Annotated in this window: 110 protein-coding genes (1 of these 110 running past the window's edge); 29 read left to right on the forward strand and 81 right to left on the reverse strand. The window is 73.9% G+C overall.

Features of this window, described 5'->3' with window-relative positions:
* From AC1DT4_RS06160 to AC1DT4_RS06225, 14 genes are all read right to left on the reverse strand, one after another.
* The coding region (locus tag AC1DT4_RS06160) for an NADH-quinone oxidoreductase subunit G (RefSeq protein ID WP_477088894.1) at positions 1–1,783 on the reverse strand (1,783 nt) is incomplete at its 3' end.
* On the reverse strand, positions 1,780–3,111 hold the full coding sequence (gene nuoF, locus AC1DT4_RS06165; RefSeq protein ID WP_477088895.1) for an NADH-quinone oxidoreductase subunit NuoF: 1,332 nt from the start codon (positions 3,109–3,111) through the stop codon (positions 1,780–1,782). The genes nuoF and AC1DT4_RS06160, both read right to left, overlap by 4 nt.
* Positions 3,111–3,950 carry an NADH-quinone oxidoreductase subunit NuoE gene (nuoE, locus tag AC1DT4_RS06170; RefSeq protein WP_477088896.1) on the reverse strand — a complete coding sequence of 280 codons (840 nt, stop codon included), beginning with the start codon at positions 3,948–3,950 and terminating at the stop codon, positions 3,111–3,113. Before nuoE ends, nuoF begins: the two co-directional genes overlap by 1 nt.
* Entirely contained in the window at positions 3,950–5,299 is a 1,350-nt protein-coding gene (locus AC1DT4_RS06175; protein WP_477088897.1) for an NADH-quinone oxidoreductase subunit D, read from the reverse strand. Before AC1DT4_RS06175 ends, nuoE begins: the two co-directional genes overlap by 1 nt.
* Complete coding sequence (locus AC1DT4_RS06180; protein WP_477088898.1) at positions 5,296–6,081, reverse strand: NADH-quinone oxidoreductase subunit C; 786 nt, start codon at positions 6,079–6,081, stop codon at positions 5,296–5,298. Before AC1DT4_RS06180 ends, AC1DT4_RS06175 begins: the two co-directional genes overlap by 4 nt.
* Positions 6,078–6,629 (reverse strand): NuoB/complex I 20 kDa subunit family protein, encoded by a 552-nt coding sequence (locus AC1DT4_RS06185; RefSeq protein WP_421743496.1) that lies wholly within the window; start codon positions 6,627–6,629, stop codon positions 6,078–6,080. Before AC1DT4_RS06185 ends, AC1DT4_RS06180 begins: the two co-directional genes overlap by 4 nt.
* Before the next feature lie 36 nt (positions 6,630–6,665).
* Positions 6,666–7,028, reverse strand: coding sequence for an NADH-quinone oxidoreductase subunit A (locus tag AC1DT4_RS06190; protein ID WP_370503697.1), 363 nt, complete (start codon positions 7,026–7,028; stop codon positions 6,666–6,668).
* A 34-nt stretch (positions 7,029–7,062) separates the two neighbouring features.
* Positions 7,063–8,328 (reverse strand): geranylgeranyl reductase family protein, encoded by a 1,266-nt coding sequence (locus AC1DT4_RS06195; protein WP_477088899.1) that lies wholly within the window; start codon positions 8,326–8,328, stop codon positions 7,063–7,065.
* Positions 8,329–8,568: 240 nt separating this feature from the next.
* Positions 8,569–9,258 carry a hypothetical protein gene (locus tag AC1DT4_RS06200; RefSeq protein ID WP_477088900.1) on the reverse strand — a complete coding sequence of 230 codons (690 nt, stop codon included), beginning with the start codon at positions 9,256–9,258 and terminating at the stop codon, positions 8,569–8,571.
* The gene (locus tag AC1DT4_RS06205) at positions 9,255–10,091 is read right to left on the reverse strand and encodes a signal peptidase I (protein WP_477088901.1); all 837 of its coding nucleotides are present in this window, start codon (positions 10,089–10,091) and stop codon (positions 9,255–9,257) included. The genes AC1DT4_RS06200 and AC1DT4_RS06205 overlap by 4 nt, the downstream gene beginning before the upstream one ends.
* The gene (locus AC1DT4_RS06210; RefSeq protein WP_477088902.1) at positions 10,088–10,603 is read right to left on the reverse strand and encodes a hypothetical protein; all 516 of its coding nucleotides are present in this window, start codon (positions 10,601–10,603) and stop codon (positions 10,088–10,090) included. Before AC1DT4_RS06210 ends, AC1DT4_RS06205 begins: the two co-directional genes overlap by 4 nt.
* Positions 10,604–10,643: 40 nt before the next feature.
* Positions 10,644–11,072 (reverse strand): hypothetical protein, encoded by a 429-nt coding sequence (locus AC1DT4_RS06215; RefSeq protein WP_477088903.1) that lies wholly within the window; start codon positions 11,070–11,072, stop codon positions 10,644–10,646.
* A 43-nt stretch (positions 11,073–11,115) separates the two neighbouring features.
* Positions 11,116–11,706 (reverse strand): alternate-type signal peptide domain-containing protein, encoded by a 591-nt coding sequence (locus AC1DT4_RS06220; protein ID WP_477088904.1) that lies wholly within the window; start codon positions 11,704–11,706, stop codon positions 11,116–11,118.
* Positions 11,707–11,931: 225 nt separating this feature from the next.
* Positions 11,932–12,630, reverse strand: a complete 699-nt coding sequence (locus AC1DT4_RS06225) for a demethylmenaquinone methyltransferase (protein WP_477088905.1) — start codon at positions 12,628–12,630, stop codon at positions 11,932–11,934.
* 72 nt (positions 12,631–12,702) lie between these two features.
* Here AC1DT4_RS06225 and AC1DT4_RS06230 point away from each other — a divergent pair, with 72 nt between their 5' ends.
* On the forward strand, positions 12,703–14,064 hold the full coding sequence (locus tag AC1DT4_RS06230; protein ID WP_477088906.1) for an isochorismate synthase: 1,362 nt from the start codon (positions 12,703–12,705) through the stop codon (positions 14,062–14,064).
* 174 nt (positions 14,065–14,238) lie between these two features.
* Here the strand turns inward: AC1DT4_RS06230 and AC1DT4_RS06235 are convergent, their stop codons facing one another.
* From AC1DT4_RS06235 to AC1DT4_RS06255, 5 genes are all read right to left on the reverse strand, one after another.
* Positions 14,239–15,930, reverse strand: coding sequence for a trypsin-like peptidase domain-containing protein (locus tag AC1DT4_RS06235; RefSeq protein WP_477088907.1), 1,692 nt, complete (start codon positions 15,928–15,930; stop codon positions 14,239–14,241).
* Between the two features lie 110 nt (positions 15,931–16,040).
* Positions 16,041–17,864 (reverse strand): 2-succinyl-5-enolpyruvyl-6-hydroxy-3-cyclohexene-1-carboxylic-acid synthase, encoded by a 1,824-nt coding sequence (menD, locus tag AC1DT4_RS06240; RefSeq protein WP_477089019.1) that lies wholly within the window; start codon positions 17,862–17,864, stop codon positions 16,041–16,043.
* A complete protein-coding gene (locus AC1DT4_RS06245; RefSeq protein ID WP_477088908.1) occupies positions 17,864–18,823 on the reverse strand; it encodes an o-succinylbenzoate synthase in 960 nt (319 codons plus the stop codon). The genes menD and AC1DT4_RS06245 overlap by 1 nt, the downstream gene beginning before the upstream one ends.
* A 9-nt stretch (positions 18,824–18,832) precedes the next feature.
* Positions 18,833–19,414, reverse strand: coding sequence for a TetR/AcrR family transcriptional regulator (locus AC1DT4_RS06250; protein WP_477088909.1), 582 nt, complete (start codon positions 19,412–19,414; stop codon positions 18,833–18,835).
* Entirely contained in the window at positions 19,411–19,737 is a 327-nt protein-coding gene (locus AC1DT4_RS06255) for a DMT family transporter (protein WP_477088910.1), read from the reverse strand. The genes AC1DT4_RS06250 and AC1DT4_RS06255 overlap by 4 nt, the downstream gene beginning before the upstream one ends.
* A 123-nt stretch (positions 19,738–19,860) precedes the next feature.
* Between AC1DT4_RS06255 and AC1DT4_RS06260 the strand changes: the two genes are divergently transcribed.
* Entirely contained in the window at positions 19,861–20,829 is a 969-nt protein-coding gene (locus AC1DT4_RS06260) for a 1,4-dihydroxy-2-naphthoyl-CoA synthase (protein ID WP_477088911.1), read from the forward strand.
* Positions 20,830–20,834: 5 nt separating this feature from the next.
* Here AC1DT4_RS06260 and AC1DT4_RS06265 read toward each other — a convergent pair whose 3' ends face one another.
* The 3 genes from AC1DT4_RS06265 to AC1DT4_RS06275 form a co-directional block, all read right to left on the reverse strand.
* The gene (locus tag AC1DT4_RS06265; RefSeq protein WP_477088912.1) at positions 20,835–21,005 is read right to left on the reverse strand and encodes a hypothetical protein; all 171 of its coding nucleotides are present in this window, start codon (positions 21,003–21,005) and stop codon (positions 20,835–20,837) included.
* A gap of 113 nt (positions 21,006–21,118) precedes the next feature.
* Entirely contained in the window at positions 21,119–22,201 is a 1,083-nt protein-coding gene (locus AC1DT4_RS06270) for a DUF3048 domain-containing protein (protein WP_477088913.1), read from the reverse strand.
* A 77-nt stretch (positions 22,202–22,278) separates the two neighbouring features.
* Positions 22,279–23,376 carry a DUF3048 domain-containing protein gene (locus AC1DT4_RS06275; RefSeq protein ID WP_477088914.1) on the reverse strand — a complete coding sequence of 366 codons (1,098 nt, stop codon included), beginning with the start codon at positions 23,374–23,376 and terminating at the stop codon, positions 22,279–22,281.
* 114 nt (positions 23,377–23,490) lie between these two features.
* On the opposite strand from AC1DT4_RS06275, the gene menE reads away from it, so the two are divergent.
* Positions 23,491–24,657, forward strand: coding sequence for an o-succinylbenzoate--CoA ligase (gene menE / locus AC1DT4_RS06280; RefSeq protein ID WP_477088915.1), 1,167 nt, complete (start codon positions 23,491–23,493; stop codon positions 24,655–24,657).
* A complete protein-coding gene (locus AC1DT4_RS06285; RefSeq protein ID WP_477088916.1) occupies positions 24,654–25,526 on the forward strand; it encodes a 1,4-dihydroxy-2-naphthoate polyprenyltransferase in 873 nt (290 codons plus the stop codon). The genes menE and AC1DT4_RS06285 overlap by 4 nt, the downstream gene beginning before the upstream one ends.
* On the opposite strand, the gene AC1DT4_RS06290 is transcribed toward AC1DT4_RS06285, so the two are convergent.
* Positions 25,523–25,816 (reverse strand): DUF4229 domain-containing protein, encoded by a 294-nt coding sequence (locus AC1DT4_RS06290; protein WP_477088917.1) that lies wholly within the window; start codon positions 25,814–25,816, stop codon positions 25,523–25,525. The genes AC1DT4_RS06285 and AC1DT4_RS06290 overlap by 4 nt on opposite strands.
* Before the next feature lie 48 nt (positions 25,817–25,864).
* Between AC1DT4_RS06290 and AC1DT4_RS06295 the strand changes: the two genes are divergently transcribed.
* A complete protein-coding gene (locus tag AC1DT4_RS06295) occupies positions 25,865–26,185 on the forward strand; it encodes a PLD nuclease N-terminal domain-containing protein (protein WP_477088918.1) in 321 nt (106 codons plus the stop codon).
* A gap of 18 nt (positions 26,186–26,203) precedes the next feature.
* On the opposite strand, the gene ccsB is transcribed toward AC1DT4_RS06295, so the two are convergent.
* The 6 genes from ccsB to AC1DT4_RS06325 are packed head-to-tail and all read right to left on the reverse strand — an operon-like array spanning position 26,204 to position 31,519.
* Entirely contained in the window at positions 26,204–27,241 is a 1,038-nt protein-coding gene (gene ccsB / locus AC1DT4_RS06300) for a c-type cytochrome biogenesis protein CcsB (RefSeq protein ID WP_477088919.1), read from the reverse strand.
* On the reverse strand, positions 27,238–28,890 hold the full coding sequence (gene resB, locus AC1DT4_RS06305) for a cytochrome c biogenesis protein ResB (RefSeq protein ID WP_477089020.1): 1,653 nt from the start codon (positions 28,888–28,890) through the stop codon (positions 27,238–27,240). Before resB ends, ccsB begins: the two co-directional genes overlap by 4 nt.
* Positions 28,891–28,930: 40 nt before the next feature.
* Positions 28,931–29,740, reverse strand: a complete 810-nt coding sequence (locus AC1DT4_RS06310) for a cytochrome c biogenesis CcdA family protein (RefSeq protein WP_477088920.1) — start codon at positions 29,738–29,740, stop codon at positions 28,931–28,933.
* Entirely contained in the window at positions 29,737–30,324 is a 588-nt protein-coding gene (locus AC1DT4_RS06315; protein ID WP_477088921.1) for a TlpA family protein disulfide reductase, read from the reverse strand. Before AC1DT4_RS06315 ends, AC1DT4_RS06310 begins: the two co-directional genes overlap by 4 nt.
* Before the next feature lies 1 nt (position 30,325).
* Positions 30,326–30,982, reverse strand: coding sequence for a histidine phosphatase family protein (locus AC1DT4_RS06320; protein WP_477088922.1), 657 nt, complete (start codon positions 30,980–30,982; stop codon positions 30,326–30,328).
* 30 nt (positions 30,983–31,012) lie between these two features.
* Entirely contained in the window at positions 31,013–31,519 is a 507-nt protein-coding gene (locus AC1DT4_RS06325; protein ID WP_477088923.1) for a MarR family winged helix-turn-helix transcriptional regulator, read from the reverse strand.
* Between the two features lie 106 nt (positions 31,520–31,625).
* Between AC1DT4_RS06325 and AC1DT4_RS06330 the strand changes: the two genes are divergently transcribed.
* Positions 31,626–32,183: a YceI family protein gene (locus AC1DT4_RS06330; RefSeq protein WP_477088924.1), complete on the forward strand. Its 558-nt coding sequence runs from the start codon at positions 31,626–31,628 to the stop codon at positions 32,181–32,183.
* 56 nt (positions 32,184–32,239) lie between these two features.
* On the opposite strand, the gene AC1DT4_RS06335 is transcribed toward AC1DT4_RS06330, so the two are convergent.
* Both AC1DT4_RS06335 and AC1DT4_RS06340 read right to left on the reverse strand, forming a co-directional pair.
* Positions 32,240–32,947, reverse strand: coding sequence for a redox-sensing transcriptional repressor Rex (locus AC1DT4_RS06335; protein WP_477088925.1), 708 nt, complete (start codon positions 32,945–32,947; stop codon positions 32,240–32,242).
* Positions 32,948–32,996: 49 nt separating this feature from the next.
* On the reverse strand, positions 32,997–33,275 hold the full coding sequence (locus tag AC1DT4_RS06340) for a glutaredoxin family protein (RefSeq protein ID WP_477088926.1): 279 nt from the start codon (positions 33,273–33,275) through the stop codon (positions 32,997–32,999).
* An 84-nt stretch (positions 33,276–33,359) separates the two neighbouring features.
* On the opposite strand from AC1DT4_RS06340, the gene AC1DT4_RS06345 reads away from it, so the two are divergent.
* Together AC1DT4_RS06345 and AC1DT4_RS06350 are read left to right on the forward strand one after the other, a co-directional pair.
* A complete protein-coding gene (locus AC1DT4_RS06345) occupies positions 33,360–34,223 on the forward strand; it encodes an HAD family hydrolase (RefSeq protein ID WP_477088927.1) in 864 nt (287 codons plus the stop codon).
* An 11-nt stretch (positions 34,224–34,234) separates the two neighbouring features.
* Positions 34,235–34,756, forward strand: coding sequence for an N-acetyltransferase family protein (locus AC1DT4_RS06350; RefSeq protein ID WP_477089021.1), 522 nt, complete (start codon positions 34,235–34,237; stop codon positions 34,754–34,756).
* Between the two features lie 66 nt (positions 34,757–34,822).
* Here AC1DT4_RS06350 and AC1DT4_RS06355 read toward each other — a convergent pair whose 3' ends face one another.
* The 3 genes from AC1DT4_RS06355 to AC1DT4_RS06365 form a co-directional block, all read right to left on the reverse strand.
* Positions 34,823–34,921, reverse strand: a complete 99-nt coding sequence (locus AC1DT4_RS06355; protein WP_003792170.1) for a 30S ribosomal protein bS22 — start codon at positions 34,919–34,921, stop codon at positions 34,823–34,825.
* 161 nt (positions 34,922–35,082) lie between these two features.
* Entirely contained in the window at positions 35,083–35,310 is a 228-nt protein-coding gene (locus tag AC1DT4_RS06360; protein WP_477088928.1) for a helix-turn-helix domain-containing protein, read from the reverse strand.
* A 130-nt stretch (positions 35,311–35,440) separates the two neighbouring features.
* The gene (locus AC1DT4_RS06365) at positions 35,441–36,628 is read right to left on the reverse strand and encodes an acetoin utilization protein AcuC (protein WP_477088929.1); all 1,188 of its coding nucleotides are present in this window, start codon (positions 36,626–36,628) and stop codon (positions 35,441–35,443) included.
* Between the two features lie 139 nt (positions 36,629–36,767).
* On the opposite strand from AC1DT4_RS06365, the gene AC1DT4_RS06370 reads away from it, so the two are divergent.
* Both AC1DT4_RS06370 and AC1DT4_RS06375 read left to right on the forward strand, forming a co-directional pair.
* The gene (locus AC1DT4_RS06370; protein WP_477088930.1) at positions 36,768–38,144 is read left to right on the forward strand and encodes a TrkH family potassium uptake protein; all 1,377 of its coding nucleotides are present in this window, start codon (positions 36,768–36,770) and stop codon (positions 38,142–38,144) included.
* Positions 38,137–38,844, forward strand: coding sequence for a potassium channel family protein (locus AC1DT4_RS06375; RefSeq protein WP_477088931.1), 708 nt, complete (start codon positions 38,137–38,139; stop codon positions 38,842–38,844). Before AC1DT4_RS06370 ends, AC1DT4_RS06375 begins: the two co-directional genes overlap by 8 nt.
* 90 nt (positions 38,845–38,934) lie before the next feature.
* On the opposite strand, the gene yjfF is transcribed toward AC1DT4_RS06375, so the two are convergent.
* The 7 genes from yjfF to AC1DT4_RS06410 all read right to left on the reverse strand — a co-directional run bounded on the left by yjfF (position 38,935) and on the right by AC1DT4_RS06410 (position 46,764).
* On the reverse strand, positions 38,935–39,963 hold the full coding sequence (yjfF, locus tag AC1DT4_RS06380) for a galactofuranose ABC transporter, permease protein YjfF (RefSeq protein ID WP_477088932.1): 1,029 nt from the start codon (positions 39,961–39,963) through the stop codon (positions 38,935–38,937).
* The gene (locus AC1DT4_RS06385; RefSeq protein WP_477089022.1) at positions 39,963–40,991 is read right to left on the reverse strand and encodes an ABC transporter permease; all 1,029 of its coding nucleotides are present in this window, start codon (positions 40,989–40,991) and stop codon (positions 39,963–39,965) included. The genes yjfF and AC1DT4_RS06385 overlap by 1 nt, the downstream gene beginning before the upstream one ends.
* Before the next feature lie 5 nt (positions 40,992–40,996).
* The gene (locus tag AC1DT4_RS06390) at positions 40,997–42,544 is read right to left on the reverse strand and encodes a sugar ABC transporter ATP-binding protein (protein ID WP_477088933.1); all 1,548 of its coding nucleotides are present in this window, start codon (positions 42,542–42,544) and stop codon (positions 40,997–40,999) included.
* Positions 42,545–42,640: 96 nt separating this feature from the next.
* A complete protein-coding gene (locus AC1DT4_RS06395) occupies positions 42,641–43,651 on the reverse strand; it encodes an ABC transporter substrate-binding protein (protein WP_477089023.1) in 1,011 nt (336 codons plus the stop codon).
* A 651-nt stretch (positions 43,652–44,302) separates the two neighbouring features.
* Positions 44,303–45,034, reverse strand: coding sequence for an ABC transporter permease (locus AC1DT4_RS06400; RefSeq protein WP_477089024.1), 732 nt, complete (start codon positions 45,032–45,034; stop codon positions 44,303–44,305).
* 110 nt (positions 45,035–45,144) lie between these two features.
* Positions 45,145–45,894, reverse strand: coding sequence for an ABC transporter ATP-binding protein (locus AC1DT4_RS06405; protein WP_477088934.1), 750 nt, complete (start codon positions 45,892–45,894; stop codon positions 45,145–45,147).
* Positions 45,895–45,945: 51 nt separating this feature from the next.
* Positions 45,946–46,764 carry a maleylpyruvate isomerase family mycothiol-dependent enzyme gene (locus tag AC1DT4_RS06410; RefSeq protein WP_477088935.1) on the reverse strand — a complete coding sequence of 273 codons (819 nt, stop codon included), beginning with the start codon at positions 46,762–46,764 and terminating at the stop codon, positions 45,946–45,948.
* 83 nt (positions 46,765–46,847) lie between these two features.
* Here AC1DT4_RS06410 and AC1DT4_RS06415 point away from each other — a divergent pair, with 83 nt between their 5' ends.
* A complete protein-coding gene (locus AC1DT4_RS06415; RefSeq protein ID WP_477088936.1) occupies positions 46,848–47,237 on the forward strand; it encodes a DoxX family protein in 390 nt (129 codons plus the stop codon).
* Here AC1DT4_RS06415 and AC1DT4_RS06420 read toward each other — a convergent pair.
* The 17 genes from AC1DT4_RS06420 to AC1DT4_RS06500 all read right to left on the reverse strand — a co-directional run bounded on the left by AC1DT4_RS06420 (position 47,230) and on the right by AC1DT4_RS06500 (position 66,755).
* Positions 47,230–47,862: a TetR/AcrR family transcriptional regulator gene (locus AC1DT4_RS06420; RefSeq protein ID WP_477088937.1), complete on the reverse strand. Its 633-nt coding sequence runs from the start codon at positions 47,860–47,862 to the stop codon at positions 47,230–47,232. The genes AC1DT4_RS06415 and AC1DT4_RS06420 overlap by 8 nt on opposite strands.
* A 21-nt stretch (positions 47,863–47,883) precedes the next feature.
* Positions 47,884–48,105 carry a hypothetical protein gene (locus AC1DT4_RS06425; protein WP_477088938.1) on the reverse strand — a complete coding sequence of 74 codons (222 nt, stop codon included), beginning with the start codon at positions 48,103–48,105 and terminating at the stop codon, positions 47,884–47,886.
* A gap of 62 nt (positions 48,106–48,167) precedes the next feature.
* Complete coding sequence (locus AC1DT4_RS06430) at positions 48,168–49,145, reverse strand: hypothetical protein (protein WP_477088939.1); 978 nt, start codon at positions 49,143–49,145, stop codon at positions 48,168–48,170.
* 95 nt (positions 49,146–49,240) lie between these two features.
* Positions 49,241–50,743: an L-arabinose isomerase gene (gene araA, locus AC1DT4_RS06435; protein WP_477088940.1), complete on the reverse strand. Its 1,503-nt coding sequence runs from the start codon at positions 50,741–50,743 to the stop codon at positions 49,241–49,243.
* Positions 50,740–51,459, reverse strand: coding sequence for an L-ribulose-5-phosphate 4-epimerase (locus tag AC1DT4_RS06440; RefSeq protein WP_477088941.1), 720 nt, complete (start codon positions 51,457–51,459; stop codon positions 50,740–50,742). Before AC1DT4_RS06440 ends, araA begins: the two co-directional genes overlap by 4 nt.
* On the reverse strand, positions 51,456–53,021 hold the full coding sequence (locus AC1DT4_RS06445; RefSeq protein ID WP_477088942.1) for a xylulokinase: 1,566 nt from the start codon (positions 53,019–53,021) through the stop codon (positions 51,456–51,458). Before AC1DT4_RS06445 ends, AC1DT4_RS06440 begins: the two co-directional genes overlap by 4 nt.
* 93 nt (positions 53,022–53,114) lie before the next feature.
* Positions 53,115–54,119: a LacI family DNA-binding transcriptional regulator gene (locus tag AC1DT4_RS06450; protein WP_477088943.1), complete on the reverse strand. Its 1,005-nt coding sequence runs from the start codon at positions 54,117–54,119 to the stop codon at positions 53,115–53,117.
* Positions 54,119–54,949: a pyrroline-5-carboxylate reductase gene (proC, locus tag AC1DT4_RS06455; RefSeq protein WP_477088944.1), complete on the reverse strand. Its 831-nt coding sequence runs from the start codon at positions 54,947–54,949 to the stop codon at positions 54,119–54,121. Before proC ends, AC1DT4_RS06450 begins: the two co-directional genes overlap by 1 nt.
* 179 nt (positions 54,950–55,128) lie before the next feature.
* Complete coding sequence (locus AC1DT4_RS06460) at positions 55,129–57,078, reverse strand: efflux RND transporter periplasmic adaptor subunit (RefSeq protein ID WP_477088945.1); 1,950 nt, start codon at positions 57,076–57,078, stop codon at positions 55,129–55,131.
* Positions 57,071–57,967 carry a DUF5666 domain-containing protein gene (locus AC1DT4_RS06465; protein ID WP_477088946.1) on the reverse strand — a complete coding sequence of 299 codons (897 nt, stop codon included), beginning with the start codon at positions 57,965–57,967 and terminating at the stop codon, positions 57,071–57,073. The genes AC1DT4_RS06460 and AC1DT4_RS06465 overlap by 8 nt, the downstream gene beginning before the upstream one ends.
* A 26-nt stretch (positions 57,968–57,993) precedes the next feature.
* The gene (locus AC1DT4_RS06470; protein ID WP_477088947.1) at positions 57,994–59,226 is read right to left on the reverse strand and encodes an ABC transporter permease; all 1,233 of its coding nucleotides are present in this window, start codon (positions 59,224–59,226) and stop codon (positions 57,994–57,996) included.
* Positions 59,223–59,951, reverse strand: coding sequence for an ABC transporter ATP-binding protein (locus AC1DT4_RS06475; RefSeq protein WP_477088948.1), 729 nt, complete (start codon positions 59,949–59,951; stop codon positions 59,223–59,225). The genes AC1DT4_RS06470 and AC1DT4_RS06475 overlap by 4 nt, the downstream gene beginning before the upstream one ends.
* Entirely contained in the window at positions 59,944–61,053 is a 1,110-nt protein-coding gene (locus tag AC1DT4_RS06480) for an efflux RND transporter periplasmic adaptor subunit (RefSeq protein ID WP_477088949.1), read from the reverse strand. The genes AC1DT4_RS06475 and AC1DT4_RS06480 overlap by 8 nt, the downstream gene beginning before the upstream one ends.
* Positions 61,054–61,265: 212 nt before the next feature.
* Positions 61,266–62,810: a DUF7059 domain-containing protein gene (locus AC1DT4_RS06485; protein WP_477088950.1), complete on the reverse strand. Its 1,545-nt coding sequence runs from the start codon at positions 62,808–62,810 to the stop codon at positions 61,266–61,268.
* Between the two features lie 102 nt (positions 62,811–62,912).
* Entirely contained in the window at positions 62,913–63,554 is a 642-nt protein-coding gene (locus AC1DT4_RS06490) for an endonuclease/exonuclease/phosphatase family protein (RefSeq protein ID WP_477088951.1), read from the reverse strand.
* A gap of 38 nt (positions 63,555–63,592) precedes the next feature.
* Positions 63,593–64,261 (reverse strand): ThuA domain-containing protein, encoded by a 669-nt coding sequence (locus AC1DT4_RS06495; RefSeq protein WP_477088952.1) that lies wholly within the window; start codon positions 64,259–64,261, stop codon positions 63,593–63,595.
* 199 nt (positions 64,262–64,460) lie between these two features.
* Complete coding sequence (locus tag AC1DT4_RS06500; RefSeq protein WP_477088953.1) at positions 64,461–66,755, reverse strand: sodium-translocating pyrophosphatase; 2,295 nt, start codon at positions 66,753–66,755, stop codon at positions 64,461–64,463.
* A 390-nt stretch (positions 66,756–67,145) separates the two neighbouring features.
* Here AC1DT4_RS06500 and AC1DT4_RS06505 point away from each other — a divergent pair, with 390 nt between their 5' ends.
* On the forward strand, positions 67,146–68,378 hold the full coding sequence (locus tag AC1DT4_RS06505; protein ID WP_477088954.1) for a hypothetical protein: 1,233 nt from the start codon (positions 67,146–67,148) through the stop codon (positions 68,376–68,378).
* Here the strand turns inward: AC1DT4_RS06505 and AC1DT4_RS06510 are convergent.
* From AC1DT4_RS06510 to AC1DT4_RS06535, 6 genes are all read right to left on the reverse strand, one after another.
* On the reverse strand, positions 68,368–68,703 hold the full coding sequence (locus AC1DT4_RS06510) for an STAS domain-containing protein (protein WP_477088955.1): 336 nt from the start codon (positions 68,701–68,703) through the stop codon (positions 68,368–68,370). The two genes, AC1DT4_RS06505 and AC1DT4_RS06510, sit on opposite strands and share 11 nt — an antisense overlap.
* 58 nt (positions 68,704–68,761) lie before the next feature.
* Positions 68,762–69,415, reverse strand: coding sequence for an anaerobic ribonucleoside-triphosphate reductase activating protein (locus tag AC1DT4_RS06515; RefSeq protein WP_477088956.1), 654 nt, complete (start codon positions 69,413–69,415; stop codon positions 68,762–68,764).
* Positions 69,412–71,226: a ribonucleoside triphosphate reductase gene (locus tag AC1DT4_RS06520; RefSeq protein WP_477088957.1), complete on the reverse strand. Its 1,815-nt coding sequence runs from the start codon at positions 71,224–71,226 to the stop codon at positions 69,412–69,414. The genes AC1DT4_RS06515 and AC1DT4_RS06520 overlap by 4 nt, the downstream gene beginning before the upstream one ends.
* A 209-nt stretch (positions 71,227–71,435) precedes the next feature.
* On the reverse strand, positions 71,436–72,302 hold the full coding sequence (locus tag AC1DT4_RS06525; protein WP_477088958.1) for a 5-oxoprolinase subunit C family protein: 867 nt from the start codon (positions 72,300–72,302) through the stop codon (positions 71,436–71,438).
* A 13-nt stretch (positions 72,303–72,315) separates the two neighbouring features.
* Positions 72,316–72,954, reverse strand: a complete 639-nt coding sequence (locus tag AC1DT4_RS06530; RefSeq protein WP_477088959.1) for a 5-oxoprolinase subunit B family protein — start codon at positions 72,952–72,954, stop codon at positions 72,316–72,318.
* A gap of 86 nt (positions 72,955–73,040) precedes the next feature.
* A complete protein-coding gene (locus AC1DT4_RS06535; protein WP_477088960.1) occupies positions 73,041–73,820 on the reverse strand; it encodes a LamB/YcsF family protein in 780 nt (259 codons plus the stop codon).
* A gap of 114 nt (positions 73,821–73,934) precedes the next feature.
* Here AC1DT4_RS06535 and AC1DT4_RS06540 point away from each other — a divergent pair, with 114 nt between their 5' ends.
* Positions 73,935–76,553 carry a DEAD/DEAH box helicase gene (locus AC1DT4_RS06540; protein WP_477088961.1) on the forward strand — a complete coding sequence of 873 codons (2,619 nt, stop codon included), beginning with the start codon at positions 73,935–73,937 and terminating at the stop codon, positions 76,551–76,553.
* A 99-nt stretch (positions 76,554–76,652) separates the two neighbouring features.
* On the opposite strand, the gene AC1DT4_RS06545 is transcribed toward AC1DT4_RS06540, so the two are convergent.
* From AC1DT4_RS06545 to ssd, 7 genes are all read right to left on the reverse strand, one after another.
* On the reverse strand, positions 76,653–77,030 hold the full coding sequence (locus AC1DT4_RS06545) for an Rv3654c family TadE-like protein (protein WP_477088962.1): 378 nt from the start codon (positions 77,028–77,030) through the stop codon (positions 76,653–76,655).
* Positions 77,027–77,371 carry a TadE family type IV pilus minor pilin gene (locus AC1DT4_RS06550; protein ID WP_477088963.1) on the reverse strand — a complete coding sequence of 115 codons (345 nt, stop codon included), beginning with the start codon at positions 77,369–77,371 and terminating at the stop codon, positions 77,027–77,029. Before AC1DT4_RS06550 ends, AC1DT4_RS06545 begins: the two co-directional genes overlap by 4 nt.
* Complete coding sequence (locus tag AC1DT4_RS06555; RefSeq protein ID WP_477088964.1) at positions 77,368–77,730, reverse strand: DUF4244 domain-containing protein; 363 nt, start codon at positions 77,728–77,730, stop codon at positions 77,368–77,370. Before AC1DT4_RS06555 ends, AC1DT4_RS06550 begins: the two co-directional genes overlap by 4 nt.
* A gap of 161 nt (positions 77,731–77,891) precedes the next feature.
* Entirely contained in the window at positions 77,892–78,455 is a 564-nt protein-coding gene (locus tag AC1DT4_RS06560; RefSeq protein ID WP_477088965.1) for a type II secretion system F family protein, read from the reverse strand.
* Entirely contained in the window at positions 78,452–78,769 is a 318-nt protein-coding gene (locus AC1DT4_RS06565; RefSeq protein ID WP_477088966.1) for a type II secretion system F family protein, read from the reverse strand. Before AC1DT4_RS06565 ends, AC1DT4_RS06560 begins: the two co-directional genes overlap by 4 nt.
* Positions 78,770–79,134: 365 nt before the next feature.
* Positions 79,135–80,313, reverse strand: a complete 1,179-nt coding sequence (locus AC1DT4_RS06570) for a TadA family conjugal transfer-associated ATPase (protein ID WP_477088967.1) — start codon at positions 80,311–80,313, stop codon at positions 79,135–79,137.
* Positions 80,310–81,071, reverse strand: coding sequence for a septum site-determining protein Ssd (ssd, locus tag AC1DT4_RS06575; protein ID WP_477088968.1), 762 nt, complete (start codon positions 81,069–81,071; stop codon positions 80,310–80,312). The genes AC1DT4_RS06570 and ssd overlap by 4 nt, the downstream gene beginning before the upstream one ends.
* A 226-nt stretch (positions 81,072–81,297) precedes the next feature.
* Between ssd and AC1DT4_RS06580 the strand changes: the two genes are divergently transcribed.
* Positions 81,298–82,116, forward strand: a complete 819-nt coding sequence (locus AC1DT4_RS06580; protein WP_477088969.1) for an HAD family hydrolase — start codon at positions 81,298–81,300, stop codon at positions 82,114–82,116.
* A gap of 269 nt (positions 82,117–82,385) precedes the next feature.
* On the opposite strand, the gene AC1DT4_RS06585 is transcribed toward AC1DT4_RS06580, so the two are convergent.
* A complete protein-coding gene (locus tag AC1DT4_RS06585) occupies positions 82,386–83,207 on the reverse strand; it encodes a Fic family protein (protein ID WP_477088970.1) in 822 nt (273 codons plus the stop codon).
* A gap of 34 nt (positions 83,208–83,241) precedes the next feature.
* Between AC1DT4_RS06585 and AC1DT4_RS06590 the strand changes: the two genes are divergently transcribed.
* Positions 83,242–84,636 carry an NAD-dependent malic enzyme gene (locus AC1DT4_RS06590; RefSeq protein ID WP_477088971.1) on the forward strand — a complete coding sequence of 465 codons (1,395 nt, stop codon included), beginning with the start codon at positions 83,242–83,244 and terminating at the stop codon, positions 84,634–84,636.
* On the opposite strand, the gene AC1DT4_RS06595 is transcribed toward AC1DT4_RS06590, so the two are convergent.
* Entirely contained in the window at positions 84,633–85,367 is a 735-nt protein-coding gene (locus AC1DT4_RS06595; RefSeq protein WP_477088972.1) for an IclR family transcriptional regulator, read from the reverse strand. The genes AC1DT4_RS06590 and AC1DT4_RS06595 overlap by 4 nt on opposite strands.
* A gap of 85 nt (positions 85,368–85,452) precedes the next feature.
* Here AC1DT4_RS06595 and hutH point away from each other — a divergent pair, with 85 nt between their 5' ends.
* The 5 genes from hutH to hutI are packed head-to-tail and all read left to right on the forward strand — an operon-like array spanning position 85,453 to position 92,276.
* A complete protein-coding gene (gene hutH, locus AC1DT4_RS06600; protein ID WP_477088973.1) occupies positions 85,453–87,003 on the forward strand; it encodes a histidine ammonia-lyase in 1,551 nt (516 codons plus the stop codon).
* Positions 87,000–88,664 (forward strand): urocanate hydratase, encoded by a 1,665-nt coding sequence (gene hutU, locus AC1DT4_RS06605; RefSeq protein ID WP_477088974.1) that lies wholly within the window; start codon positions 87,000–87,002, stop codon positions 88,662–88,664. The genes hutH and hutU overlap by 4 nt, the downstream gene beginning before the upstream one ends.
* A complete protein-coding gene (locus AC1DT4_RS06610; RefSeq protein ID WP_477088975.1) occupies positions 88,661–89,824 on the forward strand; it encodes an allantoate amidohydrolase in 1,164 nt (387 codons plus the stop codon). The genes hutU and AC1DT4_RS06610 overlap by 4 nt, the downstream gene beginning before the upstream one ends.
* Positions 89,821–91,137, forward strand: coding sequence for a formimidoylglutamate deiminase (locus AC1DT4_RS06615; RefSeq protein WP_477088976.1), 1,317 nt, complete (start codon positions 89,821–89,823; stop codon positions 91,135–91,137). Before AC1DT4_RS06610 ends, AC1DT4_RS06615 begins: the two co-directional genes overlap by 4 nt.
* Positions 91,134–92,276, forward strand: coding sequence for an imidazolonepropionase (gene hutI / locus AC1DT4_RS06620; protein WP_477088977.1), 1,143 nt, complete (start codon positions 91,134–91,136; stop codon positions 92,274–92,276). Before AC1DT4_RS06615 ends, hutI begins: the two co-directional genes overlap by 4 nt.
* Here hutI and AC1DT4_RS06625 read toward each other — a convergent pair.
* Together AC1DT4_RS06625 and AC1DT4_RS06630 are read right to left on the reverse strand one after the other, a co-directional pair.
* Complete coding sequence (locus tag AC1DT4_RS06625) at positions 92,273–92,872, reverse strand: class I SAM-dependent methyltransferase (RefSeq protein ID WP_477088978.1); 600 nt, start codon at positions 92,870–92,872, stop codon at positions 92,273–92,275. The two genes, hutI and AC1DT4_RS06625, sit on opposite strands and share 4 nt — an antisense overlap.
* 4 nt (positions 92,873–92,876) lie before the next feature.
* Positions 92,877–93,947, reverse strand: coding sequence for an NADH:flavin oxidoreductase/NADH oxidase (locus AC1DT4_RS06630; protein WP_477088979.1), 1,071 nt, complete (start codon positions 93,945–93,947; stop codon positions 92,877–92,879).
* 87 nt (positions 93,948–94,034) lie between these two features.
* On the opposite strand from AC1DT4_RS06630, the gene AC1DT4_RS06635 reads away from it, so the two are divergent.
* The 3 genes from AC1DT4_RS06635 to acs all read left to right on the forward strand — a co-directional run bounded on the left by AC1DT4_RS06635 (position 94,035) and on the right by acs (position 98,131).
* Positions 94,035–94,880 (forward strand): formate/nitrite transporter family protein, encoded by an 846-nt coding sequence (locus tag AC1DT4_RS06635; protein ID WP_477088980.1) that lies wholly within the window; start codon positions 94,035–94,037, stop codon positions 94,878–94,880.
* 55 nt (positions 94,881–94,935) lie between these two features.
* The gene (locus AC1DT4_RS06640) at positions 94,936–96,024 is read left to right on the forward strand and encodes a hypothetical protein (protein WP_477088981.1); all 1,089 of its coding nucleotides are present in this window, start codon (positions 94,936–94,938) and stop codon (positions 96,022–96,024) included.
* A 94-nt stretch (positions 96,025–96,118) separates the two neighbouring features.
* Entirely contained in the window at positions 96,119–98,131 is a 2,013-nt protein-coding gene (gene acs, locus AC1DT4_RS06645) for an acetate--CoA ligase (protein WP_477088982.1), read from the forward strand.
* Between the two features lie 72 nt (positions 98,132–98,203).
* Here acs and AC1DT4_RS06650 read toward each other — a convergent pair whose 3' ends face one another.
* Both AC1DT4_RS06650 and AC1DT4_RS06655 read right to left on the reverse strand, forming a co-directional pair.
* On the reverse strand, positions 98,204–99,037 hold the full coding sequence (locus tag AC1DT4_RS06650) for a hypothetical protein (RefSeq protein ID WP_477088983.1): 834 nt from the start codon (positions 99,035–99,037) through the stop codon (positions 98,204–98,206).
* Positions 99,034–100,722, reverse strand: coding sequence for a bifunctional lysylphosphatidylglycerol flippase/synthetase MprF (locus AC1DT4_RS06655; RefSeq protein ID WP_477088984.1), 1,689 nt, complete (start codon positions 100,720–100,722; stop codon positions 99,034–99,036). Before AC1DT4_RS06655 ends, AC1DT4_RS06650 begins: the two co-directional genes overlap by 4 nt.
* Positions 100,723–100,807: 85 nt before the next feature.
* Here AC1DT4_RS06655 and AC1DT4_RS06660 point away from each other — a divergent pair, with 85 nt between their 5' ends.
* Both AC1DT4_RS06660 and AC1DT4_RS06665 read left to right on the forward strand, forming a co-directional pair.
* Complete coding sequence (locus AC1DT4_RS06660) at positions 100,808–101,959, forward strand: alpha/beta hydrolase (protein WP_477088985.1); 1,152 nt, start codon at positions 100,808–100,810, stop codon at positions 101,957–101,959.
* Positions 101,960–102,129: 170 nt separating this feature from the next.
* Complete coding sequence (locus tag AC1DT4_RS06665) at positions 102,130–103,539, forward strand: cellulase family glycosylhydrolase (RefSeq protein WP_477088986.1); 1,410 nt, start codon at positions 102,130–102,132, stop codon at positions 103,537–103,539.
* A 45-nt stretch (positions 103,540–103,584) separates the two neighbouring features.
* Here AC1DT4_RS06665 and AC1DT4_RS06670 read toward each other — a convergent pair whose 3' ends face one another.
* A complete protein-coding gene (locus AC1DT4_RS06670) occupies positions 103,585–104,709 on the reverse strand; it encodes an NAD(P)-binding domain-containing protein (protein WP_477088987.1) in 1,125 nt (374 codons plus the stop codon).
* 188 nt (positions 104,710–104,897) lie between these two features.
* Here AC1DT4_RS06670 and mshD point away from each other — a divergent pair, with 188 nt between their 5' ends.
* Genes mshD through AC1DT4_RS06685 form a run of 3 tightly spaced genes read left to right on the forward strand, consistent with a single transcriptional unit; the run spans position 104,898 to position 109,086 of the window.
* Positions 104,898–105,869, forward strand: a complete 972-nt coding sequence (gene mshD, locus AC1DT4_RS06675; protein ID WP_477088988.1) for a mycothiol synthase — start codon at positions 104,898–104,900, stop codon at positions 105,867–105,869.
* Positions 105,866–108,112, forward strand: coding sequence for an RNA degradosome polyphosphate kinase (locus AC1DT4_RS06680; protein WP_477088989.1), 2,247 nt, complete (start codon positions 105,866–105,868; stop codon positions 108,110–108,112). The genes mshD and AC1DT4_RS06680 overlap by 4 nt, the downstream gene beginning before the upstream one ends.
* Positions 108,109–109,086: an NUDIX hydrolase gene (locus AC1DT4_RS06685; protein ID WP_477088990.1), complete on the forward strand. Its 978-nt coding sequence runs from the start codon at positions 108,109–108,111 to the stop codon at positions 109,084–109,086. Before AC1DT4_RS06680 ends, AC1DT4_RS06685 begins: the two co-directional genes overlap by 4 nt.
* Positions 109,087–109,100: 14 nt before the next feature.
* On the opposite strand, the gene AC1DT4_RS06690 is transcribed toward AC1DT4_RS06685, so the two are convergent.
* From AC1DT4_RS06690 to AC1DT4_RS06700, 3 genes are all read right to left on the reverse strand, one after another.
* Positions 109,101–110,102, reverse strand: a complete 1,002-nt coding sequence (locus AC1DT4_RS06690) for an inorganic phosphate transporter (protein WP_477088991.1) — start codon at positions 110,100–110,102, stop codon at positions 109,101–109,103.
* Between the two features lie 5 nt (positions 110,103–110,107).
* Positions 110,108–110,728 (reverse strand): DUF47 domain-containing protein, encoded by a 621-nt coding sequence (locus tag AC1DT4_RS06695; protein ID WP_477088992.1) that lies wholly within the window; start codon positions 110,726–110,728, stop codon positions 110,108–110,110.
* Positions 110,729–111,100: 372 nt separating this feature from the next.
* Positions 111,101–111,700, reverse strand: coding sequence for a hypothetical protein (locus AC1DT4_RS06700; protein WP_477089025.1), 600 nt, complete (start codon positions 111,698–111,700; stop codon positions 111,101–111,103).
* Between the two features lie 190 nt (positions 111,701–111,890).
* On the opposite strand from AC1DT4_RS06700, the gene AC1DT4_RS06705 reads away from it, so the two are divergent.
* Positions 111,891–113,003 carry the 5' portion of a sugar porter family MFS transporter gene (locus tag AC1DT4_RS06705; RefSeq protein WP_477088993.1) on the forward strand. The gene runs 423 nt beyond the window's last position, so the window shows 1,113 of its 1,536 coding nt (coding positions 1–1,113); it begins with the start codon at positions 111,891–111,893; its stop codon lies off the right edge, out of view.

The raw sequence follows: 113,003 nt of genomic DNA on the forward strand, positions 1-113,003 counted from the left end.
GCTCGACGCCCCAGGCCGCGGCGAGGTCGACGCGCGCGGCGGAGTCGGCGACCGGGCGACCGCCGGGCAGCAGCGACGGCAGGAGGCCGGCCTCGACGGCGGAGCGCTCCCCGACGCGGCGCGGGACCCAGGCCAGCCGGGCTCCGGTCCGCTGCGCGAGCCGCACGGCCGCGGAGAACCCGCCGGGCACACCGGCCAGGCGCTCGCCGACGAGCACGAGGGCGCCCTCGGTGCCGAGCAGCTCGGCAGCGGTCGCGAGCGCGAGATCGGTGCCGATGCCGTCGAGCACCTCGGCCTCGGTCCCCGGCGCCGCGGGCAGCAGGGTGCCCGACAGGCGCTGGAGCCCGCGGCTCTCGAGCGCGGCGATCGACAGGACCTTGGTCTTGCGGCTGACGACCGCGTTGCGCAGGCGCAGGAACGCGATGCCTGCCTCCTCCTCGACCTCGAGGCCGACGAGCAGTACGGCGGGGGCCCGGTCCAGGTCGGCGAACGTCACCTCGAGGGTGCGGCCCGCGACGTGGTGACCGAGGAAGGTCTCCTCCTCCGCCGAGTGGGGGCGGGCGCGGCCGTCGACGTCGTTGGTGCCGAGCGCGACACGGGCGAACTTGCCGTACGCGTAGGCGTCCTCGAGCGTCAGGCGCCCGCCGGGCAGCACGGCGACACCGACCGCGGTGTCCCGCGGGTCGTCGGGCTGCTGCGCGGCGCGCAGGCCCGCGGCGGCGACGTCGAGCGCCTCGATCCAGCTGGCCGGCTCGAGCTCCCCGTCGGCGTTGCGCACGAGCGGCGTGGTGATGCGGTCGGGCGCGGACTGCCAGGTGAACGCGAAGCGGTCCTTGTCGGTGATCCACTCCTGGTTGACCACCGGGTCCTCGCCGGCCAGCCGCCGCAGCACGACGCCGCGGCGGTGGTCGATGCGGATGGCCGACCCCTGCGCGTCGTGCTCGCCGATCCCGGGCGTGGAGACCAGGTCGAACGGGCGCGACCGGAACCGGTACGCCGCGCTGGTCAGCGCGCCGACCGGGCAGATCTGCACGGTGTTGCCGGAGAAGTACGAGGCGAACGGGCGGCCCGAGGTGTCCTCGGCGGCCGCGCCCAGGGGTGCCTCGCCGGCGAACCCGAGCACGGTGGTGTCGAACGTACCGATCTGCTGGTTGGCGCCGCGCTTCTGCAGGTCGATGAACACGTCGCCGGCGATCTCCTCGGAGAACCGGGTGCAGCGCTGGCACAGGATGCAGCGCTCCCGGTCGAGCAGGATCTGCGTCGAGATCGCGATCGGCTTGGGGAACGTGCGCTTGACGTCGACGAACCGGGTGCTGGCGCGGCCGTTGCTCATCGCCTGGTTCTGCAACGGGCACTCGCCGCCCTTGTCGCAGACCGGGCAGTCGAGCGGGTGGTTGACCAGCAGCAGCTCCATGACGCCGTGCTGGGCCTTGTCGGCCTCGGGCGACGTGTGCTGCGTCTTGACCTGCATGCCCGGCGTGGCCTCGAGGGTGCAGCTGGCCTGGGGCTTCGGCATCTTGGCCAGGTTGCCGTCGCGGCCGGGGGCCCACACCTCGACGAGGCACTGGCGGCACGCGCCGGCGGGGGCCAGCAGCGGGTGGTCGCAGAACCGCGGGATCTGGATGCCCAGCTGCTCGGCGGCGCGGATGACGAGGGTGCCCTTGGGCACCGCCGCCTCTATGCCGTCGACCGTGAACGTGACGAGCTCGCCGGTCGGCTCGGCCGCCTCGACCGGGGCCGCGGGGACCAGGGACGTCGTCGGCCCGGAGGACAGGATCGTCATGCGTGGACCCCCGCGAGGACGTGCTTGGGCGTGTAGGCGAACAGGCTGCTCGCCTCGGGCGGGAACAGGACGTCGGCCGGCGTGTGCGTGCCCGCCTCGAACTCCTCGCGGAAGTACTGCACCGCCGACGTGATCGGGCTGGTCGCCCCGTCGCCCAGGGCGCAGAACGCCTTGCCGAGGATGTTGTCGCACAGGTCGAGCAGCAGGTCGACGTCGGCGTGCGTGCCCTGCCCGGCCTCGATGCGCTGCAGCACCTGTGTGAGCCAGTACGTGCCCTCGCGGCACGGAGTGCACTTGCCGCAGGACTCGTGCTTGTAGAACTCGGTCCAGCGCGTGACGGCCCGGACCACGGACGTGGTCTCGTCGAAGATCTGCAGCGCGCGCGTGCCGAGCATGGAGCCCGCGGCGCCCACCGACTCGTAGTCGAGGGGGACGTCGAGGTGCTCGGCCGTGAAGATCGGCGTCGACGAGCCGCCGGGGGTCCAGAACTTCAGCTCGTGGCCCTCGCGGATGCCGCCGGCCATCTCGAGCAGCTCGCGCAGCGTGATGCCCAGGGGTGCCTCGTACTGCCCGGGCCGCGTGACGTGGCCGGACAGCGAGAACAGCCCGTGCCCGGTCGACCGCTCGGTGCCCATCGACTTGAACCAGTCCGCGCCGCCGACGACGATGCCCGGCACCGACGCGATCGACTCGACGTTGTTCACCACGGTCGGCCGCGCGTACAGGCCGGCGACGGCGGGGAACGGGGGCTTGAGCCGCGGCTGGCCGCGCAGGCCCTCGAGGGAGTCCAGCAGCGCAGTCTCCTCGCCGCAGATGTAGGCGCCGGCGCCGGCGTGCAGCGTGATCTCCAGCTCGTACCCGGAGCCCAGGACGTTCGGGCCGAGGTAGCCGGCCGCGCGGGCCTCCTCGATCGCCAGCAGCAGGCGGCGGTACACGTGCAGCACCTCGCCGCGCACATAGAGGAACGCGTGGTGGCAGCCGATCGCGTAGCTGGTGATGATCATGCCCTCGATGAGGTGCTGCGGGCTGGCCATCATGAGCGGGATGTCCTTGCAGGTCCCCGGCTCGGACTCGTCGGCGTTGACCACGAGGTAGCGCGGCCCGCCGTCGGGCGCCGGCAGGAAGCCCCACTTCATGCCCGTCGGGAAGCCCGCTCCCCCGCGCCCGCGCAGGCCCGAGTCCTTGACCATGGTGACGACGTCGGCCGGCTGCATGCCGAGCGCGCGGCGCAGGCCGCGGTACCCGCCGGCGTCCTCGTACGACGCGAGCGACCACGAGCGGTCGGCGTCCCACGTGTCCGTGAGCACCGGGGTGAGGGTCGTCGCCATCACGACTCCTTCGCGTCGTCGGTGGACTGCTTCTTCTGCTCCGCTGCCGGTGAGACGTCGGCGGGCGTGGTGGCCGGACGCTCGGCGCTCGACTGCTCGGCGCCCACCTTCGGCGCGTGCGAGCCGCCGGGAGCGGCGGTCCCGCTCCCGTCCGGGAAGTCCGGCGCCGTCCAGCCCTCGGCCCGCGCGAGCTCGAGGCCGCGCAGCGTGGGCACACCCGCGCCGACGCCCTCGTCGGCCCGCCCGTCGCCGAACCCGGCGAGCACGCGGGACATCTCCTTGAACGAGCACACGCTCGATGCGCCCCGCGTGGGGACGACCGGCTTGCCCGCGGTGAGGTCGTCGGCGAGCTGCCGGGCGCTGTCGGGCGTCTGGTTGTCGAAGAACTCCCAGTTGACCATCACGACGGGCGCGTAGTCGCAGGCCGCGTTGCACTCGACGCGCTCGAGCGTGATCACGCCGTCGTCCGTCGTCTCGTCGTGCCCGATGCCCAGGTGGTCCGAGAGGTCCTCCCAGATGGCGTCGCCGCCCATGATCGCGCAGAGCGTGTTCGTGCAGACGCCCACCGTGTAGGTGCCGTTCGGGTGCCGCTTGTACTGCGTGTAGAACGTGGCGACCGCGGACACCTCGGCCGTGCTCAGGCCCAGGTGCTGCGCGCAGAACGCGATCCCGCGGGGGCTGACGTAGCCGTCCTCGGCCTGCACCAGGTGCAGCATCGGCAGCAGCGCCGAGCGCGCCTGCGGGTAGCGCGCCACGATGACGTCCGAGTCGGCCGTGAGGCGCGCGTGGGTCTCCGCGTCGTACGCCGTCCTGTGGGTCCTGCTGGTCTCGATCGACATCAGCGGTCCACCCCTCCCAGCACCGGGTCGAGCGACGCGACGGCGACCACGACGTCGGCCACCTGCCCGCCCTCGCACATGATCGACGTGGCCTGCAGGTTGTTGAACGACGGGTCCCGGAAGTGCGCGCGGTACGGGCGCGTCCCGCCGTCGGACACCAGGTGCACGCCGAGCTCGCCGCGCGGGTGCTCGACCGTCTGGAACACCTGCCCGGCCGGCACGCGGAAGCCCTCGGTGACCAGCTTGAAGTGGTGGATCAGGGCCTCCATCGACGTGCCCATGATCTCCCGGATGTGGTCGAGCGAGTTGCCCATGCCGTCCGAGCCGATGGCCATCTGCGCAGGCCAGGCCACCTTCTTGTCCGCGACCATGACCGGTCCGGGCCCGATCTTCTGCAGGCGGTCGAGCGTCTGCTCGACGATCCGCATGGACTGGTAGCACTCCTCGAGCCGCAGCACGAGCCGCCCCCACGAGTCCGCGGACTGCGCGACCGGGACCTCGAAGTCGTACGTCTCGTAGCCGCAGTAGGGGTTGTGCTTGCGCACGTCGTACGGCAGGCCCGCGGACCGCAGCACCGGACCCGTGATGCCGAGCGCCATGCAGCCGGACAGGCCGAGGTAGCCGACGTCCTTGAGCCGCAGGTGCAGGATCGGGTTGGCCATCATGAGGTCTTCGAGCTGCTTGAAGTAGCCGCGCACCACGACGAGCGCCTCGCGGATCGTGTCGATCGCGCCGGGCGGGATGTCCTGCGCGACGCCGCCGGGGCGGATGTACGCGTGGTTCATGCGCAGGCCGGAGATCAGCTCGAAGACCTTGAGGATCTCCTCGCGGGCCGTGAACCCGACCGTCATGATCGTCGTCGCGCCCAGCTCGTTGCCGCCCGTGGCCAGGCAGACCAGGTGGGACGTGATCCGGTTGAGCTCCATCATCAGCACGCGGATGACCGTGGCCCGCTCGGGCACGTCGTCCGTGATGCCCAGCAGCTTCTCGACCGCGAGGCAGTAGGCGGCCTCCTGGAAGAGCGGCGCCACGTAGTCCATGCGCGTGCAGAAGGTCACGCCCTGGGTCCAGGTGCGGAACTCCATGTTCTTCTCGATGCCGGTGTGCAGGTAGCCGATGCCCGCGCGGGCCTCGGTCACCGTCTCGCCGTCGATCTCGAGCATGAGCCGGAGCACGCCGTGGGTCGACGGGTGCTGCGGGCCCATGTTGACGACGATCCGCTCCTCGCCGAGGCGGGCGGCCTCCTCGGCGATCTCGGACCAGTCGCCGCCGGACGCCTCGAAGGACGGGACGCCCTCGGTGTCGGCGTCGACCACATGAGGGGTCGCGTGGGGTGTCTGGGTGGTCATCGGTACGACCTCCGCTGGTCCGGGGGCGGCACGGTGGCGCCCTTGTACTCGACCGGGATGCCCCCGAGGGGGTAGTCCTTGCGCTGCGGGTGGCCCGGCCAGTCGTCGGGCATCTCGATGCGGGCCAGACCCGGGTGACCGTCGAAGATCAGCCCGAAGAAGTCGAACGTCTCGCGCTCGTGCCAGTCGTTGGCGGGGTACACCGGGACGGTCGACGGCAGGTGCGGGTCGGAATCGGGGACCGCGACCTCGAGCCGCAGCCGGCGCGAGTGGGTCACCGAGACCAGGTGGTAGACGGCGTGCAGCTCGCGGCCGGCGTCGTGCGGGTAGTGCACGCCCGAGACGCCGAGGCTCAGCTCGAACCGCAGGTCCTGGTCGTCCCGGAGCACCTGCGCGACCTCGACGATGTGCTCGCGCGCGACGTGCAGCGTGAGCTCCTCGCGGTCGACGACGACGGACTCGACCGCCGCCGCGTACGTGGTGCCGGACTCGTCGAGCACCTCGACGAGGATGTCGACGACCTCGTCGAACCAGCCGCCGTACGGCCGCTCGCTCGGGCCCGGCAGCGCGATCGCGGTGACCAGCCCGCCGTAGCCCGAGGTGTCGCCCGAGCCCGTCGCGCCGAACATGCCGCGCCGGACGTCGACCACCTCGATCTGGTGCCGCCCCTCGGCGGGGATGTTCTGCGAGCCGGCCTCGAGCGCGGCCTCGGTGGTGGGCTGCGCGGCAGTCGTCGAGTCGCCCGGCTTGGCGGCGTCGGCGGCGTCGGTCTTCTCGGTCACTTGAGCAGCCCCGTCATCTGCGACGTCGGCGTCGCGGCCAGCGCGGCGGCCTCGGCCGCGGCGGCCGCCGCCTTGCGGTTGCCGCCGAGCGGCTCGTTCTCGATCTGCTCGTGCAGCGCGAGGATCGCGTTGATGAGCATCTCGGGCCGCGGCGGGCAGCCGGGCAGGTAGATGTCGACCGGGATGATGTGGTCGACGCCCTGCACGATCGCGTAGTTGTTGAACATGCCGCCGGAGCTGGCGCAGACGCCCATCGAGAGGACCCACTTGGGCTCGCTCATCTGGTCGTAGACCTGGCGGACGACCGGCGCCATCTTCTGGCTGACGCGGCCGGCCACGATCATGAGGTCCGCCTGGCGCGGCGACGCGCGGAAGACCTCCATGCCGAATCGCGAGATGTCGAACCGGCTGGCGCCGGCGGCCATCATCTCGATCGCGCAGCAGGCGAGGCCGAACGTGACCGGCCACAGCGACGCCTTGCGGAAGTACCCGACCAGGTCCTCGACCGTGGTGAGCAGGAACCCGGACGGTGCCTCTTCGATGCCCATCTCAACACTCCTTCGGGGAACGCGGGCTGCAGGCGGTCAGTCCCACTCGAACCCGCCGCGCTTCCACTCGTAGACGAACGGCACCGTGATGATCACCAGGAAGCCGATCATCGCGACCAGGCCGAACAGGGCCAGGTCCGCGAAGCTCACGGCCCACGGGTAGAGGAAGACCACCTCGATGTCGAAGATGATGAAGGTCATCGCGACCAGGTAGTACTTGATCGGGAAGCGGCCGCCGCCGATCGCGTGCGGGGTGGGCTCGATGCCGCACTCGTACGCCTCGAGCTTGGCGCGGTTGTAGCGCTTGGGGCCGAGGATCACGCTCGAGCCGACGCCGCCGAGGGCGAGCACGGCGGCGATGCCCATGAGGAAGAGCAGCGGGACGTACGGGTTGCTCATCGAACGTCACTCCACTTCGTTGTGGTCGGGGGGATCAGGCGGCGGGGGCGATGCGGGCGAGCCCGGCGATGACCCTGTCCACCAGGTCACCGCCCTTGGGCTCGTAGCAGTCGGACAGGAGCTTGAGCACGAACTTCATGACCAGCGGTCGCGGCAGCCCGTACCGGGTGCACACCCGCATGACCTCGGGGTGCTCGATCAGCCGGACGAACACCCGGCCCAGCGTGTAGTAGCCGCCGAGATCGTCCTTCATGCGGCCCTGGTAGGTGGCGAAGGCGCGCTCGCGGCCGGCGGCGGTGCCGCGCGCGAGGCCCTGCGCGATGGCGTCGGCCGCGACCCGGCCGGCCTGCAGCCCGTACGCGATGCCCTCACCGTTGAACGGGCTGATCATCCCGGCCGAGTCGCCCGCGAGCATGAGGCCGTTGCTGTACAGCGGCCCGCGGTTGAAGCCCATCGGCAGGGCGGCGCCCTTGACCGGACCGATCTGGTTGTCCGGCGTGAACTCCCACTCGGCGGGCGCGTGGCGCATCCACGTCGCGAAGAGCTTCTTGTAGTCGACCTTCGTCGCCGCAGCCGTCGACGCGACCGACCCGAGCCCCACGTTCGCCGTGCCGTCGCCGAGCGAGAAGATCCAGCCGTAGCCCGGCATCAGGAAGCCATCGTCGTCCCGCAGCTCGAGGTGGCTCTCCATCCACGGGTCGTCGTGCCGCGGCGTCCGGAAGTACGTCCGCACCGCGACGCCCATGGGGCGGTCCATGCGCTTCTCGAGGCCCATCCCTGTGGCCAGCCGTGCGGACACCCCGTCGGCGGCGATGACGACGGGGGCGCGGTACGTGAGCGTCTCGCCGTCGACCTTCGCGTGCACGCCGACGACCCGGCCCGACCGCTCGTCGCGCACCGGTCCCGTGACGGTGGTGCGCTCCTGCAGCTTGGCGCCCGCGGCGCGCGCGTGGTCGGCCAGCGTGTGGTCCAGCGACATCCGCGACTTGGCCAGGCCGTACGAGGGGTAGCTCGACAGCTCGGGCCACGCCAGCTCGAGCCGGTGACCGCCCCCGAGCACCCGCAGACCCACGTTGCGGATCCAGCCGTCCTGCTCCCGGATGGGCAGCCCAATCCGCACCAGCTCGGCCACCGCGCGGGGGGTCAGGCCGTCGCCGCAGACCTTGTCGCGGGGGAACTCGGCCTTCTCGAGGAGCAGCACGTCCAGGCCCGCGGAGGCACAGTGGAACGCGGCTGCGGACCCCGCTGGGCCCGCGCCCACGACGATGACATCCGCGTCATCGTTCGTTGCATCCACCACCAGTGACTCCACTTGTGACGTTGTTCACGTACTACCTCGGCGAGTGTAACCAGCGCCCCAGGGGCTGTCTGCGAAGGCACTCCTTACCTCGCGGGAGCGGGTGAAGAACACGGTGTGATCTGCCGGTTGACCGCGCGATGAAACCGGGGCGGGGGACGCGGTTCGTGGCCCGGCGAAGCCCATTGTTCACCCAAGCGGGCGCATCGGGTCGGTTGTCCGGAAGCCCGCCTCAGCGGGCGCTCAGTCCTCGGCGCGGCGGGAACGGCGGCGGGCAGCCAGGAGCAGGAGCCCGACGAGGATCGCGCCGAACGACACGCCCGCCGCCCGCAGGACGTCCGCGCCCGTGTGGGCCAGCCCGCCGGACCCGGACGCGGGCGCGTGAGTGGCCGCCCCGGAGCCTGCCGGCGTGGTCGGTGTGCTCGTCGGCGGGGTGGTCGGCGGGGTCACCTCGGGCCCGACGCCGGTCTGTACGAGCGTCACCGCGTCGAGCACCGCGGCCACGCTGACACGGCTTCCCAGGTCCGCCGACGCCGCGAAGGTCACGACGAGCGGGATCCGCGCGCTGGCGCCGGGCGCCAGGTCAGGGCCGTGCCAGGTGGTGCCGCCCGGCGCCGGGGTCCCGTCGATCGTCAGGGAGAGGTCGCCCGCGAACGTCCCCGGTGTCACACCGAGGTCGTCAGCGACCTCCAGGTCCACGCGGGCGGGGTCGCTCGACGCGTTGCGCACCCACAACGCGGACGTGATCACGTCGCCCGGGACGATCGCGCGGGGAGAGGCGAACAGCGCGCCCGGCAGCGTCGCAGACCACGAGGTCCCGTCGAGGGAGAGCTGGAGCGGGTCGGCCGCCTGCGCGGCTCCGGCCGGCAGCACGCTGAGGGCGCCGGCCAGCAGTGCGGCACCGAGCAGCCTCGCAGCGCGTCTGCGCGTCATCGCGACCGCCGGCCCGCGACGGCCAGTCCGATCGCGAGCCCGGCGAGCACGACGACCACGACCACGGCGCCGGGGGCGGTCGCCCGTCGGCCGGCGCGGGGCCCGGTCGTCGAGAGCGGCGTTGCGACCCGTGCGCTCGGCGACGAGGGTGCGCGCTCGGCGACGGCCGCGCGCGGGGTCGGGTCGGGGACCCGGTCGGCGACGACGGCCGGCGCGGCGTCGGCAGGCCCCTCGGTCGCGGTCGCGGTCCGGTCGCTGCGCTTGCGCCGCAACCGGTCCCGTGCGCCGGCACCGACGAGCACGAGCCCGTAGAGGATGAGCGCGCCGGCAACGGCCTTGAGCAGCCACCCGGGCCGGTTGATGCCGACCCAGGTGTTCACGTAGCCGAGGTAGGGCACGTGGTAGGCGACGACGCCACGGACCTGGACCGCGCGGACGGGGTCGTCGTCGACGTTGTTCGCGTCGCCGCGCGTGACGAAGAGCCGCTCGCCCTCGCCCGTGAACCCGACGCCGACGACCCGGTGCGTCACCACCTCGGGCTGGTTGGAGTGGAGCTGGTACGTGACGACGTCGCCGATGTCGATGACGTCGGCCGGGACGGTGCGCGTCACGACGAGCGTCCCAGGGGGCATGGTCGGGCGCATGCTGCCCGTGAGGACGGTGAACGGCGTTGCATTGATGGCGAGCGGCACCACGATCATGACCAGCGCGACCATCACGATCGCGACGAGCGCGAACGACGACAGCCCCGCTGTGACGTGGTCGACGAGGCGCAGCGGGCGGCCCGGCGCCGGCGCGGGTCCGGTCTCGGTCTCGGTCTCGGTCCCCGTCATGAGCAGTGCAGGTCGACGTAGGTGAAGATCGCCTCGCCGTGCACCTGGACCGCTGCCGTGGCGGCGGCGGACTCCAGCTTGCCGGCGGGGTAGATCGCGATCGCCCGCACGGAGACCGTCTGCACACGCTGCCGGTCGGCCGTCGTCGTCCCGAGCTGCGTGGAGTTGACGCTGAGCGACGTCCCGGTCGTCTCGGTCGTCGATGACGGGAAGAAGAACTGCGCCCCGGCGTCGTTGGTGAACAGCACCCGGTAGCGCACGGCGCTGGCACCCGTCGGGACGGGCACGGTGTTCCAGGTGACAGTCGCCGGGTCGTTCTGGAGGTTGATCTGCGGGTTGCAGGTGACGGCGACGCCGCCGGGCGCCGCGAGCGTCGGGCCCGCCGCCGACGCGGTCGCGGAGGTCGACGCCATCCACGCCGCCCAGGCCGAGGCCGACCCCGCGAGCAGGAGGGCGACGGTGGCCGCGACGACGACGAGGACGCGCGAGCGCGCGACGCGACGGCCGGTCATCCGACCACTCCTTTCTCGTCGTCCCGCGAAGGGACCGTGCTCAGTTGGTCGGGCGGCTCTCCGCCGTCACCGGGACGGTGGCGTTGTAGACCAGCCCGGCCTGGAGCGGGTTGTTCGCCGTGAACTCCACGCAGTGCTGCGGCGTCGCCGTGCCCGCCTGGACCGTCGTCTGCGTCCAGGGCAGCGTCAGCGGCGTGCCGGTGCACGCCGACGTCGGGAAGACCCGGACGACGCCTCCGACGGTCGTCGGGCTGCCGATCGTGTAGATCCAGCGCCCGTTGCCTGTCCGGGCGACGGTCAGGACGCCCGTGCGCGCGACGCCCGGGTACAGCGCGGTGAGGTTCAGGGCCGTCGACCAGGTGGCCGTGACGCCGAACGTGCCGGACTGCACCGCGGTACCGGCACCGACCGGCGCCCCGCGCCGCCACGACGCGTAGGCCGTGGCGCTCCCCGACAGGAGGAGCGCCACGACCACGATCGCAACGAGACGGAGGCGCATGGTGTGGGACTGATCAGGGGATCTGGGTCAGGTTCAGGTTCGCCCCGGCCAGGCTGATGCTCTTGCCCATCGTGTTGGCCGCGTCCGAGCCCGCCGTACCGAGCGCCCAGGCGACCGTCGAGGTCACGGTGACGTCGAAGGTCACGTCGGCCGAGCCGGCGCCGGGGGTGACGGTGATCGTGTTGGTGCCCGAGCCAGTGATGGTCGCGGGGCTGGCGACGGTTGCGGTCAGCGTGGTCGCGGAGGTGACCGCGGCCGCGAGGTTGGTGTCGCCCGACAGCACCGGGGCGATGTCGAGCGCGCCCGTGAACTTGAGGTGGTCGCCGCGGGCGGTGACCGTGAAGACCTGGGTGCGCGTGACCGAGTCGCCGGGCACGATGCGCGAGTTGGTCGCGTCGTATGCGGGGGTCGCGCCGTTGGACCACGCCCAGACCGGCGAGCCGGTCGCGCCGGTCTTGGCCGCGATGGCGAGGGTGCCCGAGCTGACGCTCGTCCCTGCGCCGACCGGCGTGCCGACCTTCCACGCCGCCAAGGTCCCCGCGCCGCCCAGCAGCAGCGCCACACCGGCGCCAACAGCGATGGCGCCCTTCGTCGTCTTGCGCATGATCCATGCCTCCCGTAGCCGTAGCCGGCTACACCACCGGCTCAGAGGCTCTCGGCAGGTCACGGCGGGACTTGAACAACTGTCCGAGGTCTTCGCCCCACGCACTGGAGTCACGTGGGGGTTACCACCTCCGCACTTCGGAGTCCCGGAGGCGAACGAGTGCAATCCGGGCGGGCTTCTCTCACGAGACGCCCTGTCGCGCCGCTGAGCCGGACGGGTGACGTCCTAGGCGGCGGGCTTGGACCCCCGGTGCAGGGCGACGATGCCGCCCGAGAGGTTCCGGTACGCCACGTGCGCCCAGCCGGAGTGCTTGATGAGCAGGCCGAGCTCGCGCTGGTCGGGCCACTCGCGGATGGACTCGGCGAGGTAGACGTAGGCGTCCGGCTCCTTGGAGACGGCCCTCGCGACGGGCGGCAGCGCCCGCATCAGGTAGTTCTGGTACACCGCCCGGAACGGCTTGAACGTGGGCCGCGAGAACTCGCACACGACCAGCCGCCCGCCGGGCTTGGTGACGCGGAGCAGCTCGGCGAGGGCGGCGGGCACGTCGTTCACGTTGCGCAGGCCGAACGACATGGTGACCGCGTCGAACGACTCGTCGGCGAACGGCAGGTGGAGCGCGTCGCCCGCGACGAACGCGAGGTCCGGCCGGCGTCGCTTGCCCACGTCGAGCATCCCGACCGAGAGGTCGCACGCGACCACCCGGACGCCGGCGTCCGCCATGGGCTCCGACGACGTGCCCGTGCCGGCGGCGAGGTCGAGCACGGTCTCCCCGGGCTGGGCGTCGACCGCCTTGAGGGTCGCCTTGCGCCACGCACGGTCCTGACCGAGCGAGATGACGTCGTTGGTCCGGTCGTAGCGGTGGGCCACGGCGTCGAACATGGCGGCGACGTCCTGGGGGTCCTTGTCGAGGGAGGCACGGGACATGTGTCCATCGTCGCAGGTCCGCAGGGCCCGTACGACAGGGCGGACCGGTGCTCCAGGCATACGCTGGCACCGATGAGCACGCAGACCTCCGCCCCCGCGGACGCGGTCCCGCAGCCTCTCGTGGTCCGCACGGTCGCGCTGGACGCGCTCGGCGGGACGACGGATGCGTCGACCGCGGACCTCGCGAACCCTCTGGACCTGCTCGGGCTCCTGCCGTCGCAGGCCCCCCTCGCGTGGGTGCGCCGCGGTGACGGGCTCGTCGCGTGGGGCGAGACGCTCCGGATCAAGGTCGGCGGCGCCGACCGGTTCGCCGACGCCGAGCGGGCCTGGCACGACGTGCTCTCCCGGGCGATCGTCCGCGACGAGGTGCAGGCGCCCGGGACCGGTCCGGTGGCCTTCGGCTCCTTCGCTTTCGACGACACCTCCCCCGCCGGCGGCGTCGTCGTCGTGCCCCGCGTCGTGGTCGGGCGCCGCGGCGGCCGCACCTGGCTCACCACGATCACCACGGGCGCCCGGTTGCGGGCCGTACCCCAGCTCGCCGACGTCGTCGGCCCCCGTGTGCCGCCCCTCGACCCCGGCGAGGTGACCTACACCGACGGCGCCGTGAGCGCGGACGGGTGGCGCGACGTCGTCGCGAGCGGCATCGCCGCGATCAAGGCCGGCGACGTCGAGAAGGTCGTGCTCGCGCGCGACGTGCACGCTCAGTCCGAGCACCCGCTCGACGTCCGGTGGGCGCTCGAGCGGCTGGCGACGCAGTACCCGTCCTGCTGGACGTTCAGCGTCGACGGCCTGGTGGGCGCGACGCCCGAGCTGCTGGTCCGCTCCGAGAAGGGGCTGGTCACCTCGCGCGTGCTGGCGGGAACCATCCGCCGCACCGGTGACGACGCGGCCGACATGGCGCGCGCGGCCATCCTGGCCCACTCCTCCAAGGACCTCGAGGAGCACGAGTACGCGGTGAGCTCCGTGGCGCGCGCGCTCGAGCCGTTCTGCTCGTCGACCAACGTGCCCGACGTGCCGTTCGTCCTGCACCTGCCCAACGTGCTGCACCTGGCGTCGGACGTCACCGGCGTGCTGACCGCCCCGAGCGGCGACGCGGCGCACCCGTCCTCGCTGGCCCTCGCGGCGGCCCTGCACCCGACGGCCGCGGTGTGCGGTACCCCGACGGTCGCGGCGCGCGAGCTCATCCGCCGGATCGAGGGCATGGACCGCGGCCGCTATGCCGGACCCGTCGGCTGGTTCGGTGCCGACGGCGACGGCGAGTGGGGCATCGCGCTGCGCTCGGCGCAGATCGACGCGGACGACCAGCGTCGGGTGCGGCTGTTCGCCGGCTGCGGCGTCGTCGCCGCGTCCGACCCGCCGGCCGAGCTGGCGGAGTCCGAGGCCAAGCTCATCCCCATGCGGTACGCGCTCGGCCGGGACGCCAGCGGCAGCTGACGTCCCGGCCGAGGGGCCGTGCCCGGGACCGCAGGGGAGGCGGTCCGGACGGCGTGCGGTCCTGGGTGGGGACCGCGGGATGCGGCTGGTGTACGCCGCTGGTGCGAGGCCGGCGGCCGGGTTCCTCGCCGGGGGACGAGGAACCGGCGGCCGCCGGCGATCAGAGGGGCTGGATCAGCCCTGGCCGCCCTGCTGCTGCTGGAACCACTGCCACAGCTGGTCGGGGCTGAGCCCGTCGGGGATGCCCGAGGAGCCCGAGTCGCCCTGGCCCTGGTCGGAGCCGTCACCCTGCTGCGGAGCCGGCGCCTGCTGCTGGTCGGACGAGCCGTCGGAGGACGCCGTCTCCTTGCGGACCGCGAGCGTGACGTCGACGTCCGAGGCCTTGCCGTCGCGGACGACCGTGAGCGTCACCTTGGTGTCGGACGGGAGGGCCCGCACGTAGGCGGTGAGCGACTCGGCGCCGCCGACGGCCTTGCCGTCGATCGCGACGATCGTGTCCTTCTCCTGCAGCTTGGCGGCAGCGGCCGGCGAGCCGTCGCTGACCGACTGCACGACCGCGCCGCGGCGCGTGACGCCGTCGGCGGTGGCGGTCCCGTCGGACAGGGAGACACCCAGGAAGGCGTGCTCGGCCGTGCCGTCGTCGACGAGCTGCGCGGCGATGTTCTTCACCAGGTCGACCGGGATGGCGAAGCCCAGACCGATGGAGCCGGACTCGCTCGACAGCGTGGCGATCGACGAGTTGATGCCGATGACCTTGCCCTGCGCGTCGAACAGCGGGCCGCCCGAGTTGCCGGGGTTCACCGCGGCGTCGATCTGGATCGCGTTGGTGACGGTCGCCTCGCTGCTGTTCTCGCCCGAGGTGGAGACGGGGCGGTCGATGGCGGAGACGATGCCGGTGGTGACCGTGCTGGCCAGGCCGAGCGGGTTGCCGACGGCCATGACGGGCTGGCCGACGATGACCTTCGACGAGTCGCCGAACGCGGCCGGCTTGAGGTCGTCCGGCGCGTCCGTCAGCTTGATCACGGCGAGGTCGGTGGTGGCGTCGGTGCCGACGATCGTGGCCTTGAAGATGCGGCCGTCGGTCAGCGTGACCTGCACGCTGTCCGGGTCCGCGCCGGCGACGACGTGGTTGTTGGTGACGATGTGGCCGGAGTCGTCGACGATCACGCCGGAGCCCTCGGCGCCGCCACCGTTGCCGGTGCTCACCTGGATGGCGACGACCGACTGCTGGACCGCCTTGGCGACGGCCTCCCAGTTCGGGTCGTCGTTGGACGAGCCCGAGACCGGCACGGTGTCGTTGGTCGACTGGCCGATGGTGGCCAGCGAGGCCGGGTGGCTGCCCGACGCGCTGTCGTCGGACAGCGCGTGCGTCAGGCCGGCCGTGGCGACGGCGGCGAGGATCGCCGCGGCGGCGGCCGCCGACGTCACCGGGAGCCAGAGGTTCCGCTTGCGCTGGGCCGGGACGGTGCCGTGCGGCGCCGCCGGAGCCGGGGCGGCAGCGGCGTACGCGGCGGCGGGCTGGTAGGCGTTCGCCGGGTCCTGGGCGGCGGCGCGCTGGGCGGCCTCCCACTGCGCGCGGCGGACGGCCTCGTACTGCTCCTGCTGCTGCGCGTGCTGCTGGGCGGCCTGCGCCGCGGCGGCGCGCTGAGCGGCCTCGTACGCAGCACGCTGCTCCGCCGGGGCGGCGGGGTGCGGCGGCGTGAACGGGTTGGTGGGGTGCGCCGGTGCGGCGGGCAGCGGCTGGGTGTGCTGGACCGGCAGCGGCTGGGTCGGCTGGACCGGCAGCGGCTGGGTCGTGTGCGTCTGGGGGTGCTGGTCGGCAGCGGGCGGCTGGTTGCCCGCGCCGTTCTCAGGTGTGGTGGTCATCTTGTGGTGCCCTCCTTGGTCGTGGACCATCACACCGGTCCGCGCTGGAGGGAGCCTTCGCAGAACCTGGGAATTGGCTGCGAGTTTCGGATGGACTTCGCGTGCCCTGGTCAGCCGGGCAGCACCGCGGCGACGGCGGCGGCCACCTCGTCGGCGATCCGCTCGCCGAGCGCGCGCCGGCCGGCCCGGTCGACCCGGACCTCCACGACGCTCAGGCCCGGTCCCGGCGCGGCCAGCGCGGGCAGCAGCCCGTCGACGTCGCTGACGCGCGTGTGCCGGACGCCGTAGCCGGCGCACAGCGCGGCGAGATCGGCGCCGTGGGGCGTGCCGAAGACCCGCTCGAAGACGTCGGAGCGCGCGGGCTCCCCCGGTTCGAGCGTCGCGAAGATGGAGCCGCCGTCGTCGTTCGCCACGACCAGCTGGAGGTGCGCGACCGCTTCCAGCGGGCCGCGGAGCAGGCCGCCGACGTCGTGCAGGAACGTGAGGTCGCCCAGCAGCGCGCGCACCCGGCGGTCCGGGAGGCCGAGCGCGGCACCGACCGCGGTGGAGACCAGGCCGTCGATCCCCGCGAGGCCCCGGTTGGCCAGCACCAGCGGCGGGGCGTCCCACCGGGCCACCAGGTCGAGGTCGCGGACGGGGTTCGAGGAGCCGACGACGAGCGCGTCGGCGGCGGTGCTGACCTGCGCGACGGCCCGGGCGAGCGCCGGACCGGTCACGCGGGTGCCGCTGCGCGACCGGCGACCGCGGTCGAGCCCGTCGAGGACCGCGTCGATCGCCGCGCCGGCCGCCTTGTCGGCGGTCCGCCACGTGTCGAGCCAGCCGGCGGGCGCGGGCATCCGGCCCTGCCGCATCCGCGCGGGCACCTCGAGCAGCACGTCGTCGGCGTTGCGGGCGGCGTCGGGCCAGTCGGCGCCGCGCGGGGCCACCACGACGACCTCGACGTCGTCGCGCGCCAGGAGTCGCTGCACCGGACGGGACAGGGTCGGGCGGCCGAGCACGACGACCCGACGGACGGCGCCGCCGAGCAGCGGGTGCGCGAGCAGCAGGCGGTAGGCAGCGATCGCGTGGGAGCCGCCGCGCGCACCGGAGGAGGGCTCGGCCAGCAGGGGCCACCCGTTCGCCTCGGCGAGGCGCCGCGCGCCCGGCCCGGCGCCGTCCCCGGCGACGAGCACGGTGGGGACCCCTCCGCGGCGGGTGACGGGCGCGGCCTCGACGACGGCGGGGATCGCGCCCGTGACGGGCCGGGACTGCACGTGCGTGAGCCCGGCGGTCGACGGCTCGGGCCACGGCGCGGCGCCCGGCACCAGGGGCTCGCGGAACGCGACGTCGAGGTGCACGGGCCCGGGGTCGCCGGTCCGGGCTCCGGTGGCCGCGGCGACGGCGCGGGAGAGGGTCCGACGCAGGCCGCGCGCCTCGTCCGGCAGGCCGACCGGCGCCGGCACGTCGACGGTGAGGCGCACGGCCCCGGCGAAGATCCCGACCTGGTCGGTGGTCTGGTTGGCGCCCGTGCCGCGCAGCTCGTGCGGGCGGTCGGCCGTGAGCAGCAGGAGCGGGAGCCCGCTGTGGTGCGCCTCGAGCACCGCCGGGTGGAGGTTGGCCACGGCCGTGCCCGAGGTGGTCACGACCGCCACGGGGCGCGGCGCCACCGCCTGCCCGTCCGGGCCGACGGCGGAGGCGCGCACGAGCCCGAGCGCGAGGAAGGCGGCCGACCGCTCGTCGATCCGCACGTGCAGGCGCAGGCCCGGGGCTCCCGCGGGACGCTCCGCGTCGGGCCGGGCGGCGTCCGCGAGCGCGTACGCGAGCGGCGCGCTGCGAGAGCCCGGTGCGAGTACGACGTCCTCGACGCCCAGAGCCGCGAGCGACTGGACGATCACGCGGGCGGCGGCCGTCGCCGGGTCGGTTCCGGGAGCGGGCGGCGTCGTCACGCCCGCCATCATGCCCGAGACCGGACGGCCTCGACGCGCGTCCGCCACCGCCCGACGAGCTCGTCCGACCCGGCGGCGGCGGCCAGCAGGCCGGGGTCGGGTTCGGTGCGGCGGACGTCGAGCGCTCCGTCCACCGGCAGGAACGGGTTGCGCACCAGGTCGGCCGTGAACAGCTGCGCGGTGGCCAGGCCGCAGGCGTACGGCAGCTCCGGCAGCGCGGCCGCGAGCGCGACCCCGGCCGCGAGCCCGACCGAGGACTCGAGCGCCGACGACACGACGACGGGCAGCCCGATCCGCTCGGCGAGCTCGAGGCACGCGCGCACGCCCCCGAGGGGCTGGACCTTGAGCACGACGACGTCGGCGGCGTGCGCGCGAGCGACGGCCAGCGGGTCCTCCGCGCGGCGGATCGACTCGTCGGCCGCGATCGGCACGTGCGTGCGACGGCGCACGGCCGAGAGGTCCTCGACGCCCGGCACCGGCTGCTCGGCGTACTCGAGGCCGCCGGCCGCGCGGTCGAGCAGCGCGAGCCGGGTCACGGCCGTGTCGACGTCCCACGCGGCGTTGGCGTCGACGCGGATCGCACCGTCGGCACCGAGCGCGTCGCGGACCGCCTCGAGGCGGGCGACCTCGTCGGCCACGGACTGGCCGCGCTCCGCGACCTTGACCTTCGCCGTGCGGCAGCCGCCCGACTCCCGGACGATCCGGTGCGCGGTCTCGGCGTCGACCGCGGGGACCGTGACGTTGACCGGGATGCGTGTCCGCACCGGCGCCGGCCAGCCCTCGTCGGCCGCCTCGCGCGCGGCCCGCCACCACGCGGTGGACTCCGCGGCGTCGTAGTCCCAGAACGGGCTGAACTCGCCCCAGCCGGCGTCGCCACGCAGCAGCACGCCGTCGCGGACGGTCAGCCCGCGGAACCGGGTGCGGAGCGGGAGCGACCAGACGTGCAGGTCAGCGGGGGTACTCGGCACCCCGCCAGCCTACGTCCGGGCGCGCCCGGACCACGCCGCGACCAGCAGGGCGACGGCCGTGGGCCGCACCGCTCGACCCTCGGTCAGGGCCGTGACCACCGCGCCGTCGACCAGCGCGATCGTGACCGGTGCGGAGGTCGGCGCACCGACGCGCGCCACGAGCTGGCCGACGACGTCGTCGACCACCGCGCGCCCCGCCGCGAAGGCGGTCGCGAGCGCGTCGTCGCGACCCGCGCCGAGCAGGTTCTCGTAGTGGCTGCGCACCTGGGCGTCGTCCCCGGGCGGCAGGACGGCGTCCGCGAGGAGCCGCGCGGCCGCCTGCGGATCGGCGGCCGCGGTCCCCTGCGCGCTCGCGAGCGCCGCCCGCGCGTGCTCCGCCCAGGCGTCGACCAGCGCGCCACCGGCGGCCGCCGCGATCTCGTCGAGCGAGGCGAAGTAGTACGTCGTCGCCGAGACCGACGCTCCCGCCTCGTGCGCCACGCGGCGGTGCGTGAGCGCGGCGGGGCCCTCGCGCAGCACGAGCGCGGCGGCCGCCCGGGCCAGGGCGGCCTTGCGCCGGGCACCCTTGGCGCTGACGCCGGGCTGGGTCATCCGTGGGCCGTCGACGACAGGTTGAGGCCGACGACGCCGGCGACGATGAGCACGAGCGACACGATCTTCAGCACGGAGACCGTCTCGTGGAACAGGACGACGGCGAGCACGGCGGTCAGTGCCGCGCCGATGCCGACCCACACGCCGTACGCGACCCCGACGGGCAAGGACTTGAGCGCCCAGCTGAGGCCGCCCAGCGAGGCGACCGCGAAGACGACGAACGCCACGCTCGGCCAGAGCTTGGTGAACCCGTCGGAGGCCTTGAGGCTGAGCGCCCAGCCGGCCTCGAGCATGCCGGACAGGATGAGGACGATCCAGGCCATGGTGGTGCACCTCTTTCAGCGCCGACCCGGCGCTCCGTGCGCGCCGGGTGGCAGACCCCGCCGTCGCGCGCACGTTTCTGGTACAAGCGTACCAGAGTGGCCGGGCGCCGTTAGGCTGCGGCCGTGACCCCTGAGCTGCCGGCCCCCGTCTCCGACACCTTCGACCCGACCCGCTGGCGCACGGTCGACGGGTTCGACGACCTCACCGACCTCACGTACCACCGCGGGTTCGCGCGGCCGACCGCCGCGCAGGAGACCGCGGGGGCGGCCCCTCGCGACCTGCCCGTGGTCCGCGTCGCGTTCGACCGGCCCGAGGTCCGCAACGCGTTCCGACCGCACACCGTCGACGAGCTCTACCGCGTGCTCGACCACGCGCGCACCACCTCGGACGTGGGCACCGTGCTGCTCACCGGCAACGGCCCCAGCCCCAAGGACGGCGTCTGGGCCTTCTGCTCGGGCGGCGACCAGCGCATCCGCGGCCGCTCCGGGTACCAGTACGCGTCGGGCGACACCGCCGACGACGTCGACCCGGCCCGCGCGGGACGTCTGCACATTCTCGAGGTGCAGCGGCTGATCCGGACCATGCCGAAGGTCGTCGTCGCGCTGGTCAACGGCTGGGCGGCCGGGGGCGGGCACTCCCTGCACGTCGTCGCGGACCTCTCGATCGCCAGCCGCGAGCACGCGCGGTTCATGCAGACCGACGCCAACGTGGGCTCGTTCGACGGCGGATACGGCTCGGCGCTGCTGGCCCGGCAGGTCGGGCAGAAGCGGGCCCGGGAGATCTTCTTCCTCGCCCGCGAGTACTCGGCCGAGCAGGCGCTCGCGTGGGGCGCGGTCAACGACGTGGTGGACCACGCGCAGATCGAGGAGGCGGGGCTCGAGTACGCCCGGATCATCGCGACCAAGTCGCCGCAGGCCGTCCGCATGCTCAAGTTCGCGTTCAACCTGGCGGACGACGGCCTGGCGGGTCAGCAGGTGTTCGCCGGCGAGGCGACGCGGCTGGCCTACATGACCGACGAGGCGGTGGAGGGGCGCGACGCGTTCCTCGAGCGCCGGGAGCCCGACTGGTCGGGCTTCCCGTACGCGTACTAGCCGGGTCAGCGGCCGGCGAGCGCCCAGCCGGCGAGGTCGACGATCGCGCCGATGACGCCGGCGGCGCCGACGAGCAGCGCGACGAGGACCACGCCGGCGGCGACGACCGCGCCGAGCGACCGGACGTCGTGCTCGACGGCTTCGGTGGGGTGGGGGTGGTGGGTGAGAGCGGCCATGCGTCGAGCCTCGCCCCGCAGGACCCGGCCGGGCATCGGCCGACGGGACCTCGTCGAGCCAGCCCTGGGGTGGCTCCCGGTCGTGCGGGGGTCATCCCGTGGGCGGACACGCCTCAGCCGACCGTGATCGACCCGGTCCCGGCGGGCACGAGCTCGACCCACGTGTTCCCGGGCGCCAGGTCGGCCGGCTTGCCGTCCGCGGTGAACAGCCGCAGGGGCGCCTCCTGGGCGTCCTTGCGCCAGGTGACCGCCAGCGACTTGCCGCCGGTGGCGACGACACCGTCGCCCGAGCCCACCAGCTCGTACGTCGGGACGGGCGCGCCGCCCTGCGCCGCATAGCCCGTGTTGGGGTGCGGTGCGGTGATCGAGACGACGTTGACCGCCGAGAGCCGCGCGCCGCTGCGGGCGGTGGCCGGCGCGGCCCCTTCCGAGCGCAGCCACGTGCCCGTCGCCGGGTCCCACGTCCACGTGGGGTTGGCCGCCGGCGAGAGCCGGAAGGTCAACGTGCCGGTCGGGGCGCCCGCGACGGCTGCCGCGGCCCGGTCCGCGCTGCGGGCGAACGTGAACTGCTCGCCCGGCGAGGCCTGGTGGTCGGCGTCGGCCAGGCCCCAGAACGTGGTCGGGTCGCCGTACACGTTGTGCGGGGCGGCCCGGTCCTTGGTGCGGTACATGCCGGGCGCGCCGGCGTCGTGGCTGATCATCTGCACGCCGCTGGCCGCGACGAGGTCGAGGATGCCGGGCTGGCCGCCCGAGAACGCGAGGAGCCCGTGCATCGGGGCGAGGACCTCCGGGTCCATCGGACGCACGGAGCGGATCGGTCCGACCTCGGCCGGCACCTGGGAGTGGAACACGGCGATCAGGCGCGACACGTCGAACTCGACGATCGTCTCCCACACCACGTCGGTCTGGTCGAGCCCGGTCTGCGGGCGCGCCACGGCGGTGTTCTCGATCTTCACCGCGAGCGCCGGCCGGACGGCCGGCTCTCCCGGGATGCCCGTCAGCGGCCAGGTCGGCGCCACCGCGGGCGCGGGGGCCGCGCCCTTGTCGGGGTCGATGGTCGCGCCCTGCGTCACGGGCGGCGGTGTCGACTGCGCCGGCTCCGGGGCGCTCGGGCTGCACGCGGCGAGCGCCAGGGCCAGCCCCGCGAGCAGGGCCGCGGCCGTGCCGCGCGCCCCTCGTCGTGTCGTCGTCGTCATCGCGTTCCCCCGTCGCTGTCCGGCACCGGACCAGGTTGCCACGAGCCCGCGCCCCGGTCGGGGAGCACAGGCCCGCCTCAGCCGATCGTGACCGAGCCGGAATCCTTCGGCACCAGCTCGACCCAGGTGGTGCCCGGCGCGAGCGTCAGGACGGCGCCGTCGGCGGTCGCCAGCGTGAGGACCGCGTCCTGCGCCGTCTTCGTCCAGGTGCCCGTGACCGTGTGGCCGCCCGTCGAGACCGTCGCGTCACCCGTGCCGTCGAGCACGGTCTCCGGCACGGGGTTGCCGGCCGGGTCCACGGTGCCCGAGTTGACCAGCCGCACCTTCAGCGTGACCACGTTGGTGGCGGAGATGCGCGCCCCCGAGCGGACCGTCGCCGGCGTGGCACCCTCGGCGCGCAGCCAGGTGCCGCTCGCGGCGTCCCAGGTCCACGTCGGCTTCGCGTAGCCCGACAGCCGGACCGCGACGGTCGACGACGCGCCGCCGGCCACGACGGCCGTGGCCTGCTCGGGGTGCTTGGCGATCACGAACTGCGGAGCGGGCGGCGCGCTGTGGCTGCTGTCGGCCTGGTCCCAGAACGCCTGCGGCGTGCCGTACACGTTGTGCGGCGCCGGGGCCACGCCCTTCTTGCGGTAGAAGCCCGCGGCGCCGGCGTCCTGGCTGATCGTCTGCACGCCCGCGTTCTTCAGGGCCTGGACGAACACCGGCTGCCCGCCCGAGAAGGCGATGAGGCCGTGCATCGGCGCGATGATCGCGGGGTCCATCGGCCGGACGGAGCGGATCGGGCCCACCTCGGCGGGCACCTGCGACTGGTAGACGGCGACGAAGCGGCTGATGCCGCCCTCGACGACTTCCTCCCAGACCACGTCGGCCTGCTCGAGACCGGTCTGCGGGCGGGCCTCGCCCGAGTTCTCGATCTTGACCGCGAGAGCCGGACGCGCCGCGACCTCGGTCGCCGTGACACCCGTGAGCGGCCAGCGGGGCAGGACCACGGGCGCGGGCGGGGCGGCCTTCGCGGCCTCGATCACGGGCGCCTGGGTCACGGGTGCGAGGGGCGTCGGGTCGGCCGTCGGCGAGCCGCTGCACGCGCCGAGCAGCAGGCCGGCGCCGGCGGCCAGCGCGGCGAGCACGACCCGGCGACGGCGGGCGGGCGAGGTGGTGAGGACAGACGACACGATGCTCCTTCGGGTGTGAACCGCGCGACACTCTACGGGCTGACGGCGGGCGTCCCGGGCGGGCACGCCTGACCGCGGCGCGGGCGCGCACCCGGCCGGACCTAGGCTGGTGCGGTGAGCCGGCCGCTGCGTGACATCCCCGCGCGGCCCGACGCCCTCCTCCCGGCCCTGGCCGCCGCCCTCGACGGGACGGGCGCGGCGGTCTGCCCGGCCGCCGACCACGACGGCACGTCCCCGAGCTCGACGGTGGCCGACGACGTCGCGGTGGTCGTCCGGACATCGGGCTCCACGGGCGAGCCCCGCGCGGTGGCGCTCTCGGCGACGGCCCTGCGCGCGTCGGCGTCGGCGACCCACGAGCGGCTCGCCGGGCCGGGGCGCTGGCTGCTCGCGCTCCCGACGCACCACGTCGCGGGCCTCCAGGTGCTGGTCCGCTCGGTCCTCGCGGGCACGACTCCCGTGGTCCTCGGGGCGGGACCCTTCCGGGCGGCGGCGTTCGTGGCGGCGGCGACCGGGCTGACCGCCGAGACTCCTCGCTACACCTCCCTGGTGCCGACGCAGCTGGTCCGCCTCCTGGAGGATCCCGCGGCGACCGAGGCCCTGACGTCGTTCGACGCGGTCCTGCTCGGCGGCGCCGCTGCCGCGCCGGACCTGCTCGCCCGCGCCCGGGCGGCGGGCGTCGCCGTCGTCACCACCTACGGCATGTCCGAGACGTGCGGCGGCTGCGTGTACGACGGCGTCCCGCTCGCCGGCGTGCGCGCGGCGCTCGACGACGACGGCCGGATCCTGCTGGCCGGGCCGGTGCTCGCCGACGGCTACCTGGGCCGGCCGGACCTCGACGCGGTCACGTTCGTGCAGGTGGACGGGCTCCGGCACCTGCGGACCACCGACCTCGGGCGGCTCGACGGAGACCGGCTCACCGTCCTCGGGCGCGTCGACGACGTGCTCGTCACCGGCGGTGCGAAGGTCGCGCCGGGGCCGGTCGAGTCGGTGCTCGCCGGCCTGCCCGGCATCGCGGAGGTCTGCGTCGTCGGGGTGCCCGACCCGGAGTGGGGCCAGGCCGTCGTCGCGGTCCTCGTCCCCCGCACGGGCGTCCCGCCGACGACCCTCGACGAGGCCCGCGCGGCAGTCGCCGACCGGCTCGGCGCCACGCACGCCCCGCGCCACCTCGTGGTCACGGACTCGCTCCCCGTGCTCGGGCCGGGCAAGATCGACCGTCGGGCGGCGGCGCAGCTCGCCGCCACCTCCCTCGACGCAGGCTCCCCCGAGAGGACCCCCACGTGACGACTGCCAGCGACTGGGTGCAGGGCGCGCGACCGCGCACGCTGCCCGCGGCGGCTGCCCCCGTGCTCGTCGGCACCGGTGCCGCGGCCCAGCTGGGGGAGGCTCACCTCGGCCGCGCCGCGCTCGCGCTCGGCGTCGCACTCGCCCTGCAGGTGGGCGTCAACTACGCGAACGACTACTCGGACGGCATCCGCGGCACCGACGTCGACCGCGTCGGCCCGCTGCGCCTCACCGCGTCGGGCACCGCCAGCCCCGGGACCGTCAAGGGCGCCGCGTTCACCGCGTTCGGCATCGCCGCCCTGCTCGGGCTGGCCCTGGTGTACCTGAGCGGCCAGTGGTGGCTGCTCGCCGTCGGCGCGCTCGCCATCGCCGCGGCCTGGGGCTACACCGGCGGGCGGCGGCCGTATGGGTACCGCGGGCTGGGCGAGGTCGGGGTGTTCCTGTTCTTCGGGCTCGTCGCGGTGCTCGGCACCACCTACACCCAGGCGGACGAGCTCTCGTGGCCCGCGTGGGTCGGGGCGGTCTGCGTCGGCATGCTCGCGTGCGCGCTGCTCATGGCCAACAACCTGCGCGACGTCCCCACCGACGCCCTCGTCGGCAAGCGCACCCTGGCCGTCCGCCTGGGTGAGCACCGGTCCCGACGCGCCTACGCGGTGCTGGTGGTCCTGCCGGTCCTGCTCGGCGGCATCGGCTGCGCCTTCGCGTCGCCGTGGGCGCTGCTCGTTCTGCTCCTGCTCGCGCCATCGGTGGTCCTCGCGGCCACCGTGCTGCTGGGCGCGCGGGGCAAGGCGCTCGTCCCGGTGCTCGCGGGGACGGGGCTGCTCGAGCTCGCGTTCGGCGTGCTGCTCGGGCTCGGCCTGGCGCTCTAGGCCCGGTCCTCGCGGGCGGCGTCGTCGGCGGCGTCCTCGAGGTCGGCGTCCTCCTGCGCGCGCTTGCCCAGGACCGGGCGGTCCCCGGCCTGTCGACGACGCTCCGCGCGCTCGGCCAGCTGCCGCGCCGCCGCGTCCCGCGGGCCGCTGAGCAGCACGTACGACAGCCCCCACGCCAGGAACGCCGCGACGATCGCCACCAGCCACGACCGAAGGCCGGCCCACCAGAGCAGACCGAGGCAGACGCCGAAGAGCGCGAGGCGCAGGACCGAGTAGACGACGAAGGGCACCGACCAAGCGTAGGCCGCGCCCACGCTCCGGGCGTCTACGCTGACGAGGTGAGGAACCTTGCCGTCCTGGTGGTCATCGGGCTGACCGTGTACTGCGTGATCGACATCATCCGCAGCACCCCCGCCGAGCGGCTCGGCGTGCACCCGGCCCTGTGGGTCGCGTTCGTCATCCTCGTCCCGCTGCTCGGGGTGCTCGCGTGGCTGGCCGTCCGCTGGTCCCGGCGGACGGCCGTCGCGGGTCCGGCCGGTGACGCGCCCCGGCGTCGGCGGACCACGGGTCCCGACGACGACCCGGACTTCCTGCGCGGTCTCGACGACCGGAAGCGCACGGATCCCGGCACGTCCGGCGAGACGCCCCCGGTGCCCTGACCCCGCTCGGTGTGGTGCCTACATCCCCGAGTAGGAGTGCTTCCCCGAGACGACCAGGTTGACGACCGTGAAGTTCATGAGCACCACGGCGTAGCCGACGAAGACGAAGTAGGCCGCCCGCCGGCCGCTCCAGCCGCGGGTGGTGCGGGCGTGCAGGTACGCGGCGTAGGTGACCCACGCGACGAACGTGCCGACCTCCTTGGGGTCCCAGCCCCAGTACCGGCCCCAGGCGTGCTCGGCCCAGATGGCGCCGCCGATGAGCGTGAACGTCCACAGGACGAACCCGATGGCGTTGAGCCGGAAGGCCATGGCCTCGAGCTCGCGGGAGCCCGGCACCTGCTCCAGCCAGCCGAATCTCGGCCCGGAGACCAGCCGACGGAAGCCGTCGGAGCGCCGCGGCGCCTGGGCCACGGTGGCGCCGACCGTCACGGCGGGGGCGTCGACGGGCGCGAGGCCCTCCTCGCGATAGCTCTTGATGACCTGCAGCACCGAGGCGGCGAACGCGACCGTGAAGATGCCGGTCGCGGTGATCGCGACGCCGACGTGCAGGATCAGCCAGTAGCTCTGCAGGGCGGGCTGCACCTGGTCGGCCTGGATGTAGAAGACGTTGAGCGCCAGCACGAGCGCCAGGACGGCGATGCCCATGACGAGCACGCCGACGAACGCGATGACCCGGCGGCGCTGCACGATGGTGAGGACCAGGACGGCGACGAACGTGCCGACGATCGTGAACTCGTACATGTTGGCGGTCGGCCACCGACCGGCGGCGACCCCGCGCAGCACGATGCCGGCGAAGAGCATGACGAGCCCGAGCAGCGTCGTCGACCGCGCGATGCCCTCGGCCTTCGCGGACCGGCCGGGTGCGCTCTGGGCCTCGGACCCGGCGACCGCGGTGGCCGGGCGCGACGACGTCGACCCGACGAGCACGGCCTCCGGAACCTTCTTCTGCGCCCGCTCCGCGATGCGCGCGAGGTCCACGCTGTAGGCGATCAGCGCGATGGTGAACGCGGTCGCGGCACCCCAGACGAGCAAGGTGCTCAGGTCACCGGTGGTCATGGCGTGCCCTCTCCTGAGGTCTGGCCGCGCGGGGCGGCCGGGGGTCCGTCGTCGGTGCGGGCGAGCGTCTCCGCCAGCACCCTGTCGAGCTCGGGCTGCAGGCCGACGTCGTCGCCGCGCGCCAGCCCGGCCGCGGTGACCACTGTACGACCGTCGCCGTCCGCCGCGCCCGGCGCGAACCTCAGCCAGACGCGCCGTCGTGGGGCGAACAACGAGGTGGCGAGCCCGGCGAAGGCCAGCAGGGCGAACACGAGCACGAACGGCAGCGCGGGGTCGTGGCGCAGGTCGAGCGCGACGTACCGGGGCAGGTCGTTGAACGTCAGCGTGCCCAGCCCGTTCGGCAGGTCGACCGTCTCGCCGGGCCGGACGTACAGCGTGATCGTCGCGCCGTCGGCGTCGACCGCCTGCGTCATCCGTGCCTCGTCGAGCTGGTAGACGTTCTGCGGCACGCCGGTGTCGAGCCCGAGGTTGCCCTGCCAGACCGACAGGACGAGCAGCGGGTCGCTCGGCTGCGGGTCCACGGAGCGGTAGAGGTCGTCGCCCACCTTCTGCGCGGTGGGCAGCAGGTAGCCGACGATGCCGATCTGCTCCTGGTCGCCGGAGACGTCCGGGACCTTGAGCACGCCGCGCGAGGTGTACACGTTGTCCTGCGGCAGGAACGGCGTCGGCCCGCTGAACGCGACCTCGCCCGCGGCGTCGTGCACGGTGATGTCCGGGGCGTACCCGTTGCCCTGCAGGTAGACCTTGGCGCCCCCGGCGTCGAGCGGGTGGTTGACCTTGATCGTCTTCTTCTCCGGCTGCTCGCCCGGGTTGGTCAGGGTGACGTGCGCGGTGAAGTCGCGCGACTGCAGGGTGTCCGGGTCGAAACGGGACTCGAAGTCGTCGAGGCGCAACGTGAACGGCACGAGGCTCGTCGGCGAGTAGGCGGTGCCCTGCTCGAACGTGTCGTAGTCCACCTGCGCGTTGGCGAAGCCCCGGCCCTGCACCACGATCGCCTGCCCCCGGTAGTGCAGCACCTGCCCGGTGGCCACGGACAGGAGCAGCCCGACGAGGGCGAGGTGGAAGACGAGGTTGCCGGTCTCCCGCAGGTAGCCGCGCTCCCCCGACACCGACCACGTGCCGCCACCCTCGTCGCGGGTGTCCACCCGGTAGGTCGGGACGAACGGGAGCCAGCGCCAGCCGCCGCTCAGCACGGCGACGGCGTCCTGGGCGGCGGCCTCGGGGGCCGCCGCGGCCGACGCCGAGGCCTGCGCGGGGAACCGCCCGAACCGTCGGGGCGCGCGCGGCGGGCGGCCGCGGACCCCGGCGAGGTGCACCTTCGTGCGCGGCAGGATGCAGCCAACCAGGGAGACGAACAGCAGGAGGTAGATCGCCGAGAACCAGACCGACGAGTACACGTTGAAGAACCCGAGGCGGTCGAGCCACGGCCCGGCCGTGGGGTGGTCGGTGAGGTAGGTGGCGACCTTGGCGGTGTCCTGCGCGCGCTGCGGCCACACGGTCCCGGGCACGGCGGCGACGGCCAAGAGCATGAGCAGCAGGAGCGCCACCCGCATGCTGGTGAGCTGCCGCCAGGCCCAGCGGCTCCAGCCGACGAAGCCGAGCGTGGGCAGCGTCGGCGGCGTCGAGGCGGGCGCCTCGGTGGGGTCCATGAAGACGTCGGAGAGGCCCTCGGGGCGGTGCACGCTCACCTCACACCACCGGCACGAACGGGTCGCCGCCGACGAGCACGCCCTGCAGCCAGGACGACCAGGTGCCCCAGACGCCGGTGACCAGGGCGAGGCCGAGGACCACGAGCATCCCGCCGCCGATCCGCATGATCGCGAGCCGGTGCCGGCGCAGGAACGCGAGCGCGCCGGCGCTGCGCTCCACGAAGAGGGCGACGAGCAGGAACGGCAGCCCGAGGCCCAGGCAGAACGCGACCGCGAGCAGCGCACCGCGGCCGGCCGAGCCGCCGTCGAGCGAGAGGGTGAGGATCGCGGCGAGCGTGGGGCCGATGCACGGCACCCAGCCGAGCCCGAACGTGATGCCCAGCAGCGGCGCGCCCCAGAGCCCCGCGCGCGGCGCGAGGTGCACCCGCTTCTCGTTCTGCAGGAACGGGATGAGCCCGAGGAAGCCGAGCCCGAGCACGATGACGACGAGGCCGAGCACGCGCGTGATCGGGTCCTGGTACTCGACCAGCACCCCGCCGAGCGAGCCCGCGAGCGCGGCGAGGGCGACGAACACGGCCGTGAAGCCGGCGACGAACAGCGCAACCCCGAGCAGCACCCGGCTGCGGGCGGGGGCCGTCCGGACGAGCGTGTCCCCCGCCGGCGCCCCGAGGCGGTCGGCGGTGCCGGTCATGCCGCCGAGGTAGCCCACGTACGCGGGGACAAGCGGCAGCACGCAGGGCGACGCGAACGACACGAGCCCGGCGATCAGCGCGACCGGGATCGCGAGCAGCAACGAGCCCGAGATGATCGCCCGGCCGAAGGCGTCGCCGGCGTCCGCGAGGAGCGTCACGGTGTCGGGGCCGGCTCGGCCAGGAGCCCGTCGACCATCGACCGCAGGGTCGACGGGTCGGCCAGGCCGAGGATGCGGCCGGCCACGTTCCCCGAGCGGTCGAGCACGACCGTCGTGGGGACCGCGTTCACCGGGACCGTGCCCTGCAGGGCCGCGATCGCGGTCCCGTCGGTGTCCGCGAGGCTCGGGTACGGCACCGAGAACTGGCGCTCGAACGCCTGCGCGGTGCCGGCGTCGTCGGTGCGGTTGATGCCCAGCACCTGCACGTCCTGCGCCGCGTAGTCGGTGGCCAGCGCGGCGAGGTCGGGCGCCTCGGCGCGGCACGGCGGGCAGTTGGCGTACCAGGTGTTGAGCACGACGACGTCGCCGCGCCAGTCCGCCACGTCCTGCGCGGTGCCCTCGAAGTCGGTCCCGGACAGCTCGAGCGGACCCTTGCGGTCCCCCACCGCCCACGTCGTCGTGCTGCCGTCGCCGGACTGGTAGCCCTGGTCGGCGACGTCGTCGGTCCCGGTCGAGGTGCCCGGCGCGCAGCCGGCGAGCAGGGCGAGGGCGAGCCCGGCCACCGCGAGGACGCGACCGCGCACGTCAGGCCCCCGCGACCGAGGAGACGCCGGGCAGCAGCGAGCCCGCGGGTTCGGAGTAGCCGATGCCGACGAGCGTGTCGCCCTCGTACCGCAGGCTGGTCAGCGACGCGACCGAGCACTGCCGCTTGCGCGGGTCGTGCCAGAGGTGCCGGTTCTCGAGCGAGAGGCGCGTGACCCACACGGGGAGCTGGTGGCTGACGAGCACGACCTCGTGCCCCCGCGCGACCTCGCGCGCGGCGGCGACGGCCGCCAGCATGCGGTCGGCCTGCTCCTTGTAGGGCTCGCCCCAGGAGGGCCGGAACGGGTTGCGCAGGTACGGCCAGTGCTCGGGGTGGCGCAGCGAGCCGTCACCGACGCCGAACGTCTTGCCCTCGAAGTGGTTGCCGGCCTCGATGAGGCGCTCGTCGGTGGCGATCTCGACGCCGAACGCGGCGGCGATCGGCCGGGCCGTCTCCTGCGCGCGCTGCAGCGGCGACGCGATGACGGCGACGACGTCGCGGCGGGGGGCGCCGGAGCCGCCGGCGAGGTGGTCGGCGACCATGTCCGCCATCGCCCGCCCCCGCTCGGAGAGCCGGTAGCCGGGCAGGCGTCCGTAGAGCACGCCGTCGGGGTTGTGCACCTCGCCGTGCCGCATCAGGTGGATCGTGGTCGCGACCATGGGCTCAGTCTCGCAAACACTCCTGTGCGATCAGCACGCGTCAGCGGCTCCCTCGACGTGACACGCGCCACCCGTGAGGTGCAGGCGGACCGCCTCCATCGCCTCGCCGAGCGCCGCGAACTGCTCGTCGGTGAGCACGTCGACCAGGTGGTCCCGCACCGACTGCACATGCTTCGGCGCCGCCGCGACCAGGACGTCCCACCCCGTCGCCGTCATGACGCAGTTCACCCCGCGGGCGTCCTCGGCGCACGCCGCGCGCGTGACGAGCCCACGCTCCTCCATGCGGCGGATCGTGTGCGTGAGGCGGCTGCGGGAGTGCGCGATGTTGTCGGCCAGCTGGGCCATCCGCAGCGTGCGGTCCGGTGTCTCGGAGAGCCGCACGAGCACCTCGTACTCGTGCGTCGACAGCCCGGTGTCGCGCTCGAGCTCGTGCTCCAGCGCCGCGAACAGCCGGGCGGAGCCGCCGCGGAACGAGCGCCAGTGCGTCTGCTGCTCGGCGCTCAGCCACTCCACCGTGGTGGATGTGTCAGTGGTCACAACGGGGCCTCCGTCCTGGGATCTGGGGTTGCAGGTCTGGTGCGAGTGTAGTACAACTTTGAACTAACAGTTTGGTTGATGGTTCAACAACCACGGAGGATCTCCCATGAGCACCGCTACCACCACTCTTCCCGCCGGCCTCACCACGGGCACGTGGGCCGTCGACGCCTCGCACACCGAGGCCGCGTTCACCGTCCGTCACGCCGGCATCTCCAAGGTCCGCGGCACCGTCGCGGTCACCGAGGGCACCGTCGTCGTCGGCGAGGACCTGGCGAGCACGTCGGTCTCCGTCACGCTGGACCCGTCGACCGTCACCACCGGTGACGCCAACCGCGACGGCCACCTCAAGAGCGGCGACTTCTTCGACATCGAGAAGTTCGGCCAGTGGACGTTCGTCTCCACCGAGGTCCGCGAGGCCGGCAAGAACTACGTCATCGTCGGCGACCTGACGATCCACGGCGTCACGCAGTCCGTCGAGCTCGAGACCGAGTTCAACGGCACCGCGGTGGACCCGTTCGGCAACACGCGCGCCGGCTTCGAGGCCAGCGTCACGATCTCGCGCAAGGACTTCGGCCTGACCTGGAACGCGGCCCTCGAGGCCGGCGGTGTCCTCGTCTCGGACAAGGCCGTCATCGCGCTCGACGTCTCGATCATCAAGGGCTGACGCCACCGTCTCCCCACGCACGGCCGGGTCCTCCACGGACCCGGCCGTTCGCACGTTCAGGCCCCGGTCCCGGTGCGGCGACGGTCGTGGAACGCGAGGATCTGCAGCTCCGAGGCCACGTCGACGGCCCGCAGGTCCACGTGCGCCGGCACCCGCAGCGACCGCGGGGCGAACGTGAGGATGCCGACGACCCCCGCCGCCACGAGCGCGTCGCAGACCTCCTGGGCGCCGGCCGCCGGGGTCGCGATGATGCCGATGGTCGCGTCGGTCGACCCGACCACCTCCGCGAGGGCGGACGACGGCTGCACCTCGAGCCCGCCCACCGTGGTCCCGACCACCGCCGGGTCGGCGTCGATCAGGCCGACCACGGCGAAGCCGCGCTCCGCGAACACCGAGTAGCTGGCCAGCGCGTGCCCGAGGTTGCCGATGCCGACGATGACGACGCGCCGCTGCGTCGTCAGGCCCAGCACCACCGAGATCTGCTCCGAGAGGTGCAGCACGTCGTACCCGACGCCGCGCCGGCCGTAGGAGCCGAGGAACGACAGGTCCTTGCGCAGCTGCGCAGACGTCACGCCAGCACCCGCCGCCAGCTCGTCGGACGACGTGGTCACGACGCCGTCGGCGGTCAGGGCGTGCAGGACGCGCAGGTAGCCCGGCAGCCGGGCGACGGTGGCCGGGGGCACGTCGCGCGCGCGAGCACGCCCGGCCGCACCGGGCTCCGTCGCCCTGCCGTGCGCCCGGGGTCCCGTCCGCTGCGTGTCCACACCGACTCCCGCGACGCCCTGTCCGACCCGGTCGCCCGGGCTCTGCTGGTCAGGCTAGGGGTCGGGGACCGGCCGGGGTAAGGGTTCGACGCAGACGCGCCGCGTCGATCCGCCAGTAGCCCTGCTGGACGCCGTCGACCTCGACCACGGGGACCAGCTCACCGAGCTCGTCGACCAGGTCCCGGCCCGGTGCGTCGGCCGTGTCGATGTCGACCTCGGTCCAGTCGTCGCCCGTCTCCGCGCACACGGTGCGCACGACCTCGCGCGCCTCGTCGCACAGGTGGCAGCCCGCGCGGCCGTAGAGGACCACCCGCGTGTTCATCGTCATGCCACCAGGTTCTCACCGACCGGCCACCCACCCGCACCGCGGGGTGCGCCCCTGCCGGGCGGCGAGCCTCGTTACAGTGACCAGGTGCGTCAGGCGTCCGGGAACACCCCCGCCCCCGCTCCCGTGCTGCGGGACCCGGGGTCCGGTCCGGACGGTCCCGGCACCGGCGCGTTCTTCGACGTCGACAACACGATCATCCGCGGCGCCAGCTCGTTCCACCTGGCCGTGGGCCTGTACCGGCGCGGGTTCTTCCGCAAGCGGGACCTGGTCGAGTTCGGGTTCCACCAGTTCCGCTACCTGACGTTCGGCGAGAACAAGCAGCAGATCGACGAGGTCCGCAGCCGGGCGCTGTCGATCATGACCGGGCACTCCGTCGCCGAGGTCACCGCGATCGCGGAGGACATCTACGACGAGGTGCTGTGCCTGCGGATCTACCCGGGCACGCAGCGCCTGCTCGACCAGCACATCGCCGCCGGGCACTCCGTCTGGCTGGTCACCGCCACCCCCGTGGAGATCGGCTCGATCATCGCGCGGCGCCTCGGCGCGACCGGCGCGCTCGGCACCATCGCCGAGCACGCGGACGGGTTCTACACGGGCCGGCTCGTCGGCGACATGCTGCACGGCCAGGCCAAGGCCGACGCGGTGCGCAGGATCGCCGAGGAGCAGGGCATCGACCTCGCGACCTCGTACGCCTACGGCGACTCGACCAACGACGTCGCGATCCTGTCCGAGGTCGGCTTCCCGTGCGCCATCAACCCCGACCGGCGCCTGCGCCACTACGCCGCCGAGGTGGGCTGGCCGGTCCGGGAGTTCCGCAACCGGCGCCGCAACGCCCGCCGCGGCACCACCGTGGCCAGCCTCGCGGGCGCCGCCTGGGCCGCCGGGCTCGTCGCGCGCGCGATCCTGCGGTCGTGGCGCGGAACCCATGACGGAGAGGACGTCCTGTGACCACGCTCGAGATGACCGTCCGACCGGCCGCGCACAGCGACCTGGACGAGCTGGCCGCGCTCGCGGCCGTGACGTTCCCGCTCGCCTGCCCGCCCGGGTCGACCGCGCAGGACCAGCAGGCGTTCATCGCCGCGGTGCTCTCGACGGAGCGCTTCGCGGAGTACCTCGAGGACCCGCACCGGGTGGTGCTGGTCGCCGACGACGGCGGCCTGATCGGGTACACGATGCTCGTCGCGGGCGAGCCGACCGACGACGACGTCCGGGCCGCCCTGCACCTGCGGCCGACGATCGAGCTGTCCAAGTGCTACGTGCACCCCGACCATCACGGCGCGGGCGTCGCGAACGCGCTGATGAGCGCCTCGCTCGAGGTCGCGCGGGACCGGGGCGCGCAGGGCATGTGGCTCGGCGTGAACCAGCAGAACGCCCGCGCGCAGGCGTTCTACGTCCGGGCAGGGTTCGCCGTCGTCGGCACCAAGCACTTCACCGTGGGCACGCGCGTCGAGGACGACTACGTGCTGGAACGCCCCCTGTAGACGCACGAAGGGCCCGGCAGCTGCCGGGCCCTTCGTCTCACCGGGCGACCTCGAGGTCGCCGGGGATCACTTCTTGTTGCGGCGCTGGTGGCGCGTCTTGCGAAGAAGCTTGCGGTGCTTCTTCTTGGCCATCCGCTTGCGGCGCTTCTTGATGACGGAGCCCATGGGGTCCTCACTTCGCTTCCGATGGAGGCCCGGCGGACGGGCCGTTCTGGTGGTCGATCGACGCGTAGAAGAGATCGAGTGCAATCGAGTCGCCCACGCACGAACAAAGTCCGAGGCTCTACCTTACGCGATGCCGAGGGCGCTCGGCGACGCGCCGACCCTCAGGAGGTGCGGCGGTCCTGCTCGCGGGCCTCGACGGCGGGCGACGTGGCGAGGTAGTGGTCCAGCGCGTCCTGCGGGACGCGGAACGACCGGCCGACCCGGACCCCAGGCAGCTCGCCCGAGTGCAGCAGGCGGTAGACGGTCATCTTGGAGACCCGCATCTCCTCGGCGACCTCGAGAACCGTGAGGAACCGCGTGCGGCCGGGCTGGTCGCGCTGCTCGGTCATGTCCTCGTCCATTCCGCCCGTCGGCGCGGCGGGCCCGCGCACCCTCCAGCGGGTGCCGGATCAGCCTAGTGGCGCGTGGGACACGTGGGAAAGAGGGGACGGCTAGGACGTCCCCCGTGTGGCCCAGCGGTCAGTCCAGCTCCGGGTCCAGGCCGAGGGCCGGGAAGACCGCCGCACGGGTGGCCCGGATCGCGCGGTCGACGTCGTCGGCGGGGTCGTAGCCGGCGGACCACGGGCTGAAGTGCGCGTCGCGCCCGTCGGTCATGCGGTCGGGGCCGAGCCGGCCGTAGCGCTCGCGCACGAGGGAGCGCCAGGCGTCGGGGACCTCGGCGGCCGGGTCGACCGGGTGGTGCGTCGCGACCCCGAGCAGGTGGGTCCAGGACCGCGGCACGACGTCGACCACCGCGTACCCGCCGCCGCCGAGGGCGACCCAGCGGCCGCCGGCGACCTCGTGCGCCAGGTCGTGCAGCAGCACCGCCGCGGCGCGCTGCGCGTCGACGCTCACGCGCAGGTGGGTGAGGGGGTCCAGGAGGTGGGTGTCGCAGCCGTGCTGCGTCACCAGGACGTCTGGGGCGAACTCGCGGACCACCGCCGGGACGATCGCGTCGATCGCGCGGAGCCAGCCCGCGTCGTCGGTGCCGGACGGGAGCGCGACGTTGACTGCCGTGCCCTCGGCCCCGGGGCCGCCGGACTCCCGCGCGTGCCCGGTGCCCGGGAAGAGGGCCTGGCCCGTCTCGTGCAGGGACACGGTCAGGACGCGCGGGTCGTCCCAGAACACCGCCTGGACGCCGTCCCCGTGGTGCGCGTCGATGTCGACGTACGCCACGCGCTCGGCCCCGGCGTCCAGCAGGGCAACGATGGCGACCGCGGCGTCGTTGTAGACGCAGAACCCGGACGCCGCCGAGGGCATCGCGTGGTGCAGCCCGCCCGTGACGTTGACGGCGTGCTCGGCGCGGCCCTCCCACACGGCGAGCGCCGAGTCCACCGATCCCTGCACCACGCGCGCGGACGCGTCGTGCATCTGCGGGAAGACCGGGTCGTCCGAGGTGCCCAGGCCGTGCGCGAGGTCGGGGGTCCCGTCGGCCGACGCCCGGTGCACCGCCGCCACGTACGCGGGGTCGTGCACGGTCTGCAGGAGCGCGTCCGACGCCATCTCGGCCCCGACCAGCTCGACGTCCTCGCCGGTGAGCAGCCCGAGGGACTCCGCCAGCCGGATGGTGAGGTCGAGGCGCTCCGACGTCATGGGGTGGCCGTGGCCGAAGTCGTACGCGAGCATCTCGCGCGACCAGACCACGCGCACGGGTGCCGACGACGTCATGCGCACACCGTCGCACCCGGCCGGTCCCCTGTCGATCCGAGCCCCGGCCCCCACGGACCGCCTGTCGAGTCGAGCCGCGCGCCGCCCGCGTGCCAGAGTTGCCCCGTCCGGCAGGCGCCGGCCGGTCTGAGGAGGTGCGATGGCGCGGGGTGGCCCGGGCGTGACGTGGCGGGTGCGTGAGCTCGTCGACCGCTCCGCACGCCAGTCCCCCGCCCGGCTCGCGCTCGGCGTCTTCGCCCTCGTGATCGCCGCCGTCACCCTCGGCCTGTCCGCCCCCTGGGCGACCGCCACCGGGGTCCGGGCGCCGTTCGTCGACGCCCTGTTCACCGCCGCGTCGGCCAGCACCGTCACCGGCCTCGTGGTGGTGCCGACGGGCGAGTACTGGTCGGCCTGGGGCCTCGTCGTGATCCTCGTCGCCATCCAGATCGGCGGCCTCGGCGTGATGACGCTGGCGTCGCTGCTGGGCATGGCGGTGTCCCGCCGGATCGGGCTCACGCAGCGGCTGCTCGTGTCGTCGGAGACCAAGGAGACGCGGCTCGGCGAGGTCGGGTCGCTGATCCGGACGGTCATCATCACGTCGATCACGCTCGAGCTGGTCATCGCGCTCGTGCTGTTCCCGCGGTTCCTCATGTTCGACGAGGACCTGGGCGAGGCGGCGTGGCACTCGATCTTCTACGCGGTCTCGGCGTTCAACAACGCCGGCTTCGTCCCGACGCCCTACGGGCTCGAGCCGTTCGTGTCCGACTGGTGGGTGCTGATGCCGATCATCATCGGCGTCTTCATCGGCTCGCTCGGCTTCCCCGTGATCCTCAACGTCGCCCGGCACCTGCGCGAGCCCCGCCGGTGGAGCCTGCACTCCAAGCTGACCGTCACCACGAGCGTCGCCCTCGTCATCGCCGGCTCCGTCCTGGTGGCCGCGTTCGAGTGGACCAACCCCGGGACGTTCAAGCCGCTCGACACCAGCGCCACCGCGCTCGCCTCGCTGTTCGCGGGCGTCATGCCGCGGTCGGGCGGCTTCTCCACGGTCGACGTCGGCAACATGCACGAGAGCACCTGGCTGCTCATGGACGCCCTCATGTTCGTCGGTGGCGGCTCCGCCTCGACGGCCGGCGGCATCAAGGTGACGACGCTGGCCGTCATGCTGCTCGCGATCCTCGCCGAGGGGCGCGGCGACAAGGACGTCGAGGCGTTCGGGCGCCGGGTCCCGCGCGAGGCTCTGCAGGTCGCGATCGCCGTCTCGCTGGTCTCGGCCACCCTCGTGCTCGTGTCGTCGCTCCTGCTCCTGGCGATCACCGGCCTCACGCTCGACAAGGTCCTCTTCGAGGTCATCTCCGCGTTCGCGACCTGCGGGCTGTCGACGGGCATCACGCCCGACCTGCCGACCGCGGCGAAGTACGTGCTCACCGTGCTCATGTTCATCGGCCGGACCGGCACGATGACGCTTGCGGCCGCGCTCGCGCTGCGCAACCGTCGTCGGGTGATCCGGCTACCGGAAGAGAGGCCGATCATTGGCTGAGAAGTTTCGCGACCCGATCAAGGGGACGCAGAACGCACCGCGCACGCCCAAGAAGGACTCGGGCGTGCTCGTCATCGGCCTCGGCCGGTTCGGGTCGTCCATCGCGGCGACCCTCGACCGGCTCGGGCAGGACGTGCTCGCCGTCGAGCGCAACCCCGAGCTGGTCGCCCAGTGGGCGGGCCGGATCGCGCTGGTCGAGGCGGACGCCGCCAACCCCGAGGCCCTCGAGCAGCTGGGGGCGCGGGAGTTCCCCGTGGCCGTCGTCGGCGTCGGCTCCTACCTCGAGGCGTCCGTGCTGATCACCGGCAACCTGGTCGACATCGGGGTGCAGCAGATCTGGGCGAAGGCCGTCAGCAACGAGCACGCACGCATCCTGCAGCGGATCGGGGCCCACCACGTGGTGCTCCCCGAGGCCGACGCTGGTGCCCGCGTGGCGCACCTCGTGTCCGGCAAGCTCCTCGACTACATCGAGGTCGAGGACGGGTTCACCATCGTCAAGATGCGGCCGCCGAAGGAGACCCAGGGGTTCACGCTCGCGCAGTCGAAGGTCCGCGAGCGGTACGGCGTCACGGTCATCGGCGTGAAGAGCCCGGGGATCGACTTCGTCTACGCGACGCCCGAGACCCGCCTGTCGGCCAACGACCTCATCATCGTCTCGGGCCACGCCGACCTGCTGGAGCGCTTCGCGGCACGCCCGTGAGGCCCGCTCCACACCGCGAGGTCGTGAGTGGGGGACGACGTCGTGCGTTGCGGCTCACGACGTCGTCCCGAACGCACGACCTCGTCGGGGTCAGCGGCGCCTGATCACCAGCAGGCGCTGCAGGACCACGAAGATCAGCAGCAGCGCGCCGATGAAGATCTTGGTCCACCACGAGCTCAGCGTGCCCTGGAACGTGATGATCGTCTGGATCAGCCCCAGCACCAGCACGCCGAGGACGGACCCGAGGACGAAGCCGCTGCCGCCGGTGAGCAGGGTGCCGCCGATGACGACCGCGGCGATGGCGTCGAGCTCCATGCCGACGCCGGTCAGCGCGTAGCCGGACCGCGAGAAGATGGCGAAGAGCAGGCCGCCGAGCCCCGCGCACGTGCCACTGATGACGTAGACCAGCACCTTGGTGCGCGCGACCGGCAGGCCCATCAGCCGGGCAGACTGCTCGCCGCCGCCGATCGCGTAGACCGTCCGCCCGAACCGCGTGTAGTGCAGCGTGACGAAGGCGACGAGCACGACGGCGAGGGCGATGACGCCGCTCGGCGTGATGACGAGCCCGTCGTCGGTGCCCCAGCGGGTGCGGGCGAGGGCGACGATCGTCGGGTCCGTGATCGGGATGGACTCGGGCGCGACGATGTAGCAGAGACCGCGCGCGAGGAACATCGCCGCCAGGGTCGCGATGAACGGTTGGATCTCGAACACGTGGACCATGACGCCGACCACCAGCCCGATGACGGTGCCGACGAGGATCACGGCCGGGATGGCCACCGCGGCGCCGTAGCCGTGCGTGAACATCCACGCGGCGACGCAGCTGGACAGGGCGACGACGGCACCCACGGACAGGTCGATGCCGCCGGTGAGGATGACGAAGGTCATGCCGACCGCGAGCACGACGAGGAACGAGTTGTTGATGAGCACGTTGGCCATCACGCGGCCGGTGAGGAAGTTCTCGTACAGCGAGCCGCCGATGGCGAGCATCGCGATGAGGACGACGACCGCGCCGAGGACGGGCAGGTAGCGCTCGTCGATGCGGAACCGGCGCACGCGGGCGCGCAGCGGCGTGGGCTCGTCCGCCGGCAGCGGGGTGGTGGTGATCTGGTCGGTCGCCATCAGGCAGCCACCTCCGCGGGGACCGGTGCGGTGGTCCGTCTCCGGGACCGCATCTTGGAGCGGACCACCGGCGACTGGAGCAGGCAGACCGCGATCACGACGAGCGCCTTGAACAGGGAGACCGCGTTGACGGGGACGCCGAGGATGGTGACCGAGAACGTCAGGGTCGTGATGACCAGCGTGCCGACGAGCGTCCCGGCCAGCGAGAACTTCCCGCCGGCCAGCGAGGTGCCGCCGATGACGACGGCGAGGATGGCGTCCAGCTCGATGAACAGGCCGGCGTTGTTGGCGTCGGCCGCCATGATGTCCGAGCTCTTGATGAACCCGGCGATGCAGGCGAAGAACGCGCACAGGATGTAGACGGTCCAGATGATCGTCCGGGACCGCACGCCGGCCAGGCGCGACGCCGACGGGTTGATGCCGACGGCCTCGATGAGGACGCCGAGCGCGGTGCGCCGGGTGATCAGGGCCGTCGCGACGAAGAAGAAGCCGGCGATCAGCGCCGCCACGGGCAGCCCGAGCCAGTACCCCGTCGCGATCGTCTTGTACGGCGCGCTGGTGACGGTGGTGATCTGGCCGCCCGTGATGAGCATGGCGATGCCGCGGCCCGCGGTCATGAGGATCAGCGTCGCGATGATGGGTTGGATGCCGACGACCGCGATGAGGAAGCCGTTCCACGCGCCGATAACCAGGCAGACCAGCACGGCCACGCCCATCGCGCTGAGCACGGTGGCCACCGAGCCCGGGTCGGGCGACGCGGCGATCTGCGTGAGCGCGATCGCCCCGGCGATCGCCATGACGGCACCGACGGACAGGTCGATGCCGCGGGTGGCGATGACGAGCGTCATGCCGAGGGCCACCAGCAGCAGCACGCTGGAGCGCCGCACGATGTCGATGGGACCGCCGTGCAGGGCGCCGTCGCGCACCACGATGTCGAGGAACGTGTGCGACTTCAGGACGCACGCGAGCAGCAGCACGGCGAGCGCGACGACGGGCCAGAACAGGCGGTGCCGGGTGATCGAGCCGATGGTGGTCACTGCGCCGCCCCCTCGTCCACGCCGCTCGCGATCAGGTGCACGACGTCGTCGGTGGTGACGTCGTCGGAGTTCGTGATCTGCGCGACGAGCCGGCGGTCGCGCAGCACGGCGATGCGGTGCGAGAGGCGCAGCACCTCCTCCAGCTCGGCGGAGATGAACACGACCGCCATGCCCTGCGCGGCGAGGTCCGCCACGAGCCGCTGGATCTCGGCCTTGGCGCCGACGTCGATGCCGCGCGTGGGCTCGTCGAGAAGCAGGAGCTTCGGTTGGGTGGCCAGCCAGCGGGCGAGCAGCACCTTCTGCTGGTTGCCGCCCGACAGGTTGCCGGCGATCGCGTCGGGGTTGGCCGGGCGGATGCCGAGCGCCTCGACGTAGCGGTCCACGACCTCGTCGGACTTCCGCTTCGACACCCGGCGCAGCCAGCCCCGCTCCGCCTGCAGGCCGAGCACGATGTTCTCCCGGACGGTCAGGTCGCCGACGATGCCCTCGGTCTTGCGGCTCTCGGACGAGTACACGATCCCGCGGGAGAGCGCGGAGCGCGGGGTCCGCATCTTCGTCGCGGCGCCCTCGACCCGGATCTCGCCCTTGTCGGCACGGTCGGCGCCGTACAGCAGCCGCGCGAGCTCGGTCCGCCCCGATCCGAGCAGGCCGGCGAGGCCGACCACCTCGCCCGAGTACACGTCGAGGTCGAACGGCTCGATGGAGCCCTTGCGCCCGAGGCCGATCGCCTGCAGGTACGGCGTCGTGTCGGCACGCTCGGCGACGGACCGCTTCGGTGCCTCCTCGAGCTGCTCGAGGACCTCGAGCGCGCGCCCGATCATCTTCTGCACCAGCTCGACCCGCGGCAGCTCGGCCGTGCGGTACTCCCCGACCAGAGCGCCGTTGCGCAGCACCGTCATGCGGTCGCTGATGGCGTACACCTGGTCGAGGAAGTGCGAGACGAAGAGGATGGCGACGCCGCGGTCGCGCAGCGCGCGCACGACGCCGAACAGGCGCTCGACCTCCTCGGCGTCGAGGCTGGACGTCGGCTCGTCGAGGATGAGCACGCGGGAGTCGACCACCATCGCGCGCGAGATCGCCACCAGCTGCTGCACCGCGAGCGAGTGGGCGGACAGCGACGACTTCGGGTCGATGTCGAGGTTCATGGTGCGCAGGTGCTCGCGGGCCGCCTGTCGCGTCCTGCGCCAGTCGACGACACCGGCGCGGCGCACCTCGTGCCCCAGCATGATGTTCTCGGCCACGGACAGGTTGTCGCAGAGGTTGACCTCTTGGTACACCGTGCTGATCCCCGCGGCCTGCGCCTGCGCGGGACCCGTGAACGTGCGCTCCTGGCCCTCGACCACGATGCGGCCGGAGTCGATGGAGTACACGCCGGTGAGGGCCTTGATGAGCGTCGACTTGCCGGCGCCGTTCTCGCCCATCAGGGCGTGCACCTCACCGGGGAACAGTCGGAAGTCGACCGCGTCGAGCGCCTTGACGCCCGGGAACGTGATGGAGATCCCCGACATCTCGACGATCGGGGTCGAAGGAGCTGTCTCGGTCATCGTCGACCTTTCGTCCGCGCCGGTCCCACGGTACCGGCAGGGCTGTGCTGCCCGGGGGGACGTGACGGTCCCCCCGGGCAGCAGGGGCGGGTCGGCTCAGTACTGCCGGTCGGGCAGTGCGGCGATGGCCTGCTCCTGCGTGAACGCGCCGTCCTGGGTGACGATCCGCGGCTCGACGGTCCCGCCGTCGTGCAGCGTCTTGATGATCTCCGCCAGGTCCGGCCCGAGCAGCGGGTTGCACTCGACGATGTAGCTGATCTTGCCCTCGGACAGGGCGACCATGCCGTCGTGGACGCCGTCGATGCTGACGACCTTGATGTCCTTGCCGGGCACCTTGCCGGCCGCCTCGATGGCCTCGATGGCGCCCAGACCCATGTCGTCGTTGTGCGCGTAGACCACGTCGATGTCGGGGTAGGCCTGGAGGAAGCCCTCCATGACGGTCTTGCCCTCGGCGCGCGTGAAGTTGCCCGTCTCGGAGGCGATGACCTTCACGTTCGGGTTGCTCTTGATGGCGTCCGCGAAGCCCGACTTGCGGTCGTTCGCCGGCGCCGAGCCCGTGGTGCCCTGCAGCTCGACGACGTTGATGGGCTCGGTGCCGAGGTTCTCGGACACCCAGTCACCGATGCGCTTGCCCTCCTCGACGAAGTCGGACCCGATGAACGTCACGTAGAGCGACGTGTCCTCGGTGTCGACCGCGCGGTCGGTGAGGACGACCGGGATGCCGGCGTCCTTGGCCTCCTCGAGCACGCTGTCCCAGCCGGACTCGACCACCGGGGAGAACGCGATGTAGTCGACGCCCTGGGCGATGTAGGACCGGATCGCCTGGATCTGGTTCTCCTGCTTCTGCTGGGCGTCCGAGAAGCTCAGGTCGAAGCCGTTCTCCGCCGTGAGGGTCTCCTGGATGGACTTCGTGTTGGCGGCACGCCAGCCGCTCTCGGAGCCGACCTGGCTGAAGCCGACCGTGATCGCCTCGTCGCCGCCGCCGTCACCGCTCGCCGCGGTCGACCCGCCACCGGAGTCTCCGCCGCTGGCACAGGCCGCGAGGCCGAGGGCGAGCACCGCGATGCCGGCTGAGATCGAGCGAGTCCTGAACTTCTTGCTGACCATCTGCTTCTCCTCCTCGAGAACGCACACGCGCGCGGTGCCGGTCCACGCCGACCGACCCGCGTCGTGCACCCGGGGCACCGGGTGCACGAGCCCCGCCGAGCTGCCTCAGCGAGTGGTTCGCCCGATGTTAGCGCTCACATTCTGCCGCGTGGGGGAGTTTTCAGGTTGCATTCCGGTCACGGTGAACGTGCGACGTGACGGACCCCGTCGCTCGTGTGACGAGCGGGGGCGCTGTCCGGACGCTCGAGAACGTCACTTCGCCGCGAGAACGTCACTGTGAACTGCCGTTCTCGCGGCGAACTGCCGTTCTCGCCGTCCGAGCCGGGCCGTGGGAGCGGTCGCCGTCCGACTCGGGCCGTGCGAGCGGTTGCCGTCCGAGCCGGGCCGTGCGAGCGGTCGCCGTCCGACTCGGGCCGTGCGAGCGGTTGCCGTCCGACCCGGGCCGTGGGAGCGGTCACCGTGCGAGCCGGGCCGTGGGAGCGGTCGCCGTCCGAGCCGGGCCGTGGGAGCGGTCGCGGCGCCCGGACGCCGGCGGGCCAGCTCTCGGGCAGCCTGATGTCGAGGTCGTGGGTTCGGGACGAGGTCGTGGGTTACGACGCACGACGTCGTCCCGAACTCACGATCTCGCCGCCGCCGCGGGGGCGAGAGAGGTCAGGGGGTGCGGCGGCGGAGGGTGGCCGCGCCCACGAGCAGGGCGCCGACGATGAACAGGGCGATCACGCCGATGTCGCCGCGAACGTCCGCCCACGTGGCGCCGGCGGCCAGCTGCTGCATGGCGTCGAGCGCGTAGGTCAGCGGCAGGACGCGGGAGATCCACTCGAGGATCGTCGGCATCTCGTCGCGCGGCATCAGCAGCCCGCACGTGATCAGCTGCGGGAAGAGGACGAGCGGCATGAGCTGGACGGCCTGGAACTCGGTCTTCGCGAGTGCCGAGGCGCCGAGGCCGAGCGCGCACCCGAGCACCGCGTCGAGCACAGCGACGAGGATGACCAGCCCGATCGGTCCGGCGACGTCCATGCCGCACACCCACACGGCGAACCCGACGATCACGAGCGCCTGCACCGCCGCCAGCACCGCGAACGCGAGGGCGTACCCGATGACGACGTCGCCGCGCCCGATCGGCAGGGTCATCAGCCGTTCGAGGGTGCCCGAGGTGCGCTCGCGCAGCGTCGCGACGCTGGTCACCAGGAACATCACGACCAGCGGGAAGAGACCGACGAGCAGGGGGCCGAACTGGTCCAGCACCGGCGTGCCGTTGAACATCCACGCGATCAGCCCGACGAGGACGCACGGCAGGAGGACGACGAGGGCGATGGTGCGCTTGTCGTGCCGGAGCTGGGTGAGGACGCGCTGCGCCGTGGCCGCGGTCAGCGCGGGAGTCAGGCCGCCGCGGACGCTGTCGTGCCGGGCCGGCTCGGCGTGCGCGCCGCCGGACGCGTCGATGCGGGTGGCGCCGGCGCGACCGGCCGCGACGGGTTCCGTCGGTGACGCGCTCATGCCGCCGCCCCCGTCCCGTTCTCTCGGGCGGCCGCCGCGTCCACCAGCGCCAGGAACGCCGCCTCGGCGTCCGACGTCCCCGTGCCCTCGAGCAGCTCGTCCAGGGTCCCGTCGGCCAGCACCGAGCCGCCGCGCAGCAGGATCAGGCGGTCGCACCGGGCGGCCTCGTCCATGACGTGGCTGGAGATCAGGAGGCTGACCCCCGAGCGGCTGAGCCGGTGGAACAGCTCCCACAGGTCGCGCCGCAGGACCGGGTCGAGGCCCACGGTGGGCTCGTCGAGCACGAGCAGGTCCGGTCGGCCCAGCAGCGCGATCGCAAGGGAGACCCGGGAGCGCTCGCCCCCGGACAGGGTGCCGATGGACTGTCCGGCGTGCGCAACGAGGTCGACGTCGGTCAGCACCTGGCGGATCCCTGCGGCGTCGACGCCGAGGATCGCGGCGGCGTACCGCAGGTTCTCCGTCACCGTCAGGTCGGCGTAGACGCTCGGCGCCTGGGTGACGTACCCGATCCTCCGCCGCAGCGCGGCCGAGCCCGCCGGCAGGCCGAGCACGGTGACCGTCCCGCCGGCGACGACCTGCGCCCCGACGATGGCGCGCATGAGCGTCGTCTTGCCGCTCCCGCTCGGGCCGAGCAGCCCGACCACCTGCCCGACCGGCACGGTGAGGTCCAGCGACTCGATGACCGCGGTGCCGCCGCGCACGACGCGCAGGGCACTGATCTCGACCGCGGCCTCATTATTCCCCATGCGAGGAATTGTGCTCCTCCGACCGACCGGCGCGCAAGGACCTGCCGAGCGCTACTGCGTCGACTCGGCGACCACAGCCCGCAGCCGCTCGATCGCCGCGGGATCCCCCGCGCGTTCCAGCGCGTCGACCGGCCCGCGACCCCAGAGCCACAGGTCGAGGTCCCACGCGGAACCCGAGACCGTCGCGCTGACGTCCTCGTCCTCGCCCTCCCACGGTGCGCCGCCGACGAGCTCGCCGCAGTCCTCGTCGTAGGTGGTGCCGGTCGTCGGCGACGTGCCGTGGAACCGGCCGAACGCGACGACCCACTCGCGGCCGGAGTCGGCGGCCCGCAGCCGGATGCGGACGCCGTCGGGGCTGAAGGTGGCCCACTCGGGCAGGCCGCTGACCATGACGGCGAGCATCTCGTCGACGCCGTCGGCCGCCAGCACGGCGCCGGGGTCGGTCACCGGCTGCCCGGCGGCCTGCTCGGCGTCCACCCGGTGCACCAGTGCCTCGTGCGCCTGCCGCCGGTACACCCACTCCACGGTGCCCCCGGTCGACGACCACGACCAGCACGGCTCGTCCGGGTGGTGCGACCGCAGGGCGGCGAGCAGCGCGTCCGTCCGGGTGCGCAGGAACGCGACGAGCTCGTCGTCGGGCCGGCGCTCCGTGTCCTGCGCGTCGTCGGGACCCGCCGGCGCCTGCCCGACGATCTGCGACCAGAAGTCCTGGACCTCGCCGAGGTGGTACGCGAGGTCCGCCGCCGACCAGCCCGTGCAGGCCGGCACCTGCGCGGACGGCGGCACCGCGTCGAGGACGTCGGCCGCGCGGAGCGACTCGCGCTCGATCACGTCGGCGTAGAACGCGGGCGAGAGGTCGACGGTGTCCATGAGCCGCACGGTAGCGAGAAGCACCGACAGGCACGCGTCGGACCACCGAGTGCCGGAGACCTGCACGGTGGTTACGGTGACGCGTGCTGTCCTCGACCCTTCGCCGTCACATACCCGCGCTCGCCCTCGCCGCGCTGCTGGGCACGTCGGGCGTGCTCCACCTGCGCCGGCCCGGGATCTTCCGACCGCTCATCCCCCGCAGCCTGGGGAACCCTGACCCGTGGGTGCTGGGCAGCGGTGTCGCCGAGCTCGCGTGCGCCGCTGCGCTCGTGGTCCCCGCGACGCGGCCGGTGGGCGGGGCGGCGTCGGCGGCCCTGCTCGTGGCCGTCTTCCCCGGCAACGTGACGATGGCCGTGCGCTCCCGGCCGGACGCTCGGTCGTGGGCCGGCAAGCCCGCGGTCGCCTGGGCGCGGCTGCCGCTGCAGGTCCCGCTGGTCATGTGGGCCGTTGCGGTGGCCCGGCAGCCTAGGTGAGCGCGAGCGGCCCGGTCAGGTAGCGCTGCACGACGGGGCCGACGACGGCGACGACCTCGTCGACACTCATCGATGCCAGCGGCTCGAGCCGCATGACGTGGCGCGCGAGCAGGACCCCGGCCACGTGCGACGCGACGAGAGACACACGCAGCTGCTGGTCCGGCGGCGGCAGGATCCGCGCGACCTGCCCGAACACCTCCCGGCCGACGTACCCCATGAGCGCGCCGGCCTGGGCCTCGCCGGACGAGAGCCCGGCGAACGCGACGCGGAACCCCACGCCGCCGTCGGCCTCCCAGACCCCGAGCACCGCGGTGAGCAGCCGCGTGCCGAGGCCGTCGACGCCGCCCGCGGTGATCCCGGCGACGATCACCGACGGGTCCGCCCCCGCCGGGATCATCCCGGCGGCGAAGAGCTCGGACTTGTCCCGGAAGTAGTGCCGGACCAGTGCGGGGTCCACGTCGGCGCGACGAGCGACCGAGCGCATGCTCGCACCGTCGAAGCCCCGCTCCGCGAACTCGTCGCGCGCGGCCGCGAGGATGGTGCCGCGCGTGTCCTCACCCGCCGGCCGACGACCGCGTCGGCGCCCCGAGCTCGGGGTGTCGTCGTCGGTGTCGGCGGTGGCCATGGGAGCAGCCTACGGAGCCGGCTACGACTCCGGAGGCGCGCTGCGCTGCGTCGGCACCTCCGTCAGCGAGGAGGGGCCGCGGCCGGTCGGCCAGCGGAACGGGCGGGCGACGACGGGCGCGGCGGCGACCGTGACGACCGCGACGGCGATCGCGGCCGCCGTCCCGGCCAGCTGGAGGGCGGTGGCGGCGAGGCCGCCCGTGACGAGGGCTGTCTGGAGGGTGCGACGGACGACGACGTGCATGGCGGGCTCCTTGGGGCGATGAAGGGACGCGGGGCTGGTCGCGCGGGCGCGACGCGGTCCGCTCATGCCGGGGAGTCGGGGACCTCCGTGGAGGGTGCGGACACGGGCTCGGGGAGCGGGCCGTCTCGCGTGCTCGGTCCGTTCGTGGCAGGGAGCCGCGCGGCGGACGGCAGAGCGCCTGCGACGCCCGGTCGGCCGCCGCCCGAGGACGCGGTGCCGGACGTCGGCAGGCCCGCCTCGTCGCCGCCCGGCAGCCCGGGGTCACGCTGGGCGCCGCCGCCGGGGGCGACGTCGTGGGTCGGCGGGAGGCCTGCTGCCGCGGGGGCCGAGTCGCGAGTCGTCACTTGACGCGCGTCCACGGGCACCCGAGGGGACCGGGCCGTGCGCTGCGCGACGCCGTCGGCGGGCTCGGCGAGTTCGCCCGCCTCGGCCGAACCGGCGGAGCCGACGCCGGCCGCCGGCGGTCGGTCGCCGGTGACGACCGGGTCGAGAACGTCGGCGACGGGCGCGACCGCCGCGGTGATGGGCGCGAGGACGGCGGTCACCGGCGCGAGCGCCTGCGTCACCGGCACAAGCGCCTGCGTCACCGGCACAAGCGCCTGCGTCACCGGCGCGAGCGCCTGCGTCACCGGCGCGAGCGCCTGGGACACGGGCGCGACGGCGGCTGCCACCGGCGCGAGGCCGGCGGCCACCGGGGCGACGACGGCGCCGACCGGCTCCAGCCCCGTCGCGACCGGACCGGTGACGCCGGCGACGGGCGCCACGACCGGCTGCGCGACCGCGACGACCGGCGTCGAGACCGCCGACACCGCGACCGCGACCGGCGCGAGCACCGGCTGGACGACGGCCTCGGCCACGGGCGCGAGCACGTCGCCGGACACCGTCGCCAGGAGGCCCGCGCCCGGACCGGGAGGCGCTTCCTCGGCATGAGCGGGAGGCGCCGACCACACGGCCGTGAGCAGCGCGACGAGCAGCCCACCACCGACGGTGACCAGCACGCGGAGCACCCAGGTCGTCCTGGGTACCCCGTCCACGGTCATCGATCTCTCCCCTCGCACCTACGTGTCATGACGCTATGCACGCGAGTCGCAGGAGGCAAACACCGCGAGCTTTCTCACCCGTTCAGTGGAGCGGTTCAGAACCCCTGGGCCAGCCGGAAGTAGACCTGGTTCCAGCGGACCTGGTCGCGGAAACCGCGGCGCGTGGTCGCCTCGTCGATGACGAGCAGCTCGGTGCGGGCGATCTCGGCGAAGTCCTCGAACGCCTCGACCCCGACGGCCGTGGTGAGCACGGTGTGGTGCGCTCCCCCGGCGGTCAGCCAGGCCTCGGCGGACGTGCGGAAGTCGGGGCGCGGCTCCCACACGGCGCGCGCGACCGGCAGGTGCGGGAGGTCGGCCGTCGGCGGGACGACGTCGACCACGTTGGCCGTCAGACGGAAGCGGTCGCGCATGTCCGCGAGCGAGACGACGACGCCCACGCCGGGGTCGGCGTTGAACACCAGGCGGACCGGGTCCTCCTTGCCGCCGATGCCGAGCGGGTGGATCTCGAGCGTCGGCTTCGAGGTGGTCAGGGTGGGGCAGATCTCGAGCATGTGCGCGCCGAGGATCCGCTCCGAACCGGGCGTGAGGTCGTAGGTGTAGTCCTCCATGAGGGACGCCCCACCGGGCAGGCCGGCGCCCATCACCTTGGCGGCGCGCACCAGGATCGCGGTCTTCCAGTCGCCCTCGGCGCCGAACCCGTAGCCGTCGGCCATGAGCCGCTGGACCGCGAGCCCGGGCAGCTGACGCAGGTCGCCGAGGTCCTCGAAGTTCGTCGTGAAGGCCTTGGCGCCCAGCGACTCGAGCAGGGTGCGCAGGGCGATCTCCTGCCGGGCGCCATAGCGCAGGGACTCGTGCCGGTCACCGTCGCGCCTCAACGAGGGGACGACGTCGTACAGGTCCTCGTACTCGGCGACGAGCGCGTCGACGTCGGCGTCCGCGACCGCGGCCACCGCCGCCACCAGGTCGTTCACGCCCCACGTGTTCACCGAGACGCCGAACCGCAGCTCCGCCTCGGTCTTGTCGCCCTCGGTCACCGCGACGTTGCGCATGTTGTCGCCGAACCGGGCGAGCTTGAGCTCGTGCGTCGCCGCCCAGCCCGCGCAGGCGCGGACCCAGGTGTCGATCGACGCGGTCACGGCCGGGTTCGACACGTGCCCCGCGACCGTCTTGCGCGCCGCGCCGAGCCGCGTGGCCATGTACCCGAACTCGCGGTCGCCGTGCGCGGCCTGGTTGAGGTTCATGAAGTCGAAGTCGATGGTGTCCCACGGCAGCTCGACGTTCGCCTGCGTGTGCAGGTGCAGCAGCGGGGTGCGCAGCGCGTCGAGGCCGGCGATCCACATCTTGGCCGGCGAGAACGTGTGCATCCACGCGATCACGCCGATGACGGCGTCGTCGGCGTTGGCCTCGAGGGCCGCGCGGCGGATCGCGTCGGAGTCCGTGAGCACCGGCTTCCAGACGAGCGTCGCGGGCAGCGCGTCGCCCAGCACCCGGGCGATCTCCTGCGACTGCTCGGCAACCTGCCGCAGGGTGTCCTCGCCGTACAGACCCTGGCTCCCGGTGAGGAACCAGATCTCGCGGTCGGCGTACGGCTTGCTCATCGGTTCTCCTGGTCGTTCTCGAGTGGCGTCGCGGGCTGCTGGCCGTAGACGTGCTGGTAGCGGGCGTAGAGCGAGTCGATGTCGGACTGCGCGATAGGCACGGTGCCGCCCAGCTGGCGGGCGATGTGCACGGTGCGCGCGACCTCCTCCACCATCACCGCGGCCTTGACGGCGGCCTTGGCGTCGCGGCCGATGGTGAACGGTCCGTGGTTGCGCATGAGCACCGCGGGGCTGCGGGAACCCTGCAGGGTCTCGACGATGCCGCGCCCGATCGAGTCGTCCCCGATGAGCGCGAACGGGCCGATCGGGACGTCCCCGCCGAACTCGTCGGCCATCATCGTCAGGACGCACGGCACCGGCTCGCCGCGGGCCGCCCAGGCGGTCGCGTAGGTCGAGTGGGTGTGCACGACGCCACCGACCGACGGCATGTGCCGGTACACGTACGCGTGCGCCGCGGTGTCGCTGGAGGGGGCGCGGGTGCCGTCGACGAGGTTGCCGTCGAGGTCGCACACGACCATGGACTGAGGCGTCAGCTCGTCGTAGGTGACGCCCGAGGGCTTGATGACGAACAGGTCGCCGGGACCCGGGGCGTCGCCGACGACGACGCGCTGCGACACGTTGCCCGCGGTCCACACCACGAGCCCCCAGCGCGGGAGCTCCGCGTGCAGCTGGGCGACGACCACCCGGGTGCGCTGGATCTCGTCGGCCGTGCTCACAGCGCCTCCACCGCCGCCCGCTCGACGGTCAGGCCGGCGGCGTACCGGTCGAGGAAGGCGTCGTACCCGCGGACGTCGTCGTCGTCCGGGGCGACCGTCACGGACTCGGCGTCGGCGAAGACGCGTTCCGTCAGGTACGTTCCGAGGTCCTGCTCGGGCGCCGCGTCGAGGTAGGCCGCGAGCACCGCGATCCCCCACGCTCCGCCCTCGCCGGCCGACTGCCCGACCGTCACCGGTGCGCCGATGGCCGCGGCCAGCAGCCGCTGCGCGACGCCCTCGGTGCGGAACAGCCCGCCGTGCGCGTACATCGAGTCGAGCTCGACGCCCTCGCCGGCCAGCACGCGCATCCCCAGGCTCAACGTGCCGAACGCCCCGTAGACCTGCGTGCGCACGAAGTTGGCCAGCGTCAGGCGGCTGTCGGGGGTCCGGACGAACAGCGGGCGCCCCTCGGCCAGGCCGGTGATCGGCTCGCCGGACAGGTAGTTGTACGCCAGGAGGCCGCCGCCGTCCGCCTCGCCGCGCAGGGCCTCGCGCAGCAGCGCGCCGAAGACCTCGTCGGCCCCCGCCGTGCTGCCGAGGGCGGTCGCGAACTGGCCGAACACGTCGGCCCACGCCCCGAGCTCGCTGGCGCCGTTGTTGCAGTGCACCATCGCGACCAGGTCCCCGGACGGGGTGGTCACCAGGTCGAGCTCGTCGTGGACGGTCGCGAGCGGCTTCTCGAGCACGACCATCGCGAAGATGCTCGTGCCGACGCTCACGTTGCCGGTGCGCGGTGCCACCGCGTTGGTGGCGACCATGCCCGTGCCGGCGTCGCCCTCGGGCGGGCAGAGCCGGATGCCCGGCTGCAGCGTGTCGGTGGGGTCGAGGAGGGCGGCGCCGGCCTCGGTCAGGCGCCCGGCCTCCTGACCGGCGAGCAGGACCTCCGGGAGCCGCGGTGCGACGTCTCCGGGATAGGCGGCCAGCATGCGCGCGTCGTACGTCTTCGTGGCCGTGTCGATGGGGAACAGGCCCGAGGCGTCGCCGATGCCCAGCACCCTGCGGCCGGTCAGCCGCCAGTGCACGTAGCCCGCGAGCGTGGTGATCGTGCGGACCTGCGGGACGTGCGGCTCGGCGTCGAGCGTCGCCTGGCGCAGGTGCGCGATCGACCAGCGCAGGGGGATGTTGTAGCCGAACAGCTCGGTGAGCTCGGCCGCCGCCGGCCCGGTGCTCGTGTTGCGCCACGTGCGGAAGGGCACCAGCAGCTCGTCGGCCTCGTCGAACGCGAGGTAGCCGTGCATCATCGCGGAGACACCGATGGCCCGCAGGGTCGTCGGGCGCACGCCGTGCTGCTGCTCGGCGTCGTCCAGGAGCGCGGCGACGCTCGCCCGCAGGCCGTCCCAGACCGCGTCGAGCGAGTAGGTCCACACGCGATCGACGAACTGGTTCTCCCAGTCGTGGCTGCCGCTGGCGAGCGGCGCATGGTCGGGGCCGATCAGGACGGCTTTGATGCGCGTCGAGCCGAGCTCGATGCCGAGGCTCGTCCGGCCGGCGGCAATTGCCTCGCCGGGGGGTTCGACCGTCATCACGCGGCTCCGTTCGGTACAGACGAACCGCGGCGGACGCCAGCGGCCGAGTCACATGTTAGCGCTAACATTCAGCGCGTCCAGTCCCTGGTGTCAGACGGGACGGATCGAGCTCGCGCGGACCACCAGCTCCGCCGGGATCTGCTGCCGCGCGACGTCCTCGCCCGCGAACGCCGCCTGCAGCGAGTCGACCGCCAGCCTCCCGAGCGCCCCGAAGTCCTGTCGGACGGTGGTGAGCGGCGGCGTGTAGTGCGCAGCCCCGACCTCGTCGTCGAACCCGACGACCGCCACGTCGGACGGCACCCGCACGCCCTTCTCCCAGAACGCGTGCAGCAGGCCGAGCGCGAGCTGGTCGTTGGCCGCGAAGATCGCCGGCGGCAGCCCCTCGCGGACCATGCGCAAGCCGAGCTCGTACCCGTCGGCCGCGTCCCAGCCGGCCTCGATGTGCTTGGGCGCGCCCGGGCCGGAGACCTCGCGCCAGCCCGCGAGGCGGTCCTGGGCGTCGAACCAGTCCTGCGGCCCCGCCACGTGGACCACCTCGGGGAAGCCCTGGTCGAGCAGGTGCTGCGTGGCCAGGCGGGCGCCGTGCCGCTGGTCGACGCCGACCGCGTGCAGGTGCGCGACGGGCGGGACGTCGGAGGCCGACGAGATGAGCACGACCGGCACCGGGGACGCGATCGCCGCGATGGCCTGGGCGACCTCCGTCGTGGGCGCGATGATCGCGATCCCGTCGACGCCCTGCCCGAGGAAGTGCTCGATAGCGGTGTGCATGGTGTCGCCGTCGAACTGGCGGATCGTCGCGACGGACACGAACCAGCCGACCACCCGGGCAGCCTCCTCGAGCCCGACCAGCGTGCTCGTCGGCCCGTACAGCGCGGTGGCGGGCGTGACCACGCCGAGCGTGCCGGACCGGCGCGTCACCAGGGCGCGCGCGGCGCTGTTGCGGCGGTAGCCCAGCGTCGCGATGGCGTCGTTGACGCGCTCCCGGGTCTCGGGCCGGACGCTCGGGTGGTCGTTGAGGACGCGCGAGACGGTCTGGTGCGAGACGCCGGCGAGCGCGGCGACGTCGCTCATGGCCGGGGGGCGGACAGTGTCCATCAGTACTGCTTGCCGAGCGCGCGGGACCGGTCGCGCGCGGCCTCGGCGGCGGCGACGACGCCGGCCCGGACGCCGTGGGCGTCGAGGACCTGGACCGCGGCGACCGTGGTGCCGCCCGGCGACGAGACCCGTTCGCGCAGGATCGCCGGGTGGTCGCCCGACTGTGCCGCGAGCGCCGCGGACCCCTCGACGGTGGCCACGGCGAGCCTCGTCGCGAGGTCCCGGCTGAGGCCGAGCAGCACGCCGGCCTCCGCCATCGCGTCGATCAGGTAGAACGCGTAAGCGGGCCCGGACCCGGAGATCGCGGTCACCGCGTCGAGGTCCTTCTCCTCCACGCGCACCACGAGCCCCGTCGCGGCGAGCATCTTCTCGACGAGCACCAGGTGCCCCTCGCTCGCGTGCGCGCCCGCGGCGATCGCGCTGGCCCCCTTGCCGACGACGGCGGGCGTGTTCGGCATGACGCGGACGACCGGCTGGCCGAGGTTGAGGCGCTTCTCGTAGGTGGAGATCGGCAGCCCGGCGGCGACGCTGACCACGAGCTCGCCGCTGCGCAGCGTCTGCTTGATCTCGTCCAGCACCGAGGCGACGACGTTCGGCTTGACCGCGAGGAGCACGACGTCGGCACGGGACGCGGCGTCGGCGTTCGACGCCCCGGTCCGGACGCCGTACCGGCCGGCGAGCTCGTCGGCCCGCGGCACGTACTTCTCGGTGACCTCGACCTGCTCGGGCGCCCATCCCGCGGTCAGCAGCGCGCTGAGCAGGGTCTCGCCCATCACCCCGCCGCCCAGCACCGCGACCTGCGGCGTGCCGCCGGTGGCCTCGTCGGTCATCGTCGTCCTCCCGTCCGTGCCGCCGAAGGGCGACGCCGCGAGCCTACCGACGCCGCCGGTGCGCGGACGACGACGGGGCCCGAGCGCGCCGCGCGCCCCCGAGCCCCCGCCCGCCCCGCGCAGGAATGTGCAGGACCTGGCCGTTCTTCGGCCGGATTCCGAACATTCCTGCGGGCGGGTCAGCCGTTGCGGTCGGTGCCGCCGCCCGTGAAGCCGGGCGGCGGGCCGTTGCCGTCCATCACGAAGCCCTCCGGCGGGCCCAGCTGCTCGGTCTGGTCGCCGCCCAGGCCGGACAGGCCCGTGGTCGTCGACGTGCTGGACTCGATCGCCTGGTCGAGGTCCGCGAGGACGATCTCGTCGCCGACCGCGAGGCCGTCGGTGATCTCGGTCCGCTCGGCGCCGACCGCACCGCGCGTGACGGTGATCTCGGTCGGGGTGCCGTCCTTCAGCACCTGGACCGTCGCCGTGGCGCCGTCCACGTGCACCGCCGACGTCGGGACCGTGAGCACCTCGTCGGCGCCCGCGACCGAGAGGTGGACCTGCGCGGAGGCGCCGTCGTAGAGCTTGGCGTCCGTCGGGTCCAGCGCGAGCTCGACCGCGTAGGCCGGGTCGGCCGTGGTCGACGTGTCGAGGACCCCGATGCTGCTGACGGTGCCGGTCAGCGTCGCGTCCGTGCTCGGCGTGGTCACCTGCGCCGTCTGGCCGACCGTGACGATGTCGATCTTCGTCAGCGGCACGCTGGTGGTGACCGTGTAGCCGTCCGGGCCGAGGACCGTGATGACCGCGGTGGTCGACGAGGCCGTGACCGCGTCGCCGACCGCGAGTGCGACGGCCGCGACCGTGCCGGCGACCGGGCTGGTCAGCGTCGCGAACGGGAGCCGGCTCTGGGCCAGCGCGACGTTCGCCTCCTGCAGGTCGATCGCGGCCTGGTCGGCCAGGATCGTCGCCGCCGTCGCGACCGTCGTGGTCTCGCCGCCGGACGGCGAGGACGACGGGGTGCTGGTCGACGGGGTGCTCGTCGACGGGGTGCTCGTCGACGGGGTGCTGGACGACGGGCTCGTCGACGCCTGCGACGGGGTCGTGGCCACCGGCGTGGTCGGCGACTGCGACGGGGTCGACGAGCCGGCGGACGAGTCCGCGACCGCCTTCTGCAGCGCCGCCACCGCGTCGTCCAGGGCCGTGGCCAGCATCATCAGCGCCTGCTGCTCCGTGTCCGTCGCGGTCTGCGCGTCGAGCGCGCCGGTCAGCGCGGCCTGGCAGTCGGCGAGCGCCTGCTCGATCGCCGTCGCGTCGGTGGGGTTGTCGTCGGTGGTCGCGGTGTCGTCGGTCGAGGCGGTGTCATCGGTCGAGGCCGGGTCGTCGGTCGCGGTCGGGTCGGGCGTCGGCGTGGCGTCGCCGGAGCCGTCGTCGGAACCCTCGGCCGGGTCACCCGTGACGTCGCCGCCGACGACCGCGAGGAACGCCGCGCACGACGCCTGCGATGCGGAGACGCTCGCACCGCTGGTCGCCAGGGCGTCGGCCGTGACCTGGTACTGGTCGAGGAGCGCCCGCTGCGCCTGCTGGACGTCGGCCGCCGCCTCAGCGACCGCGGTGTCGGTCGAGTCGCCGCCGGGGGTGTCGTCGCCGCCCGTGCTGGGCGAGTCGGTCGGGGTGGTCGGCGCGGCCGTCGGGGTCGGCGACGACGAGGACGACGAGGAGCTCGATGACGACGACGCCGTCTGCGAGTCCAGGTCGTCGCTGAGCTGCTGCTGCGCATCGGCGAGGTCCGCCTGCGCCTTCTCGACCGCGTCCTGGAGCGCGTCGGCGTCGAGGGTCGCAAGCACGTCCCCGGCCGCCACGACCTGCCCGACCGAGACGTTCACCGTGGCGACGGTCCCGTCGACCGAGAACGAGGCGTCCCGACGACTCGCCGAGGCGATCGCCCCGACGGAGTCGATGATCTGCTCGACGCTCGCCTTCTCGGCCTTCACCGTGCGGTAGCGGCCGTCGTCAGGACCGCCGACCGCCAGGGCCACGCCGCCGCCCGCGGCCACGAGGACCACGGCACCGGCGACACCCAGGGCGACGATGCGGCGCCGACGCGCGCGGCGCCGCAGCGCGACGGACAGGCGGGCTGCGGGCTCAGGCATCGGAACCGCCCTGCGTGTCGGTTCCTGCGCCACCCTGGGGCGGGCCGCCCTGGAATCCGCGGCCGGTGAACCCCGCGGAGCACTCCCCGTCGGTCGGCGCGGAGATCGTGATGCTGGTTGCCGTGACCTTGCCGCTGTCGTCGGCCTCGCCGCGGGCGCTCGCGCACTGGCCGACGACGATCGCCGAGGCGTCCGCCGTGACCGACTTCGTGTAGGTCGTCGCGTCGGTGACCGTGACCGTTCGGGTGGTCGTGGCGTCGTCGGGGCCGGTGACCTCGACGGTCAGCGTGCTGCCGTCGATCGCGGTGACCGTGCCTCCGGCCACCCCGTTGAACGCCCTCACGGCGCCGCCCGGAGGCAGGTCCGTCGGGGCGCCGGACGGACGGTCGCCGGCCTGCATGCTGGGCAGGTCCGTCGGGGCGCCGTCGGGGCGCGGGCCGCCGCCCGGTCCGCCGCCGCCGAAGCCGCCGGCGCAGCTGCCGTCGTCGGCCGCCGCGGTGAGCTGGATGCTCGTGGCCTCGAGCGGCGCCGTCGCGTCGGAGCCCGTGTCGCTGGCGCCGGTGGACACCGCCACCACGCACGAGCCGACCGTGACGTCGGAGAGCGCGCCGGCGACGGACGCCGAGAACGTCGTCGCGTCGGTCCAGGTCACCGCGGTCTGCGCGTCGGTCGAGCGGACCTCCATCACCGCGCCGGTGACGGACGCGATCTCGCCGGACGCGCCTCCCCCGCCGCCCGGGCCGGAGCGCTCGGGGCCGTCGCTCTGGTGCGTCGGCGCGTCCGACGCGGCGGGGGCGGGGGCCCCGGAGGTGGCGGCGGAGCAGCCCGCGAGGGCGAGGACCGAGGCCGCGGCGATCGCGGGAAGCAGTCGCGTGGTCAGGGTGGACATGGGAAGACTCCTTGCTGAGAGGGGGTTCACTCCGCGCGCAGCGCGTCGATGGGTGCCAGTCGCGCGGCGCGCGTGGCGGGGTAGACGCCGAACACGAGGCCGATGCCCATCGCGACGACGACCGACCCGGCCACGGCCGCGCCGGAGACGACGACCGACGAGTCGAGCAGGCCGGGCAGCACCTGCGCCGCGACGATGCCGAGCGCCGCGCCGAGCACGCCGCCGGCCAGGCCGAGCACGCCGGCCTCGACCAGGAACTGCCGCCGGATGGCCCACGGCGGGGCGCCGAGCGCCTTGCGCAGGCCGATCTCGCGCGTCCGCTCCGTGACGGACACGAGCATGATGTTCATGACCCCGATGCCCCCCACCAGCAGGGACAGGGCCGCGATGCCGGTGAGCAGCACGGTCAGCGTCTTGTAGACCGCGGTCGCCGTGGACACCAGGGCGTCCTGGCTGTTGATGGTGAAGTCGGCGCTGTCCGCGTCGGTGATCCCGTGCAGGTTGAGCAGCAGGCTCTGGGCCTCCTGGTAGGCGGCGTTGAGCTGGTCCGTCGAGGCGGCCTGGACGTAGATCGTCGACACCGCGTTGCGGTCCTGGCCGCCGACGAGCGTGTCCGCCGCCGTCGACATCGGGATGACAGCAATGTCGTCGAGGTCGCTGTCGCCGCTGGCGCCCTCGGCCTCCAGCACCCCGACGACCCGCAGGTCCGTGTCGCCGACGGTGACCGTCTGCCCGACCACGCGGGTCGAGCCGAACAGCTCCTCGGCCGTCTCCGGCCCGAGCACGACCACGTCCGCGCGGGACTCCTCGTCGTCGGCCGTGAAGAACGCACCCGACGCGAGCGTGCGGCCGCGGACGTCGAGCCAGTCCGTGCTGGTGCCGACCACGCTCGTGGTCCAGTTGGTGTCGTTGGCCTCGAGGGACGCGGACGTCGTCTTCTCGGCCGCCACCTTGCCGATGTCCGGCGCGTTGACGGACGAGTCCAGCGCCGCGGCGTCGGCCGTGGTCAGAGTGGTGCGGGAGCCGAAGCCGCCGCGGACGCCGTCGGTGCCGGTGCTGCTGCCCGGGCGGACGATGAGCAGGTTGCTGCCCAGCTGGCTGATCTGCTCGCTGACGTCCTTCTGCGTGCCGAGACCGAGCCCGACCGTGAGGATGACCGCGGCGATGCCGATGAGGATGCCGAGCACGGTGAGGATCGACCGCATCGCGTGCGAGGTCACCGCCGACCAGCCCGTGCGCAGGGTCTCGGACCAGGTCATGCGGCACCCCCGACGATGAGCCCGTCGTGGACGCGCACCACCCGCTCCGCACGCTCGGCCACGTCGGCCTCGTGCGTGATGAGGACGATCGTGCGGCCCTGCGCGCGCAGCTCGTCGAACAGCGCCAGCACGTCGTGCGTGGACGTCGAGTCGAGGTTGCCCGTGGGCTCGTCGGCCAGGAGAAGGGCCGGCTCGCCGACGAGGGCGCGGGCGACCGCCACGCGCTGCTGCTGGCCACCGGAGAGCTCGCCGGGTCGGTTGTCGAGCCGGTCGGCCAGGCCGACCCGGTCCAGGGCGTCCGCCGCCCGCTCCCGTCGTTCCGCGGGAGGCACCCGCCCGTAGACCAGCGGGAGCTCGACGTTCCGCCACGCCGACAGCGACGGCAGGAGGTTGAACTGCTGGAACACGAACCCGATCCGGCGGTTCCGGATGTCCGCGAGGTCGATCTCGTCGAGCTCCCCCACGTCCTCGCCGGCCAGGTGGTACGACCCGGCGGACAGGGTGTCCAGGCAGCCGAGGATGTTCATCAGCGTCGACTTGCCCGACCCCGACGGACCCATGACGGCGACGTACTCGCCCGGCTCGATCCGCAGGTCGATGCCGCGCAGGGCCTCGAACTCGATGCTGCCCGACGTGTAGGTCTTCCTGACGCCGACGAGGTCGATGACGGGCTCGTCGGGACTCGTCGACGCCGTCTCGGAGAACGGCAGCGCCAGCTCAGCCATTCGTCGGACCGCCCTGCTGCAGGACCGGGCCGCTGCCGCCGTCGACCGGAGGACCGCCCTGGAACCCGCCCTCGGGGAACGTGCCCTGGTTCTGCCGGCCGGTCCCGCCCGTGCCCGGGGTGAACGTCGCGAGCACGACCTCGTCGCCCTCGGCCAGGCCCTCCGTGATCTCGGTGAGGTTGCCCGACGTCTCCCCCGTGGTGACCGGGACGTCGACGGTCTTCCCGTCGGCGTCGACCTGCTTGACGGTCGTCGTCCCGTCCGCCGCGGTGGTGACCGCGAGGCTCGGGACGGTGAGCACGTCGGTACGGCGCTCGTAGACCAGCTCGACGTCCGCGGAGACGCCGTCGTGCAGGCCCTCCTGGTCACCGGTGACGGCGACCGTCACCGGGTAGGCCGCGACGCCGGAGTCGCTGGTGGACAGCAGGCCGATCTCGCTGATGGTGCCGAACACCGGGTCCGTGGCGCCGTCGAGCGTGACCTCCGCCTGGTCGCCGACCTCGATGAGCGCCACGTCCGCGTCGCTCACCGTGACGTCGACCTCCCACGCGTCGGTGCCGACGATGGTGAACTGCGCGGTCGTCGTGTCGCCGCCGCCCGACGACGGGCCGCTGCTTCCCACGGCGTCCCCGACCTCGAGGTTCACCGCGGTGAGCAGACCGGCGACCGGGGCGACGAGGGTGGCGCCGTCCATCGCCGCCTGCGCGGTGTCGACGCCCGACTCGGCCACGTCGACCTGCGCCTGCGCGGCGGCGACCTGCGCGCTGCCGCTGGCGTCGGAGAGCTTGGCCCGTGCGCTCGCCAGCGTCGCCTTCGCCTGGAGGAGGTCGGCATTGAGCTGCAGGGTGTCCACCGTGGCGAGCGTCTGGCCGGCCGTGACCGTCTGCCCGACCGCGACCGGGACAGACGTCACCGTGCCGCTCACGTCGAAGCTCACGTCTTGCTGCACCGACGGCGTGAGCGTCCCGCTGCCGCTGACCGACTTCTGCATCGTCGTCAGGCTCGCCGCGGTCGTCCGCGTCACGGGGGCCGCCGACGCCGCCGACGCGTCCCTGATCCCGAACCACCAGACTGCCGCGGCGACGAGGCCGACGAGGACCACGGCCGAGACCGTCCTCGTCAGCGGCGTCGTCCGTCTCCAAAGGTGCTGCATGTTCTCCCTCACGTCCGCCCGGTCCTGTGACCTGGGCCGAACGTAGGGACGGGTGCTGGGCCGGCCGTAGCACCGGCCTGTGGCTCACCTGTGAGGCGCAGGACGCGCAACGTCCGAGCTGATGGAGGCCCTGACCTGCATCTGCTCGGACGTTGCGGGGGCTAGTCCGCCGGGAGAAGGAGGCCGTCGCGGACCAGGCCGCGGGCGGACGGGAGGATGTCCGCCGCGACCGCGTCGGCTCCCACCTCCAGCAGGGCGCCCAGGGCGTTGACGATCTGCCCGACCGTGAGCTCGCCGTCGCAGACCCCGACGAAGCCCGCGAGCGCCGTGCCGGCCTGGACCGCCCGGCCGAAGCCGCCGCCCTGGCGCAGGAGGACCACCTGCGGGTCAGCCGAGCCGGGCGTCAGGTAGCGCTCCTCGGTGACGTCGAGGGCGACGACGAGGCGCTGCGCCGCGAGCTCGTCGTCCGGCATCGCGAGCCAGTCGTGAGCGGCGAGCGACGCCGCGATCGCCGGCCCGAGCGGCTGCCGGACGGTGCCCGTGACCTCCTCGAGCCGCCGCAGCGACGGCTCCCCGAGCGGCTTGCGCAGGGTCACGATGCCGAAGCCGATCCCCTCCACGTCCCGCGACGCGAAGTCGTCGAGCCAGAGCCCGTACCGCTCGTCCCACGCGGCCCGGTCCCGGTCGGGCGTCGTCCCGCCGTCGCGGATCCAGGTCTCGGCGTACTGCGCCGGGTCCTGCAGCTCGCGCTGCACCACCCAGCCGTCGAGCCCGCTGGCGTCGAGCCACGAGCCGACGCGCTCGTGCCACTCCTCGCCCCGGCGGACCTCCCAGTTGCCCAGCAGCTGCGCGACGCCGCCGGGTGCCAGGACCGCGCCGACGCCCTCGACCAGCTCCCGCACGATCGCGTCGCCGGCCCGGCCGCCGTCGCGGTACTCGTAGGAGGGCATCCCCGGGGTCCGCGGGGTGATGACGAACGGCGGGTTGCTGACGACGAGGTCGAAGCGCTCCTCGGCCACGGGCTCGAGCATCGACCCCTCGCGCAGCTCGAGGCGGAACCCGTCCAGGCCGGCGAGCAGGGCGTTGAACCGCGCGAACCCGAGCGCCCGACGCGAGATGTCCGTGCCGACGACCCGGCGCGAGTGCCTGGACGCGTGCAGCGCCTGGATCCCGCAGCCGGTGCCGAGGTCGAGCACGTGGTCCCGCTCGTCGCGCACCGTGACCTGCGCCAGCGTGGTCGACGCCCCGCCGACACCGAGCACGTGGTCGGTCCGCAGGGCGTCGCCGGTGGCGAGCTCGCCCAGGTCGGACGCGATCCACCAGTCGACCTCCCCGCCCCCGTCGACCGCCGCGTACGGGCGCAGGTCGACGCGCGCGCGGACCTCGTCGCCATCCGCCTCGACGAGGCCCAGCTGCTCGGCACCGGCCACAGTCAGGGTCGGCAGCGCGCGCTCGAGCGTCCGGCGCGGCGTCGTCGCCCCGAGCAGGAACGTGCGGACCAGACCCGCGACGACGTCGTCGGCGGCCCTCGCCGTCGCCCGCAACGCCGGCAGGGGCTCCTCGCGGTGCAGGGCGTCGGCAGCGACGGGCCCGAGCACCTCCTCGACGCCGGCGACGCCGTAGCCGGAGCCGTGCAGGTCGTCGCGGAGGGCCGCGACGAGCGCGGCGTCGGGCCGGGGCGCACCGGGCGCGGAGTCATGAGCCACCCAGCCATCATCCCCGCCCCGCCACCCTCACCACCGACGACGTCCGCACATCCGGTCGTCGGGACGCTCGGTCCTGCGGACGGCCCGGACCAGGAGCCGGGGTCAGAGGGTCAGGTCGACGATCAGCGGGCGGTGGTCGCTCGCGTGCAGGACGTCCGGGCCGGACGGGACGCGCGGCGCGGAGAAGCCGAGGTCCGGGGTCACCAGGATCGCGTCGATCCGGTGCCGCGGCTCGACCGCCGGGAACGTGGGACCGCCGGACGGGTCGGTGTCGACCAGCACGCCGGTCAGCCGCGCCCACGCCGCGCCGTCGGGCCGCTCGTTGAGGTCGCCGAGGACGACGCCGCGGGCCGCCGGGACGTGGTCCCTCAGCAGCCCCGAGAGATGCTCGGCGCGCTCCGTGCGGACCAGCGACAGGTGGACGACGACGAACCGGACGCCGTCGATCGTCGCGACGGAGACGCCTCGCCGGGTCCGGCCCGGCTGCCAGGACAACCGCAGCGCCCGGGAGTCGGACACCGTGCGCCCGCGCGCGACCAGCAGCGCGGTCGTGCGTGCGCCGCGCCCGCTGACCACCGGGCGCAGCCCGACCTGGCGCGCGAAGCGGGCCATGCGCCACCGACCGAGCACGCCGCGCGGCGGCTCCTGGACCCCGAGGACGTCGGGCGCCGCGGCCCGGACGACGGCCACCGCCGCGGCGGCAGACAGGTGCAGGCCCTTGAGGTTGTACGTCATGACCCGCATGGACCACGAGCCTGCCAGCCGCGCGACGACCGCGCAGGTCAGCTGTCGAGCACGAGCAGCCAGCGGACCTCGCGGCGGAACAGGTCGACGCGGGACGGCGAGTCGTAGGAGCGGACGTCGTGCCCGAGGGCGTCGTAGACCACCCGCCCCGGTCCGGGGGCGACCCAGACGACCGGGTGCGCGGCTCCCTCGTGGTCCGCGACGACCAGCACCTGCACGTCGGGCGAGACGGCCAGCGAGAGGTACCGCTCGTCGTCGGCCTCGACGACGCCCAGCCCGGCGGTGATCGGGTGCTCGGCGGAGACCACCCGGAACGACGCGGCGCCGTGCGGTGGGTGCCACGACGTCCCCTCGACCCAGCGGCCGCCGAGCACCCGGCCCCACGTGGGCGAGTCGGCGAAGGTGTTCGCGGCCTGGTGGAGCCCGAGCACCGGGACGCCGGACGCCACCAGCGACGCGAGCCTCTCGTGGAACGGCGCCCAGTCCTCGTCGGTCCCGTCGAACGACGGGTCGGGCCGACCGCGGCCGCACGCCACGATCACGAGCGCGGGGTCCACGTCGTCGAGCGCGTCCGGAAACGTGCCGCGGATCGTGCTCTCGACGCCCTCGTCGGCGAGCAGGGACGCCAGCCGGTGCGAGATCGCCGCGGCGTCGTGCCACGGGTCCTCGTACCGGCCGTGGCCGGCCAGCACCAGCGCGCGGGGCATTCAGTCCTCCCAGGGGGTCAGCGCGTTCCGCGCGTTCGACCACACCACAACGAGCAGCGGAGCGCACGCGACGAGCACCCCGACGCCCGGCTTGACCAGCTCCGCGGCGACGAGCAAGGCGAGCAGGGGGTCGACCGCTCCCCGTCCTGACCGACGAGGCCCCCGCTCGTGGTGAGCGGGGGCCTCGTCGACTCGGCACTCAGCCGGCGAGAGCCTTCTCGGCCTCGCGGGTCAGGTCGCTCTTGTCGGCACGCGCCGCCCGCAGGCGGGACATGACGACCGCGCCACCGGCGATGAGCGCGGCGACGACGGCGATGGACACGCGCGCCGTCGTGCTGGCGTCGGTGCCCACCGAGACGGCCACGACGGCCGGCGCGATGAGCAGCGAGACCAGGTTCATCACCTTGATCAGCGGGTTGATGGCCGGTCCGGCGGTGTCCTTGAACGGGTCACCCACGGTGTCGCCGATGACCGCCGCCGCGTGGGCGTCGGACCCCTTGCCACCGAAGTTGCCGTCCTCGACGATCTTCTTCGCGTTGTCCCAGGCGCCGCCCGAGTTGGCCAGGAAGACCGCCATGAGCACGCCGGTCGCGATGGCCCCGCCGAGGAACCCGGCGAGCGGTCCGACCCCGAGGCCGAAGCCGACGGCGATCGGCGCGAACGCCGCGAGCAACCCGGGCGTCGCCAGCTCCCGCAGGGAGTCACGGGTGCAGATGTCCACGACCTTGCCGTACTCCGGTCGCACCTCGTACGTCATGATCCCGGGGTTCTCCCGGAACTGGCGCCGGACCTCGAAGACGATCGCCCCGGCTGCGCGGGTCACGGCGTCGATGGCCAGCCCCGAGAACAGGAACACCGTCGCGCCACCGAGGATCACGCCGACCAGGGTGACCGGGCTGATGATGCTGTAGTTGAGCATCGAGGCCGTGATGTCGTCGGTGACGTCCCCCGCGGTGCGCAGAGCGCTCGCCACCGCCTCGGCGTACGACCCGAACAGCGCGGTCGCCGCGAGGACGGCCGTCGCGATCGCGATGCCCTTGGTGACGGCCTTCGTGGTGTTGCCGACGGCGTCCAGGTCCGTGAGGATCTGCGCGCCCTCGGGAGTCACGTCGCCGGACATCTCCGCGATGCCCTGCGCGTTGTCGCTCACGGGCCCGAACGTGTCCATGGCGACGATGACGCCGACCGTGGTCAGCAGGCCGCAGCCGGCCAGCGCGATGAGGAACAGCGACAGCGCCACCGAGCCGCCGGCCAGCAGGAACACGCCGCAGATCGCCGCGGCGATGATGCCCGCGGTGTAGACGGCGGACTCGAAGCCGACCCCGATGCCCGAGAGGACCACCGTGGCCGCGCCGGTGAGCGTGGTGCGCGCGACGTGGAGCGTCGGCTTGCTCGTCGTGCCCGTGAAGTAGCCGGTGACCCAGAGGATGATCCCGGCCAGGACGACGCCGATGGCCACCGCGATCGAGGCGATGAGGCGCGGGTCCCCGGCGTGCGTCTCCAGACCGGCCGTGCCGCCCGTGAAGTCCGCGAAGGTCGACGGCAGGTAGACGAACGCCGCGATCGCCGAGAGGCCCACGCCGACGAGCGCCGAGATGTAGAAGCCGCGGTTGATGGCCGCCAGCCCGCTCTCCGCGCCGCGCACCCGCGTGATGAAGACGCCGAGGACCGCGACCAGCGCGCCCATCGCCGTGACGATCAGCGGGAAGACCAGACCCTGCTCACCGAACGCCGCCTTGCCCAGGATGAGCGCGGCGACCAGCGTCACGGCGTAGGACTCGAACAGGTCGGCGGCCATGCCCGCGCAGTCGCCCACGTTGTCGCCCACGTTGTCCGCGATCGTGGCGGCGTTGCGCGGGTCGTCCTCCGGGATGCCCTGCTCGACCTTGCCGACGAGGTCGGCGCCCACGTCGGCCGCCTTGGTGAAGATGCCGCCGCCGACACGCATGAACATGGCGAGCAGCGCCGCACCGAAGCCGAAGCCCTCGAGGACCGCCGGCGCCTCCGCCTTGTAGAGCAGGACGACGGACGCGGCGCCGAGCAGGCCGAGGCCCACGACGCTCATGCCCACGAACCCGCCGGTCCGGAACGCGATGCGCGCGCCCTCTGCACGCCCACCCTTCTCGGACGCGGCGGCGGCCACCCGGACGTTGGCCCGCGTGGCCAGCCACATGCCCAGGTACCCGATCGCGGCGGAGAACCCGGCGCCGATCAGGAAGAAGACCGACCGACCGACCTTGACGCCGCTGTCGCCCGGCAGCAGGAAGAGCAGGGCACAGACGACGACCGCGAAGAGGGCCAGGGTGCGGAACTGGCGGCTCAGGTACGCCGCTGCCCCTTCCTGGACCGCGCGCGCGATCTCGCGCATGGACTCGGTCCCCTCACCGGCCGCGAGCACCTGACGGCGCAGCACAACGGCGATGAGCAGGGACGCGACCGCAACGGCCGCGATGACACTGACGATCGTGATGCTCGTTGACCCGAGCTCGACCATGCATCCTCCTCGGACATCAGCGAGGCCCCCCTGACCGCGCCTGTCACGCAGCCCCGTTGCTGTGCGACCCGGTGAGTCTAGCCAGCAGATGTGACGTGGATCGCACCACCACGCGTCCATCGTGTTCACCCCCAACCGTTCCGATGTGACGGACGTCTGGGTGGGTGACGGTCGGGAGAGGAGACGCGTGGGCTGGGAGCAGGAGCTCGGGGCGCTGGTCGCCGCACCGGCCGCACGAGGTCGAGTGGGGCGAGGCGTACGTCCGCCACGTCATCCTCACCACGTACCTGGACGCCTACCGCTCCACGGCACCCTCGCGAAGATCACCCATCTGCTCGCCGACGGCCCCGGTGCCGACGAGGAGGCTGCCGCCGGGCCTACAGTGCCGACGTGCACACGCGACTGAGCGCCGGGCTGGCCGCCCTGCTGGTCGCCGTGGCCGTCGCGGGGTGCACGAGCCGACCCGAGGCCGCACCGCCGGCCACCGCGAGCCCCACGCCGGTCGCGACGCCGACCACCGACCCCGTGGTCCTCCCCGCCGGCGACCCGGCGCTGCCGTTCGGCGCCTGCGGCGCGCTGGCCGACGCGACCCCGGCCCTGCCTGTGACCACCTCGTTCCTCCCGGTCGTCGAGCTGCGGGCCACCACCGTGCAGGCGGGCGAGCCGCTGCGGTTGTCGGCCGGCGTCGGACTCACCTACGACGACAGCGCGCCGGCGGGCGACGGCGTGACGCCCGGCACAGGTCCCACGTTCGCGGTCCTCCACGACGGGGTCGTCGTCGCCACCGGCGACGTCTACCGGGGGCACCCCGCGCCCCCGGCCATCCAGCCGGCGTACGGCGAGTCGAGCCCGACCGAGTACGTGGGCAGCCTCGACCTCGCCGTGTGCGACGCGGGTGACGGTCCGGCGACCCCGGGCCGCCCGCTGCCTGCGGGCGCCTACTCGCTCGTGCCCTGGGCGGAGGTGGGTCGGCTCGACGCGGAGACGGACGACCTGTCGTGGGAGGAGCTCGAGGAGCTGGCGAAGGATCCCGCGTCGACGGACAGCATCGCCGTCGGCAGCGCCGTGGCGTTCAGCATCGAGGGCACGGCGACCGACGTCGCCGTCCCGGAGTGGTCGACCGTCGGCATGGACGCCGGCCCCTTCCAGGACCCGGTCACCTGCGGGGACGCCGAGCCGGCGGCGCCGCTGTCGCCGTGGCTGCTCACGCTCGACGTCACCCCCACGACCACCACGCTGGCGGCGGGCACCCCGCTGACCGTCACCGGCGAGCTGCGGTTCGCCGGCGCCGACCGCACGGCGGCATTCCTCGGCTGGCAGGTGGAGTACGTCGCGGTCCAGGACGGCGTCGTCGTCGGCGACACCCAGCTGACGTACGACGGCATGCTGCACGGCGTCGACCTCGGCCACGGCGACACGGTGCCGCAGGAGCGTTCGGCGGTCCTGACCGAATGCCTCGACGGCGGCTGGACCGACGGACCGCCGCTCCCCGCGGGGGTCTACACGATCTACCCGCGCATGCTCCTCGCCGCCGTGCTGCTGCCCGACGGCACGCCGCGGGACGACGGCGACCCGGTGCCCGACATCATGGGCCGACCGTTCACCGTGACGCTCACGAGCTGAGCGCGGCCTCGACCGTCTCCTGCACGGTGAACACCTGCAGCAGCGCGGTGATGCGGAAGACCTTGAGCAGCCGCTCGGAGTCGATCACCAGCTGCAGCTGGCCGCCGGCCAGCCGGACCTTCTTCAGGGTGCCGACGAGCACGCCGAGGCCGGTCGAGTCCATGAACGTCACGGCCCGCAGGTCGATGACGAGGTCGGTGCGGTCGCGCTCGAGGAGCTCCGACAGCTGGTCGCGCAGGGCGTCGGCGGACGACACGTCGATCTCGCCCTCGACCTCGACGACGGTCCGGGGACCGATGTCCCGGCTGGTCACACGCACATCCACGCGGGTCCCCTCTCTTGGGGGCATTCAAACAGAGTGGACGCCCCGCGACGAGGACGGGTTACCCCGGCAACCGCCGTGCGGCGGCGAGGGCCGCCCGGTACTCGCTCGTCGTCCCGTCCGGCCGGGCCTCCTGCAGCACGTGGTCGCGCACCCCGAGGTCCGCCAGGACCGCGGTGAGCTCCTCGACGTCGGCGGCGCCGAGCACCGTCGGGTCGACGGTCGTGCGCACCTGCACGTCGACGCCCGCGTCGAGGACGAGCCGGAGGGACGCGAACGCGGCGTCGGCGCTCGTCGTCGGCCCGCCGACCCGGGTGATCGCGCGGTAGAGCCGCGCCGGCGCCTTGATGTCGAGACCCACCCAGTCGACGTGCGGGAGCACCGCCGCCAGCCGGCGCGGATAGGCGCCGGCCGTGTGCAGGCCGACGCCGAACCCCACGGCCCGGACCTCGCGCGCGGCGTCGGCCAGCCCGGCCTGCCTCGTCGGCTCCCCGCCCGAGAGGACGAGGCCGTCGAGCAGGCCGTGCCGGCGACCGAGCAGGTCGAGCACGTCCTCCCACGGCACGGTCCCCGGCGCGCGGGGGTCGAGGATCGCCGCGTTGTGGCAGTAGGTGCACCGCCACGGGCAGCCCTGCAGGAAGGCGGTCGCGACGAGGCGGCCGGGCCAGTCGCACGACGAGAGCGGGACCAGCCCCGCGATCGCGAGCCCGCTCATACCAGGACGGCCTCCCGGAACGGCGTCCGCTCGGCGTGCTCGCCCTGCTTGCCCACGTTGAACGAGCTCACGGGCCGGTGGTACCCCATGACCCGCGTCCACACCTCGCAGACCACCGGCTCGGACCCGGGCCACTCGTCGGCGCACCGCGGGCACGTCGGCTGCTCGCCCGCGAGGTAGCCGTGGCGCGGGCAGATCGAGAACGTCGGGGTGACCGTCAGGTACGGCAGCCGGAAGCTCGACAGGGCGCGGCGGACCAGCGTCCGGCACGCGTCCGGGCTGGACAGGCGCTCCGCCATGTAGAGGTGCAGGACCGTGCCGCCGGTGTACTTGGTCTGCAGCTCGTCCTGCCGGGCGAGGGCTTCGAACGGGTCGTCGGTGTACCCGACGGGCAGCTGCGAGGAGTTCGTGTAGTACGGGTGGTCGGGCGTGCCGGCCTGCAGGATCCCGGGGAACCGGCGCAGGTCCTCCTTGGCGAATCGGTACGTCGCACCCTCGGCCGGGGTCGCCTCGAGGTTGTAGAGGTGGCCGGTCGCCTCCTGCAGCTCGACCATCCGCGCCCGGACGTGGTCGAGCACCCGGACGACGAGGGCGTGGCCGCGGTGGTCGACGAGGCCGTACCGGTCGCCCGTGAGGTTGCGGACCATCTCGTGCAGCCCGTTGACGCCGATCGTCGAGAAGTGGTTGTCGAGCGTGCCCAGGTAGCGACGCGTGTACGGGAACAGGCCGTCGTCGATGAGCCGCTGGATCAGCGAGCGCTTGAGCTCCAGCGACGTGCACGCGAGGTCGATGAGCCGGTCGAGGGCGGTGATCAGGCCCGCCTCGTCGTCCTTGTGGAGGTACCCGAGCCGGCCGCAGTTGATGGTCACCACGCCGATCGACCCGGTCTGCTCCGCGGACCCGAACAGGCCGTTGCCGCGCTTGAGCAGCTCGCGCAGGTCCAGCTGCAGGCGGCAGCACATCGACCGGACGTCGCCCGGGTTGAGCTCGGAGTTGAGGAAGTTCTGGAAGTACGGCAGCCCGTACTTGGCGGTCATCGCGAACAGGCGGTCCGCGTTCTCGCTGTGCCAGTCGAAGTCCTTGGTGACGTTGTACGTGGGGATCGGGAACGTGAACACCCGGCCCGACGCGTCACCGTCGGTCATCACCTCGATGTAGGCGCGGTTGATCAGGTCCATCTCGCGCTGGAGCTCGCCGTACGTGAAGTCGCACGGCTGGTCGGCCACCAGCGGGACCTCGTCGCGCAGGTCGTCCGGGCAGGTCCAGTCGAACGTGAGGTTGGTGAACGGCGTCTGGGTGCCCCACCGCGACGGGACGTTGAGGTTGTAGACGAGCTCCTGGACGCCCTGCAGCACCTGCGGGTACGTCAGGCCGTCGAGCCGCACGTACGGCGCCATGTACGTGTCGAAGGAGCTGAACGCCTGCGCGCCGGCCCACTCGTTCTGCATGGTGCCGAGGAAGTTGACGATCTGGCCGATCGCGGAGCTGAAGTGCCGCGGCGGGCGGGCGTCGACCTTGCCGGGCACGCCGTTGAGGCCCTCCTGCAGCAGCGTCCGCAGCGACCAGCCGGCGCAGTAGCCGGACAGCATGTCGAGGTCGTGGATGTGCAGGTCGCCCTCGCGGTGCGCCTCGCCGATCTCGGCCGGGTAGACGTGGCTGAGCCAGTAGTTGGCGACGACCTTGCCGCTGGTCTGCAGGATCAGCCCCCCGAGGGAGTAGCCCTGGTTGGCGTTGGCGGCCACGCGCCAGTCGCTGCGGTCGAGGTACTCGTCGATCGACGAGCCCACCTCGACGACCACTCGCTCGGACATGGGGCACTCCTCGTCGTCGGGGATCGGGTGCGCCAGTTCTATGCCCGGGCCTGTTCCGGCCCGGGGGACCTACGTCCCTGCCGCCGGCCGCCGTGCGGCAGGTCCGCGCGAGTCGGCGGCGTGTCGCTCCGGAGCCCTCGTCGTGTCGCTCCGGCGCCCTCGTCGTGACCCGCGCGACCTCGTCACGTCGCCCGGTCCCGAGTGGCCCGTCAGCCGCGGACGAAGCGCACCGGGTCGCCCGGGCGGAGCTGCCCGAGCAGCCCGAGCGCGTGCCGACGGAGCACCGCGGCCACCGGGTAGCCGCCGGTCACCGGGTGGTCGACCGAGAACACGACGGGCTGCCCGTCCGGGGGGATCTGGACCGCGCCGACGACGAGGCCCTCCGAGGGGAGCTCGCGCCCGACGCGCTCCGGCGTTCGGCTGACGGCCGGCCCGTCGAGCCGCACGGCCACCCGGTTCGTCGCCGGCGTCACGTGGTACTCGTGCGGTCCGCACAAACGGGCGAGCGGGTCGACGAACCAGTCGGCGTGCGGCCCGGGCACCACCGGGAGCAGGACGTGGTCGGGCCACGACCGGACCGGTGCGACGTCGATCAGCGGCCAGCCCTCGGGCGCCGGCCCGACCGGCAGGACGTCGCCGGGGGCCAGCACGGCCGGACCGAGGCCGGCCAGCTGGTCGGTGCTCCGCGAGCCGAGCACCGATGGCACGTCGATACCCCCGCGCACCGCCACGTAGGTCCGCAGGCCGGAGACGACGGTGCCGAGCAGCAGCTCCGCGCCCGCGGACAGCTCCAGCACGGCCTCGTGGCCCACCGGCCGGTCGTCGACCCATGCCGGCCCGCGCGCGCCGGTCAGCGCCACCGTGAGGTCCCCGCGGGCGCGCAGCCGCAGCCCACCGAGCAGCACCTCGAGCCCAGCGGCCCCCTCGTCGTTGGCGACGAGCCGGTTGCCCAGCCGCAACGCAGCCGCGTCGGCGGCCCCCGACCGTCCGACGCCGATGTGCGCCCAGCCCGGCCGCCCGAGGTCCTCGACCAGCGTGAGGAGACCGGGCTCGACCACCTCGATCGCGGCCGTCATGACATCGCGGCCGTCATGACGCCGTGAACCGCACGCGGGTGCCCGGCCGGAGCAGCGCCGGCGGTTCCGCGTCCACGTCGAAGAGGGTCGTCCCGCAGCGGCCCAGCAGACGCCACCCGCCCGGCGTCGCGGCCGGGTAGACCGCGCTGAACGTGTCGGCGATCGCGACCGAGCCCGCCGGCACCCTCGGGCGAGGGCTGTCGAGCCGGGGCACCCGCAGCGCGGGGTCGAGACCCGTCAGGTAGGCGAAGCCGGGCATGAAGCCGCCGAACGCCACCGTGTACCGCGCACCCGTGTGCCGGGCGACGACCTCGTCCACGGTCAGGCCGGTCAGCCGCGCGACGTCCGCGAGGTCGGGACCGTCGTAGTCGACCTCCAGGACGACCTCCGTCCCCACGGCCTGCGCGCTCGCGGACCGCCCCGCCCACCAGCGCTCCACCGGGAGCTCGCGGGCGTCCTCGCCGTCCCGCACCCGCAGGAGCAGGGTCCGCGCGGCAGGCACCTGGTCGACGATCGTCGCGGCGTCCGGGTCGGTCGCCCGCGCTGCCCGGATCGCGTCGTCGAGGGCGCGGACCTCGTCGAGACCCGGCAGCTCGACGAGCACGGCGTCCTCCCCGTAGGGGAGCACCCGCAGGTCGCGCGCGTCGGTCATGCTCCGATCCTGCCCGACGGGCGGTCGTCACGGGCGAGCACGACCCGGCCGCTCGGCGGGCGTCCGGCGCCGCCGAGGGCGCGCCGTCAGCGCGTGGACGGATTGGGCGCGACGAACKGCTCGACGCGCACCCCGCCGGCCTCGAGCGCACCGCGGACCGAGACCGCGAGGGCCGCGGCACCCGGGGTGTCCGAGTGCACGCACACCGACTCCGCCCCGACGCGCACATCGGTGCCGTCGACGGCGCGCACGAATCCCTCGGTGGCGAGTCGCACGACGCGCGCGGCAACCTCGTCGGCGTCGGTGACCAGCGCACCCGGCTCCGCGCGCGGGACCAGCGTGCCGTCGGCGCGGTACCCGCGGTCGGCGAACGCCTCGGTGACCGCTCGCAGGCCACGGCGCGACGCCGCGACGAGGACGGCGGACCCGGGCAGCCCGACGACCGGCAGGTCACCGACGGCGTCGACGACGGCCCGAGCGTGCGCCTCGTGGTGGACGACCGCGTTGTAGAGGGCACCGTGCGGTTTCACATAGGCCACGCGCGCGCCGACGCCGCGCGCGATCCGCCGCAGCGTCGCGAGCTGCTGCGCGACCTGCGCCTGGAGCTCGTCCGCCGGGACGTCGAGGAACCGGCGGCCGAAGTGCTCGCGGTCGAGGTAGGACACGTGCGCCCCGACCGCGACGCCGCGCTCCGCCGCCGCACGACAGACCGCGGCCATGATCCGCTCGTCTCCGGCGTGGAAGCCGCAGGCGACGTTCGCGCTGGTCACCACGTCGAGCAGCTGCGCGTCGAGGCCGTCGACCCCGGGTGTCCAGGGGTCGATCTCCTCGCCGAGGTCGCAGTTGAGATCGATCCGCGTGGCCATCCCCCGATCCTGCCCCGCCCGGCCGTCGGTCGCTGCAGGTTCGTCCCGTCGTGCCCGTCACGCGCGCCGATCACGCCTGCCGGTCACGTCCTCGCCCGGTGCGAGGATGTGCGCGTGGTCCGCACCGGTGAGCTGCTCGACGTGCTGCTCGCCGCTGGACGGCGAGCAGATCGAGCGACGCACGTGCGACAGATCCCGGCGCGCCCCGGCACGCAGGCGGACTGGCCCGCGTGGGCTGACGCCGACCTGATCCACGGGTACCGGTCGCTCGGCGTGGACCGCCCCTGGTTGCACCAGGTCGAGGCCGCCGACGCCGCCTGGTCCGGCCGCCACACGGTGCTGGCCACCTCGACCGGCTCCGGCAAGTCGCTGGCGTTCTGGCTCCCCGCGCTCACCACCAGCCGCGCCGCTGCGGCCGGATCCCTGCTCGACCCCGGCCGCATCGAGACCGTCAGCCGCCGCGCCACCACGCTGTACCTGTGCCCGACCAAGGCGCTCGCCGCGGACCAGCTGGCCGCCCTGGACCGCCTGCTGGTCGCCGCGAGCACGCGCGACGTCCGCGTGGCCACGTGCGACGGCGACACCTCGCTCGACGAGCGGCGCTGGGTCCAGGAGCACGCGGACGTGGTGCTCACGAACCCCGACTTCCTGCACTTCGCGCTGCTCCCCCAGCACCGGCGCTGGGCGCGGCTGCTCGGGTCGCTCAGGTACGTCGTCGTCGACGAGTGCCACGCGTTCCGGGGCGTCTTCGGCGCGCACGTCGGGCTCGTCCTGCGGCGACTGCGCCGGCTCGCCGCCTCCTACGGTGCGACGCCGACGTTCCTGCTGGCGTCCGCGACGACGTCCGACCCGGCCGCGAGCGCGGCGCGGCTGATCGGCGTCGAGCCGTCCGAGGTCACCGCCGTCACCGACGACGCCTCCCCGGCCGGCCGCAAGACGTTCGTGCTCTGGCAGCCGCCGGAGCTGCCCGGCGTCGAGGCCCCGTGGTCGTCGCTGCTCCCCGCCGACGACCCCTGGGCCACCCCGCTCGCCCTCCCTGCGCACGTGACCCGCGGGGTGGACGACCTGAGCCCGCCGGCTCCCGACGACATCTGGGGCGTGCCCGTCGCCGACACCGACCGGCCCGCGCTCGACCGGTCCGACGACCCCGTCGTGCTGGCCGACCTGCTCGCGGTCGCCTTCCAAGGCACCGAGGGCTCCGGGCCGCTCGGCACAGGCGAGCGCGTCGTCGCGGAGTCGCCCGACCGCCCCCGCCGCACCGCGACCGCCGAGATCGCCGACCTCCTCGCCGACCTCACCGCTGCGGGCGCCCGCACCCTCGCGTTCACGCGGTCGCGACGCGGTGCCGAGTCGGTGGCGGCCACCACGCGGGCGCACCTCGAGGAGATCGACCCCACGCTCGCCCACTCCGTCTCCGCGTACCGCGGCGGCTACCTCCCGGAGGAGCGCCGCGCGCTCGAGGCCGCCATCCGGTCCGGGTCGCTGCGCGCTCTCGCGACCACCAACGCCCTCGAGCTCGGGGTCGACATCTCGGGGCTCGACGCCGTCCTGATCGCCGGCTGGCCCGGCACCCGGGTGTCGCTGTGGCAGCAGGCCGGCCGCGCCGGGCGGGCAGGCACCGACGGGCTCGTCGTCCTCGTCGCGCGCGAGGACCCGCTCGACACCTTCCTGGTGCACCACGCCGAGGCCATCTTCGACACCCCGGTCGAGGCGACGGTGTTCGACACCACCAACCCGTACGTGCTCGCCCCGCACCTGTGCGCCGCCGCGGCCGAGCTGCCCCTGCGGTCCGAGGAGCTCGACCTGTTCGGCCCGCGGACCGCGGAGCTGCTCGGCGAGCTGGTCCAGCGCGGCACGCTGCGTCGACGGCCGTCCGGCTGGTACTGGACCCACAACGAGTCGGCGAGTCGCCTGACCGACCTGCGCGGGTCCGGCGGCGACCCGGTGCGCGTGGTCGAGTCCGTCACCGGACGCATGCTCGGCACGGTCGATGCCGGGTCCGCGGACTCGACCGTGCACGACGGCGCGGTCTACGTCCACCAGGGGGCCACGTTCGTCGTCGACGAGCTGCGCCTCGAGGACGGCGTCGCACTGGTCACCCGTCGCGACGTCGACTACGGCACCTGGGCCCGATGGGTCACGACCACGGAGATCCAGTCCGTCGACGCCGAGGTGCCCTGGGGGCCGGTGACCTGGGGATTCGGTTCCGTCGACGTCACGACGAAGGTCCTCGGCTACCAGCGCAAACGCATCCCCGACCTGCAGGTGCTGGGCAGCGAGGAGCTCGACCTGCCCGCTCGGACGCTGCGCACGACGGCCGTCTGGTGGACCGCGCCGGCCGAGGTCCTTCTGGCGGCCGGCGTCACCGTCGAGACCGCCCCCGGCGCCCTGCACGCCGCCGAGCACGCGTCGATCGGCCTCCTCCCGCTCCTGGCGACCTGCGACCGCTGGGACCTCGGCGGCCTGTCCACCGCGCTGCACGTCGACACCGAACAGGCGACCGTCTTCGTGCACGACGCCTACCCCGGCGGCGCCGGCTTCGCGGAGCGCGGCTTCACGCTCGGCGCGACCTGGCTCCGAGCCACCCGCGACGCGATCGCCGCCTGCCGCTGCTTCTCCGGCTGCCCCGCGTGCGTCCAGTCCCCCAAGTGCGGCAACGCCAACAGCCCGCTCGAGAAGGCCGCCGCGATCCGCCTCCTCGACGCCGTGCTTGCCCACGCCCCGACCTCCTGACCCACCGCCCCTCTCGAGCCGGCACGGACGCGCCGCTGATTGCCGTCTCACTCGGCGACTCCCCACTGGCCGACGACGGACCCGCCGCCCCTTGTCGGGTCATTCGGCGACCGCCTCGCGAACCGAGGACGGACCCGATCGTGCGCCGGCCGTGGCGTCCCCGGCAGCGGCCCGGACCACCACCCGGACCCGCACGACGCCGGACCCCTCGTCCGCGCAGTCGGCCAGCCGAGCGCCGTTGCGCCGGACCACCTCGGCGGCTGCCGCGCACGCCTCCGGACCGGCGGCGTCGCGCAGGGCGGTTGCACCGGCGAGCGCCCCGAGGTCCGCGGCCGACTGCGCTCGCCCGCGAGCCAGCTGCGCGGAGGCGAGCAGCCCGAGGAGCCCGGCGACGACCAGCGCCGCCGCCATCAGCGCGAGGAGCAGCACGGTGCCGGAACCGCGGTCGGAGGACGGGAGGCGGCACTTCCGGATCACGGCTCCGCCTTCGCCACCGCAGTGGCGTGTGCGCGCACCGGCGCGCCTTGCCACGCGCCGATCGCCGCCGAGACCTCCACGGTGACCCACCCGCCCGCACGACCGACGTCGACGGTGGCGCTCCCGCCGGCCACCCGCCGCGCCGTCGCGCTCACCGTCTCATCCGTCTCCCCGAGCGCCGCCGCCCGGGCTCCGGCGCGCGCCGCGTCGGTGCACCGCGTCTGCGCGATCGCCGCCGAAGCGACCGTGAGCAGTGCGACCAGCAGGAGCGCGACGGCCGGCAGCCCGACCGCCATCTCGGCCGTGACACTGCCCCGGTCCGAGCGCGCCGCGCCGCTCACAGCGACAGCGCCTGCCGGATGATGCCCATGAGCAGCCCCTTCACCTCGTTCCCCTTGAGGATCACGACGAGCAACCCGGCGAAGCCCACCGCAGCCAGCGTCGCGATCGCGTACTCGGCCGTGGCCATCCCGGCGTCGGCCACCTGCCCGCCCACGCGCCGGGCGCGGGCGTGCCAGACCGGACCCAGCCGTGGCAGCACCGCGCGGCGTCGGCGCGTCGCGAGCAGCACGTCGGCGAGGACCGGAGCGACCGGCCGGATGGCGGCGGCCGCGGCGGGAGTCGGCCCGTCGCCGTCATCCCGCGGGTTCGACAGGCAGGTCCCCGCCGGCTCTGACGTTCCTGTGGTGTCGATCGTCATGACGTCTCCTCTCGTCGCGCCACGGAGGTTCCGGCGCCGCACCAGAGTCGGCCGGAGCGGGAGCGGCCGTGGGGCTCGACGGCGAAGTCGTGGACGGCACGACCGACGCGCGGGCTGTGGACGGCTCGGCAGCGCTGAGCGGTCGCCGTGCGTCACGGGCGTCACCCGAACAGGTCGCCGGCCAGGCTGAGGATCATCGGCACGAGTCCCAGCAGGACGAACGCGGGCAGGAAGCAGAGGCCCAGCGGCAGGACGAGGTGGACCCCGAGCGCGCCGGCCGCCGCCCGGGAACGGGTGCGGCGGTCCCGCCGAATCTGACCCGCGCGCCCGCGCAACGCGGGTCCGGGCGCCGACCCCGTGGTCCAGCTCGGTTCCAGGACGGAGACGGCCTCGGCCAGCGGCGGCGCGGCTCCCGCCCATGCTGACTGCCAGGGCGCACCCAGGAGCAGGGCGGTCGCGCCCGCGGTCAGCGCGTCTCCCTGGACTCCCCCGACAGCCTCGCCCACCGCCGCCAACGCCCGCGGCACCGATGCCCCGGCGGCGATCGCGACGTCGATCAGGTCGAGGAGCAGGACCGCGTCCACGGGCGTCGGAGGTGCCGACCGGCGCACGACCCGCGCGACCGCGCGCGGGCGGTCCACCGGCCCCGCGCTCACCCACCACCACGGTGCGGTCGCCGCGGACACCGACACCGCCACCACCATCGCGACGGCGACCGGGCTCACGGCCGGGCGGCCCGGCGCAGGAGGGCCGCGGTCCACCACCGGCCGACCAGGAGCAGTCCCACGCCGAGGGCCGCTGCCGTCGTCCCGAGCCCGCCCGACAGGACGACGCCGAGGGGATCGGCCCCGAGCACCGCGCCGAGCACCAGGCCGAGCAGCGGCAGCCACGCCAGCACCCGGGCTGTCGCGCGCGGGCCCGCCAGCGCCGCCCGGCGCTCGCCCTCGGCCTCCTCGTCGGCCGCGACGGCGGAGGCGATCCGCTCCAGCACGCCGGCCAGAGGCGCACCGAGCTCGTCGGAGAGGCGCGCGGCCGCCACGACGGCGAGGGCCCGCTGACGCGCACCGTCGCTGCGCCGGTCGGCACGGCGCCAGCGCAGACGGAACCGACCGCGCTCCGCACGACGGCGCCCTGGCGGACCCGCCCGAGCCGTCGCCGCCAGGAGCGACTCCACCGTGGGCTCTGGGGAGCCGAGCGCGTAGGCCCACGCGTCGGTCGGGCTCGCACCAGCCCGAAGCTGCGCCGACGTCGCCAGCAGGATCGCTGAGACGTCCCTCTCCGCGCGGCCCGGCGATCGCGCGCCCGCTGCCCCGGGTCGGCGGTCAGCGCCCCCCGCCAACCACCGCCGGCGCCCTCCGCACACGACCAGAACCGCGAGCGCCACCAGCAGGCCGACGGCCACGCTCATCGCGCGTCCCCGACGCCCGCGAGCCCGAGCCGGGCTGCGAGCTGCGGCCAGCCCGGTCCGGACTCGGTCACGCCCGCCGCGTCGCAGCGAAGGGCGCACGCGACCTCGAGCGCGCCGGACGAGTCGCGCCGCACGACGCCGACCTCGGCCAGATAGCGCCGGCCGCGGTCCGCGGAGACCCGTCGGAGATGAAGGACCGCGTCGAACGCGCTGGACGCCTGCGCCGCCACGGCGTCCCGCGACATCCCGGCCAGGGCGGCGAGCGCCTCGAGCCGGGCGGGCACGTCCGCGGCCGCGTTGGCGTGCACCGTCGCGCAGCCGCCGTCGTGCCCGGTGTTCAGGGCGGTGAGCACCTCGCGGACCTCGGCGCCGCGACACTCCCCGAGCACGATGCGGTCGGGCCGCATGCGCAGGGCGTGCCGGACCAGGTCCGCCAGGTCGACGCGGCCGGCGCCGTCGACGTTGGCCCGCCGGGAGAGCAGGCGGACGACGTGCGGGTGCGCCGGCGCGAGCTCGCCGGCCTCCTCGACGACGAGGATGCGCTCGTCGTGCGGCACGAGCGAGAGCAGGGCCGCCAGCAAGGTGGTCTTGCCCGAGCCGGTCGCCCCCGAGACCAGCAGGTTGGCGCGCGAGGTGACGAGCGCACGGACCACCGGGACCAGGGCCGGCGCCAGCGTGCCCGACGCCACGAGCTGGTCGAGGGTGAACGCGCGCGACCGCACCGCCCGCAGGCTGATCAGGGCACCCGCGTCGGCGATCGGCGGCAGCACCGCGTGCAGCCGGGTCCCGTCGGGGAGCCGGGCGTCGACGGCCGGCGAGGCGTCGTCCAGGCGCTGGCCACCCGCGGCCGCCAGCCGCACGGCGAGCGTCCGCACGTCCTCGGCGGTCCCGAGGTCCACCGCGGTCCGGACCAGCCGCCCCGCACGCTCGACCCAGACGTCCCGCGGGCCGTTGACCAGCACGTCCGTCACCTGCGGGTCCTCCAGCAGCACCTGCAGCTGACCCGCCCCGAACAGCTCGTCGCGGACGGTCCGGGTCACCGACCCGAGGGCGCTGGAGCCCAGCACCGCGCCGGCGTCCCGCGCCGCGGCCTCGACGGCGGCGCCGACCGCGTCCGAGTCCCGGCCGACCCGCGCCCGGACGGCGTCGAGGAACTCCGGACCGACCGGCGTCACCGTCCGAGCTCCCGCTCGAGCGCACCGACGAGCCGGACGACGGCCCGGGCCGTCCGACCGCGCCGCGGCAGCGCACCGTGCTCGAGCGCCGACGGAAGTGCCCTGTCGGGCGGCAGCGTCGACAGCACGGGCAGCCCGGCCGCGGCCGACAGCTCGGACGCTCCGAGGCCGCCGGGCGCGGGGCCGCGGGCGACGAGCCACGTGGGCACGCCGTCCAGCCGGGGTCGCAGGGCCAGGACCCCCGCGACCGTGCGCAGGTCCCGCGGCGCGACCACGAGCACCGCGTCGCACGCCCCCGCGACCGACTCCCCGGCCACCGTCGCGGGGCGGTCGAGGTCCACCACGAGCGCTCCCGCCTCGAGCGTCAGCGCGTGCAGGACGTCGGCGACGACCGCCGGCTCGGGCGCGCCCGGACGGTCGCGGTCCGCGCTGAGCACCGCGCAGGCCCCCCACCGCGGCAGCAGCGCGAGCACGTCCGCGCCGGACACGTCGCCGCGCGCGTCCGCGAGGTCGGGCCAGCGCACGCCGTCCGCGGACTCGAGCCCGAGGAGCACGTCGATCCCGCCCGACGCGCGGTCGAGGTCCACCAGGACGGTCGCGGTCCGGTGCGCGAGGGAGCGGGCGACGGAGGCGGCCAGCGTCGAGGCGCCGGCGCCGCCGCGGCCGCCGACCACGCCGAGCACGAGCGCGCGCCGGGCGGGCGTGACGACCGCCGGCCAGGCCGGGAGGACCGATCGGGCCCCGTCGAGGGGGGTCATCAGGTGCACCTCTCGTCCCGCCCGACCTGGCCGTCGGCGCACGACGCACCCTGCCGTCGCGGAGGCCGCCGTGACCCTGCGGAGCACAAAGAGGTGGACACCACAGCGGCAGGGCGGGCTGTGGTCGGCTCGCTGGACGTGTCGGCGCCGGCCACTAGGCTCGCGGCGAACCGCACGGCACCCACCGGCGTCGTGCGCGCCCCCACCACCACGGCCCCGGAGCAGCATGGACGAGGAACCGACGCACGACGCCGCGACGTCGCTGCGCGAGGCGGCGTTCTTCGACCTCGACAAGACGATCATCGCGACGTCGTCGGCCACCGCGTTCTCCCGCCCGTTCCTCGCGGAGGGCCTGCTCACGCGCCGCTCGGTGCTGCGCACGGCCTATGCGCAGCTGCTCTACCTGGTCGGGGGTGCCGACGAGGACCAGACGGAACGCCTGCGCGCGCAGCTGTCCCGCATGGTGGCCGGCTGGGACGTGGCGCAGGTGTCGGCGATCGTCGCCGAGACCCTGCACGAGTCCATCGACCCGACCGTGTACGCGGAGGCCGTGGCGCTGATCGAGGCGCACCACGCCGCGGGACGGGACGTCGTGGTGGTCTCCGCGTCGGGCGCCGAGGTGGTGGAGCCGATCGCCGCGATCCTCGGCGCGGACCGGGTCATCGCGACGCGGATGACGGTGGTCGACGGCCGGTACACGGGCGAGATCGACTTCTACGCGTACGGCGAGAACAAGGCGTCGGCCATCCGGGAGCTGGCCGCGGTCGAGGGGTACGACCTCGACTCCAGCTACGCGTACTCCGACTCGATCACCGACGCCCCGATGCTCGGCACGGTCGGCCACGCGTTCGCGGTGAACCCCGACAAGGCGCTGCGCCGGCTCGCCCTGGAGCGCGGCTGGGGCACGCTCGCGTTCGTCCGGCCGGTCGCGCTGTTCTCGTTCAAGAAGACCGCGCGGATCGCCTCCGTGGGCGGTGTCGCGCTCGTCGTCGCGGCGCTCGTCCTCACCTGGGTCCTCGTTCGTCGGCGGCGTCGAGCCGCCTGAGATCGTCCCGCATCACGGACGAGCGTCCCAGCATCCGGCGGGCGCGGGCGACTGGCCTGCGCGGTCGCCGCCCGGGGTTCCGCTCGTCGAGGACCTGCGGTACCAAAGGATCACAACTGCATGACCGCGAGGGTACCCACGCGCAGGAGAGCCCACCTATGGGCAGGTCGACCGGGCTGGTCCCGTCGCGACCGACACCGGTGCACGCCTGATCACCTTCCGGTCGGCTGTTGGCGGCGGCGCCCCACGGGGCGCCGTCGTTCGTCGTCCTAGGCGAGCGACCCCGCCAGCACGGCATCCGCGACCGCCCGCCCCTCGCCCGCGCCCTCGACCACGGCAGTCCCGTAGGCCCGGATCCACGCGGCGACCCCGTCGGGCGTCCCCGTCGCGAACCCGGCGGCCCCGCCGAGGTACGGGTTGAGCGCGGCGGCCCACGTGGCTTCGGGGACCACCGAGCCCGTCGGGTCGAGCCCCCGCGCCGTCAGCAGCAGGCGGGCGACCGCCCGCGCCGCGAGCCCGTTGCCGGCTCGGAACGGCCGGAGGGCCAGGAGCTCTCCGTGCACGACGGCGCCGACGACGAGGGCGGGCACCGAGGAGGCGCGCACGGCGTCGTCGAGAAGGTCGAGCCGGGCCGCCAACGCGTCGCCGACGGGGGCTTCCCCGAGGCCGGTGAGATCCTGCGGGGGCTCGACCGAGCGCAGGACGCCCAGGTCGGAGTCGCCCAGCCAGCCCTCGCCGACCGCGAGGTGCACCCGCACCAGGAGCTGACGCAGGGGCGGCAGCGCGACCGCTCCGCGCGAGCCCAACGGGGGCATGAGCCCCTCGACCAGCGCGGTCGCACGGAGGGCGCCGACGACGACGGGCGCGTGCCCGCCCTCGGTCGCCAAGGACCGGACCAGCGTCAGCGGCACGCGCACGCCCTCGATCGCGCACGACGACCGGGTCGCCCGCAGGCCGGCCTCGGCCCGCACCTCGGACCCGCGCCGCCGGTAGGCCTCGTGCCACCGGAGCTCCTCGCAGGCGACGCGGGACCGCTCGACGGACTCACGGACCCCGGGGAGCGCGAGGAGGGGTGCGAGGGGGTCGGGCACGCGCCCACCCTACGGAAGAGGCCACAATGGCGAGATGGTGTCACCGAGCGTCTCCTCGTCCATCACGGCGCGGCTGGAGGTGCAGGCCCGACCGACGGCCGTGAGCGAGCTCACGACGGCGATCGAGAAGGCCGGCGGCATCGTCACCGCCCTCGACGTCACGGCGTCGGGCCACGAGCAGATGACGGTCGACGTCACGTGCGCGACGCGGGGCGAGCAGCACGCGGCCGACATCGTGGAGGCCCTCAAGGTCCTCGACGGCGTGGTCGTCGAACGCGTCAGCGACCGCACCTTCCTCATGCACATCGGCGGCAAGCTCTCCATCGAGTCGAAGGTGCCGCTGCGCAACCGCGACGACCTGTCGATGGCCTACACCCCGGGCGTCGCGCGCGTCTGCGAGGCGATCGCCGCCCACCCCGAGGACGCCCGCCGCCTGACCATCAAGCGCAACACGATCGCCGTCGTCACGGACGGCACCGCGGTCCTCGGGCTCGGCAACATCGGGCCGTTGGCCAGCCTGCCGGTCATGGAGGGCAAGGCCGTGCTGTTCAAGCGGTTCGCCGGGATCGACGCCTTCCCCATCGCGCTGGACACCACGGACGTGGACCAGATCGTCGAGACCATCTGCGCGATCGCCCCGGTGTTCGCGGGCATCAACCTCGAGGACATCTCGGCTCCGCGGTGCTTCGAGATCGAGCGGCGCCTGCGCGAGCGGCTGGACATCCCGGTGTTCCACGACGACCAGCACGGCACGGCGATCGTCGTCGTCGCGGCACTGACCAACGCGCTCAAGGTGGTGAAGAAGGACCTCGCCACGGTCCGGATCGTCATGTCGGGCGCGGGGGCGGCGGGCACGGCGGTGCTCAGGCTCCTGCTGGCGGCCGGAGCGAAGGACGTGGTGGTGGCGGACATCGAGGGGGTCGTCCGCGCGGACCGGCCGGGACTCGACGAGTCCCTGTTCTGGACCGCGAGCGTGACGAACCCGCGAGGCATCTCGGGCTCGATCCCCGACGCCCTGCGGGACGCCGACGTCTTCATCGGCGTCTCGGCGCCGGACGTGATCACCGGCGAGGACGTCGCGACGATGGCCCCGGACTCGATCGTGTTCGCGCTGGCCAACCCCCGACCGGAGGTCGACCCCGACGACGCGGCGAAGTACGCGGCCGTCGTCGGCACCGGTCGCTCCGACTTCGCCAACCAGATCAACAACGTGCTCGCGTTCCCCGGCGTGTTCCGCGGGCTCCTGGACGCGCAGTCGCACCGGATCAACGACCGCATGCTGCTGGCCGCGGCCTACGCCCTGGCGTCGGTGGTCACCGACGAGGAGCTCAACCCGACGTACATCGTGCCCAGCGTCTTCAATCCCGAGGTCACCACTGTGGTCGCGGCGGCGGTGACGAAGGCCGCGCACGCGACGTACGACATCTAGACCCGTCGGGCGAGCGCGGCGGCGGCGCGCTGGGTGGCGACGACGAGGTCCGGCGGGACGTCGCCGTCGGCGAACGTGACCGCGAGCCCGGCGATCGGGTGCCCGGTGTGGTCGCGGACCGCGACGGCGACCGATCCGAACCCGGTGGTCACGTCACCGTGCTCCTGCGCCCAGCCGACGCGTCGCGCCTCCGAGAGGACGGTGCGCAGCTCGGAGAGCCGACGAGGACCGACGCCCGTGCGGTCGACGAAGGCCCCGCGGTCCGGGAACAGGGCTCGGACCTGCGCCGGCGGCAGGTCGGCGAGGATCGCCCGCCCGCTGGCGGTGAGGTGCGCGGGCAGCCGCACGCCGACGTCCGTCACCAGCACGGGCCGCCCGGCCGCCCGTTCCTCGACCACGTAGAGGACGTCCCGCCCGTGCAGCACCGCGAGGTGCGCGCTCTCGCCGACCTGGTCGACCAACCGGGCGAGGACCGGCCGCGCCGCGCGAGCCAGCGGCGCCTGCCGGGAGTAGGCCGACCCCAGCTCGAACGCGCCCAGTCCCAGCCCGTAGCGCCGCTCCTCGGGCAGATGGACGACGAACCCGTGCTCGGTGAGGACGGAGAGCAGGTGGTACGTCGTCGACCGCGGCAGGTCGAGGGCGGTCGCCAGGGCGACGGCCGGGAGCGGACCGGTGCGCGAGAGGTGGCGCAGCAGCCGGAGGGTGGCGTCGGCGGCGGGGACGTCGCTCATCGGGGCGGCTCCGAGTGTCTGGGATGCCAGACACTACTCGGTCCGAGCACCTAGGAGCCGGCGTCGCGCCGCGGTGTCATGAACCATGAGCATCAGCACCGCCACCGACACCGTCGTCGTCGGCACCGGCCCCCTCTCGATCGCCGACGTGGTCGCCGTCGCCCGGCACGGCGCGAACGTCCGGCTGTCCGCCGAGGCCCTGGCGGCCATCGCCCGCGGACGCGAGGTCGTCGACGACCTCGCCCGCGACACCCAGCCGCACTACGGCATCTCGACAGGCTTCGGCGCGCTGGCCACCCTGTCCATCCCGGCCGACAAGCGCCGCGACCTGCAGCGCAGCCTCGTCCGCTCGCACGCGGCGAGCACGGGGCCCGAGGTCGAGCGCGAGGTGGTCCGTGCGCTCATGGTGCTGCGCCTGTCCACCCTGGCCACCGGCCACACGGGCGTCCGCCCGGAGACCGCGAGCGCGTACGCCGCGATGCTCGACTCCGGCATCACGCCCGTCGTCCGCGAGTACGGCTCCCTCGGCTGCTCGGGCGACCTCGCCCCGCTGGCCCACTGCGCGCTGGCGCTCATGGGCGAGGGCGAGGTCCGCGACGCCGACGGCACGCTCATGACCGCGGCCGAGGCGGGCATCGTGCCGGTGACGCTCACCGAGAAGGAGGGCCTCGCGCTGATCAACGGCACGGACGGCATGCTCGGCATGCTCGCGCTGGCGCTGCACGACCTGGACACCCTGCTGACGACGGCGGACGTCGCCGCGGCGATGAGCGTCGAGTCGCTGCTGGGCACGGACGCCGTGTTCGCGGCCGACCTCCAGGGCCTGCGCCCGCACCCCGGACAGGCCGCCTCCGCCGCGAACATCCGGGCCGCGCTGCACGGCTCCGGGATCATGGCGAGCCACAAGACCCCGGACTGCACCCGCGTGCAGGACGCCTACTCGTTGCGCTGCGCGCCGCAGGTGCACGGCGCAGCCCGCGACACCGTCTCACACGCCCGGACCGTCGCCGAGCGCGAGCTGCAGGCCGCGATCGACAACCCCGTGATCACCGACGACGGGCGCGTCGAGTCGAACGGCAACTTCCACGGTGCTCCGGTGGGCTACGTGCTCGACTTCCTCGCGATCGCCGTCGCCGACGTCGCGAGCATGTCGGAGCGCCGCACGGACCGGTTCCTCGACGTCTCCCGCAACCACGGGCTCCCCGCGTTCCTGGCGCACGACCCCGGCGTCGACTCCGGGCTGATGATCGCGCAGTACACCGCGGCCGGCCTGGTCTCCGAGCTCAAGCGGCTCGCGGTGCCGGCGAGCGTCGACTCGATCCCGTCGTCGGCGATGCAGGAGGACCACGTGTCGATGGGCTGGCACGCGGCCCGCAAGCTGCGCCGGTCGATCGACGCCCTGACCCGCGTGCTCGGCATCGAGCTCCTCACGGCCGCCCGTGCGATGGACCTGCGCGCGCCGCTGACACCCTCGCCCGTCACGGGGGCCGTCAGGGACCTCCTGCGCGCCGCGGGCATCCCCGGTCCCGGACCGGACACCTACCTCTCCCCCGACCTCGAGACCGCGGCCGACGCGGTCCGTAGCGGTGAGGTCGCCGCCACTGCGCTCGCTGGAATGGAAGGAACCCGCTCATGACCGCCGGCCCCCGCCCCGTCCGCGCCCCGCGCGGCACCACGCTCACCGCCCGCAGCTGGCAGACCGAGGCGCCGCTGCGGATGCTCATGAACAACCTCGACCCCGAGGTGGCCGAGCGGCCCGACGACCTGGTGGTCTACGGCGGGACCGGCAAGGCGGCGCGGTCGTGGGACGCGTACGACGCGATCGTGCGGACGCTGACCACGCTCGGCGACGACGAGACGCTGCTGGTCCAGTCAGGCAAGCCGGTCGGGGTGCTGCAGACGCACGAGTGGGCGCCGCGCGTGCTCATCGCCAACTCGAACCTCGTCGGCGACTGGGCCACCTGGCCCGAGTTCCGCCGGCTCGAGCAGCTCGGCCTGACCATGTACGGGCAGATGACCGCGGGCTCGTGGATCTACATCGGCACGCAGGGCATCCTGCAGGGCACCTACGAGACGCTCGCTGCGGTGGCCGCCAAGTGGTTCGGCGGGACGCTCGCCGGCACGCTGACCGTGACCGGTGGCTGCGGCGGGATGGGCGGCGCGCAGCCGCTCGCGGTGACCCTCAACGGCGGCGCGTGCCTGATCGTCGACGTCGACGGCGAGCGGCTGCACCGGCGGGTCCGCGAGCGCTACCTCGACCGGGTCGCGACGAGTCTCGATGAGGCGATCGCGCTGGTCACCGCAGCGCGCAGGGGGAAGCGAGCACTGTCGGTCGGCGTCGTCGGCAACTGCGCAGCCGTCCTGCCCGAGCTGCTGCAGCGCGGCGTCGAGGTCGACGTCGTCACCGACCAGACATCCGCACACGACCCGTTGTCCTACCTCCCGGTCGGCGTCGACGTCGCGGACTGGGCGTCCTACGCGGCAGCGAAGCCCGAGGAGTTCACGGAACGGGCGCGCGCGTCGATGGCCCGGCACGTCGGCGCGATGGTCGGGTTCATGGATGCCGGCGCCGAGGTGTTCGACTACGGCAACTCGATCCGCGACGAGGCCCGGCAGGGCGGCTACGACCGGGCGTTCGACTTCCCCGGCTTCGTGCCGGCGTACATCCGGCCGCTGTTCGCCGAGGGCAAGGGCCCGTTCCGCTGGGCCGCGCTGTCGGGCGACCCGCGGGACATCGCCGTGACCGACCGGGCCGTGCTCGACCTCTTCCCGGAGAACGACCACCTGCACCGCTGGATCCGCGCCGCGCAGGACCGGGTCGCGTTCCAGGGGCTGCCGGCGCGCATCTGCTGGCTCGGGCACGGCGAGCGGGACCGCGCCGGGCTGCGGTTCAACGAGCTCGTGGCATCCGGCGAGGTCTCGGCGCCGCTCGTGATCGGCCGCGACCACCTCGACGCCGGCTCGGTCGCGTCGCCGTACCGCGAGACCGAGGGCATGGCCGACGGGTCCGACGCCATCGCCGACTGGCCGCTGCTGAACGCCCTGGTCGCGGCGTCGTCGGGGGCCACGTGGGTGTCCATCCACCACGGCGGCGGCGTCGGCATGGGCCGCTCGATCCACGCCGGGCAGGTCTCCGTGGCCGACGGCACCGACCTCGCCGCGCGCAAGCTCGCGCGCGTGCTGTCCAACGACCCGGGCATGGGCGTGCTGCGGCACGTCGACGCCGGGTACGCGCGGGCCGACGAGGTCGCCGCGACCAACGGGCTGCGGGTGCCGATGCGCGAGGGTGGCGCGTGACGTTCGCCGGCACGTGGTCGGACCTGTCGCCGGTCGGGCGCGCCGCCGACGGGGGCTACCGCCGGTTCGCCTGGACCCGCGAGGACGCGACACTGCGCGAGTGGTTCGCGGGTGAGGCGGCGGCACGCGGCCTCGACCTGGTGACCGACCGCGCCGGCAACCAGTGGGCCTGGTGGGGCGACCCCGACACGACCCCGGGGATCGTCACCGGCAGCCACCTGGACTCGGTGCCCGGCGGCGGGGCGTTCGACGGTCCGCTCGGGGTGGTCAGCGCCTTCGCGGCCCTGGACGCGCTCCGGGCACGCGGGTTCGCCCCGACGCGGCCGCTGGGCATCGCGAGCTTCGTCGACGAGGAGGGCGCACGCTTCGGCGTCGCCTGCGCCGGCTCGCGGCTGATCACCGGCGTCCTCGACGCCGACCGCGCGCGGGGGCTGCGCGACGCGGACGGGGTCACCATGGCCGACGCGATGTCGGCGGCCGGCCACGACCCGTCGGAGCTCGGCCGCGACGACGAGACCCTGCGCCGCGTCGCGTCCTTCGTCGAGCTGCACGTCGAGCAGGGCCGCGGCCTCGTGCACACCGGCGACGCGGTGGGCGTCGGCCGGATGATCTGGCCGCACGGCCGCTGGCGCGTCGACCTGCGCGGCCAGGCCAACCACGCCGGCACCACCCCGCTCGCCGACCGGCGCGACCCGATGCTCGACCTCGCCGCGTTCATCGCCCACGTGCGGTCGGCCGCGCAGGACGCCGGCGCGCTCGCGACCGTCGGCAAGCTGAGCGTGGACCCCAACGGCGTCAACGCGATCCCGTCGCAGGTCACGGCCTGGCTGGACGTGCGCGCGGAGGACGAGTCGGCGGTCCGCGCGGTCCTCGCGTCGCTCGACGACTACGCACCGGCCGAGGAGTCCTGGACCCCGGTCACGGCGCTCGACACAGACCTCGCGGACATGATCGCTGACGCCCTCGAGAACCCACCCAGGATGGGCACCGGCGCCGGCCACGACGCCGGCATCCTCGCCGCCGCGGGCATCCCGACCGCCATGCTCTTCGTCCGCAACCCGTCGGGCATCTCGCACGCGCCCGCGGAGGACGCCGACGAGGCCGACTGCCTGGCCGGCATCGACGCGCTCACCACGACGCTGGAACGGCTGCTGTCGTGAGCACGTACTGGGCGGCGCAGGCGTGGCTCCCGGACGGGCCGGCCGCGGACGTCCGCGTCGCGACGGCCGACGGCCGCATCACGGCCGTGACGCCGGGGGTCGCGAGGGAGCCGACCGACCACCACCTCCCGGGCGTCGTCCTGCCCGGCTTCGCCAACGCGCACTCCCACGCCTTCCACCGCGCGCTGCGCGGTCGGACGCACGACGGCGGCGGCACGTTCTGGACCTGGCGCGAGCGGATGTACGCGCTCGCCGCGACGCTCACCCCGGACGCGTACCTGGACCTCGCGCGCGCCACGTACGCGGAGATGGTGCTCGCGGGGGTCACCGCCGTCGGCGAGTTCCACTACCTGCACCACGCGCCGGGCGGGACGCCGTACGACGACCCGAACGTCATGGCCGAGGCCCTGCGCACCGCCGCGCACGACGCAGGACTGCGGATCACGCTGCTGGACACGGCCTACCTGACGGGCGGGATCGACGCTCCGCTCGAGGGCGCGCAACGACGGTTCGGCGACCACGACGCCGACGCCTGGGCCGCCCGCGTCGCCGCGATCCGCCCCGACGACTCGCTCACGGTCGGCGCCGCCATCCACTCGGTCCGCGCGGTCCCGCTCGACGCGCTCCCGCTCGTGGCGGCCCACGCGACCGGCCGCCCGCTGCACGTGCACCTGTCCGAGCAGCGGCTGGAGAACGAGCAGTCGCTGGCCACGTTCGGCGCGACGCCCACGCGGGTCCTGGAGGACGCGGGGGCGCTCGGCCCCGACACCACCGCGATCCACGCGGTCCACGTGACGCCGGAGGACATCGCGATCCTCGGGTCCACGCGGACCGGCGTCTGCCTGTGCCCGTCCACCGAGCAGGACCTCGGCGACGGCCTGGCGCCCGGCGGCCTGCTCGCGAGCGCCGGCGCCCGGCTGTCGGTCGGCAGCGACCAGCACGTCCGCACCGACCTGCTCGCCGAGGCCCGGTCGGTGGAGCTGCACGAGCGGCTCTCGAGCGAGTCGCGCGGCGCCTTCACGCCGGCCGAGCTGGTCGACCTGCTGACCACCGGCGGCCACGCGAGCCTGGGCGACCCGACGGGCGGCCGCATCGCCGCCGGAGCGCGGGCCGATCTCGTCGCGGTCCGCACCGACACCCCGCGCACGGCCGGCGCCGATCCGGCCCAGCTGGTCCTCGTCGCCGGGAGCGCCGACGTCGACACGGTCGTCGCGGGCGGCGTCGTGCGTGTCGAGGGCGGCCGGCACGTGCTGGGGGACGTGGGCGCGATGCTGCGCACGGCGATCCGCGCCGCCTGGGAGGGAGCCCGATGACGTCGCACCTGGTCACCGGCATCGGCGAGCTGACCACGCACGACGACCGGTTCGACGGCCCGCTGCTCGACGCGGCCCTGGTGTCCGACGGCGGCCGGATCGTCTGGGTCGGCTCGGCGACGGATGCCCCGGCCGCCGACAGCAGGACGGACCTGGGCGGAGCCGCCGTGGTCCCCGGCTTCGTCGACTCCCACACCCACCTCGTCTTCGCGGGCGACCGGTCCGCCGAGTTCGAGGCCCGGATGGCCGGGCAGCCGTACACCGGCGGCGGCATCGCGACCACCGTCGCCGCGACGCGCCGGGCGTCCGACGACGAGCTCCGCGCGCGCCTGGCCGCGCTGGTCACCGAGGCGCGCGGCCAGGGCACGACGACGATCGAGGTCAAGAGTGGCTACGGGCTCGACGTCGGCACCGAGGAGCGCCTGCTGCGCCTCGCCGGCGAGGTCACGCCGGAGACGACGTTCCTCGGCGCGCACGTCGTCCCGGCGGACACCGACCGGGCCGACTACCTCGCGCTGGTGACGGGTCCGATGCTGGCCGCCTGCGCGCCGCACGCCCGCTGGGCCGACGTGTTCTGCGAGCCCGCGAGCCCGCACGCGTTCGACGGCGACGAGGCCCGCCAGGTGCTCGTCGCGGCGCGGGACGCCGGCCTGGGCCTGCGGGTGCACGGCAACCAGCTCGGCCACGGACCGGGCGCGCAGCTGGCGGTCGAGCTCGGCGCCGCGTCCGTCGACCACTGCACGTACCTGTCCGACGCCGACGTCACGGCGCTGGCCGGCGGCGGCACCGTCGCGACCCTGCTGCCCGGCGTCGAGTTCTCGACCCGCTCGCCGTACCCGGACGCCCGCCGCCTGCTCGACGCGGGCGTGGAGGTCGCGCTCGCCAGCGACTGCAACCCCGGCACGTGCTTCTCGACGTCGATGCCGCTGATGATCGCGCTCGCCGTCCGGGAGATGCGGATGACGGTGGCCGAGGCGGTCCGCGCGGCCACGCTCGGCGGCGCCCACGCCCTGCGTCGCGACGACGTCGGCCACCTGTCCGTCGGGGCGCAGGCCCATCTCGCGGTGCTCGACGCCCCGACCTCCCGCCACCTCGCCTACCGGCCCGGCGTCCCGATCGCCCGCGCGCTCGTGCTCTAGCTCAGGCGGCGCGCCCGCAGCACCTCGTCGACGTGGTGGTGCGCCTGGCCGCTCGTCGGCACGGCCCGCCCGCGCCGCTCGTCGACCTCGACCGCCCACCCGTCGCCGAGGGCGTCGACGACGTCCTGGTGACCGACGTAGTCGTCGGGGTCGAAGCCGCGGGCGAGGGCCTCCTCGCGGTCGACGTCGGCGTGGTGCACGACCAGGAGGACGCCGCCCGGCGCGACGGCGTCCAGGAGGGCGCGCTCGGCGTCGTGCGCCGGGGTGCGCAGCAGGGCGGGGTACTGCACGGACACGAGGTCGAACGAGGACGCGGGCAGCGCCGCCTCGACCAGTCCCGCATGCACCCACGCGATCTCGACGCCGGCGTCCTGCGCGTGCGCGGCGGCGCGGTCGAGGGCCACCCCGGACACGTCGAGCGCCGTGACGGCCCAGCCCCGGCGGGCCAGCCAGACCGCGTCGCCGCCCTCGCCGCACCCGACGTCGAGCACGCGGCCCGGTGCCAGGTCGGCGACGTCCGCGACCAGCGAGCCGTTCGGCTCACCGCTCCACACCCGCTCGGCCGCGGAGTAGCGCTCGTCCCAGTCGAAGGTCATGCCCCTAGGCCCACGTCGCGCGCGTGTACTGCGGCTGCCAGGCCGCCGCGTCGGCGTCGCCCAGCTCGTGGGCCGCGCGCAGCGGCCAGAACGGGTCGCGCAGCCCCTCGCGGCCCAGCAGCACCGCGTCGGCGGAACCGTCGGCCAGGACGGCCTCGGCCTGGGCGGGATCGGTCAGCAGGCCGACGGCGGCCACCGGCAGCCCGGACGTCTCGCGGACCTCGCGCGCGGCGGGGACCTGGTAGCCGGGCCCGACCGGGATGGTCGCGGGCGCGTTGCCGCCGGTCGACACGTCGACCAGGTCGACGCCGTGCCCGCCGAGCTCCTTGGCCACCTGGGCCACCTCGTCGACGGTGAGCCCGCCCTCGACCCAGTCGGTCGCGGAGAGCCGGACGAACAGCGGCTTGTCGTCGGGCCACGCGGCGCGGACGGCGTCGGCGGTCTCGATCAGGAGCCGCGCGCGATTCTCGAGCGGGCCGCCGTACTCGTCGTCGCGCTCGTTGGACAGCGGCGAGAGGAACTGGTGCAGCAGGTAGCCGTGTGCGGCGTGGAGCTCGACGACGTCGAATCCCGCGTGGTCGGCCCGGCGCGCGGCGGCGGCGAAGGCGGCCGGGATCGCGGCGATCTCGTCGAGGGTCAGGGCGCGGGGCTCGGCGTAGCCCGGGAAGGCCGTCGCGGACGGCCCGACGGTGGCCCAGCCGCCCTGGTCGAGCGGGACCGAGCCGCGCCCGCCGGAGAACGGGGAGAACGTCGACGCCTTGCGGCCGGCGTGCGCCAGCTGGACGCCGATCTTGGTGCCGCGCTCGTGCACGAAGTCGGTGATCCGGCGCCACTCGGCCACGTGCAGGTCGTGCCACAGCCCGGTGTCCTGCGGGGAGATGCGCCCCTCGGGGACGACGGCCGTGGCCTCGGCGATGAGCAGGCCGAAACCGCCCGACGCCCGCGAGCCGAGGTGCACCAGGTGCCAGTCGTTCGGGCTGCCGTCGACGGCGGAGTACTGGCACATCGGCGCCAGCCAGGCGCGGTTGGCGAACGTGGCACCCCGAAGGGTGAGCGGCGAGAAGAGAAGGGTCACGTGCGGTCGCAACCGCCGCGACACCTCCCCGATTCCCCGGGCCCTTGGGCCCCCGTCCCGCCGCGGGGGCCGGTGGACGATGGACGCGTGCTGAGCATCCCGGACGCGGTCGACGCCCAGGCGGCGGCCGCCCGCCACAAGGTCTACCTGACCGCGACGCCCGGGCTGTTCCTGGTCCGCACCATGCTGGCCGGCGCGTACATCGGCATCGGCGTCCTCATCATGGCCACGGCCGGCGGCCCGCTCGCGGTGGCCGGCTCACCGTGGACGCCGCTCGTGCAGGGGCTCGTGTTCGGCGTCGCGCTGACGATCGTGCTCGTCGCCGGCGCGGAGCTGGCCACCTCGGCGATGATGATCCTCACGCAGGGGGCACTGCGGGGCGCCATCGGCTGGGGCCGGGCGGGCGTGACGCTCCTCGCGTGCCTCGTCGGCAACCTGGCCGGCGCGATGGTCTTCGCGTTCCTGGTCCACGCGTCGGGCGTGCTCGCGCCCGGCACCCCGGGCGGCACCGTGCTGGCCGGGATGATCGAGCACAAGGCGCACGAGACCTCCGGGCAGCTCCTCGTCCGGGGGATCCTCTGCAACCTCCTGGTCTGCCTGGCGGTCTGGTGCGCGGCGCGGCTGCGCAGCGAGGGCGCCCGGATCGCCGTCGTCCTCGCGTGCGTGATGGTGTTCATCACCTCGGGCTTCGAGCACGTCGTGGCGAACATGACGACCTTCGCGCTCGGGCTGTACGGCGGGCTGCCCGGGGCGAGCGTCGCGGAGATGGCCCGGAACCTCGCGCTCGTCGGCGTCGGCAACCTGATCGGCGGCGCGATCCTCGTGGGCGCGGCCTACGCGTACGGGAGCCACCCGCGCGGGGCTCACCGAGAGTCCGACGTGCCCGACTCGGGCGCGGTGCACGCCGAGCGGGAGCCGCTGGCAATACGGTGACGGGACAGCGACGTCGACCGGCGCCGCACCCGCGTGGAACGCCCGAGGAGCACGCATGAGCACCTCCGACCCGACCCGCCCCGGCGGTCCCGACGAGGCATCGTCCGCCGACGAGGCCGCCGCCACGGTCGAGCAGACCACCCCGGCCGTCGACGACGCGCAGGCCCACGAGGTCGCCCCGACCGTCGAGACGCTGGACCCGCCGACCCCGACGGAACGTACGGAGCCGGAGCCGGAGCCGGAGCCCGAGCCCGCCGCGGAGGCCGCACCCCCCACGACGACCCCCGTCGAGACAACCCCTGTCGAGACGACCCCCGTCGAGACAAGCTCCGTCGAGACGACCCCCCCGGCGACGACGGAGTCCGCCCCGGTGGAGCCGCCCGCGGCCACGGGCACCCTGCCGCTCGCCACGACGGCCGAGCCGGTCCCGGACACGGGCCGGCACGCGGTCGTCCGCCCGGCCCCGACACCGCCCGACGAGCCCGCACCGGACCCGGTCGCGACGGCGCCCGCCACGCCGCCGGTCGAGCCGGTCGCGGAGCCGGTCGCCGACCCCGTCGTCCCGGTCGCGGCCTACGGTGCCGCCTCGGCCGCGGCGCCCATCGAGACCCCCGCCGCGACCGCGCCGGCCGCGGAGGAGGAGCGCCTGTTCCCCGACCCCAACGCCCCGCGCTCGACGTCGGTCGGCTCCCACATCCTCGGCGTCCTGGTCGGGCTGATCCTGGGCCCGGTCGGCGTCGCGGTGCTGCTGCTGGGCGAGTCGCGCATCCTCGCGGCGCAGGTCGACGGCTGGGACGCGTCCACCGAGGTGCTGGGGATCGTGCTCGTCTCGCTCGGACTGCTGCTGCTCGGCTGCGTGCTGCTGCTGGCACTCTGGACGCCCGCGGTGCCCATCACGGCGGGATCGCTGCTCACGCTGGCGGGGATCGTGTACCTGTACGTGCCGTCGATCGCGCGCGAGCAGACGCTCAACATCCTCACGTCGTCGGGCTGGCGCCTCACGGTCACGCAGGTGACCGTCGCGGGGACCTCCGGCATGGTCCTGGCGGCCGGCTTCCTTCTGCTGCTGGCCGGCCTGGTGGCGGCGTCGGCCCGTCGGCGGGGCGTGCACCTCGGGGAGTTCCGCGAGCGCCACCGCGTCTGAGCAGGGAGCATGGGGACGCCGGGTGTCCGGCTAGAGTGCGGAGCCGGGCCCCAGGGCCTACCTGCACCGACGTCGCTGCACAGGAGGTCGTCCGTTGACCGACACCACGCCCGCCGAGGGCGCCCCGACCCACGAGCCCGGCCTCGAGAACCTGCTCACCGAGGACCGCCGGTTCCCGCCGAGCGCGGAGTTCGCCGCCCAGGCCAACGCCCAGCTCGACCTGTACGCGTGGGCCAACGCCGACCGCCCCAGCTTCTGGGCGGACCAGGCGCGCGAGCTGCTCAGCTGGGAGACGCCGTTCGAGGAGGTCCTCGACTGGTCGAAGGCGCCGTTCGCGCGCTGGTTCGCCGACGGGACGCTCAACGCGGCGTACAACGCGGTCGACCGGCACGTCGAGGCCGGCAACGGCGACCGCGTCGCGCTGCACTTCGAGGGCGAGGGCGGCGACACCCGCACGGTCACCTACGCCGACCTGCAGCGCGAGGTGTCCAAGGCCGCGAACGCCTTCACGGCGCTGGGGGTCGGCACGGGCGACCGCGTCGCCATCTACCTGCCGCTGATCCCCGAGGCGGTCGTCACCATGCTGGCGTGCGCCCGCATCGGCGCGCCCCACTCGGTCGTGTTCGGCGGGTTCTCGGCCGAGGCGCTGAGCAGCCGGATCAACGACGCCGAGGCCAAGCTCGTCGTGACCGCGGACGGCGGCTACCGCCGCGGGGCGCCCAGCGCGCTCAAGCCCGCGGTCGACGAGGCGCTGACCAAGGGCACGCCGTCGGTCGAGCACGTCCTCGTCGTCAAGCGCACCGGCCAGGACGTGGCGTGGAACGACGGCGTCGACGTCTGGTGGTCCGACGTGGTGGACCCCGCCTCCGACCAGCACACGCCGGTCGCGGTCGAGGCCGAGCACCCGCTGTTCATCCTCTACACGTCCGGCACCACCGGGAAGCCGAAGGGCATCTTCCACACCACCGGCGGCTACCTCACGCAGGCGGCGTACACGCACCGTAACGTCTTCGACCTCAAGCCCGAGACCGACGTGTACTGGTGCACGGCCGACATCGGCTGGATCACGGGCCACACGTACGTCGTCTACGGGCCGCTGATCAACGGTGCCACGCAGGTGATCTACGAGGGCACGCCGGACACCCCGCACCGCGGACGGTGGTGGGAGATCATCGAGAAGTACAAGGTCTCCATCCTGTACACGGCGCCCACCGCGATCCGTACGTGCATGAAGTGGGGCGAGGAGATCCCCGGCAAGTTCGACCTGTCGAGCCTGCGGGTGCTCGGGTCGGTGGGCGAGCCCATCAACCCCGAGGCCTGGATGTGGTACCGCCGGGTGATCGGGGGAGACAAGGCTCCGATCGTCGACACGTGGTGGCAGACGGAGACCGGCGCCATCATGATCAGCCCGCTGCCCGGTGTCACCGAGACCAAGCCGGGCTCGGCGCAGGTCCCGCTGCCGGGCATCGCGGCCGACGTCGTGGACGACGAGGCGCACTCCGTGCCGAACGGCCACGGCGGGTACCTCGTGCTCACCGAGCCGTGGCCGTCCATGCTGCGCGGCATCTGGGGCGACCCGGACCGCTACGTCGACACCTACTGGTCCCGCTTCCAGGGCCTGTACTTCGCGGGCGACGGCGCCAAGAAGGACGCCGACGGCGACATCTGGCTGCTCGGCCGCGTGGACGACGTGATGAACGTGTCCGGCCACCGGCTGTCGACCACCGAGATCGAGTCCGCGCTGGTGTCGCACCCCTGGGTCGCGGAGGCCGCGGTCGTCGGGGCCGCCGACGAGACCACCGGGCAGGCCGTCGTCGCGTTCGTGATCCTGAGGGGCGACGCGGGTGGCGGCGACCAGGACGCGGACGCCGTGCAGACCGAGCTGCGCAACCACGTGGCCAAGGAGATCGGCCCGATCGCCAAGCCGCGGCAGATCCTCGTGGTCGCGGAGCTGCCCAAGACGCGGTCCGGCAAGATCATGCGCCGCCTGCTGCGGGACGTGGCCGAGAACCGTCAGGTCGGCGACGCGACGACGCTGGCGGACTCGTCGGTCATGGACCTGATTGCTCAGGGGCTGTCGGCTCCGGGAGCGAAGCAGGAGGACTGAGCCGGAGCGCAGCGCAGGGTGGGGGTCGCGGAGCGGCACGCGCCCGTAGCGGAGCGCAGGCTCAGGCCGACCTCAGCCAGGAGGACTGAGCTCGCGCTCGTCCGCCGAGGCTTCCGCGGCGGCGTTGGCCGGGCTCAGCGCGAGAGCGATGCACCCGGCCAACGCCAGAAGCGTGCCGATGACGGCCGCCGCGACCCAGCCGTCGCGGATCTTGTCCCCGAGCACGGCGATGCCGACGACGCCCGGGATGACGACCTCGAGCACGGAGACGATGGCCGCCGCCGTGCCCACCGAGCCGCGCTCGAGCGCCCGCAGGTACGCCAGGGCGCCGGCGATCGCGCAGAGCGCGATGGCGATGGCCAGCGGCTGGAAGACCGTCGCGACGAAGCCCCCGCTCTCGGTCGCCGCGCGGGCGGCGATCGCGGCACCGGAGTAGCCGAGGCCCCCGAGGATGCCGAGGACGACCGGCGGGCCGGCCCTGTAGAAGACGGCGGTGAGCACGACGAGCCCCGCGGACGCGGCGATCATGATCGTGACGAACCCGGCGGGCGGCGCGACCGCGGGCTGCTCGCCACCGGCGAGGGAGACGAGCACCAGGGCGCCGACGACGACGATCACGGCGACCCGGTCGATCGGCCGCATCCGGGTGCCCAGCACGAAGCGCGCGAGGATCACCACGACGACCAGCGACGACGCGATGATCGCCTGCACGACGAACAGCGGCAGCTTGTCCAGCGCGACGAGCGACAGCACCCAGGCGAGCCCGTCGACGACGAACGCGGCGATCACCAGCGGCTGCTTGACCACCGCCAGCCCGGCGGCCTTCCGGGTGGCGACCGCCTGCATGATCGTGCTGACGCCGTACGCGATCGAGGAGACGACCGCGGCGAGGATCGCGACGATCACGTCGCCGCGCCGAGGTTGCCGAGGAAGCGGCCGATCACCGGGATCTCGGTGACTCCCTCCGCGCCGGCCAGCACGAGGGCCTGGGTCGCGACGAACTCGACGGAGTCGAGGATCACGTACCGCGCCACCCAGCCGGGGTCGAACTTGTCGTTGAACGTGCTGAGGGTGCCCATCTGGGTGCCCTGCGACAGCCGCTGGAGGATCGGCCGGGCGAGGGCGTCCATCCGTGACCCCGCCTCCGGGTCGCCCTCGAGCACCTCACGCATCATGGCGAAGTTCAGGCCGAGCCCGCGTTCGCCGCGGCCGGCCAGGTGGGCGATGGTCGCGACGATGGTCGAGTCGATGAGGCCGTTGGGCAGGTCCTCGACGTCGGTCCGGCGCCGCATCACGTCGAGCGACCAGCCGCCGATGTCCCGGGCGGGAACCCACTGGCAGAACGCGTCGACCCGGCCGTCCGGGTTCCGCGTGACGGAGAGCAGCAGGCCGGTGTCGTCGGGCTGGAACAGCCGCGAGAGCGTCATCGAGAACCCGCGCTCGGTGTCGCCCTGCCGGGACTCGTCGCTCATCGCCTCGATCTGCGCGCGCAGCGGCGCGTCGAGCGTCGCCGGGTCGTGGAAGCTGGTCACGTAGCCGGCCCGGTCGACGCGGTTCACGGCTTGGCGCAGCGACTTGTGCGACCGGCCCTCCAGGCCGAACGTCGAGCAGTCGACGATGGCCTCGTCACCCAGGTAGACCGTGCGCAGGCCGCTCGACTCGTACTCGGGCAGCCAGTCCGCGGCGGCGCCGATGACCGCGACGGACCAGCCGAAGTCGTCGGCGTAGTCGAGGAACTCCGCCCACGCGAGCACCTTCTCCCCGGGCGGCCCGATCGGGTCGGGCGAGACGAGGCAGACGCCGCCGCGCACCGAGTGCGCCACCACGGACTCGCCGCTGAAGAACCAGTCCTTGTCGTCGCGGAGCGCGAAGTAGTCGAGCGTCCCCCCGCCGTGGCGCTGCACGACGAGCCGTGCTCTCTCGCGCTCGTCGCGGTGGTCCTGCGGGCTCAGCCGGCGCGGGCGGCGGGGCGACAGGAGCGACCACAGCATGACGACGACGGACACCAGGATCAGCGCGTACGTGATCGGCGCCAGGACCCGTCCGAGGCGATCGATCTGCTCGTCGGTCGGGTCCGCGACGAGCGCCCAGACGACCAGGCCGACGAAGAGGACGACGAAGAACACGAGGGCCGCGACCAACGAGATGACCGCCCGGCGGACCGCGCGACGTGTCGGCAGCACGGGGAACGCCTTGCCCTGCGTGGCCAGCCAGACCGCCGCCGCCCCCACGACGGCGGCGGACAGGACGTCGGGACCCTTGGCGAGGTGGAGCGCCGCCGAGAATCCCAGCGTCACGATCGTCGCGATCCACGCGAGGCGATGGCCGCGCCGGAGCCCGCGCGCGGTGAGCAGGAGGACGACCGACACGAGCACCAGGGTGGGCCGCGCGGTGTGGACCACGAGGCCCGGGACCAGGTCCCGGACGAACCCCATCCGCTGCCACAGCGGGTGGATCGCCGCCGAGAGCAGACCGACCACGGCCAGCACGAAGACGACGCGGGAGGCGACGACCCGGACGCGACCGCGACGACGCTGCTCCTCGATGGCGGACCGGGCGCTTCGCGGGAGGAGCACGCTGGTGGCCGTCATGCGTCCAGTGTGCCCGGTTCTGTCTGAGGGGCCGAGAGGGGTGCGAGGCTGGTCCCCTACAGCTGTCGGACACCAGGGGGCGTGGATGGTCGTCACCGAGGACCCTCCGGGCAGCTCCCTGCCCCCCGACGTCGTCCGCGCGCTCGGCGGCGGCGGGGACTGGATCAGCTCGTGGTGGACCGTGGCCGTGCTGCTCGCGCTGGCGGCGGCGGTCGTCGTGTGGGCCGTCCGCCGGCGCCGGCGGGATCACGGGTCGTGGCCTCTGTGGGTGTGCAGCGGGCTCGGCGTGCTCGCCGCTCTCGGCATCACGGCGAACATCGTCGTCGGGTACGTGCCCAACGTGGGGGCCGCGCGCGTGACCCTGTCCAGCTGGGGCATCGGGGCCCCGCCCGCGCCGCTCGAGCACGGCAGGGCGGAGGCGGAGTCGGGCGGCACGGAGCTGGGCCGCGTCGAGGCGGTTCACGTCCCCGCGCCCGCGGCGGACCGGATGCCGGGCGACAGCCTGACGTGGATCTACACGCCGCCGGGCTACGAGGGCTCGACCGAGCGCCTCCCGGTGGTCTACCTGGTGCACGGCAGCCCGGGCGAGAGCGGCGACTGGTTCGCCGCCGGCAACGTCCCGACCGCCATGGACGTGCTGCTCGAGCATCGGCTGGTCAAGCCGATGATCGTCGTCGGCATCGACGTCAACGGCACCGGGCCGAGCGCCGAGGACACCGAGTGCCTCGACTCGACCACGGGCGGCTCGCAGGTCGAGACCTACATCTCCGACACGCTGATCCCGTGGGTCGACGCCCACTACCGGACGGTCGACGACTGGGCGCACCGGGCCATCGGCGGGTTCTCGTCGGGCGGCTTCTGCGCGATCGACCAGGGCCTGCGGAACCCGTCGCTGTACGGCGTGATCCTGGCGCTGGACACCACGGGCGATCCGGGCACGGGCGGGACGGCGATGCTGGCGACGAAGGCGCAGTGGCAGGAGCACGACGTCACCGCGTACGCGTCGACCATCGCCCTGCCCCACGACGTCGCCGTCTTCATCGACCTCGCGGGCGCGAACCACGGGCAGCCGCGCAAGGACAGCACGGCCATCGCGGCGGCCCTGAAGGCACGCGGGCAGGACGTCCTGCTCCGCGAGGAGCCCGGCCTGAGCCACACGTGGAACTTCGCGCGCGCGGCGATCCCCTACGGGCTGGTGTTCGCGTCGGCGCACCTGGAGGGGCCGGGCAAGGGCTGAGGTCAGCGCCGGTGTGAAGCGTTTCGGGCCGTGGAGCGGGCCCGGGCGACCTGGTTGTGTGACGACGCACCCGCCCGTCGGCCGGCCGGCGGAACGGCGGGCGGGTGCATCCACTCGTCGACCGCCCGCTGCGCGGTCGCCACCAGTCGCCCACGGAACGAGGAAGTCCCATGAGGGTTCGTAGGTCCCTGCTGTCCGGCGCCGCCCTGGCCGCCGCCGTCGTCGCGCTCGGCGCCACGTCGCTGATCTCCACCGCGGCGCAGGCCGCGACGCCTCCCGGCCTCCACGTCTCCGGCACCCAGCTGGTCGAGAAGGACGGGACGCCGTTCGTCTCCCGCGGCGTCAGCCACGCGCACACCTGGTACACGTCGCAGACCGCGACCGCGATCCCCGCCATCCGCGCGGCGGGTGCCAACGCCCTGCGGGTCGTCCTGTCCGACGGCACGCGCTGGACCAGGAACGACGCGACGGACGTCGCGAACATCATCAGCCTGTGCAAGGCGAACAAGCTGATCTGCATGCTCGAGGACCACGACACCACGGGCTACGGCGAGGAGGGCGCCGCCTCGAGCCTCGACACGGCCGCGAACTACTGGATCTCGCTGGCCTCCGTGCTCAAGGGCCAGGAGGACTACGTCCAGATCAACATCGGCAACGAGCCCTTCGGCAACAACGACACCGCGAACACGAAGTGGGCGGGCGACACGGCCGCGGCGATCACGAAGCTCCGTGCGGCCGGGCTGCACCACAACATCGTGGTCGACGCGCCGGCCTGGGGTCAGGACTGGAAGAACGTCATGCGGGACAGCGCGGCGACCGTGGCCGCCGCCGACCCCGACGCGAACACGCTCTTCTCCATCCACATGTACGGCGTCTACACCACGGCCTCGTCGATCACCACGTACCTCGACGCGTTCAAGGCCGCGGGGCTCCCGCTGATCATCGGCGAGTTCGGCTACCGGTCCAGCTCCGCCGACGTCGACGACGCGACCGTGATGTCCGAGGCCGTCAAGCGGAACATCGGCTACTACGGCTGGTCGTGGTCGGGCAACACCGACCCCGTGCTCGACATGGTGCTGGGCTTCAACCCCGCCAGCCTGTCGCCGTGGGGCCAGAAGGTGCTCAACGGCGTCAACGGCATCAGGTCCACGGCCGTCACCGCCAGGATCTACGGCGGCGTGCAGCCGACGACGCCCGCGCCGACCACCCCGGCCCCGACGACTCCCGCCACCACCACGCCGGCGCCCACCACCCCCGCGCCGACCACGCCGGCTCCGGGCAAGGCCTGCACCGCGTCGCTGGTCGTGAGCAACACGTGGCCCGGCGGCTACCAGGCCGCCGTGACGGTCACGGCCGGTACCGCGATGATCAGCGGCTGGACGACCGCGTTCTCGCTGCCGGCCGGCGGGTCGGTGCAGAGCGGCTGGTCCGGCACCTACGCCCGGTCCGGCACCACCGTCACGGTGTCCAACGCGGCGTGGAACGGGCTGCTCGGGTCCGGCGCGAGCACCACCTACGGGTTCGTGGGCAGCGGCACCGCCCCGGGCTCGTCGGCCGCGGTGACGTGCACGGCGAGCTGATCGGCTGACGGAGGGCCGGGTCGTCGGGACCCGGCCCTCCCTCGGTCAGTCCGCCCAGAGCCGCCGGAGGTTGCGGGCCGCCTCCCGGCCGGCGCGGTTGGCGCCGACGGTCGACGCGCTCGGACCGTAGCCGACCAGCTGGATCCGGGGGTCGGCCACCACCTGCGTGCCGTCCATGACGATGCCGCCGCCGGGCGCGCGCAGGCCCAGGGGTGCGAGGTGGTCCAGGGACGCCCGGAAGCCGGTGCACCACAGGAGCGTGCGCGCCTCGACGTGCGCAGGTCCGCCGACCCAGCCATCGCCCGGCTGGTCGGGGGCGTCCCACTCGACACCGCGGGGCGTGATCCGGTCGAACATCGGACGCGCGCGCAGCACGCCCGCGGTGATGCCGACCCGGTAGGCGGCGGTCAGGGGCAGGCCGGTGACGCTGACGATGCTCTGCGGCGGCAGCCCGGCTCGCGTGCGCTCGTCCACCTGCGCCACCGCGTCCCGACCGACCTCGGGCGTGAAGACCTCGTCCCGCCACGCGGGCGGTCGCCGGGTGACCCAGGTGGTCGTGGTGACCCGCGCGAGCAGGAGGCTCAGCTGCACGGCCGAGGTGCCGCCGCCGATCACGACCACGTGCCCGTCGGCGAGGTCCTCGGGGAGCCGGAAGTCGTGCGAGTGGAGCTGCCGACCGCGGAACCCGCCCCGGCCGGGGTAGGCGGGCCAGAACGGCTTCTGCCAGGTGCCCGAGGCGTTGATCAGGCCGCGCGCCCGCCAGACGACCGACTCGTCGGGCCGCTCCGTGCCACGCGACCGGACGAGCAGACGGTCCTGCGACGACTCCACCCGCTCGACGCGCACGGGCCGCTGCACGTGCAGGTCGAAGGCCTCCTCGTACTGCGCGAAGTAGTACGGGACGGCGAACGCGGCCGGCTCGTCGAGGTCGGGTACCAGCAGCGGCATGCCGGGCAGGTCGTGCACGCCGTGGGCGTCGGCCATGGTCAGGCCCGGCCACCGGTGCTGCCAGGCGCCGCCGGCCTGCGGGGCGTCGTCGAGCACGACGAACGTCGCGTCGGCGTGCTCCCAGTCGGGCTCGCCCACGGCGACGAGGCCCGCGCGACGCAGGTGGTATGCGGCGGACAGGCCGGCCTGCCCCGCCCCGACCACCACGACGGTGACGTCCACGGGGTCCTGATCCGCGCCCGAGCGGCGCGCGCGCCGGGAGCGGCGGGTGTCCGGGGTCCCGCCGGTGGCTGTCGGAGGGCTCGGGGAGGGGTCCATGGCCCGACCAACGTACCCGCTCCCCGGAGCCACTCTCCCAGACCCCAGGACGGGTCCCCCGGGCCGGGCCGGTCGCGTGGTGGGATGGGGCCATGGTCGACGAGGTGTCCACGCAGGTCGTCGTGAGTGCGACGGCCGGTCCGCTCGGCGCGGCGACCGCCGGGGCGGTCCGGCTGCTGGCCGACCGGGCCGCGGCCGTGGACGGCGTGGCCCCGCTGTCGGAGCAGCCGCTGCTCTGGCTGACCGAGCCGGAGGCCCCGGTGATCCACCTGCGGGCCGAGGCGCCGGACGGGCTGGTCGGGTACGCGCAGCTCGACGTCGGCTCGCAGTCGTCGGTCCGCGCCGAGCTCGTCGTCGACCCGCAGCACCGCCGGGCCGGCATCGGCCGCGCGCTGCTCGTCCGGGCGCTGGCCGAGACCGCGACGGTCCGGGGCCGGACGCTGCGGGTCTGGGCCCACGGGGACCTGCCACCGGCCCGGGCGTTCGCCGTCGACGCCGGGATGCCCGTGGTGCGCGAGCTGCTGCAGATGCGGCTGGACCTCACCGCCCGGCCGGCCGTCGAGCCCGTCCTGCCGCCCGGCGTCACCGTGCGCGCGTTCGTGCCGGGTCGTGACGAGGAGGCGTGGCGTCGCGTGAACTCCCGCGCGTTCGCGCACCACCCGGAGCAGGGCCGGATGACGTCGGCGGACCTGCGGGCACGGGAGGAGGAGCCGTGGTTCGACCCCGCGGGCTTCCTGCTGGCCGAGCGCGACGGGATCCTGCTGGGCTCGGTGTGGACCAAGGTGCACCCGGCCGGTGAGCACGGCGACGAGCCCGTCGGGGAGATCTACGTCGTCGGCGTGGACCCGGACGCGCAGGGCCTCGGGCTCGGCCGGGCGCTCACCGCCCTGGGCCTGGACCACCTGGCCGGCCGGGGCCTGTCGGCGGCCATCCTGTACACCGGCGCGGAGAACACGGTGGCGGTGCACACGTACGAGCGCGCGGGCTTCGCTCGCTCGGCCGTGGACGTGATGTTCGGTTCCGATACCAAGAGTTCACCTCCGGGTGTCACGATGGGCGCATGACGGACGCCACTGCCATCGACCCGTCCCTGGCGGCTCACATCGCCGAGCACGTGCTGCCCGCCCCCCTGCCCGAGCTCGACGAGGAGCTGCTCGACACGGAGCCGCTGCCCGACGACCGGTTCCTCGACCGCGAGCTCTCCTGGCTGGCCTTCAACCAGCGAGTGCTGGAGCTGGCCGAGGACCAGGACATCCCGCTGCTGGAGCGCGTCCGCTTCCTGGCGATTTTCGCGTCCAACCTCGACGAGTTCTTCATGGTCCGCGTCGCCGGCCTCAAGCGCCGCATCGCCACGGGGATCGCCGTCACCGCCGCGTCGGGCCAGTCCCCGCGCCAGGTCCTCGAGTCGATCAGCGAGGAGGCGCACCGGCTCATGGACCGCCACGCGGCGGTGTTCTCGGAGCAGGTGCAGCCCGCGCTGGCGAAGGAGGGCATCACGCTGGTCCGGTGGGACGAGCTGGGCGAGAGCGAGCAGGACCGCCTGCGCAAGTTCTTCCGCCGGCAGATCTTCCCGGTGCTGACCCCGCTGGCGGTCGACCCGGCGCACCCCTTCCCCTACATCTCGGGGCTCTCGCTGAACCTCGCGGTCGTGGTGACCAACCCGGCCACGGGCAAGGAGCACTTCGCGCGCGTGAAGGTGCCGCCGCTGCTCCCCCGGTTCATCGCGGTCGACGCCTCCGGCCGGCCGAGCGCGCCGGACGTGCAGGCGGCGTCGCCCGAGAAGGGCCCGATGTCGTTCGTCCCCGTCGAGGACGTCATCTCCGAGCACCTCGAGCAGCTGTTCCCGGGCATGGTGGTGCAGGAGCACCACACGTTCCGCGTGACCCGCAACGAGGACGTCGAGGTCGAGGAGGACGACGCCGAGAACCTCCTCAAGGCCATGGAGAAGGAGCTGCTGCGCCGCCGGTTCGGCCCGCCGGTCCGGCTCGAGATCGCGGACAGCATCAGCCCGCGCATCCGGCACCTGCTCATCCGCGAGCTCGGCATGGCGGAGGACGAGGTCTACCAGCTCCCGGCGCCGCTCGACGCGACCGGGCTCAACCTCATCGCGGACCTCGACCGCCCCTCGCTGCAGTACCCGCGGTTCGTGGCCTCCACGCCTCGCCAGCTCGCCGAGGTCGAGAGCGCGACGCCTGCGGACATGTTCGCCAAGATCCGCGAGCGCGACATCCTGCTGCACCACCCGTACGACTCGTTCTCGACGTCGGTGCAGACGTTCCTGCAGCAGGCCGCGGCGGACCCGCAGGTGCTGGCCATCAAGCAGACGCTGTACCGGACCTCCGGCGACTCCCCCATCGTCGACGCCCTGATCGACGCCGCCGAGGCCGGCAAGCAGGTCCTGGCGCTGGTCGAGATCAAGGCGCGTTTCGACGAGCAGAACAACATCTCGTGGGCGCGCAAGCTCGAGCAGGCCGGCGTCCACGTGGTCTACGGCATCGTCGGCCTGAAGACGCACTGCAAGCTGTCGCTGATCGTGCGCCAGGAGGCCGACGGGCTGCGGCGCTACTGCCACATCGGCACCGGCAACTACAACCCGAAGACGGCGCGCCTCTACACGGACCTCGGGCTGCTCACCAGCGAGCCCGAGGTCGGCCAGGACCTCACGCGCCTGTTCAACCAGCTGTCCGGGTACGCGCCGAAGTCACGGTTCCACCGCCTGCTCGTCGCCCCCCGCTCCGTGCGGGCCGGCCTGATCGAGCGCATCGACCGCGAGGCCGCCGCGGCCCGCGCGGGCCGGCCGGCGTGGATCAAGATCAAGGTCAACTCGATGGTCGACGAGGCCACGATCGACGCGCTGTACCGCGCGTCCCAGGCCGGCGTCGCGGTCGACCTCGTCATCCGCGGCATCTGCGCCCTGCGCCCGGGGGTCCCGGGGCTGTCGGAGACCATCCGGGTGCGTTCGATCCTCGGCCGGTTCCTCGAGCACTCCCGCATCTTCGCGTTCGCCGCGTCGACGCTCCCCGAGGAGGCGACGTTCGAGGGGCCCGAGGTCTACATCGGCTCCGCCGACCTCATGCACCGCAACCTCGATCGCCGCGTCGAGGCGCTCGTGCGGGTGTCCGACCCCGACCAGGTCAGCGAGCTGGTCGAGCTGCTGGACGAGTCGATGGACGACGGCACGTCGTCGTGGCACCTCGACCAGGACGGCACGTGGACCCGGCACCACCTCGGCCCCGACGGACCGCTCGCGGACCTGCAGGCCGTGCTGATCCACCGGCAGCGGCGCCGGCCGGGCACCGCACGGTGAGCAGCACCCAGGCACCGGTCGTCGTCCAGGCGGCCGGGGCCCTCGTGTGGCGCGTGCGCCTCGGGCGGTTGCAGGTCGCGCTCGTCCACCGCCCCCGGTACGACGACTGGTCATGGCCCAAGGGCAAGGTCGACCCGGGCGAGACGATCCTGGCCGCGGCGACGCGCGAGGTGGCCGAGGAGACCGGCCACGACGTCGTCCTGGGCGTCCCGCTGCCAGGCCTGGAGTACGCGCTGTCCGACGGTCGCCGCAAGCGCGTGCACTACTGGGCTGCCCAGGTCGCCGGCCGCCCCGACGCCGCCGCGCTGCGCGCCCGGCCCCCCGTGCCGCCCGCCTCGACCAAGGAGATCGACCAGCTCCGGTGGTTCGACGTCGGGACGGCGGCCAAGCGGCTGACCCGCGACGACGACCGGGCACCGCTCGCCACGCTGGTCGAGGCCTACGACAAGGGCCGGCTCGACACCCGCGCCCTCGTGGTCGCCCGGCACGGGACCGCGCGCCGCCGGGCGGACTGGAAGGGCACCGAGCTCGACCGGCCGCTCACCTCCGAGGGCGAGCGGCAGTCACGCGCCCTCGTCTCGATCCTGTCCACGTTCGGCGTCGGGCGGGTGGTCACCAGCGCCTGGGCACGCTGCGTCAGCACGATCGCGCCGTACGCCACGGCGGCGCAGGTCGCGCCCGAGATCTCGCAGATCCTCACCGAGGCGCAGCACTCCAGCTCGCCCGCGCGGGTCGCCGCCGAGGTGCTGGGGCTGCTGGAGTCCGCCGTGGACGCCGTCGTGTGCACGCACCGCCCGGTGCTGCCGACCGTCGTCGACGTGCTCGCCCAGCACGCCACCCGGCAGGTCGCCGACGCGCTCCCCGCCGCGGACCCCTTCCTGCACCCGGCGCAGCTGCTGGTCGCGCACGTGGCCCAGACCGCGAAGGGCCCACGGGTCGTGTCGACCGAGACGCACCGGCCGCACGAGGTCTAGCCCGTCGACGCCGGTCAGGTGAGGATCGGGTTGAGGATCCAGTAGACGCCGGCGGCCGCCAGCGCGGACGCGGGGATGGTGAGCACCCAGGCGTACGCGATGTTCTTGGCGACGCCCCAGCGGACGGCGGACAGCCGCTTGGTCGCGCCGACGCCCATGATCGCCGAGGTGATCGTCTGCGTGGTCGAGATGGGCGCGTGGAGCCAGAAGGCGCTGGCGTAGAGCACGGAGGCGGACACCGACTCGGCGACGAAGCCACGCGCGGGGTCGAGCTCGATGATCTTGCGCCCGAGCGTGCGCATGATGCGCCACCCGCCCGAGTACGTGCCCAGCGAGATCGCGAGCGCGGACGATAGCTTGACCCACAGCGGGATGGTGTCGCCGCTGTAGAACCCGCCGGCGACGAGGGCCAGGACGATGACACCCATCGTCTTCTGCGCGTCCTGGAGGCCGTGCCCGAGGGCCATCGCGGCCGCGGACGCGGTCTGCGCCACCCGGAAGCGCCGCATCGTGCGGGCGGGGGCAGAGTTCCGCACGATCCACAGCACGCCGACCATCAGCGCGAACGCGAGGAAGAACCCGACGAACGGTGAGACCACCATCGGGATGACCACCTTGTCCAGGATCGCGTCCCAGTGCACGGTCACCCCGGCGGCGACGCCGACGCCCGTCAGCGCACCGATCAGGGCGTGGGTCGACGACGAGGGCAGGCCGAGCCGCCAGGTGATGAGGTTCCAGGTGATCGCGCCGATGAGCGCCGACAGCACGATGATCAGCGCCTCCTGGGAGGAGACGCCGCCGATGCTGATGATGTCCTCGGCGATGGTCGTCGCCACCTGGGTGCCCAGCAGGGCGCCGAGGAGGTTGAAGACGGCCGCCATGATGAGCGCGGCGCGCGGCGTGAGCGCCCGGGTCGACACCGACGTCGCGATCGCGTTGGCGGCGTCGTGGAAGCCGTTGGTGTAGTCGAATCCGAGCGCGAACGCGACGACGACGATGACGAGCGCGAGTTCCACCGCGCTCAGGACTCCTTGAGCGCGATGGTCTCGACGGTGTTCGCCACCTTCTCGAACGCGTCGGCGGCGTCCTCGAGCTTCTCGACGATCTCCTTGAGCTTCATCAGCTGGATGGGGTCGGTGACCTCGTCGAACAGCTGGGCCAGGAGCTTGCGGTGGATCTTGTCGGCCTGGTTCTCGAGGCGGTTGATCTCGACCCAGTACTCGGACAGCGAGTCCATGGACCGCAGGCGGGGCATGGCCTCCGCGGTCAGCTCGGCCGCGCGCTGGAGCACCTGGACCTGGTCGGACACCCGGGCCGGCAGCTCGTCCACCTTGTACAGGACGATGAGGTCGGCGGCCTCCTCCATGAAGTCCATGCAGTCGTCGAGGCTCGAGGCCAGCGTGTAGATGTCGTCCCGGTCGAACGGTGTGACGAACGTCTGGTTCAGACGCCGCATGATCGAGTGCGTCGCGTCGTCCGCCTCGTGCTCGGCGTCGGCGATCCTCTTGCCGATCTCCTTGCGGGTGGAGCGATCGGCCCCGAGCATCTCGCCCAGCAGGTTGGCACCGGTGACGAGGTGGACCGCCTGGGCGGCGAAGAGGTCGAAGAACGTGGTGTCGCGCGGGGTGAGGCGCAGGCGCACGGCAGGCTCCGGAGGGCAGGGCGGGAGGTGGGAGATACCAGGGTGGGAGGACGGGATCAGGCTAGGTCACGGTCAGGGGAATGCCTAACGCACGCCGACGTGCGCATGGACACATGGTGACAGCCAGATGACGTCCGCGGAGCCCCGTGCTCCGCGCCCGCGAGATGAGCGACGCCGGACCGCGGAGCGCCTCTCGGCGCGTGGCCGCTCGAAGCGGCTTGAGATGGAGCCCGGGGCTACCGCGGCCCGACGTCGTCCTCCATGGTACGCCCGGACCCCCGGGTCGATCCGGGTGGGCGGCCGCCGACGCGCGGCCCGCGGCCACCCCACCTGCAGATTCATCCCTGCGCGATCAGGTCTCGTGGCCGGCGTTCACTCGAGCCGGTCGGCCCGCCACAACGACGCCGCGTGCTCGAGCTCCTCGGCCGTCCGGACCAGCGACGCGGCGCCGCGGGTGAGCCGGACCGCGCCGGTCGGGTCGACGTCGTCGAGGTGGTCCGCGTCGAACGCGGCGCCCGTGGCGAGCACCCGGCAGAACGCGGCGGCGCGCTCGAGGGCGGCGTCGAGGTCACCCGTGTAGACGCCCGACAGCACGGCGTCGGCGACCGCCCGCACGTCCGCGGGACCCGGGGTGTCCGCGACGCCCGCGACCACGTCGTGCACGGGAGCGGCGGCCACGCCCAGGCGGTACCGGTCGGCGATCGTGGCGGGGTCCCGGCGCACCCACTCGCGCAGCACGTACAACCGCCACAGCGCCCCGGGCAGGGTGTCCGCCGGGCTCTCGGACCAGAGCGCGGCCACGACGTCGAGCCCCTCGGTCTCCACCAGGGACACCAGCCGCGCGACGATCTCGGGGTCGGTGTTCGCCCGGCCCTGGTGCACGAGGGCGGCCGCGGTGGTGTGCGCTGCCTCGTTGCGCAGCGCGGGGTCGTACCCGCCGGGAAGCTCGTCGGCCTGCGCCGGATCGAGCATGGCGGGCCGTCGCGGACGCCGCGCCCCACCGTCGCCACCGCCTGTGCCGTTCATCGGACGATGATCCCCCGGAGACCTCCGCCAGGCCAGCACGCAGCGCCGACGAGCCCCCGACGTGCGCACACACCGCGTCGGGGCCAAGGTGGGGATGATCTCCCGGGAGCGGCCCGGGGGCGACGGAGGTCAGCTCATGTCCCACGCGTCAGGGTCGCCGCAGGGGGCGACCGGGGGATCGGCAGCGACGCCGAACCCGCACAAGAACAAGGCGATCGCACTCGCAACCGCAGCCGCCGTCGGTGGCTTCCTCTTCGGGTTCGACAGCTCGGTGATCAACGGGGCCGTCGAGGGCTTCACCGAGGACTTCAAGATTCTCGACATGAACGCCGGGTCGTTCATCAAGGCCTTCGTCGTCGCGGTCGCGCTGCTCGGCTGCGCCCTGGGCGCCTGGGTGGGCGGAAAGCTCGCCGACCGGTGGGGCCGCACCAAGGTGATGTTCCTCGGCGCAGTCCTCTTCTTCCTCTCGTCGATCCTCTCCGCGTTCGCGTTCGGGGTCTGGGACCTGGCGCTGTGGCGGTTCATGGCCGGCATCGGCATCGGTGTCGCCTCGGTCATCGCACCCGCGTACATCGCCGAGATCGCCCCGGCCGCCGTTCGCGGCCGCCTGGGCTCCTTGCAGCAGCTCGCGATCGTCCTCGGTATCTTCGCGGCCCTGCTCTCCGACCAGCTCCTGGCCCTCGCGACAGGCGTGGAGGACAACCCGGCGTCCGCCGAGCTGTGGTTCGGCCTCGAGGCCTGGCGCTGGATGTTCCTTGTCGCCGTCATCCCTGCCGTGGTCTACGGCATCCTCGCGCTCCGGATCCCCGAGTCGCCCCGCTACCTCGTCTCGATGCGCCGCGAGGACGAGGCCCTCAAGGTGCTCAGCGAGGTGCTGCCCCCCGACGAGGACGCGCAGGAACGCATCGACGAGATCAAGAAGACGATCGCCGAGGACAAGGAGCACGCGCAGCACGCGTCCCTCCGGGGACCCAACGGCGGCCTGCTCCCCGTGGTGTGGGTCGGCATCCTGCTGTCCGTGTTCCAGCAGTTCGTCGGGATCAACGTGATCTTCTACTACTCGAACACGCTCTGGCAGGCCGTCGGCTTCGACGCGAGCGACTCGTTCACCTACTCGACGATCACCTCGGTGACCAACGTCGTCGTGACGTTCATCGCGATCGCACTCATCGACAAGGTGGGTCGACGTCCGCTGCTCCTCGTCGGCTCGGTCGGCATGGCGCTGACGCTCGGCGTCATGGCCCTCGCC

The sequence above is a fragment of the Cellulomonas sp. P4_D11 genome, from assembly GCF_056401915.1.

Excerpts from the sequence above, each read along its gene's own strand:
- AC1DT4_RS06425 (WP_477088938.1), bottom strand. The coding sequence starts at position 48,105 with ATGCACGTCGTCGTCCGTCGCACCCTCCAGACAGCCCTCGTCACGGGC.
- AC1DT4_RS06420 (WP_477088937.1), bottom strand. The coding sequence starts at position 47,862 with ATGGCCACCGCCGACACCGACGACGACACCCCGAGCTCGGGGCGCCGA.
- hutI (WP_477088977.1), top strand. The coding sequence starts at position 91,134 with ATGACGTCGCACCTGGTCACCGGCATCGGCGAGCTGACCACGCACGAC.
- AC1DT4_RS06370 (WP_477088930.1), top strand. The coding sequence starts at position 36,768 with ATGGCGCGGGGTGGCCCGGGCGTGACGTGGCGGGTGCGTGAGCTCGTC.
- AC1DT4_RS06210 (WP_477088902.1), bottom strand. The coding sequence starts at position 10,603 with ATGACCGGCCGTCGCGTCGCGCGCTCGCGCGTCCTCGTCGTCGTCGCG.
- AC1DT4_RS06530 (WP_477088959.1), bottom strand. The coding sequence starts at position 72,954 with ATGACCGACGCGCGCGACCTGCGGGTGCTCCCCTACGGGGAGGACGCC.
- AC1DT4_RS06395 (WP_477089023.1), bottom strand. The coding sequence starts at position 43,651 with ATGGTCAGCAAGAAGTTCAGGACTCGCTCGATCTCAGCCGGCATCGCG.
- AC1DT4_RS06590 (WP_477088971.1), top strand. The coding sequence starts at position 83,242 with ATGGTGTCACCGAGCGTCTCCTCGTCCATCACGGCGCGGCTGGAGGTG.
- menD (WP_477089019.1), bottom strand. The coding sequence starts at position 17,864 with ATGGCGGGCGTGACGACGCCGCCCGCTCCCGGAACCGACCCGGCGACG.
- AC1DT4_RS06265 (WP_477088912.1), bottom strand. The coding sequence starts at position 21,005 with ATGGCCGCTCTCACCCACCACCCCCACCCCACCGAAGCCGTCGAGCAC.
- araA (WP_477088940.1), bottom strand. The coding sequence starts at position 50,743 with ATGAGCAAGCCGTACGCCGACCGCGAGATCTGGTTCCTCACCGGGAGC.
- AC1DT4_RS06350 (WP_477089021.1), top strand. The coding sequence starts at position 34,235 with ATGACCGTCCGACCGGCCGCGCACAGCGACCTGGACGAGCTGGCCGCG.
- AC1DT4_RS06700 (WP_477089025.1), bottom strand. The coding sequence starts at position 111,700 with ATGCTCGATCCGGCGCAGGCCGACGAGCTTCCCGGCGGGTACGACCCC.
- ccsB (WP_477088919.1), bottom strand. The coding sequence starts at position 27,241 with ATGACCACCGGTGACCTGAGCACCTTGCTCGTCTGGGGTGCCGCGACC.
- AC1DT4_RS06445 (WP_477088942.1), bottom strand. The coding sequence starts at position 53,021 with ATGACGGTCGAACCCCCCGGCGAGGCAATTGCCGCCGGCCGGACGAGC.
- AC1DT4_RS06470 (WP_477088947.1), bottom strand. The coding sequence starts at position 59,226 with ATGACCTGGTCCGAGACCCTGCGCACGGGCTGGTCGGCGGTGACCTCG.
- AC1DT4_RS06640 (WP_477088981.1), top strand. The coding sequence starts at position 94,936 with ATGAGCACCTCCGACCCGACCCGCCCCGGCGGTCCCGACGAGGCATCG.
- AC1DT4_RS06185 (WP_421743496.1), bottom strand. The coding sequence starts at position 6,629 with ATGGGCATCGAAGAGGCACCGTCCGGGTTCCTGCTCACCACGGTCGAG.
- AC1DT4_RS06500 (WP_477088953.1), bottom strand. The coding sequence starts at position 66,755 with ATGGTCGAGCTCGGGTCAACGAGCATCACGATCGTCAGTGTCATCGCG.
- AC1DT4_RS06495 (WP_477088952.1), bottom strand. The coding sequence starts at position 64,261 with ATGCCCCGCGCGCTGGTGCTGGCCGGCCACGGCCGGTACGAGGACCCG.
- AC1DT4_RS06200 (WP_477088900.1), bottom strand. The coding sequence starts at position 9,258 with ATGACGCGCAGACGCGCTGCGAGGCTGCTCGGTGCCGCACTGCTGGCC.
- AC1DT4_RS06250 (WP_477088909.1), bottom strand. The coding sequence starts at position 19,414 with ATGACCCAGCCCGGCGTCAGCGCCAAGGGTGCCCGGCGCAAGGCCGCC.
- resB (WP_477089020.1), bottom strand. The coding sequence starts at position 28,890 with ATGGACCCCACCGAGGCGCCCGCCTCGACGCCGCCGACGCTGCCCACG.
- AC1DT4_RS06360 (WP_477088928.1), bottom strand. The coding sequence starts at position 35,310 with ATGACCGAGCAGCGCGACCAGCCCGGCCGCACGCGGTTCCTCACGGTT.
- AC1DT4_RS06225 (WP_477088905.1), bottom strand. The coding sequence starts at position 12,630 with ATGTCCCGTGCCTCCCTCGACAAGGACCCCCAGGACGTCGCCGCCATG.
- AC1DT4_RS06220 (WP_477088904.1), bottom strand. The coding sequence starts at position 11,706 with ATGCGCAAGACGACGAAGGGCGCCATCGCTGTTGGCGCCGGTGTGGCG.
- AC1DT4_RS06665 (WP_477088986.1), top strand. The coding sequence starts at position 102,130 with ATGAGGGTTCGTAGGTCCCTGCTGTCCGGCGCCGCCCTGGCCGCCGCC.
- AC1DT4_RS06205 (WP_477088901.1), bottom strand. The coding sequence starts at position 10,091 with ATGACGGGGACCGAGACCGAGACCGAGACCGGACCCGCGCCGGCGCCG.
- AC1DT4_RS06175 (WP_477088897.1), bottom strand. The coding sequence starts at position 5,299 with ATGACCACCCAGACACCCCACGCGACCCCTCATGTGGTCGACGCCGAC.
- AC1DT4_RS06465 (WP_477088946.1), bottom strand. The coding sequence starts at position 57,967 with ATGTCCACCCTGACCACGCGACTGCTTCCCGCGATCGCCGCGGCCTCG.
- AC1DT4_RS06330 (WP_477088924.1), top strand. The coding sequence starts at position 31,626 with ATGAGCACCGCTACCACCACTCTTCCCGCCGGCCTCACCACGGGCACG.
- AC1DT4_RS06235 (WP_477088907.1), bottom strand. The coding sequence starts at position 15,930 with ATGACCACCACACCTGAGAACGGCGCGGGCAACCAGCCGCCCGCTGCC.
- AC1DT4_RS06625 (WP_477088978.1), bottom strand. The coding sequence starts at position 92,872 with ATGACCTTCGACTGGGACGAGCGCTACTCCGCGGCCGAGCGGGTGTGG.
- AC1DT4_RS06410 (WP_477088935.1), bottom strand. The coding sequence starts at position 46,764 with ATGGACACCGTCGACCTCTCGCCCGCGTTCTACGCCGACGTGATCGAG.
- AC1DT4_RS06655 (WP_477088984.1), bottom strand. The coding sequence starts at position 100,722 with ATGACGGCCACCAGCGTGCTCCTCCCGCGAAGCGCCCGGTCCGCCATC.
- AC1DT4_RS06555 (WP_477088964.1), bottom strand. The coding sequence starts at position 77,730 with ATGACGATCGACACCACAGGAACGTCAGAGCCGGCGGGGACCTGCCTG.
- AC1DT4_RS06365 (WP_477088929.1), bottom strand. The coding sequence starts at position 36,628 with ATGACGTCGTCGGCACCCGTGCGCGTGGTCTGGTCGCGCGAGATGCTC.
- AC1DT4_RS06515 (WP_477088956.1), bottom strand. The coding sequence starts at position 69,415 with ATGAGCGGGCTCGCGATCGCGGGGCTGGTCCCGCTCTCGTCGTGCGAC.
- AC1DT4_RS06475 (WP_477088948.1), bottom strand. The coding sequence starts at position 59,951 with ATGGCTGAGCTGGCGCTGCCGTTCTCCGAGACGGCGTCGACGAGTCCC.
- nuoF (WP_477088895.1), bottom strand. The coding sequence starts at position 3,111 with ATGGCGACGACCCTCACCCCGGTGCTCACGGACACGTGGGACGCCGAC.
- mshD (WP_477088988.1), top strand. The coding sequence starts at position 104,898 with ATGGTCGACGAGGTGTCCACGCAGGTCGTCGTGAGTGCGACGGCCGGT.
- AC1DT4_RS06405 (WP_477088934.1), bottom strand. The coding sequence starts at position 45,894 with ATGGGGAATAATGAGGCCGCGGTCGAGATCAGTGCCCTGCGCGTCGTG.
- AC1DT4_RS06520 (WP_477088957.1), bottom strand. The coding sequence starts at position 71,226 with ATGTCCGAGCGAGTGGTCGTCGAGGTGGGCTCGTCGATCGACGAGTAC.
- AC1DT4_RS06355 (WP_003792170.1), bottom strand. The coding sequence starts at position 34,921 with ATGGGCTCCGTCATCAAGAAGCGCCGCAAGCGGATGGCCAAGAAGAAG.
- proC (WP_477088944.1), bottom strand. The coding sequence starts at position 54,949 with ATGACCGACGAGGCCACCGGCGGCACGCCGCAGGTCGCGGTGCTGGGC.
- AC1DT4_RS06525 (WP_477088958.1), bottom strand. The coding sequence starts at position 72,302 with ATGACGGCCGCGATCGAGGTGGTCGAGCCCGGTCTCCTCACGCTGGTC.
- AC1DT4_RS06270 (WP_477088913.1), bottom strand. The coding sequence starts at position 22,201 with ATGACGACGACGACACGACGAGGGGCGCGCGGCACGGCCGCGGCCCTG.
- AC1DT4_RS06255 (WP_477088910.1), bottom strand. The coding sequence starts at position 19,737 with ATGGCCTGGATCGTCCTCATCCTGTCCGGCATGCTCGAGGCCGGCTGG.
- AC1DT4_RS06190 (WP_370503697.1), bottom strand. The coding sequence starts at position 7,028 with ATGAGCAACCCGTACGTCCCGCTGCTCTTCCTCATGGGCATCGCCGCC.
- ssd (WP_477088968.1), bottom strand. The coding sequence starts at position 81,071 with ATGACCCCCCTCGACGGGGCCCGATCGGTCCTCCCGGCCTGGCCGGCG.
- hutH (WP_477088973.1), top strand. The coding sequence starts at position 85,453 with ATGAGCATCAGCACCGCCACCGACACCGTCGTCGTCGGCACCGGCCCC.
- AC1DT4_RS06490 (WP_477088951.1), bottom strand. The coding sequence starts at position 63,554 with ATGCGGGTCATGACGTACAACCTCAAGGGCCTGCACCTGTCTGCCGCC.
- AC1DT4_RS06680 (WP_477088989.1), top strand. The coding sequence starts at position 105,866 with ATGACGGACGCCACTGCCATCGACCCGTCCCTGGCGGCTCACATCGCC.
- AC1DT4_RS06660 (WP_477088985.1), top strand. The coding sequence starts at position 100,808 with ATGGTCGTCACCGAGGACCCTCCGGGCAGCTCCCTGCCCCCCGACGTC.
- nuoE (WP_477088896.1), bottom strand. The coding sequence starts at position 3,950 with ATGTCGATCGAGACCAGCAGGACCCACAGGACGGCGTACGACGCGGAG.
- AC1DT4_RS06430 (WP_477088939.1), bottom strand. The coding sequence starts at position 49,145 with ATGACCGTGGACGGGGTACCCAGGACGACCTGGGTGCTCCGCGTGCTG.
- AC1DT4_RS06390 (WP_477088933.1), bottom strand. The coding sequence starts at position 42,544 with ATGACCGAGACAGCTCCTTCGACCCCGATCGTCGAGATGTCGGGGATC.
- AC1DT4_RS06580 (WP_477088969.1), top strand. The coding sequence starts at position 81,298 with ATGGACGAGGAACCGACGCACGACGCCGCGACGTCGCTGCGCGAGGCG.
- AC1DT4_RS06320 (WP_477088922.1), bottom strand. The coding sequence starts at position 30,982 with ATGGTCGCGACCACGATCCACCTGATGCGGCACGGCGAGGTGCACAAC.
- AC1DT4_RS06230 (WP_477088906.1), top strand. The coding sequence starts at position 12,703 with ATGAGCACGCAGACCTCCGCCCCCGCGGACGCGGTCCCGCAGCCTCTC.
- AC1DT4_RS06450 (WP_477088943.1), bottom strand. The coding sequence starts at position 54,119 with ATGGACACTGTCCGCCCCCCGGCCATGAGCGACGTCGCCGCGCTCGCC.
- AC1DT4_RS06595 (WP_477088972.1), bottom strand. The coding sequence starts at position 85,367 with ATGAGCGACGTCCCCGCCGCCGACGCCACCCTCCGGCTGCTGCGCCAC.
- yjfF (WP_477088932.1), bottom strand. The coding sequence starts at position 39,963 with ATGGCGACCGACCAGATCACCACCACCCCGCTGCCGGCGGACGAGCCC.
- AC1DT4_RS06460 (WP_477088945.1), bottom strand. The coding sequence starts at position 57,078 with ATGCCTGAGCCCGCAGCCCGCCTGTCCGTCGCGCTGCGGCGCCGCGCG.
- hutU (WP_477088974.1), top strand. The coding sequence starts at position 87,000 with ATGACCGCCGGCCCCCGCCCCGTCCGCGCCCCGCGCGGCACCACGCTC.
- AC1DT4_RS06340 (WP_477088926.1), bottom strand. The coding sequence starts at position 33,275 with ATGACGATGAACACGCGGGTGGTCCTCTACGGCCGCGCGGGCTGCCAC.